This window comes from Pseudoalteromonas sp. MTN2-4 (assembly GCF_042848605.1).
Classification (GTDB): domain Bacteria; phylum Pseudomonadota; class Gammaproteobacteria; order Enterobacterales; family Alteromonadaceae; genus Pseudoalteromonas.
In genome coordinates this window covers 112,938-228,280 of sequence record NZ_BTGK01000005.1, presented here as the reverse complement: position 1 = coordinate 228,280, position 115,343 = coordinate 112,938, and the positions used below count along the sequence as shown (strand labels likewise).

Sequence of the window (115,343 nt, the reverse complement as noted above, 5' to 3'; positions counted from 1 at the left end):
GTGATTGAAGTCGCAGTGTGTTCTGTATTAAGTAGCAAACTTTTATCACGTTTTTGAACATCGGTGACAGGTTTCGAAAAATGTAACTCAATGTGCTTGCTTTTATGACATTGCTCCATAAAAAACTGGTAGAAATCAGCCCCTTTTATACAGTGATAGTGTTGCTTTGGATTCATAGAGTTGTGTTGAAAGGTGTCTATTTCGTCACTGACCTGCCATTTAGACCAAGATTTAGAAATTAACGGTTTAAGGTAATTGGGCAAGTGTTCTTTGCCCCAAAAACACCATGTTCGTGCTTTATCAAATGAATCTTCAGCTTCGAACATTCCAATTTTACGCTGGCTTTTTATATCATTAAGAGCCAGCACAAGAGACGCGTTTGCCATACCAATACCGATGCAACTTAAATCATAAGCGGCTTTCATAATGCGTCACTGTTTGTTGGTTTGAGTTGAGACAGCGACCGATGTAATTCTTTGTGATGTTTTAGTGTATTTATTGGTGCTACTGAGGGTAGTTGCCATAATGCCTTTGCTGCAACCAATATTTTTTTGTAAGTAGGCACTACACATCGAGGCAACCAATACTGATAATGCTGTTGTTCGATTAACACACCGATATGTCTATACACTGACAGCGCGACAGCAATCGCCCTTCTACTCTTAGGTGGCAGAAATTGTAGCCCTATTCGGGCACTGGCATAATATTGCTCTGCAAGTTGTAACAGTCTTTTTATGCTGTTTGCCGTGGTTTGCCTTATCTGTTCATCCTCAGATAAGATTTCTTCAGGCGAGTGAGGGCACCATGAAAAAGGTAAGTATCGTCTGCCCATTTCAGCGTCTTCTTTGACATCTCTGGCAATGTTTGTCAGTTGCATGGCCACACCCAAATCAATGGCAAAGTCGTAACCTCGTTTATCGGCACCGAGAATAGGACACATCATTAGCCCAACAACGCCAGCGACCTGATAAGCATATTGAATTAACCCGTCTTGGTCATGAATTCGTGCGGGAGACAAATCACTTTGTACACCATTTACCAGAGTCATTGGTAGAGCTGTTGAAATTTCATGTCGTTTAAAAAAACGGATGAATTCATCGAGTGTTTGACCGTAAGAGTTAATTTTTCCTGAAAGGCTATCATTAATGTGGTTGAGTTGCTTCGCTGCTAATTCAGCATGCTCACTTTCATCGGCAATGTCATCGACCCATCTACAAAACTGATACAGCTTTGCAGCTTCTTGCAATTGTCCATGCTCTAATAGCCGACCTGCAAATCTGAAAGATTTACCATATCGACTAAGTGTACTCAGTGCAGGTTCTGTCATACAAGCAAGCCTATTAATGTTAAGAGCTAGTCGAGCGGGTGATTAAACTGGGTATTAAATGCTCCAACACTTTTGCAGAGGATAATACGCCAGGCACACCCGCGCCAGGGTGCGTTCCTGCCCCTGTTAAATACAAGTTATCTAACCCCTCTGCACGATTGTGGAATCTAAACCAAGCTGATTGAGACAAGCTTGGTGCAATTGAAAAACCAGAGCCGTCAACACTTAAATAATCAGAAGCAAATTCTTCAGGTGTCATATCAAATTGCACAACAAGGTGACTTTTAAGATTAGGTAAAATAGTTTGTTCAAGTGCGTTTAATATTTTTGTGGCATAGGTATCTCGCAACTCATCCCAATTTTGACCGCCTTGTAAATTTGGCACCGGAGAAAGCACATAAAAACTATCGCATCCGTCAGGTGCCATAGAGGGATCCGTTGCTGTTGGCCTATGTAAGTAAAGCGAAAAATCATCAGCCAAGATTTGCTTGTCAAAAATGTCAGATAACAAGCCTTGGTAGCGTTTTCCTAACCAGATTGTATGGTGAGCGATATCGTCATAGGTTCTATTCGTGCCAAAGTAAAGTACATATAGGCCCATAGAAGGCTTTGCGAATTTGGTTTTAATCTTAGCTGAAAAGCTGATTTCATCCTTGGCGACCATATTTTGATACAGATATTTTGGATCTGTGTTAGACACCACTAAATCACAGTCATATGTTTGGTTATCTGTCGTAACAACTGAATGCGCTAGACGATTAGAGGTATTAATTTTTTCTATGGTGGTGTCAAGTTGTATGTGGATGCCTTGCTCACGCATTAACCTTTCTAGAGCACGCACAACAGCACCCATTCCACCTTTAGCAAAATGGATACCCCATTTTAATTCTAGGAAGTGTATTAAGTTATAAATACATGTTGTATCAAAGGGGTTGCCGCCTACGAGCAAAGGCTGTATTGAAAAGGCTTGCCTGAGCTTATCATGTTCAAGGTGATTACAGACAAATTGCCAAACACTCAAATAACTTTTTAGTTTCATCAAACTGGGTACTTGCTTGAACATGGTCGTTATTGAGTGAAAGGGTTTGTCTGATAACTGAGAGAATCCGACATCAAAGATGGCTTCAGATGACTTAATTAGTTTTAAGTAACCAGCTTTGTCTTGTGGAGCTATTCTTTCAATTTCTAAAAGTGTTTTTTCAAGTGAGTCCCCATAGTCAAACGTATCACCATCAGGGTAGTAAAAGCGGTACCAAGGGTCTACTGGCACAATATCGACATAATTGGATATGTCTTTGTCAAAAAGGTCAAAAAGCTCTGAGAATAGATGAGGTGCAGTAATAACTGTTGGACCAGCATCAAAGAGAAAGCCTTGCTTTTCGAATGTTTGCGCTCTGCCGCCGAGCTGTTTAGCGCGATCAATTAAGGTTACGTCGTAACCCTTTGCTTTAAGTCGAAGTGCAGCGGCAATACCACCAAAGCCCGCACCGATTACAATGGCTTTAGTCATAGGCATGTTCGTCTTTTAATAATTGTATTTTTAGTTTCAGTTTTTGTATGTAAGGAGATATTAACCCTGTTAGCTCAGGTGGAAGTTGAGATTCATTTTTTTCGCTAATTTCTATAAGCTTTTCGGCATCTTGAAAAGCAACACAATACAAATCAGATGGTAGATAACAAGTACATTCTTTGGCTAAAAGTGACAAGTAGTTACACCTACCACAAGCATCATCCTGTTGCCAATCTTCAATGTCATCAATAATTTGGTACGCCGAAGCAAACGGGTTAAAGATGTTGTTGAGCACTTTGATGTCCATTTCAACATCCGCAAAACATAGCGGCATGGCTACACAAACTTGCAATAAAGGCACCGATTTAAGAGCCACAGTGTTGCAATACTGAGCTGTCGTCAGGTTTTGCCATGTTTGCGAATTTATATCGGCGGACTGACCCGTAATGGTTGTTTCGGTGACCATTCTCAATAAATGTAAGCATTCACCAATCTTAAGCTTACAGTTTAGGTGAGATAATATGCCGAATGAACGCGCTATCAACATATCACCAGCGCATATGGCTATCTGAGAATTGTATTTGTGCCAAACAGCTTCTTTTTTACGTCTATATTCATCGCCATCCATTAAGTCATCATGCAACAATGACGCGTTGTGAAGACATTCAATAGCAGCTGCCATAATAACAGCGTCATTCTCTTGAATGCCCAAACGATGGCAAGCCTCCAACGTCAACTTAGCTCTGACTTTATTCCCGCCACTTGAAAGGTGATAATTTACAGCTGTATCTACGTTATCATCGCAATCGACGTTAGATAAACTTTCAACAAGATAAGAGTCAACCAAATTGAGTAAATTTGAGGTAAGCGAGTTTGAGTGACTTGTATAAGACATAATAACCCTCAAAATTTAAAATGCGCCACGAGGGCGCATTATCAACGGTTAAGATGTTTGCTCATCAGAGCTGGATGTCGCTGCAGCCCAAATAACAACCCCAAATGCTATCTTATTAACAAAATCTGCAAGGTTGTAGACAATATTCAGCGTATTTTCACTGCCACCACCAGTATAACCGAGTACATAACCAAGTGGGTATATTGCCCAACCGACAGTAACTATAATACGTAATGCGTTAAATGCCTTCTTACTGGCTTCTGTCCCGTTTTCGGCACTTATTTTACTGGCTTCCCCTAAGAATACTTCATAAATAATGAATAGCCATGCAAGCATGCTAATTACAAAAGCACCCCAAACATTGATGCTTCTGATTTCGCCAAAATAACCAAATACTAGCATTACCACAGATGCAGCCATGAGTTTCCAAAACAGTGCTGAGCGTACTACGGCAATAGCAGTTAATATCAAGTAGAACTCTATAATTTGAAGGGGCACGGTCAGTAACCAATCTACATATCTGAATGTGGTTGGACTGGTACCAGAAACTATCCAAACTTCACGCATATAGAAATAGTGAATCGCAGCTATACCTGTTACCAAAGCCGCAACAGAAAGGGATGTTTTCCATTTTCCGACTGCGCGGTCTCTTTCCATGAAAAAGAAAAAGGTTGCAGCAGTCATTGCTGCAGAGATTATCCAAAAGGACATGCCGACAAAATCGGCTGGGTCGAGCATCACTTCTTTCATAACTTTTCACACCATATTGAGTAATAAATTATGACCAGACCACTTACAACATGTCGTCTAGGCCGGTTTAGAAATACTGCATTTTTGTAAGCATACGAGATTAATATTTAACTGGTTCACCTTATAAGAAAGGTAGTTAATACCATCAAAATATTCCACTCAGATTAACTATGTTCTAAATATGGTAAATAATTTGTGTAGACGCAAACTCGCAAAAGGTGTAATCGGAAATTCAATAAAAATTTATTGTTGTGCTATTTTCAATTATGTAACTGCTAATAATATTTATCTTCGCAGGCTTTTATATACAATTATCTTAATCATGCACAGTCTATTAGACTTTGGTTTTTCTCTTCTCAGAATAAAAAGTAATCAGTCAAAATTTCGTAATAACTTAAAAATAGGATTTAAATAACGCTTAAAAATTAAGATTAAAAGTGTACTTGGGTGATCTTTATTTTTGTTTCAACGTTTACCGTTAAAAGCCATTTAGAGCAAACGTGAATGAATCAAACATCTTTAGACAAAAACATGATTGAAGAGTCAGCACTGTTAGAAGGAGAAGCGCCAATGCCAGGTGCACCATCCGTGCTTATTAGTGACTCAAAAGCATGCATTCCTCAGCATTTTATGACTTTTCAGCATGACAGACAAAGCGTTGAAGAGGTGGTGTCTAATATTAATTTTGATGAAGATTATCTTGTGTTTGTTGATGAAGACAAAGCGGGTGTGTTTATTCAACTAGGTATTGTGGGGAAAGACAATTACCGACAAGATAATGATAAAAAGATCGTCTATGGACGAAGGTGGCGCGTCGAGGCAACCTTGCCAACATCAGAAATTATTCAAACAGTTTTTTTGGCCATTAAGTCTGCCAGAGAGCATGAGATACGAGAATTGTTCAAACTTTCGATTTTAGGTGGTGTGGCTACCCCCTTTAATAATCATCATGATCTACCAATGATGGCTAATTATAGTGATCAATTTTTATGTCAGAGCCATGCTAACAACAAGCTTCAGAGCGACTTTTCGATCACTGATTTATTGGCTTCAATTACCTATGACAATGCAAAATTTACACTCATTGATATCGAGCAGAGACACAATGGTACATACTTAATAGACATTCAAATCTTACCTTTTTTTCAGGGTAGACTCTCCGAATTAATAAATAAAACTCTCACACTACTCGTACATGAATTGACCGCCAATGCAGTTTTACATGAGCTGATGACTCAATTGGTGCAGCTAAGTAACCGATATGTCGAAGAAAATTTTAAGTTCAAACAATTTGCAAGATTTAGCAGAAGTGTGAGTATTGATGCTATTGCAAATACATCTATTTTGACACGTTCAAATGTGGCTAAAGAAGCGTCCGAATCTTTCAAAACCATTTTTAAAAACAGTAATTACGAGACTGACATAACCAGAGTACCTTCAATTCACGATAGTGTATTAGGCTGCGCTTTGCGAAATCGATTAAAAAGTTTTGGCTCACTTCAAGGTATATTGCCAAAAAACTTTTTACCAAATAAGTCTGTCGACTAATCGTTCGTGTCAGTCATAATGTGTGAAGTTGTAACAATATTATAAAGACTTATAGCGCTAAAGTTTTTTCAAATGTTTCTGTGGATTGCGCTTATTGACTTTTGCTCTAGCAAGCTTGTCGCATCCATTCTCTATTCTTTCTGGTAAATATGGTGACCATCTACTAACCGCGAACGCGTTTTCACGTTTTGTACTTATATGCGTATCCTTTTTATCTGTCATTACAATGCTAGTTTGAAAAGGCACCTTATTTTTTTGCCGTACAGTGCCATAAGATTTGGCTAAGTTAAAAATTTGCAGGTATGGAGGTGTACATTACCTCATAATTCAATACTAAAATGATTCATATGAGTGAAGGTTTAAGGATAACTAGGCAACCTGTTTATGCCGCCACCAGAACAAAGTGCAGACGGTAACAAGAAGTACAGCACTCAATCCAAGACTTAAGGTTATCGCAAGATTTGTAGCCGTTTGATCCGCCACTTGAATGCTGATCATAGGGTAGGTCCAAGGGCTGTAAAACCAATGACTTTCAGATCTTGAAAGGTTCATAGCAAAAACAACCATAATAAAAGCTGCACAAATCGGAGCTGCAAAGTTATTGATTAATTTTGAAATAATCAAACCAATCAAAATAATAGGTAGGCTAGTAATTGACGCGTTAATGAAAAACTGTAAAAAGCTTATATTGGCGCTTTCAAACTGTGGAAAACCGAGTTGCATAAGCAACCACGCACTGATAAAAATAAAGCACACCATCAGCAGGTTAGCCAAAACGATCAGCAAAGAGGTAATGGTAAATTTAGCAATGAATAGCTTAATAGGTGAGATAGCAAAGCTACTCATCAATAACCAGCCATTATCTTTGTGTTCTATTTGATGAATAATAGTGGTGACTAAAGCAATTAACATAGGCAGCATCAATCCAAGCCACAATGTCGAATTAGCTGATATATATCCAAACCACCCAAACTCAGCAAAAACATCGAGTCCACGCTCAAAAGTCACTAAAAATTGCAAACTTATCACGGCCAAAGGGCAGGCAAAAAGTAAAGGTATCAGCCATTGTCTTTTTAGTTTAGTGCACTCACACAGCAAAACAGTCAGCGTTTGTTTAAGCATATTCAGCCTCCTTATTGATTGATAGATGTATGTTATTAAATAGCTTTGACAAGCTTTGCGTGTGGTAATGGAATTGGTAAAAGTCGATATTTTGTGCCAGTAGAGATTTATACACCTGTGGACAAAGCGACTTGTCTATTTGATGAATGGTGATCTTGCCGGCTTCTGGTGTTGATACTTTAAAGACTCTACTTAAAAGTGTTTGAGCTTTATCGGTATGCTCAGCTGATATCGACACTTCTAATGTGCCTAGAGGGTCGTCTATTAAGTCCGGTAAGCTTCCTTCGATCACTAGGTTACCTTGTGCGAGAATGCCAACATGTGTTGCCACTTTTTCCACTTCTTCAAGAATATGGCTAGAGAACAATACGGTTGTATTAAAGCGCTCAGGTAGTGTGCGGATCAAGGTTCTAATTTCTTCAATACCGCTTGGGTCGAGGCCATTGGTTGGTTCATCTAATATCAGCAGCTCGGGTTGACCTAAAATGGCATTGGCAAGTGCTGCTCTTTGTTTCATACCTAAAGAGCAGCGTTTTAAGCGCGTATGTTGTTTGGCTTGTAAATTTACAATAGTCAGTGCTTCATCAATGCACTGTTTTGGTAAGCCTTTCATCTTTGTGCAATAACTCAAGAACTCTTTAATCGTTAGGTTTTGATAAAAAGCAGGCGCATCAATGAGGCAACCTAAGCGCGACTTTAAGCGCATGCTTACAGGCTCTCCTAATATGCGAATATCACCTTGTTCAGGTTTAAGCGCGCCTAATAGCATACTGAGTAAGGTGGATTTTCCGGCACCATTGTTTCCTAACAAGGCATATATACTCCCTGTTGGGACGGTCATATTGAGCGCTTTTAATACTTGTGTGTTAGAAAATGCTTTGTGTGCATTCACTATTTTTACTGCGGCCTGTTCCATCGTTTGCTCCAACATCATCTTTGGCTTTATTAGATCAATATCATCAGGCATATACATCAGCGGTGCGCCTGAAATTAAATCGGTCTCTAGACCGATCCCTTTTTATAAATAAATCTGTACACTTGCTGGGCGAATTTATCTATTCACAAGGATAGTATCGAGTGATTGATTACTTAAAACAGTGCCTTACGGCTTACTCAATCAGAGCAAAAGTAATAATAGGCCTATTATTGGTCAGCTTTTTTGCTTGTTTTAGTTTAGTGACCGTGCAGTTACTGATTTTTAATGTACCTAAAATATCTGAAATCTATGCTTTGTATGAGCAAGAGATTGCCCCGAAAATTATTCTAGAAATGAAACAAACAGGTGGGTTGAGTGAGCTACATTTTGACGACTCAGCTTATTTAAGTGCCCTTAATATTCGTAAAGTTTTGGTGGTAGATTTAGAGGCTAAAGTCATTGCGCAAACTGAGCATGCCCCACTTTTTGTTGGTGATATTGGCGCGCAACTGCCCCTGCAAGTGAGAGACGACCTTACGGATGCCCTGTTAGCACATTACAACAGTGGCGTTGAGATGATGGCTGATGATGTTGCCATTTTCACCCGTGCCTTAACCGACCATCAAGGTAAGCAGCTAGGTGCTGTAGTAATGTGGATCGATAACTGGTCTGCAGTCGGCTCTCTCCCTTCTTCGTTGTTGTCACAATGGGTTAGCTTTTTACCTTTCGCACTTATAGTTGCAGGATTTATTTTATGCTGTGGCGCCATTGTTATGTGGCTCGTAGGCAGCCGTATTCAAAAGCGCTTAAAGCACTTTAATCATGTGACATTACTATGGGGGCAAGGGCGATTGACTGAGCGTCTAACAATAGATGGGGCTGACGAGCTAGAGCAGAGTTTTGAAAAGTTAAATCGACTTGTTGAACAGCTTGATATACACATTAAGCAAGAGCAAGAAACAAGATTACAAAAGCAACGTATAGAATTTGCCGGAGAGCTGCACGATACCGTTAAGCAACTGTTGTTCGCAAACAACTTAAACCTATCTAGTTGTCAAACATTGGCACATTCAGAAGCACAATTGAGTCTACTTTTAAAACAAGCCCAGAGTAATAATCAGCAAGCATTTGAACAAGTTAATCGGATTTTACAGGTACAAACTGAGCACGAGTCATCGGCGCAAGCATACGTTGAGATGTCAGAGTTAACTACTTATTTGGCGTGTTGGAAGCAACAAACTGGCCGTGACTTGGAGGTAAAAAAACCTCAAAGCGGACAAATATCAAGTTACTTGTTTGCGAGTATTAAAGAGGGGCTACAAAATATCTCTAAGCATAGTGACGCAGACACTATTCGCTTATGTCTTGAGCTCAATGACGGTGAAAGCCGCTTTAGTTTATTCGATAATGGCACTGCGCAGTTTAACCCCAGCTTTGGTCAAGGCTTAGAGATCATAAAACAAAAGCTACATTCTCTGGGTGGACGTTTATCTTTAGAGCAGCGTGAAGATGATAGCAAACATAAGGTAACCTGCCTTACTGGATATCTACCTTCAGCAAGCAAGGAGTAATTATATGAAAGATAAAGAAAAGAAAATCAAAATCGTTACCATTGACGACCATGCAATAGTACGTAGCGGTATCGTCCAGTTTTTACAAATGCAGCCTGATATGTCGGTTGTGGCAGAAGCTGGCACTATACCTGATGGTATGACAGTGATTGCTAACAGTGAACCAGATGTTGTGCTACTCGATCTAATTTTGGATGGAGAAGTTGAGGGTGTACAAGCTGCGAAGCAAATTAAACAACAATATCCACATATTCAGGTGGTGATCCTAACCTCATTTCACCAAGATACATTAATATTTCCTGCATTAGATGCTGGGGTTATCGCTTATCTACTTAAAGACATACAACCAGATGCGTTAGTTGATGCGATACGCAAAGCTTCACAGGGCGTTAGCACTTTATCTCCTATGGTTGCTACAAGAATTCTTTATGCTGAACGAAATAAAGAAATGCAATTAAGCGAGCGCGAGTCAGAGGTATTACGCGCTATTGCGCAAGGTCTGTCTAATGCCGAAATATCTGAACAATTGTTTATCTCAGTCAAAACAGTGCGCACACATGTCAGTAATATCTTGTCAAAGCTAAACGTCAGAGACCGAACTCAGGCTGCGGTACATGCTTGGCAAAATGGACTTATCTTATAATATGCTCAGCGGCGCATTAAAACTCGCCACTGAGAGAAATTGTTAGGCTCGCTTCACTGTGTTCTAACGCATAGTAGCGATAATCTAACTTGCCAGTTCTATCTGGGTGATAAATGTGGCGGTCATACAGGTATTCTCCACCAAAAGCATCTTCAAGTTCTATGTTGAACTGCATGTCATTATCTAAGCTAAATTCGGCGTAAAAACCGTAAATAGCGCGATCTTTTTGTCGATAAACTTCTTCTGGATAGAAGCTTGTTTCAGTGTCGGGTAAAGACGCCAGTATACCCCAAGCATACCACTCTCCGTCTTTTCTAAATTCTATCTCGGCGCTGTGCGGTTCTAGCCAAGATATAACTCGATCACCAGTTAGCGGATCATCGTAGTTAGCATCGCGATACTCATAAAATACCTTGATCAGGCTGTCATCCAGTAACCAATTAGTCTGCACATTGATATCGAGATCTAAGCCATAATAATAGGCGTGTCCTGCATTACCGACCCCCCAGTCACCATTATCAAAGCGAATGAACTCATGAATATCACGCTGTTTTTGCCAAAAAGCGCGCGTATTTAGCGTCCAGTGATCGTCTGCTTCATAATTTAACTCGTAACTAAACTCGATACTTTGTTGAGGCTTTAACTCAGTGTTGCCCGATTGCTCACGGCCAAAATCATTATCTTGGCTATCTAGAAAGTCAGTAAAATCAAGCTGGTCGACTCTGCGCTGCAAAGTGAATGTTGATTGCAGGCCGTTTTGCGCTTGGTGGCTTAGCTTAATTAGAGGTTTAAGGTAGCGACTTTGTGTTTCATATTGGGTATTTGATTGGCTGCTAAGCTTGGCGTATTCACCCGTTAATTTGCTATATAGCTGCCATTGCGGGTTAAGCTCTATTTTGCTGGCAATAAAAGGCTCTGCACGGGTTTCACTGACACTGGTTGTTGTGACTTTACTCTCTGAGCTATGCGCTTCTAAAGTATCTGCCTCTAAACGGTTGTGACTTACCTCTATACCTAGCTCTGGTTGCCACCACAAAGTAGGCTGCTGAGTTGAAAGCTTTAATACTTGCTCAGTATTTGATTGGGTTTGCTGAAATTGAGTAAGTGTGAGTTCACTGTCGTTTTGCTCTGTGGTGAGGGCAACTTGGTCACTATCACGAAGGCGAAGTAACCCTGTCACTTGCCAGAGCCATGAAGATTCGCTCTCATTTGCTTGCTGTTGCCAATCAAAGCCAAGTTCATACTCATCGAGTTGCGATTTATCTTTTATAACTTCATTACCCGGCGCATCGTTATTACCTTGCCAGTCACGCGCATAATCTTCTTGATAATGTTCTTTTAGAAACAGCGCATTTATTTGCAATACGCTGTCAGTCATCACTTTGCTTGATGTAATACCTGTGTTGATATTTTCAATGCTTTCTTGATACTGCTCTTGACCACTTAAATAGCTGATATTTTGATGATTAAACTCAGTGTAATCGGTTGTTGAGTAAGCAAGGTTTTTGTCTGTAGAAAGCTGTAATTGATGATCCCAATCCAGCCATTGTGTACTGACTTGCAATGAGGCGGCATTTACTTGATTAAAGTCTTTATGTGATTTAGCACCTACCTGCCAATTTGCCCTGTTTTGAGAATTATCTCTAATAATATTAATCATTTGCGTATATTGGCTGGCAGAAGAAAATGGGTGACCGGCTAAATAGACTTCCATTTCAGCAATCTGACTTATAGGTAAATCTGACAATATCGCTTCTAGACTTTGCGATTTATTGAGAACGGGCAAGCCGTTAATCAATACATTACCGCTGGCGTTACTTAGGCCTCGTTGATTATTCGAGTCAATAAACTGAAAGCCTGCAATTTGCTCAATAATATCGAATGCGGATTGCCCCTGCATGGCAAGAAGGTCGTCACTGGTATATAGCGCGACATTATCTTCAATGACAATCCGCGTATCGTCTTGAGCGAACACTGTAGAGTTAAAGCCTAATACACTGATTAAAACAGCAGAATTAAGCCAATTTTTGCTATGCATAGTGCGTCCTTGGTTGGTGATATAAATCGCTGCTATTAAAATTTATTTAGGCTGAGTTCTCAATTATAAAGTGTTATTTGGTAAGGGCTAGGGACGAGTGGACGGGTTTCTTTCCAGTTATCCCATTGAGTTGGGATAACTGGACTTACTAGTTAAAATACAGATCAAGCGGCTTGTTGTAGGAAGGTCTTAACCGCTTTTTTATGGGCTTTACTCAAGGCAACGGCATTGTCGTTCGACATTACCACATAGCCACTTCCTGAGGGCTTAATCGTCACCTTTTTGATCAATTTAATATTCACTAAATGTGAGCGGTGGGTTCTGATAAAGGTGTTATCAGGCAAGTTGGCTTCAACTTCTTTCAATGTGGCACGTTTTAACCAAGTTTTTTGTACCGTGCAGATCTCTACATAGTTACTAGCAGAGTTAAACTGAATGATCTCTGCATAAGGAATATCAATACATTGACCGTTATGTTCAACAGTAATACAGGCTTGTTGTTCTGCTTGAAATACATCAAGTTGAACAGACTTTGGCTTTATTAAGCGCTGCCAAAGATAAATGTTTACGAAAATCACCAAAGGGTGCAAGGGGGCAAAATATAAAAAAGTATAAGGAATTGGGTCGTTAAGGGCATAAAGGTCAAAAATGGCTTGTGCGCCCATGGCAATAATAAACGTACCTATACAAGCAATTAGAGAGAAGGTTGTGATATGTCTTTTCTGCTGTTCAATAAGGCTGAGAGCTCTAAACAGCAAAGGTGTAATAATAAACCATAAGCCCCATTCTTGAATTGCCCAATACCAGACATTATTGAGCTGATCTTCTGGTGCGACTGATAAATCATAAAATGCATCTATTGTGGTAAGAAAGAGTATGACAACGCTCCAGCCAATACTGGATATTTGCCATTCTTTACGTATTTGCTTGTCCATCGTTGCCCCTAAATCAGAAACCACGCTTAGTTTACTAGGTGAGCAAAAATTGGCAATTTCTTGCGATAAATTTTTAGCTCGATCATCCAAATACGCACCTAAAACAAGCGCCTTGCTCACGTTGGATGTAAATGAGGTCGCCACCATGGTTCAGCATAATCTGCCTTGAAAGACTCAAACCGATGCCCGAGCCCTTTTGCTTAGTAGTAAAAAACGGTACAAACATCATGTCGACCACATGCTCTGCTACGCCCGGGCCGTTATCACTGACTTCAACATAGTGTTGACCAGCTTTATTACAGCCAGTTTTTAATTGCACGCTTGCTGAAGAATCGCTGTTGTTTTGCTGCACAGCTTCAATGGCGTTTTTGGTTAAGTTAATAAGTACTTGCTCTATCTGTGCGCTATCTAACATAGTAAGTTGTGAGTGTGACACGTCGAGCTGAAAGTCAATACAGGCAGTACTACAAGTTTGTTGATGGAGCTGAAATACGCCTTCAACCAATGGAGCAAGTTGCTCAGGGTTAAGCTTGGGTGCAGGTAAATTACTGACTTCTCTAAAGCGACCGATAAAGTCACCTAAATATTCGGTGCGTTTTGCCAGCGTTTTTAGCGCCATGGCTAAATCGTCTTTGTCTTCTTCATCATCAAAGGTGAGCGATTCAGGTAAAAGACCTTCACAACTTTGCGCAATGGAAGCGAGCGGCGTGATGGAGTTGGCAACTTCGTGAGTGAGTACTTTGGTAAGCCGCTTATAGGCTTGTTGCTCTTTGTTTTGCAGGGCATCACGAATCGAGTGCAAAGTAATAATTTTGCGGATTTTGCCTTGAATATGGGCAATGCTAACTTGTATAGACAAGGTGTCTTGCTGTTCACCATGTTGCCAATTGGCAATGGTTTTGAGGCCGCGTTCACAGTTTTCGACTAAAGGCGTGATATGGGCCAAATCGTCACAGTGGCGAACTGCTTTACCGAGCAATTTGGCGACGGCAGGGTTTGATTCGATCACGTCGCCCGTGTCGTCACACACCACGACGGCTAAATCAATATGCACTAATAAAGCCTGTAAAAAGTGCGCCTGTTGCTCGGCATTAAAGCGCGCGCTCTGAATGTTTTCTTTAATCTCCTCAAGGTGACTATGCATAGGGTGATATTTACTTAAACCTAGAGAGCTATCGCCATTCGCCAGAGACTTTAAAACAAAACTCATGTGTCTGTTTTGTTTATTAAATTGCGAAATTAACGAGAAAAAAGTTGCACATGAAAATAAGCTTAAAAGTAGTAAAGTCGCAGAAAAACCATCTTGTATATACAAGTTTGTGCTGGTGGTGATCAGCACGCAAAGAAACAAGATGGTGGCAAAAAATACCGTTGTAGGGTGCTTCGTGAAGTAACTCAAAATACTTAGCTCCGGTTATAAGTCGTATTTTTCGAGGCGGCGATACATGGCACCACGAGTTAAGCCCAGCGCTTTGGCCGCCTGCGATACATTACCCTGATAGTGCTTTAATGCAGCGCGAACGGTGCGATGTTCGAGTTCTTCTAGGTTGAAGGTGTCTGCATTAATCAATTGATCGCTCTCGCTTAGTGCTATTTCAGCTTGACTGTTTGGCGCGGTGGTAGTTACTTGGCCAACCACAGTGCTGATATCGAGAAGCTCACACTCACTTAAGATCACGGCACGTTCAATGGCATGGGCCAGTTCTCGCACGTTACCCGGCCAAGGGTAGGCGCTCAAGGTTTGCATGTCGGCGTCACTGACAGTTAATGTGCGTTTGTATTTGTGGCAGAAGTGCTCGAGATAATAATTCACTAGTAACGGAATGTCTTCACTACGCTCACGCAACGGTGGTAAACGTATTTCAATGGTGTTGATGCGATAAAATAAATCTTGCCTAAAGCGCCCTTCGTCTACGGCTTGTTGTAAGTTGTCGTTAGTGGCACAAATGAGGCGAATATTCACATCTATGGCTTTATTACCGCCAACGGGGGTGACTTGACGGTTTTGTAGCGCGGCTAATAAGGTGGTTTGCTGGCTCAGTGGCAAGTTGCCAAGCTCATCTAAAAATAGGCTGCCTTCGTTGGCGAGCTCGAAACGACCGACTTTGTCTGCTTTGGCATCGGTGAACGCGCCTTTCTTATGACCGAACAGTTCACTTTCAAATAAGTTGTCAGCAATTGCACCCATGTCTAAGCTAATTAGTGCATTTTCGCGACGTAAACTCGCTTGATGAATGGCATGTGCAGCGAGTTCTTTACCTGTACCACTCTCGCCGGTGATTAAAATATTGGCATCGGTTAACGCGGCTTTTTCAATGGTGCTAAATACTTGCTGCATGGCCGCACTTTTGCCTAAGAAGTCGAAGTTTTTTCCGCTCGCCCCTTGGTTAAGTGCTTGATTTAATCCTTGTGTTTGGCGAGTCAGTTGACCAACTTTCTGTTTGTCTTGGGCGTGCGCATAAGCGGCCGCGACGGCCCCTAATAGTTGGTCGTTTTGCCATGGTTTGGCAACAAAATCAGCCGCGCCGGCTTTAATGGCATCAACGGCTAATTGAATATCGCCATACGCAGTCATTAGAAGCACTGCAATGCTGGGGTCTTGTTCAACGACTTTCTTTAACCAATAAAACCCTTCTTTACCGCTTATGGCGTCTTGACTGAAGTTCATATCGAGTAAGATCACATCAATAGGCTGCGTTTTTACGATCTCTTCAATATCAAATGGGTTATCTGTGGTGTGTATTTTTTGATAGTGCTTTTTTAGTAGCAGTTTAGCTGCGATTAAAATATCAGTATTGTCGTCGACAATTAAAATGTGTCCAGCTTGTTTGGCTGTTTGCGTCATGGTCCTTGCCTTTGCCTGATCTTGGCCTTTTTTATTCTTTCTAGCCTACCTTATTTAATGACAGTGCGTCTATTAATGTGTTCAAAAATGGACACATAGCGAGTTTTGATGTGTTCTATTTCCGGACAGTATAATTATTTTAGAAAACAGTAAATTTTATAAGCTATTGATTTTAAAGCCTTTAAAAGTTGGCATAGTGTTTGAAACATCTCTGGCATATTTGGACATCATGTCTTAGTTGTCGAAACGAACATCGACCAAACTCTCAACGATTTAGAGGTGTGCTATGGATAAGAAAATTGAACGCTCAGGATTACAAAAACATCTTAAAACAGCAGTGGCTGCAGGTGTGCTGCTGAGTATTGCAGCTGCGACATTTGCATTTACAGACTCATCATCGGGTCGCAGTCAAAACTTATCACTAAGTAGTGTCACCATTAATGCTGTTGAACAAGGCGCGTTTGTAGATGCGTTAAGTCTTCGTGGTCAGGTTGTACCAAAAACAACAATTTACCTAGACACTATAGCGGGCGGACAGGTTGAAGAGCGTTTGGTTGAGCAGGGTACTTATGTAACTAAAGGCCAGCCTTTGGTGCGTTTGAGTAACACAAGCTTACAACTAGACGTGATGAGCCGCGAAGCGCAGGTGACTGAGCAGCTTAACTTCTTACGCAACACACAAATGAACATGGAAACCAGTCGTTTAAACCTGCGTCGTGACTTATTAGAAATCGATTTACAAATTACCCATTTAGAGCGTCGTTATAAGCAATCTAAGCCGCTGGTTGATCGCGGAGTGTTAGCTCAAGATAGACTTTCTGAGATTTCAGAAGATTTAGCTTACTACAAAGCGAGAAAAGAGCTGACCTTAGAGCGTCAAAAGCAAGAAAACTCAATTCGTAAGGTGCAAGTAGAGCAGCTAGAAGACAGCGCTGAAATGCTCCAGAAAAACTTACAGTTTGCCCGTGCAAACTTAGATAACTTATTAATAAAAGCGCCTGTGTCGGGTTACTTGAGTGAGCTTGATGTAGAAATGGGTGAATCAAAAAGTCGTGGCGCTCGCCTTGGTCAAATCGATATTCCAAATGAATACAAATTAGTTGTGCGCTTAGATGAATTCTACTTAAACCAAGTTCAAAAGGGCATGGACGTCAACGTGCACTTAGATGGTGGCAGCGTGATGGCTACAGTGAGCAAAATAGACAGCCGCGTAACCCAGTCGCAGTTTCAGGTTGAAGTAGCACTACCAAGTGGCCTACAAGATATTAAACGTGGCCAAAGTATCGACGTTGAGTTGATGCTAGGTGGCAACAAAGACAACGCATTATTACTAAAACGCGGCGCATTCTTTACCAGTTCAGGCGGTAACTGGGTATACGTACTATCAAGCGATGGTACAACAGCAGAGCGTCGTTCCATTCGCTTAGGCAAGAAAAATCAAAATTATTATGAAGTGCTTGATGGCTTAAATGTGGGTGAGCAAGTGATCACCTCAGGCTACAGCAACTTCGACAAAGCACAGACATTAAAATTTTAAGGACCAGACCCATGATCAAATTAACTAATTTAAATCGCGTATTCCGTACTCAAGACGTAGAAACAACTGCTTTAAACGACATTAATTTAACTGTAGAACAAGGCGAGTTCGTTGCCATCATGGGCCCTTCTGGCTGTGGTAAGTCAACGCTGCTGTCTATTTTAGGCATGTTGGATTCACCGAGTTCAGGTAGCTTTGACTTTGATGGTACCGACATCGCGGGCTTTAGCGAAAAGCAGTTATCACAATTACGCAAAGCTTCAATTGGCTTTGTATTCCAAAGCTTTAACCTGATTGACGAACTTACAGTATTCGAAAACGTCGAGCTGCCACTGCAATACCAAAATATCTCTAAAAGTGAGCGAAAACAGCGTGTTGAAGCTATCTTAAAACGTGTTGCTATCGACCACCGTGCAGATCATTTGCCGCAGCAACTATCTGGCGGTCAGCAGCAACGTGTGGCTGTTGCCCGTGCTTTAGTGATCAACCCTAAACTGGTTTTAGCCGACGAACCAACCGGTAACCTCGATTCTAAAAACGGTGAAGAAGTGATGACCATGCTGCGTGAATTAAACCGTGAAGGCACTACGGTGATCATGGTGACTCACTCAGAAAAAGAAGGCGCGTACGCTGACCGTTTAGTGCGTCTATTGGATGGCCAAATCATGTTAGATAAAGCCAATAGTGTTCCTCATGGACTAGAAAGCGAGGTTGCATAGTTATGATATTTAATTACCTAATCACGGCACTTCGTGCCTTTAAGCAACAAAAACAACACTTTTTATTAAATGTAACTGGTTTAAGTGTGGGCCTGGCAGCGGCAATTTTAGTGGCATTGTTTGCAAAAAACGAATTGTCCTTTGATAAACAGCAACCTGATGCAGATCGTGTTTATCGAGTGGCTCAAGATTATTCAAAACTGGGTTTGGGTACTATCCCTATTTATAGTTACACACGGGGTACACAGGCATTAGATTTTAGCCAAGTAGAAGATGTATTTGCGTTAAAAATGGTCGAGTTTACTCGTGAAGCTGAAGTAGATGTGAAGCACAATAATGAGGGATTCAAGCTTAATAATCTCTACGCTGCAACCGCAAATATTGAAGACTTTATTGCCATAGATGTGCTTGCTGGAAACATTAAAGAAGCCATGAGTACCCCTAACAGCTTAGCGTTGAGCGAATCTGAAGCGCTTCGCATCTTCGGCACTGTGAATGTCGTTGGTGAGACTTTAAATCATGCAAAAGGCAGTTATACAGTCAGAGCGGTTTTTGCGGACTTACCTGACAACACACACTTTGGTTTTCAAGCCCTAGTATATTCAGAACATATTTCTGAAAAGTTATATCAAACGTCTCATTATGTTTATTTAAAATTGACAGCTGGTACTGATATTCCAGCGCTAGAGCGACAATTAGCCGAACAGGCATTTACTGGTGATTTCAAAGGTAAGATATTTATAGAGCTACACTCAATACTCGACCTGCATTTAACCGCTAAATCACCATTTGAGATGAAAACGGGTGGCACTAAGCAAGTGGTAACTATCTGTGTTGGCTTAAGCATTTTACTTGTTTTGATTGCTAGTTTTAACTTTATCAATATGACAGTAGCGCAATCGACGAAGCGCGCAAAAGAGGTGGGTGTTCGTAAAGCATTGGGTGCAAGCAAAACCCAGTTAGTAAGCCAGTTTTTGTCTGAATCTGTGTTAGTTGCAGTACTGTCTATGGTGCTTGCTTGTGTGTTAGTTGAATTGGTTATGCCAAGCTTTAATAACCTTGTTGATCGCGAATTAGTGCTTAACTATGTATCAAGCTTTGGCGCGGGTATTGTGGTTGTTGCGATTGCTGTGGGTGTGTTGGCAGGTCTATACCCTGCGTTCTTTATTTCATCATTCAGTGCCAAGCGTGTTTTAAGTGGTGATTTACAGCGTGGCAGTACAGCGATTTGGGTTCGTAAAAGCTTACTTACCTTTCAAGCCTCTTTAGCAATAGGGTTGATCATTGGCTCTGCTACATTACTACAGCAATTATCGCATCTACAAAACTTGCCACTAGGCTATCAAACAGCGCAGCGTTTAGTCATTTCTGAAGTGCCAGTTGGTCAAGTATTCACTCAGCAGCCAAGTACAGTCGTTAATAAATTACTTGCGATTGAGGGGGTGCAACATGTAGGCATTATCGACACACAACTAACTCGTTCTATCAATAACACGCTGAGACCAACATGGCCAAATGGCGAAGCATCGGGTGGTATTACTCCAGTGGTTGGTACTAACTTTGAAGTTGTTAAAAGCCTAGGTTTAGAATTACTGGCTGGGCGTGACTTTAGCCGTGAGTTTGCTGGTGATTGGGCGAACAGAGTTGATGGCATCACACATGTTGGCACGATTGTAACTGAAACGGTGGCAAAGCAAGCAGGCTTTACCAATGTCGCCGATATTATAGGTAAATCAATCAAAGATATTGGTCGTAATGTTGATATGCGCGTGGTTGGTGTGGTTGCTGATGTAAAGATTGGTAATGCACAAAATGCCAATACAGACATTATGTTCCTGCTTGGCTTCAATTACTTAAATCCTACCTCAGAAGTGGTGTTAACGGTAAATCCACAAAATGCATTGAGTATTAGACAGCAAGCTGCAGGAATTTTAGCTCAACATGCCAATGTGTTCGAACCTAAAATCGAATTGCTGTCAGACAGCTATAAAGAAGTATTAAAAGGCGATCAGCGTGTATCACAAGTGGTGCTTATCTTTACAGGCCTTGCGGTGTTCTTAACTTGTTTAGGTACGTTTGGATTAGCGTCATTCTCTGCAGCGCGTCGTCAAAAAGAAGTCGCGGTTCGTAAAGTGCTAGGCGCATCACGTATCAGCATTGTAAACATTTTAGCGAAAGAGTTCTTAGTGTTAGTCGGAGTGAGTATCGCCATTGCCTACCCAGTAACTTACTTACTGGTCGGTGACTGGTTAGCCAACTTTAATGACCGCATAGATCAAGCTATTTGGGTATATGGCATCGCAGCAATAGTTGTTGCAGGTATCACTTGGGTTACTGTGGCAAGCCTTGCTTTCAAAGCCGCCAGCACCCGTCCTTCGTTAATTCTACGTTATGAATAATTTCAAAAGTGTTGTCTAGCCACAACCATGGTCTATCGGTGTAACTGATAGGCCATTTTTGGGTGAGAGCAAGGTCTAATGGGTGAGATATGTTGATATCACATGTAACAACAGCATTTCGAGTATTTAAACAACACAAGTTGTACTCGCTATTGAATGTCTTTGGGTTAAGCATTGGCTTGGCAGCTGCACTTCTGGTGGCATTATTTGCTGAGTATGAATTGTCGTTTGATGAAATGCAGCCCGATCATCAGCAAGTATATCGTTTGCATGTTGATGTGAATGTACCAGGGCTAGAAGAAATTCCACTGACTATGGTGAACATAGCGCAAACTTTAACAACACGAAGTGATGTCGCCGATCTTTTTATTCTTGCTGATGTAGTCGATAGTGGTTTGTTATCTGAGCATATAAAAATTGCTGATCAGGCATTTAAGCTAAACAGTCTGTACGGTACAGCGAAGAATATTCGTGATTTTGTAAATATCCCTGTGATTTTAGGCGACCTTGAAGCGGCTCTTTCAGCACCTCTGCAGATTGCTTTGAGTCACAGTGAAGCAGAACGACTATTTGGCAGTGCAGAAGGTGCACTCGGGCAAACGATACTAATCGAGGCAAAACGTTTTACCGTTAAAGCCATTTTTGAGAACTTACCTGATAATAGTCACTTTTTGTTTCACGCTTTAGTGCCAATTGATTTCACAGAATATAGCGATATTTCTAGCTATATTTACCTCAAAACTCTACACAATGCTGATTTAAAAGCGATAGAAAAGCAGTTAGCTGACCGACTCATTGAAAAATACCAACTTAAAAACAGTCAGCTTGAATACCGTTTAGTGCCTATGCGAGAGGTTTACTTTAAAGCCCATTCGCCATTTGAGTTAAAAACGGGTGGTTCTGCTTTTTTAGTCACTTTGAGTGTGGTACTGAGTGTTTTATTACTCGCCATTGCCGCAGCCAATTACATCAATATAGCGGTGTCGCAATTGTTGTATCGCAGCAAAGAGATCGCCATGCGTAAGACTTTGGGGGCGAGCAAGCGTCAGCTCATAGCCCAATTCTTGTTAGAAGCCTTATTGATGGTGATGTGTGCCACATTACTTGCGGTGTGTTGGGTTGAACTGCTTTTGCCAAGTTTTAGTGACTTTGCAAATCGACCACTCGACTTAGTGTGGGGAGCTTCAGAGTTTGCGCTGATCATAGCTATAACCGTTTTATTAGCATTCATTTCAAGTGCTTATCCTGCATATTGTGTCGCACGCGCACCGTTAAACTCATTGCTTGCCGGGCAATTAAAAGCAGGCCAGCTGGTTCGCAAAGGTTTATTGGTCTTTCAGTCTGCGATGGCTATGGCCTTGATTGTTTGTACTTTGGTGAGCTTGCAGCAGTTGTCTTTCTTACAAAGCTTGTCAGTAGGCTATGACGCGACTGATCGCATTGTGATACACGATTTAAGCAGCAAGCAACTCATGGAAAAAGAGCATGCAATACTCAATGAGATCCGTGCGCTGTCAGGCGTTACCCAAGTTACAACAACCGATACTGACTTAACCGACAGCATTTTAGAAAGCTTTTATTTCCGTTGGCCAAACGGCTACGAAGAAAGCGAATTGCCACCTACTATCGGCACTGGTTTTCATGCCGTCGAAACCTTAGGTCTAACACTACTCGCTGGCCGAGACTTTTTACCAGAGTTTCAGAGCGATTGGCTGCACTATGTAAATAAAGCGTCAGGTGATCAGCCAGATGAAGAAGCACCTCAGGCAATGGCTATTTTGGTGACCGAACAAATGGGCAAACGCGCAGGCTATGACAATGTGAGTGAAGTGGTGGGACTGCAAGTTCAGGGGCTTTACCGCAACATCAATGCAACCATTGTCGGTGTAGTAAAAGACATCAAAGTGGGGTCGGCGAAAGATGATTGGTTGCCTGTGTCATTTTCAGCAGGGTACAGCTCGCAATCAACAGTTCGATTGGTGATAAGCACCGAACAAGCAAACTTTCCTAAGTTATTTAATCAGTTACGCCAACTATTAAAGCAGTTTAATTTAACTGCCGATCCGCAATTTAGTCTGATGCAGCAAGACTTGGCTAAAGTTTATCGCAACGAGCAAGACTTGTTTGTGCTCATCCGAAACTTCTCTGTGCTGGCGATGCTTTTAAGTTGTTTAGGTTTATTTGGACTCGCAGCATTTGCAGCAAAACGTCAGCAAAAGCAATTAGCAATAAGAAAAGTGCTCGGGGCAACACGCTTCAGTTTAGTGAATCTACTCGCCCGCGAGTTTCTAATCATAGTGCTTGCAGCAGCGGCAATAGCTTTACCATTTGCTTATTGGCTCATGGATAACTGGCTGCAAGACTTTAACGACGGTATTGAACAAACCATTTGGGCGTATGGCTTAGCTGGCCTAGTAGTGGCTGGGTTCACTTGGCTCACCGTTGCAGCGTTGGCATTTAAAGCGGCCAGTGCGCGTCCATCAGAAATTTTACGTTATGAATAACAACTCAGATATGCAGCAGTCAAAAAGGAACCCAATATGTTAGTGTCATATATTACGACCGCTTTAAGAAGTTTTGCGCAGCATAAACAACACGCCTTGTTGAGTCTGGTTGGGTTAAGTTTAGGCATGGCCATGCTGATGTTGATTGGACTTTTTATTCAGCATGAGCTGTCTTTCGAACAAGGCCAGCCGGATCAAAAAAACCATTATCGACTGGTGATGCATGCTCAAGAGAATGGCAACAAATATATTCTTACCACCCCAAGGGCACATCAGCAGTTGCTCGATATTCCAGGCGTAGAGTCGGTTTTTTATTTATTGAGAACGCAAATGGTCAGTGATGATAAAGTAGCGATTGGCAATAATGCATTTCAGCTCGCTGCAAACTACGCTGCCACCCCAAACCTAGCCAAGTTAGTCAATATTGATGTGCTGGCAGGCGATCTTACAACAACTCTGAATACACCCGAAAAAATAGCGTTATCAAGATCTGAAGCTACGCGCTTGTTTGGGGCTTTTGCTACGCCAGATAAGGTAATAGGCCGTACCTTAAAGCTACAAAGGAACAATCGACTGCTTTCGGTTAGTGCGGTGTTTGCTGACCTCCCTGTGAATAGTCATTTTTATTTTCACTCATTAACCAGCATCGAACCCTTTATGGGCATTCGCGGTAATGTAATGCACACTTATGTTGCGCTATTACCTAATACAAATATGGAATTGGTTGCGCAGTCGGCAACAGAAATCTATGCGCAAATTTGGCAATGGCAAAACATTCATTATTGGTTGCAACCTATCAAAGACATTCATTTAGGACCTAATTTTGCCCAAGATATGAAAATAGGCGGAGACGCCACATCTGTGACGATCTGTGCAGTTATGGCGTTGGTTTTATTAATCATCTCATGTGTGAATTATATCAACTTCAGTGTCGCGCAGTCCTCTAATCGTGCCAAAGAGATTGGTGTACGCAAAGCCATGGGCGCGACGCGCGCTCAACTGATCACCCAGTTTATGAGTGAGTCTATCTTGTTGGCATGGTTCGCTATGTTAGTGGCCTCTGTGTTGGTTGAGTTATTTTTACCTAGTTTTATGCAACTGATTGGCCGTCCATTGCCAGCACTAGAATGGCCGATTTGGTTGGGACAGGTATTTGCGCTGGCAACAGGGATTGGTGTGTTATCGGGCTTATACCCGAGTATGTACATGGCAGGATTTAACACCAAAGCCATTCTGAATGGTGAGCTAAAACAAGGTCGACAAGGTATGTGGATCAGAAAGGCTTTATTATTGCTGCAAATGGGCTTGTCGGTGGGTTTACTAATAAGCGCCATGATGTTGAGTAAGCAACTGCATTTTTTACACTCTCTACCTGTGAATTATCAAAAGTCGCAGCAACTAGTGATCAATAATATGCCGCAAAAAGCATTATATGGAGAGCAAAGCGCATCACTCTTGGCAAGCATTGAGTCTATTCCTGGTGTGACAGCCAGTGTGGCCATGGACTTCTCAATCACACAGTCTACCAACGCTGGTCTCTTCGTTAAGCTCCCTCAAACACCAGATACACCGTTGTCGCTTTCGCTTGCTGGGGTACATGGTAAAGTGGTTGAAACTTTGGGGTTAACCTTATTAGCTGGTCGCGATTTTTCTGACGAGTTTGCATCAGATAGATTCAATCGAGACACCGAGCAAGGCAGTATTATCGTGCCTGAATCTGTACTCAATACGTTGGGGTTCAACAGCCCAGAAGATGCGATTGGTAAACCAATCTCATTTTTTGCCGGACCATTTTCGAATGCAACAGGCACCATAGTGGGTGTGGTTAAAGACATAAAAGTTGGGCCAGTCAATCATCAAGGCGCCCCAGTGGTGTTTGTGAATGGTTTGGGTGTAGGCGGCACATATTCGCTGCTGGTTAAAGTTGAAAACCCGAACGATGCCCAACTAAAACTCGATTTACAAAACTTCGTTAAAGCGCGCTTGAACATTGCACCTGTCGACATCACCTTACTTGAAGATGACTATCAAGCGCTTTATCGTGAGCAACAAAAATTATCTGAGGTGGTGGCTATCGGTGGTGTTATTTCATTGATCCTAATTTTGATGGGCGTGTTTGGTTTAACAGGGTTTATTGTTAAGCAGCGTCAAAAAGAGGTGGCTGTTCGTAAGGTACTAGGGGCAAGTCGTTTGGTGATCATTAATGGACTCGCTAAAGAGTTTATGATGTTGGTGTTATTTGGATGTGCGATTGCTTGGCCTATTTGCTTCTTGATATTGAGTGATTGGCTAGCGAGTTTTGAGCAAAGTGTTACGCAAAGTATTTGGGTTTATATGGTTGCTTCTTTGCTTATCAGTTTAATCACTTGGTTAACCGTGGCGGGCCTTACATATAAAGCTGCGAGTATTCGACCTGCTCAGATCTTAAGGTATGAATGATCTTATATTTATAGTGCTGGGGAGCTTTTAAGAGAGCCAGAAAATGGTTTACTTTTGTTTATATTTCTCGAATAACGTGTCTATTAAGTGGTGAGTAGGTTTTGTAAAATTGTTGGTTCAGGGAGACTAAAAATGCATAAAAATAAATTAATTACAATCTTACTTTCGGCTTTGAGTATATCGGCATGTGGAGGTGATACTTCTGAGCCAAAAAAAACTGACTCTAATACTCAATTTATTAAACCTGATTATCAAGTTGCTCCAGTCTATTCAGGTACAAAGGCTACTTTTGACATCACAGCATCAAATATTAGTGAGCTAACAGCACATTATTCCCACTGGCTTGATGCACTTAATGGAATTGTATTCGGCGGAGACTATCAAGAACTGTTATTACATCGACCAGCAGAAGATTTTCAGACTCATGATTTTGCCTGCTCAACGGGTTCGGCAACGATGAAAGAAGAAGTTGCTACTCAGCATTACAGCATCACATATAACGATTGTGCTATTGCAGGTTGGGTATTTGATGGTAAGTCAGACTTGTATATTGAGCGTATGGATGCTGATGAAATTCGAAAATATGGGCTTGTTCCAAAGCTCACAGTTACCAATGAAGTGCTTGGTAAATCTTATTTCACTGAAGGTTATGCAATAGCAACTAAGTTTGATTTACTTGCTGATAGCAGTGCTACAGCTTTCTTGAAGTTCAAAGATAGTTCAGATGAAAATGACATTTATTTTTCTGGAGTTAAGCTTGATGCAATGCTCAGAGCAAGTGATATCGGTTATGGCGTTGGTTTAAATGGTGACATTTATTTAAGTGGCAGAGGTAAGCTGACTTTAGCAACCGATAAATATTTTCCTCGAGGAGATTTTGAATCAGCGCGAGAAGTTGGTGCTCAATATCGTATGTCATCAAATAATACGGTGACGATAGAATTAAAAGCGCATCATCCTTCATCTATATGGCTTTCGGATGATTTTCTCCCTCTGAAGTTTATGCTGGTTGATCTCAATGCGGCTCAGGTTTCCTCTGAAAATACCTTCCCTGAAAGCATAATTACAGCACCACAAACTGGGCAAAGGCAAGCTGTGTTTAAACTTGACGCTTCTAGCTCAAAAGATAAAGACATTGAACCTTTAACTTATACTTGGCAAGTATTAACTGCCCCTGAAGGGGCGAGTTGGCAGTTTGATTCAGCCTCTGAAATAGAGTTCATCGGTAATTTACCTGGTACTTATCTTGTTGCTCTTACGGTTACAGACCCACATGGAAAGTCACATACTACAGAGCATGAGTTTAAGTTAGAGAAATTGCCAGCTAATGTGTCAGATATTGTAGCTTATGAGCAAGTAAAATTTGGTGAGCAATACTCAGCACAGTTTAAACTAGCTAATGATGAGTTTGATGGACCTTTTGAATATAAATTAGCTTATGGTCCGAACAATATGTCTGTTACTGAGCAAGGTGAGGTAAGTTGGGTAGCTAATGCTCCCGATTTTGGCACTGCGCTGAATGTTAATTTTGCTATTGATGTTATTAATTCAGACACTGAGACAAGGGTAAGTCACATGGTGACTTTGCCTTCACAAGACGGGAAGCATAATACATCAGTAGGTAAGAGTTACTTCCTAAGTGTGAACAACCTGCGTCAAATTAAACTCAAAAATAATCAGCAAGGTGTGATTTTTGGTAGTGAATATGATGCTGTTTTTGGCTTGAATGATAAAGGCAATCTTGACTATATAGTAACTCCAGCACCTTTACCCGAAGGTGAGGAATATGTTGGGTTATTTCAAAATACACAAAAGGAAATGCTTAACTGGCTGAGTATTCTCTACAACAGCGCTAAGTCAAAACATCAGATCTTTATTCATAATGAACTTGGCAGAAATTTGCTAATTGATGATCTGCAAACCAAGAATTACGGCTCTTTACCTCTCGACTTTAATAACGATGGGGTTGAAGATGTACTAATTGCTGCGAACCGTTCTTACGACAGTTTTATTGTAGATGGTAGCAATTTGGAAGTTATTAAACTCGTTGCAGAATTAGACCTTTCTTATAGTTACTCCCAAAGCACAATAGGTGTGTGTGATGTGAATGGCGATGGTTATAACGAGTTAATTGACAGAGATAGCGTATTTGACATTAAGCAAAATAAATATCTGGTCGAGCGCCACTCAGAATATCGTTTTAAGGCGTTCACCAGAGGCGAGGAATGTAGGCTCACTAGGTACAATATATATGAGAGATACAGTGAGTTAGTATGGTGGCAGGATGATTTAATGCATGTTGGTGAAGACCGACTCGAACACAAGTTTTATGAAGACATATCGATAGGACTAGAGAAAAATAGTCTATACAGCCACGCTTTGTCTCGATACAAAAACCTTATTTTTAGCTTTAATGAGCAGTGGCAGCTGGTCACTCACACTTTACAAAATAACCTGCCAGGCGAAGTTATTGGCAGTGCAGATTTTGATAATAATGGTATTGGATCACTAGTTACTTTCAAAATAGAGGGAGAGGATTTTCTAAATCCTTACTATACAATTCAATCACTTGAGTGGAAGAACAATGAATTTCAAGCTCAGTACTCAACCGCATCTCGAGCTTCACTGCCTAGAGGCTTTATTATTAATGCGGATGATGAAGAGATCGTAATTTCAGATTTTGGTCGTCAAGCCTATATTCGAGGGTCTGAGGTAACGGTAAATTACACCGAAGAAATGCTTTTATCGCAAGATAAAGTACTTGGCATCGAATATGTGTTGAAAACCATAAACTTCGATACTCATTTGCTAAAGCGAAATATTGGAAGTAGCAGTGCTGTATGGCAAACCAAAATAGATGAACTCTCTTTTTCAAACTCATCTAATTTTGATGTTACAGAATCAGATAGTCTGTTGAGTTTCAAGCGCGAGCTAAAGCATTACACTGTTTCAAAGCAAACAGGAGAGATAGTTGCCCGCGTTTTTTATCCTGAGTTTCCTTCATCTGAGTTATCAAAAATCATGATTGGTTATTATGATTTAAACTTTGGTTTCTTCGATACTTCAAGTCTGGAACCTGTAGAAATAAATGACAAAGATTGGCCAGTATCTTTAGAGTCATTCCAACAAAACCCTTATGGAGTAGCTCGAACCCAATTCATACAGTTAGATTCAGACCCACAATTAGAATTTGTTATAGATGACCGAACTAATGGTGCCACAGATGAACAAGGTGGGCTCATTGTATTTGACACCTTTGAACTTACATTAGAGTCTTTATCTGAATCTCAGCAATCTAGTTTCACTATTTTCGAAAAAGACAAAATAGCTGAAGGCGCTGTCAACAAGGTTTATGGGCGTAATTACTTTGCACATTATTTCACAGATAACACAATCAGCTTAGTTGATAAATTGTCTAACAAAGTTATTTGGCAAAGCCCTGAAATAGCTGATGGTTTGCAAGACATTAACCTACAAGAAACCAAGGATGGCGGATTGAAGCTGCATATTTTGACAGACTATTTACAGTCATTTCCTTATTTAGGGGGATCAAATTAGGCTGTACTTTATGGGAGCCTATTCATCTGGGCTCCTTCTTGTTTCTGTTTGGAAGTATAAAAAGTGAACAAAAGCTGCGTTTGCTTCGTTTAATAACTAAACTCAAATAATATTTGTTGGTCAGAGGTGAGTCATGCAAGCAACCGAATTGAAAATGCAGTTTGAAGAGCAAAACCTAGTCGCCGTTATTTTAAGTTATGCCGACTCTAATCATTACCTTGCGGGTGGTGTTGATACGCAAGGTAATTATTACTTACTAGAGAATCGAAAAGGTAGCACTGAAACCTTTAATTCAATGCGTGAAGCCGAAGTGACTTTAGCTGAGCTAGGCGCTGAAAATGCGATATTTGAAATGGAAACGGCCTATGACGAAATGATTGGCAGTTCTAAAAATGAGCGTTGCAAAATGATGGTGCATTTAACCCATTAATTGGGATCCATTAACTGAATTTAATAGTATACATTTTTCTTTGTACCCTTCTTCTACTCGATGGCTTGCTGATTTTTATGCCCAAGCAAGCCATTTTTATTTCTTAAACACGTCACTTTTTACTTTATATTGAATTTTTTATTACTAGAATAAAAATCGATCAATTAAAACTTGCCCAATAGCAAAGGTTTCGTTTAAACTTTCGATAAAGTTACGAAACGAAACTTATTAGCCAGTAAAGATAACGGATTATGACCAAACGCAACACGCAACAACGTCGCCATACCATTCTTGCTCGTGTGAATCAGCACGGTGAAGTCAGTGTCGAGGCACTTGCTTTAGAATTTGAAACTTCAGAAGTTACGATCCGAAAGGATTTAACTGCCCTTGAAAAGAGCGGTTTATTGTTGCGTCGTTACGGTGGTGCGATTGCATTACCAAAAGAAATCGTGGCAAAAGGCAACGAAAAACGCGATACGCTTCGCAAAATGGCAATCGCAAAAGCTGCTTCAGCTTTGATAAAGGATCATAACCGCATCATTATTGATAGTGGTCGTACAACTGCAGCGATGATCCCTGAGCTGTCTAAAAAACGCGGTTTGGTCGTGATGACTAATGCGATGAATATCGCTAATCGTTTGTTATCTTTAGAAAATGAGCCAACACTTTTGATGACCGGAGGAACCTGGGATCCTCATTCGGAGTCATTTCAAGGGCAGGTAGCAGAACAAGTTTTACGTTCGTACGATTTTGACCAGTTATTTATCGGTGCCGATGGCATCGATGTTGAAAGAGGTACAACCACTTTTAACGAATTAGTGGGCTTGAGCCAAGTGATGGCTGAGTCAGCACGAGAAGTGATCGTGCTGGTGGAGTCAGAAAAAATTGGCCGCAAGATCCCAAATTTAGAACTGCCATGGCAGCAAGTGACCACCTTGATCACCGACAACCTCCTTGCAGATGACACACGCAAGGCGATCGAGGCAAAAGGCATACAGCTGATCTGTGCAGAGGCTTAATAAATTCAGACGACAACGCCTGAATTTATAAATCATTATGACAACAGCCTAATTAGTTTGATGACGTGCAAATAATTCAACTACTTAACAGTGGCCGAATTATGTTCATCAACTAAATTTTACCTAAGCTACTTGAAATTGCAGGTAGGGTAAATAGGCAAACAACATGCAAAAATGGAGCATCTATGTGTGGCATTGTTGGGGCGGTAGCAGAGCGTCCAGTAAATAAAATCCTAATCGAAGGCTTAAAGCGCCTTGAGTATCGTGGCTATGACTCAGCAGGTGTAGCACTGAGCCTAAATGGCGAATTAAATACAGTTAAAGCTGTTGGTAAAGTTGCCAACCTAGACTCTGCATTGTCTGATGCAGGTGTAAAAGGCACGACGGGTATTGCACACACGCGCTGGGCAACACACGGTGGCGTAACTGAAGCAAACGCGCACCCACACATTTCAAATGATGAAATTGCGCTAGTACACAATGGTATTATCGAAAACCATTCACAGCTTCGTGACGCACTGAAAGGTGACGGTTACGAGTTCTTATCTGAAACCGACACAGAAGTTATGGTGCACCTAATTCATCAACTTCGTCAGCAGCATTCAACGCTATTAGAAGCGGTAAAAGCAGCAGTAAAACAGCTTGAAGGTGCTTACGGTACAGTTGTATTCGACAAAGCAAACGACAATGAAATCATTGTTGCGCGTTCTGGTAGCCCACTGGTAATTGGTTTAGGTCTTGGCGAAAACTTCATTGCTTCTGACCAACTAGCGCTTCTTCCTGTAACACGTAGCTTTATCTTCTTAGAAGAAGGCGACGTAGCGCGTATCACTCGTGAAACGGTTGAGATCTTTGATAAAGATGGCAACCCAGTTGAGCGTGAAGTGGTTGAATCAAACATCACGCAAGACGCATCAGGTAAAGGTGAATACCGCCACTACATGCTAAAAGAAATTTACGAGCAGCCAATGGCAGTTCGTAATACGCTTGAAGGCCGTTTAGAAAATGACCGAGTTGCCATCGATGCATTCGGCGACAGCGCACAGCAAATCTTCAAAGATGTTAAACATGTTCAGATCATCGCATGTGGTACGTCTTACCATTCAGGTATGGTTGCCCGCTACTGGCTAGAACAGTTTGCTGGTGTTAGCTGTAACGTTGAGATTGCCTCTGAGTTCCGTTACCGCGAGTCTTTCGTTCACGAAAACAGCCTACTTGTGACGATTTCACAATCAGGTGAAACGGCTGATACATTAGCAGCACTTCGTCTTGCGAAAGAGCAAGGCTATATGGCTTCAATGACTATTTGTAACGTGCCGGGTTCTTCGCTAGTGCGTGAATCAGACTTAGCATTCATGACTAAAGCGGGCGCTGAAATTGGTGTTGCTTCAACCAAAGCATTCACTACTCAGCTCGTTGGTTTATTAATGCTTACAGCCTCTATCGCGCAAGAGAAAGGTCGTGATCAGAGTGTGATTGTGAACGCGATTAAGACGCTACCGAGCAAGCTTGAAGAAGCGTTAAGCATGGCAGAAGGTATCGAAGGCTTAGCGGAAGAGTTTGCAGACAAGCACCACTCACTGTTCTTAGGTCGTGGTTCACAATACCCGATCGCGATGGAAGGTGCGTTAAAGCTGAAAGAAATTTCATACATTCACGCTGAAGCTTACGCGGCGGGTGAACTTAAGCACGGTCCTCTGGCGCTTATTGATGCAGACATGCCAATCATTGTTGTTGCACCAAACAACGAACTGCTTGAAAAGCTTAAGTCGAACGTTGAAGAAGTGCGTGCACGTGGCGGTATCATCTACGTATTCGCAGACAAAGATACCGCGTTTGAGTCTGACGACACGATGCGTGTAATGAACGTAAACCACGTAGAAGACGTGATTGCACCAGTGGTTTACACGATTCCACTACAATTACTTTCTTACTACGTAGCGGTTATCAAGGGTACTGACGTTGACCAACCTCGTAACCTTGCAAAATCGGTAACGGTTGAGTAATTAACGAGTTTTAGGGGGGCATGTGTCCCCTCGAAATCAAGACACTAAAGGCGCATTCAGCGCCTTTTTTATGACTATTCCAAAATAGCTTCTTTTTAAAACAGCTTATAGTCAACTACCATCATGGGTTTCTGAACTCTGTATTCTTAAAACCAAAAGTAAAAACTTATTCAATAAATACAATTTTTTACCGGTGATTTTTATATTAACTTGAGTTGTAAACTTAGGGTGCTATGCACTTAAAAAGGCTTCATTAGTAACAATCAGACATAATTCATCAGGACGTCAGGCTTTTTGTATTTGAACTGCTAATGTCATTGGTTCTTAAATTACCATTAAGGATAAATCATGAAGCCAAATTTAACTGTACTTACCCTGCTATTTTTAAGTCTCAGCGGTTGCTCTATGAATCATGCTGAAGACAAACCTAATGTAAAAGAAAGTACGTATTTTGGAGAGCAGCCTCCGGGTTTAGTGCCTAAGATCTTTGAGCCCAAGATTGTTTCACCAAATGGAGAATTTGAAAGCGGTACATTCGCGCCAGATATGCAGTCTTTTTACTTCACAAAAGCGATAGGCGAAGACAAAAAGCGAGGCTTTTTTGTTATCCATAAAGAAAATAATCAGTGGGGAAAGGCGTCAGAAACAGATCTACGTTGGCCGCAGTTTTCTTTCGATGGTAGCAAAATGTTCATCGGCAAAATGTATCGAGAGCGCCAAGGTGATGGTTGGTCAGAGCCTAAAAGCCCAGGTGTCTTCATAAAACATATGGCGCATGGCAGGTCGGTGTCTGCGAGTGGCACTTATTACTTTACCGGATACAAAGAGCGGGGTGTTGTTGGCGCTTTGTATTACTCTCGACTTATCAACGGGGAGTATGAAGAGCCTATAAAGCTAAGAGACGATATGAATCAAGGAGAGTACATAGCGGGTTCCATGATAGCGCCAGACGAATCTTACTTGATTTGGAGTGTGCAACGTACCGAAGGCTTTGGGCAATCTGACCTTTATATTAGTTTTAAAGAGCAAGATGGTACTTGGTCGAAGGTTATAAACATGGGGGCAACAATTAATACAGAAAAACAAGAAAGCTCCCCTCAATTATCACCTGATGGAAAATATTTTTTCTTTATTCGAGGCGATTGGCAAGTCAATAAAAATGGCAAACGCGTTTATGAAGGAAAGCAGCATTGGGTTGATATTCAACTGATTAAAAACTTAAAACACAAGCTTTAACTATTAAAGGCTAAATATCGCTTAGGTTGAAGGGGCATTTAGCCCCTTTTGGCTTCATTAATTTTTAATAATACCAACCTGATTAGGCTCATCTATACTTTTAAAATATAACACTCGCTTTCGCTGAGGTTGGTAACATGAAGGTGCAGTTTCTGAGCATGCTTTTTATTATCAGTATTTCTAGCTCTTGTTTATTGGCGGCTCAACCAAAAAGTTCGGCCGTTGATTCTTTGGAATATATAAAAAAGTTTTCGCATGTTGCGCCTGAGCGATCTCGTCAAGAATTAATACAAAGCTTTCACCTCGGTAAAGAACTAAAACTAAACAAGCAGGTAGAGTGGTACACACTTGGAGGAACGATAGGGCTAAAGTTAAATGACTTATCGCTTTTTAAGCGCTCAGTCTCTGAGTTAGGCAAGCTAATTGATAAGAACAGTTCAGCTTCAGAAGCCTCGACATTTTTAACTTTATTAGGTCACTACAGTCTCAAATCCAATTACTTATCAGTGGCAAAGCAAGCATACTTTTGCGTGTTTCAAAAAGCTAAAACAGATCAAAACAAGTTGAGGGCCTCTTACCGAGTATCAAATTCACTGTTGAGCGAAGGTAATGTGACTGAGGCCGAAAAAATTATGAATCAGCTATTATTTATTGCTGAAGCAAAAAACCTTAAGGCTTGGTTGGGAGGGATAAAAAGTACATTGGGCATTTATGCTTTACATGTAAAAGACTACGCTAAAGCTAAGCGCTTGTTCAAAGAATCCATGTTGGCGCACCAAGACTTTCAAAACTACTCTGGTGAATTCAACTCAGGATTAAATCTACTCCTGTCATTTGCACTCGATAGCGATAATAATTTTGAGCGCATTATAGATAGGGTGAAAGGGTTAGCGAATAAGAATGATGACCGTGATAGATTAAACTTACTTAGGCTGATCGAAATATTGTATGAAGTGAAAACGATAGGCTTAAGAAGTTGGCACCAAGAAGCCGCGACAGACATTTTGGTAAAAATTGAATCTAGCACAGTGAGGAGTGCAGCTAAGAAGTTTATTTGGCCAGAGCTTAAATTAAAAGTTTCAGAGGCTAAGCAACAACAAGCCCCCAATTGGATAACAGATAAACTTGTTGATTTTGATTGCCCTGTAAGTGAGTTTTACTCTAAAGATATTGTCGAGTCACTACTTAAAATGAAGTGAAATATTGCTCTTACTCATTGGTAAAATATAGGCATGATGAGTATTTACAAGCTGCAAAATAATCCTCTGACTTTCGTTTAATAATTTTTTCAACTAGAAGGCGTATGCTGCTTATTTAAAGTTTGCACAAATAAAGAATATTAATTCTTTATTTGTGCATAATAATTCTTTAAAGTTGTAGCCAATATCCATTGATGGTTGAACAAAGGTAAGCGGCAGGTGCGTACAACTGAACTCGTAGACGGTTTTCGTCAATCAACACCTTATGTAAATGCGCATAGGGGGAAAACATTCGTAATCATGCTCGGTGGAGAAGCGATCGATCAGCCTGGCTGTCGCAGTATCATCAATGATATTGCGCTACTGACGAGTCTCGGTATCAAAATTGTATTGGTATTTGGCGCGCGACCTCAAATTAATGAGGCGCTGAGTGATGCTGGCATAATTACCCAGTTTCATAATGATGTACGGGTGACCGACAATGAGTCGCTCAAAGTCATCAAGCAAGTTGCTGGTGCCATGCAACTCGATATCACCGCGCGTTTGTCTAAATCGTTAAGCAGTACCCCTATGTCTGGCTCTAATCTTAACGTTGTCAGTGGTAATTTTGTGATCTCTCAGCCCTTGGGTATTGATAATGGTGTCGACTATCATCACTCAGGCAAAGTGCGTCGTATCGACGTAGACGGAATTTGCCATCAATTGAACAACAATAGCATTGTATTGCTTGGACCGATCACCGCATCAGTTACTGGTGAGAGCTTTAATCTAACAGCAGAAGAAATTGCCACCCAAGTCGCGCTTAAACTCAATGCAGATAAGATGCTGGGCTTCTGTAAAGAGGCGGGGATCTTAGACGAAAATGGCGAAGCTTTAGCTGAGTTGATGCCAAATGAGGCAGAGCAGGTGTTAGCACGTCATCGTGATCAAGGCTCTACTTGTATGAGTGCCTCAGTATTTTTGCAAGCGGCTATTGATGCATGTCGTGGCGGCGTGCACCGTTGTCACCTTATGAGTTATGAAGAAGATGGGGCCTTGCTTCAAGAGCTATTTTCCCTCGATGGTATTGGTACACAAATCGCGCCGCAGAGCTCCGAGCAATTACGTAGCGCAACGATTGGTGACATCAATGGCATTATAAATCTAATTCGTCCGCTCGAAGAACAAGGTTACTTGGTTCGCCGCTCTCGTGAACAGTTAGAAATAGAAATTGAGCAGTTTACCGTGATAGACCGCGATGGCGTTATCATCGCTTGTGCCGCACTTTATCCATTTGACGAAGAGAATATGGGCGAATTTGCCAGTCTTGCCGTTCATCCGCAATATCGCGATGCAGATCGTGGCAGCATTCTACTTCGATCGGTCATCAATAAAGCCAAGCGCGTCGGCTATAAGAGTTTGTTTGCACTGACAACACGCAGTATTCATTGGTTTTTAGAGCAAGGCTTTGATTGTGTGGGGGTTGAAGACTTACCAGATAAAAAGCGTTCGCTTTATAACTACCAAAGACGTTCTAGGGTGCTAAAACTGGATCTAACAAGACTGCCGAAGAATAGGTAATCAGCTTAGGTCCTTGAAGTATTTGAAGGCGCGGCTTTATGTCGCGCATGTCTTGTAGTTGCACGCAAACCGTGTTTTTAATGCGGGCTACTCTCACTTTTGGTAAAGCGAGCTTTGCGTTTATCTGTCGTTGCTTTTTCGCGTTCAAGTAACTTTTCTGCGTTTACCTCGGCCAGTGGGTTGAGCGCATCGCGGGTTATTTCACCATCTGCTGCCAGTGATAAATAACGGCCACAACAGACCCTCAAAAACGACGTGAAGTTACCTATATCATGATCGGCATCGAGTGATTCGTGATACAAGCGAGTAATAAGTTGCCCAACACTAAAGTCATCTCTAAAAGCGATTTCTTCTAACACACGCCAGAAAAAATGCTCAAGACGAATTGAAGTGGTGACGCCATCAATACGCAGTGAACGTGTGATGTTCTTCCAACAATCTTGGTTGGCTCCGATAAAAAGTTGGCACATAGTGATGGCTCCTCGTTAGTTATGCTTTGTTTAATAGAGCGATAAACTGTTTTAAAAATTCAGGGTGTGCAGGCCACGCTGGTGCTGTGACTAAGTTACCGTCGGTGATTGCCTGATCCATTTCTACTGACACATATTCAGCGCCTGCAAGTATAATCTCTGGCTTGCAAGCCGGGTAAGCAGAAATACGCTTACCAGTAATGATATTAGCAGCCGACAACAATTGCGGGCCATTGCAGATAGAAGCAATTGGTTTGTTATTGTCAGCGAATGCTTCGATAAGACCGATCACATTTTCATCCAAACGCAAATACTCAGACGCGCGACCTCCGGGTAAGTAAAGCCCATCGTACTCTTCAGCACATACTGCTGCAAAATCAGCGTTTAACGTAAAATTATGACCTGGCTTCTCAGTATAAGTTTGGTGTCCTTCAAAATCATGAATAGCCGTGGCAATCACATCGCCTGCTTTCTTATTCGGGCAAACGGCATCAACCTGACAGCCCATAGCTTGCAGTGCTTGAAACGGCACCATGTTCTCATAGTCTTCTACAAAATCACCTGTGATCATTAAGACTTTCATTGTTCTTCGCCTTCGCCTGTTGTTGAGTATTGGATACTTATTTTTCAAAAGCTCAACTTATTTAAGCAAAGAATGAAAAGTGGCGGGTAACAGCCAATTACTACACCCGCCCCCTCGCTTATTACCTCTTATTGAGTTGCAGCAAGAGATTAATTTAAAGGGCATTTATAGCCCTAAAAGATCTCGGTTAAGTGAGTTTAAAATAAATTAACTAGCAGAGCACTCACATAGACCCCCAACCCGAATACCAAATGGGTGCAAATACTTTTTAGCCTTGCTTGATTCGCTGAGGGGAGTCTTGATGCCGCAAAGCCCATACCAAAGCAAGGTTGCATGATAAAAAAGGGAAGTGAAACGCTCAAACATGAAAACAGCAAAATCGGTAGCAACTCAGGCGCGCTTAACCAATTTAGCCCAGTGATACTAATAAATATAAAAGCAAAGATAACACCGATTGCATAATGCGCTGACCACCCTATGAATACTTCACCTCTTATGTAATGTGTTGAAGCAATATTTTGATGGACGAGCTGTCCGCGAGGCATGAGTAAAAGCCACCGACCGAGCAGTGCGTAATTAAGAGAGGGGATCGCAAATAGCTTTTTGATCAGTATTGCGTATAAGTCCATGGCGACCGTGGCACCGATACCTATAAGTGATATATAAAAGAAAGTTTCTTGGGTCATATAGTTTGTCTCTGTTGAAAAATTAACCTTACTTTCATAGCATGCCACTTAAAGTTAACTTTAAGTCAAGGCCATAATGAAAGAGAAAACATTGGATATTGGTGAGGTTGCAAAATTGTCAGGGTTCAGTGCTGCAACGCTTAGGTATTATGAGCAAAGGGGGCTGATCAAAGCCGTTGCTCGCAAAGGTTTGCGTCGTCAGTTTGATGGTGCAGTTGTAGAAAAGTTAACTTTGATCTCACTGGGTCGCTTGGCTAATTTATCATTAGATGAAATAGCAGATATGTTTGGTGAGAAATCACAGCTAGAAATAAATAGGGCAAAACTGCGACGCAAAGCACAGGAGGTAGATGAGCAAATTACACGTTTAAAAGCCACACGAGATAGTTTGCTGCATGTTGCAGAATGCCCTGCAGAGCATCATTTACAATGCCCTAAATTTCAAAAATTAATGCGTGTTGCGAATAAACTTAAATAAAAAAATTAATGAAGAAAATATCCTTGTAGCCGATACCTTAATTAGTAACAGACATTAATGTATTTAAGGATAAAACATGAAATTAGAAAACACGATAACTGAGCCAGTCAAGCTACCTCCAAGACAAGCGTCTTTTGATGATACAAAGCCTAAGACCGAGGCTACTGACGTCGACAGCGATGCTGAACAAAGTGAAGATGATAATGTCACGATTTCCATGGCTGGATTGAAAAAGTTAAAAGAAGAGTCTGAAGATCCTAAAGATAAACTCCCTTCACATATTAAAGAAATGATAAAGGCGATTGAGCGTTTAATCGAAATGATTGAAGCCGCTGAAGAAGCATTAGCTAAGGCCAAGAAAGCGGATTATCCTGATGATGATACCAAACGTGATGTATTAGAAATGCATCAAAATCAGATAAATAGTTTAGAGTTTGCAAGAAATGATGCAATAAATGGCTTAATGGAGGCAATGAAAGAAGCGGGGGTCTCTGAGCCGGGAATTATTATTGAGTTAATGCGATAAGGGGCTCAAGAGTTTAATCGGATAACTAGAATGTCGTGTTATTTTTTAGTGTCTCCGGTTTTTAGTGGACATTCAAAGTTGCTGTTGGGGGTTGAATAGCTTGTTTGCAGTTGGGAATTACAATCTAAGTCATCTGAGCGCTATGTATCTCAATTTTAAATATTAGCGTTTAATTTATATCTCAAAAACTAAAATCTGCTAAATTTGTTATGTTATAACAATTGAGTCTTCGTGTTGATTTAACAGTAGTGGTGAAGTTTATGGAAACAATGAGTGCAGAGTCTCTTACTGAGATGGAACAAAAAATTATTAATGCGCCAGAAGATGAGTATATGAATGACGAGCAACTGGCGTTTTTTAGACTGAAGTTGGTAGAGCTTCACGATACGACACGTGAGCGTATTCGAGAAGCGAAAGAGCAAATGCTGAATAAACCTGATACTACAGATCCGTTAGATAAAGCGGCTTGGGAAGAGCAATCTAGTTTATTAATTCGTATTGTCGAGCGTGAGCAGCGCCTGTTACCTAAGATCCAACAATCGCTTGAGCGTATTCGTCAAGAAACTTATGGTTTTTGTTTAGAATCGGGTGAGCCAATTGGCATTCCTCGTTTATTGGCGAGGCCAACTGCTGAATACAGCATTGATGTTAAATCAGTGATGGAAATGAAAGAGCACTTACAAAAAGATTAAATTACCAAAATACTCGCTAGTAAAAGTATGAAGTTAGCTGCAAGTAAGCAGCTAACTCAGGCACTTTTTATGAGTTTTGCTTGCTTGACCAAGTTGTAGGTCAAGCAATGGCGCGAGTGCATCAAGTTGTTTATTGAGTGTATTAAACTGGCGTAGGTTCGCAAGGAGTGCGCGTTGTAGTGTTTTGTTTGCTGAGCTTTGCTCTAGTTCTTGCTCTAATAAACCGAGCGTGTTGTAAATTTCTTCCTCAATTGCATTGTCTTGGCTTTGTGCAAACTGTTTGATTTCTTCGAGCAAATCTTTAATTGCCTGTTGCTGCATAAACTTACTATGCGATGGCAACGGCATCGGAAAGTTCTCTTTAGTCAAAAACGGAGTGACCGATTGGTCAATTAGATTGTTGGCGATGCTTTTGATATTAAATTGAATGTATTTTGCACAATGGTCTAGTGAAAACTTGGCTTCGTTGAGTGCTAAAAAGATGGTGTATTCTTGTAATAACGCATTCAGCATGGTCGTTACATCAAGCAAATGCGGCTCAATGACTTGGCCAAAGCTTTGCAAAATAATTTTTTGCTGCGTCATGTGATAGTTCACACGTAATTGCTGCAGCATGTCAATGAGCTCTTCATTTAGCGTCATTTCATCGCTGTTTAAAATCGCTTTTAAAAAATCGCGTTCTTTTACGACTTCCCCTAGCTCTAGTTCAATATAGCGTTTGATCAGGTTGTCATTATCTTTATGTGTCGAGTTGAGTAACGCGTCTATGATGTTTTGACGCGTTTCGTCTGTTTGCAGCAATAATGCTTTAACAATATCGTTTTTGCTTGAAAAGTAAGAGTAAATAGAACCTTTCGCAATATTTGCATGTTCTGCAATCTTGGCAATGGTGGTTGCTCTAAAACCATTTTCAATAAATAAGGTTTTAGCTGTCGATAAAATTAAATCGCGTTTTGACACTGTCATTTCCTCAAAGAACTCACCGTATTCTCACACATGATTAAAAATATAACAATTAGTCACTTGAAAATGACCAAGTGGTCATTTATATTTTGACCGTGATTTCGTCTCAGGAGAGAAGTAATGAGTCAAAGTGGTGGTGAGTTAAAAAGCTTATGGCAGATTTTAAAGCCGCATAAGCCAAGCAAGATGCAATTTGCAGTTTTGTCAGTGTTAGTTGTCGTTACAACGGTGCTCGAGTTATTGATCCCATGGTTTTCGAAAAACTTAGTCGACTCTATTTCAGTCGATGGCGTTGCGATGTCGGTATTAATGACACTTCTGGGCATTGTGCTAATTAGTGCCGTGTTTGAAGGCATTCTGACATGGTATGGCGCCAAAACTGGTGAGCGTATATGCACCAGTTTACGCTATAGCCTTATTGGTAAGTTATTGTTTAGTAAAGTTGAAGCTGCGTCAGATAAACACAGTGCTGAATACGCAACACGCGTTGTTAACGATACCTTAGAAGTTAAAACGGTGCTGGCGACTGATTTTATTAGTTTATTTGCGGGTGCTGTATCACTTGTGGCGGTTGTCGCTATGATGTTTTATCTAGACTGGCGTTTAACTCTGGTTTTATTGGCCTGTGTGTTAGTCGGCTTTTTAATTATTTTGCCTTTATCTCTGATGATGAGTGGTATTGGTAAAGCCATTCAGGCTGCTCAAGCAAAGCTCCTGAGTACGTTAACTGAGTGGATGCGCCATCACACTCTGATCAAATCGCATAATGCGCAAAGCCCTTTGCATCAAGAATCAAAAGCATTGCTAGAAACCTGTATGGAGCACGAAGTTCGAGGGGCTAAAGTCATGGCGATGATCAGCCCGACCATTAACTTGGTGCTGATGATGAGCATGGTCGCGATTTTAGGCTTTTCGAGCTATTGGATGCAGCAAGGTAGCATGACTTTAGGTACAGTTACCGCATTTTTAATGTACTTGTTTGGTTTAACTTTTCCGCTTGTGGCACTGGGCGCATTCTTCAGTAATTTATTTAAAGCTGCGGGCACGGCAACTCGATTACAAGACATTGAGCAGTTAGCGCAGGAGCAGCTTCAGCAAGGTGAAAGCGTCGACAGTGCGAGTGAAATTCAAATACAAGCACTGAATTTTGAGCGTGATGAGAAAGTGATTTTAAATAATGTTAGCTATCAATTTGATGGGCCGGGTTTATCAATTGTAACTGGTGAAAGTGGCTCAGGAAAAAGCACCCTGATGTCGCAATTACTTGGTTTTTATGATGATACAAAGTCAGCGATATTCATTGATGGCAAACGTTTAGATGACATTGATTTATATTCTTTGAGACAAGCAATTGCGTGGGTCGATCAAGAGCCGAAATTATTAAATACCAGCATTAAAGAAAACCTGCTATTAGGTTTGTCTGAGCAACCGAGTGAGGGTGTAATTGAACAAGCGCTTGAGCAAGTTGGGTTGTCGCAATGGTATGAAAAGATTGGTAAAGATCTCGAACAGGCCGTGAGTGAGCGTGCCCAGATTTTCTCTGGAGGTGAAAAACAGCGATTTGCTATCGCCCGTGCGCTATTGCGCAATGCCAAAGTGTTATTGATGGATGAACCAACATCGGCCTTAGACAAACACAATAGTACAGAAATGATGACCTTGATCAGAACTATCGCAAAGGAGCGACGTGTCATTATGATCAGTCATAACAGTGCTTTTTTACAGCAAGACGACGATCATGTACATATTGCAGAGGGCGCTATTGTTAAGACTGCAGCTTAACTTATAGGCATATAGAAACATTAAGCTTAAGTTTCTATATGCCTAAAAAGCAAATGCCTTTTATGGATTACAAGCATGCATAGTAGGGAAGTAGAAACATGCATTTTCTTTATCACACGTTCCACAGCTATCAGTGAGTGGACGTGTAGCTTCACCGCCTGCAATGTTAGGAGTTAAGTCTCTTTGAATTGATTTTTTACTTAGAGAAAGCTGCTTCATATTCTTTTTATTTAATAATAATTTCATTTTTTATCCTTAAATTAAATTTGTACCCATTGAGGGTTTGAAAAATATACTGATAGAGTGAAATTTATGCAAGTTGGCAGAGGTTTCATTAGTCAAAATTAAGTGATGTTTTTTAGTCGTAATTGAAGTTCACGTTCTGTACTTTTTAGCTCTCATATTATTTTTTACTTTCTTTTGTACCCCAAGTATTGATATGTTGAACGAGTAACCACTTTATTTTTAAAGGATTTGTCGTGCATTTACTTAAACCTTTGGCGCTTTCTCTTAGTTTAGCTTTGTCTTCAATTACTGTTTCTCCGCTGGCGCTTTCTCAAACTTCAGCAACCGAAGAACGAGCTGATTACACTCAGTTTTCTCATGTATTTAAATCGAACATTTTAAACGAAGAACGCACAGTCGTTGTTCAACTACCAAAGAGTTATAAAGCTGAGCCTGATAAAGCCTATCCGGTCATTTACCGTTTAGATGGGGCGGGTAATTTGCCATTGATCACCTCAGTGCTTGAACGCTTACAAAACGACAATGCCGCTCCAGAGGCCATCATAGTGGCAATTGAAAATACCGAGCGATTGAGAGATTTATATCCGACCGTAAATAAAGAGCCGCAAGGTCCAGTTGGGTTAGGGGGCGGAGGTAAAAAGTTTTTAGACTTTTTAGAACAAGAACTCATGCCACTTGTCGACGAAAAGTATCGCACCCATGATTATAAAATTATTGGTGGCGCATCGGCTGCGGGGGTATTTGCACTTTATGCGATGACCGAAAAACCAACCCTGTTCCAAGCGCATTTAGCTTATAGTCCGGCGGTTTGGTGGAACTATGGAGCAGCAGTGACGCGTACAAAAGAGTTTTTAAAGAAAAACAAAACCCTCGATACTTATCTTTATATGAACATTGGTGAAGAAGCGGGTGTCATGCGTGAGCGTTATGACGATTTGCAGCAGTTTATTCAAAACAATAAACCGTTCAAATTATCATACGTGAGTGATGCGCTTGATGGCGTATCTCACAACCTAACGTCTGCGGCAGGGGCGTTTAATGCTTACCATAATTTATTTATGTCAAAGCAAATGCCGTTGAAAAAGCTGACTTACGACATGGCCTCGATTGATGCATATTATAAAAAGCTCTCTGAGCAATGGGGTGAGCAGATCACACCACCAGATAATGCAGTTAGGCAGTTAGGCTATCAGCTCATCGGCATGCGCAATTACGATAAAGCTATTCAGGTATTCGCCCATAATACTAAGCTACACCCCAACTCAGTCGATGCTTGGTGGGGGTTGTCTTATGGTTATGAACAAAAAAAAGATAACAAAAAAGCGTTCGAGTTTTTAGAGAAGGCTGTAAAGCTTGCTGATAAGTCATACCCTTATTACGACATGCTTATGGATGCGCAAACTAGGTTAAAAGCAGCGGCTAACCTCTAGCTTTCAAGGGGGTCGTAACAAAGCAAAGTTACGATTGCTGGTTATACTCAGAGGATGAGAAGTTTGAGCAAGCAAATAATGAAATTGTGTCTGTTCTTTTATTGCTGTTTAATTGCTTGCTCAGCATTGGCTGAGAGTTCTCGCTTATCGGTGGTGTTTGAACATAACCCGCCGTTTCAAACCATTGATGAACACAATAAAGGTCAGGGCCCCATAATTGACTTTGCAGAGCTATTAATTGCTGTCGCAAAAGAAAATGCGGACTTTAAAGCTGAATTCAATGGCAAGCCTTGGGCTCGTATCATGGAAAGGGATGCTTACCACCCCAACATTCTTATTCTCTCAATGTCTAAAACCCCACAGCGAGAGCCGCATTTTACTTGGTTAACGCAAGTTTATACCGGTCAGCAGTATATCTGGAAAGTGAAAGGACGACCTGATCCAGAAGGTAGGCAATTACAGGTTGCCGTTGAACGCAATGCACATAAGATGATGAGTATTAAACATCACTTCGGTGAAGATAATGTACACAAATCTCTCAACTCTGCTCAAGCATTACATGCATTATTGAAAGGGCGTGTCGACCGCTTTGTCGGTACTGTATTTGCTGTATCAGGTAAGTTGAAGTCACTTGGCCATGATATGAATGAACTACAGCGTTTGGCCAAATTTGATGACTCAGGGTTTGCGAGTCAGGGCTTATCGTTTGCGCTCACACTCGATACAGATGAATACTTAGAATCGGCACTACGCAAAGCGCTGAACGATCCTAGAGTTGAGCAAGCAAGAGCCAAGTTGCAAAAGCAGTTTGAAGCGTCAGAGCGTCAGCTTATGGCTGTGTTTTAAAGGTCTGATAGTGGCTGTTGATCAGTTTGGCGCTTTAAAACGTAAATACACCCACATTCAAGAAAACTCATTTCAACTTTATGCAGCACACTCTAACCCCACGCAAACTGTTAAACAGTAAATGGACCGCCGTTCACCCACAATCAAAAGAAAAGCATTTTATGGTGACAAGTGTTGAGTTTGATGAAGAAGGTCGCGTGATTGAATGCATTATCGAAGCAGTGATGACCAAGCGCGAAATAGAAATTAACTGGCGCGATCTAAAAAATCCCAAAATGTGGAAGATGGGTTGGAAATAGTAGCTAAAACATTTAAAAAACTCTTAACTGTCATCACAGAAATTATTAAAGAAGCTGGAAGCGACATAGAAAACATAAACAGCGCCTAATGGCTGAGTTTACTCAGCTTTTAGCGCATAAAACAATTCATGTTCTCGATATTCCAGATGAATATCAATATATGGACAGCGAGCTTGTCGACATCTTAACGCACAGTGTGAGCGCGTATTTAAAAACCGCTTAACAAGAATAAAGAGGGTACTGTCATGTAATGCCATCTAAGCACAATCATATTATTTTTTAGTAATTTTAAAGGTGAGATTATTCTTTACTTTATAATCGAAAAGATAAAATCTTTTTTGATACACTGCTAAAAAAGATGCATTGGAACAGTGCTTAAAATGGCTAACACTATTGTTTTAATTGAAGATGAACGTGCAATAGCAGATACCCTTATCCACATTCTAGAGCTGGATGGATTTGGTGTTAAATGGTTTGATACTGCTGGGGCAGGCCTGGAATATCTGCAAAATCAAGATGCCTCTCTTGTTGTACTGGATGTTGGTTTACCCGATGCCAATGGCTTTGAGGTATGCAAAGAGATACGTGCATTTTCAAGTGTGCCGGTGATTTTTTTAACAGCAAGGAATGACGAGATAGATCGTGTCGTAGGGCTAGAAATTGGCGCCGACGATTATGTCACTAAACCTTTCAGCCCGCGTGAAATGCTGGCGAGAGTGAAGCTGCGAATGCGAACTTCACAAAAAACGCTACCGGCTAGCACGCAAAAAACTTGCCCTCGTGCTGTACTACACAGCGAGCACTATGATTTTGTCTATCAAGGTAAAGCATTAGGATTGACTGCGCTTGAGTATAAGTTACTAGAAAAAATGGTTGCTTCACCAAAGCAAGTGTTCTCGAGAACCCAATTAATGGATGCGGCTGAACTCGCTCAGACATGTGCATACGAGCGCAATATTGATACACATATCAAGTCTATACGTAAAAAGCTCAGAGATGCAGAGAGTCCCGAGTTACTGTTTACGAAGCGTGGCTTTGGGTATTTTTATGATGAACAAAGTACTTCTGAATGAGTGTGAAAATCTTGATTCATAAACTTGGTCGTTGGCCAAAAATACCGTTAGGGTTACGTTTATTTTTGCTTTATTTTGTAATGGTTATTCTCACTACTTACTTTGTGAGTTCCACGGTTATGAAGCAAATAAAGCCGACTGTCAGACAGGTGAGCGAAGAAACTTTGGTTGATATGGCTCACTTACTTGCGGTAATGGTCGAAGATGATATTCAAGCTGGTACCCTCTCTCAAAGCCATTTTGCTGAGCAAATAAAATTGTATGGTTCTCGACAGCCTGATGCAGCAATTTGGGATATCACTAAAAAGACCATTAATCATCGTATTTATGTGACAGATTCACAAGGAAGAGTACTCGTTGACTCTTGGCAGCAAGATGTCGGAGCGGACTTTTCACGCTGGAATGATGTCTATTTAACCTTACGAGGAGAGTACGGCGCACGCTCAACAGCACTCAATCCTGGAGACCCTTTATCGACGGTAATGCATGTTGCCGCGCCAGTTAAAAATGGTGATGAGGTGATCGGTGTGGTGACTGTTGCCAAAGCGAACCGTTCAGCGCAACCTTTTATAGATGCATCGAAATATCGTGTACTGAGCTGGTTAATCGTAATGAGCATTGTGGCGTTACTTATTGGGGCGCTAATTGCTTGGCGCATTAACAGCGCACTCTACAAATTAGACGATTATGCGAAAAAAATAGGTCAAGGAGAGAAAGCACAAAAGCCCTCTTTTAGAGTGTTTTATGAGTATGAGCGCTTAAGTGATGCATTGGCAATGATGCGCCAGCAGCTTGATGGGAAAGACTATGTTGAGCACTATGTGCAAACTTTAACCCATGAATTAAAAAGCCCATTAAGCGCAATTAAAGGCGCGAGTGAGATTTTGCAAATGCCACTTTCTGACGAAAAGCGCCAGTTATTTGCAAGTAATATCGAGAAAGAAAGTGAACGTGTACAGATATTAATTGACAAGTTACTCGACCTAGCCCAATTAGAGCAACAATCAGAGCTAGTCGAAAACCAGCCAATTGATTTGGAGAATCTACTACAAGATGTTGAAAGTTCATTATTTGTGAGAGCACAGCAAAAGGGTGTTGCATTTGAATTTAGTGGTGACAAAAGCATATTCATAGAGGGGGATGTTTTCTTAGTGCAACAAGCGCTGTTTAATGTTTTTGAAAATGCATTAGATTTTGTCAATGAGCAGGGAGTTATCCGCGTTTCTCTCTTAAGTCAAGATGGCCTATGCCGAGTGAGTATATATAATTCTGGGCCTCATATTCCTGAGTATGCTTTGTCACGGCTAACCGAACGCTTTTATTCCTTACCACGCCAAAATGGTGATAAGAGTACAGGGCTTGGACTTAATTTTGTGGAGCAAATAATGGCTTTGCACAATGGTAAGTTGGAAATAGGTAATGTAACTGGTGGCGTCGATGTAGCGTTAACTTTTAAAGCCGGTGCGCATACTCCATAAAGACTCCATATAAGCTACATATAGCCTACAAGTTGATTGTTTATCTTCGTATTACTGACAAATACGGAGAATTCATATGAGACAAAAGTTAGGTACTAAGTTTGGCATGATTGTCATACTGATTCTGGGGTTACTCATTCCTATTTTTATGATCCAAGGGCTAATTGATGACAGGCAAGCGTTACAGCATGAAGTGCGAGAGGACATTGCACGAAGCAGTAGCGGTGAACAACGTATTATTGGACCATTTTTACATATTACTTATACGGAGACTCAAGAACGTAATGGTGAGTTATTAAATCGAGACAAGCGTCTGATGATCTTACCCGAGAGTCTTAATTTGAATAGCAAGCTAGATACATTTTCTAAGTACAGAGGCATCTATAAAGCAATATTGTATCGCTCAATGAGTGAGATGAAAGGCAGGTTTGAGCTCAGTGCATTAAGTAGTATTGAATTCGATAAGATTAAAAGTGTAGATCTGGTGATTGCCATAAAAGATATTAGAGGGATTGGGCAAAACACTCAGATTAAGTTAGATGATACATTACATACATTACTACCAGGTACAGGTATTTCACAGCTTCCCGAGGGAGTGAGAGTAAATCTAGCTCTAACAAACTTATCTGCAAAACAGGATCTAGATTTTTCAATTGATCTCGCACTACAAGGTATGCAAAAACTCTCGGTTGTACCTGTAGCTAGGCACACTCAGGTATCAATGAATTCGAACTGGCCGCATCCAAGTTTTGTGGGGAATTATTTACCAACAGAGTCGACAATCACTGAGCAGGGTTTTACCGCTAATTGGCAAACAAACTTTTTCGCGACAAATATTGAAGAGTTATTTAGTAAGTGTTTATTTGCAACTCAATGTGAGTTGCTTAATGAGCGTAGCCTAGGAGTTAGCTTAGTCGAGAGTGTTGACCATTATCTTAAAAGTTACCGAGCCACTAATTATGCTTTATTAGTATTCACTTTAGTATTTGCATGTTTTTTCTTATTAGAAGTGTTTAATGCTAAACCACTTCATCCAATTCAATATGGTTTTGTTGGCTTATCACTCGCTGTTTTCTATCTTTTACTCGTCTCTTTAAGTGAGCATATAGGATTTAACTCTGCATACTTAATTGCCGCTTTTTCTTCATCTAGCTTGCTGAGTGTGTATGTGTCAGGCATGTTAAAAAATACGAATCAAGGGGCTGCCTTCTGCTTCGGATTAGTATGTTTATATGGGCTTTTATTTGGTTTGTTAAGTGCAGAAGACTACGCACTGCTTATGGGGAGCCTACTGGTTTTCTTAGTGCTTAATATTACTATGCTAGTGACTCGCAAAGTAGATTGGTATCAATCAAAAGAAGATGTAATTGAAGCTGATGGTCATTAGTCTTCAGTAAAAAAATAGCGAGTAATCGTCGACTCGCTATTTTACCTAACGTTTGGAGGAGTTAGGGTTAGGCAGTTTGCTGGGCGAGCCGAGAATCTATGTTGGCGATATTGGCCATTAACTGCTCTCTAACTCGTTGCAAATGTTGTTGTCGCTGCTCAGGAGCTTGCTTGGCAAAACGTAATGCGCTGTAAAGACTGCGTTTTGAAACTTGATATCTTGATGCGGCTTGTGAGAGGCTCGACTCGCCGATCATGACGCTTAACATGGCTTCGTTTAACCCCGGTTGCATACTCATTAAAGTTGCTCCTTAGCGTGTTGTGAAACCTGTTTTTCTTCATGAATTGGCCACACACTGACGTTTGAGTACCAGTCTAAGTGCCAAATTAACTGCATGGTTTGAATCAAGTTGTGCATATGAAAACCCCTGTGATAACTGCTTTGCTCCCTATATAAAGAAAGAGTTATGCCAGATTTTCAACTTGTTGATTTATAAGGTTTTGTGTTTTCTTGTTTAGGGCGGATGCACTACTTCTGTGAAGTTAAAGGTGGGTTTGCACTAAAAAGGGCCAAAGGCCCTCGATAAAACTCACTTTTCGTTTCGCCTTCTAAAGGCCATTAAGAACATACTAGGTAATAACCAAATCAACGAACCACCACCTTCGGATTGTGATGAGCTGCTATTAGGTGTTTCGGTACTAGAGTCTGCACTTATCGTGTAAGAGACTTGCTCATTGATAACCTCTCGACCATCAAAAAAACCACTAACACTCAGGGTAAAGGTACCCGATTCTGTTGCATTAAACTCATATGTATCGCCCCTAAAATCTGTGCCTTCATGAGTTTTCCAGACGTAAGACAACAGTAGCGGTTTGGACGTTTTTAGTTGGGGCGTTAATGAGACTCGCTCCCCAAGTTTTATCTCAGTGTCACCTGAGACACTGAATGACTCAATCACAGGTGAGACGGCATCGACAAGATGCTGCTTGCTATAGCTTAGTTCATCATTGACGAAAGCTTTTAAAGTGACTTGATAAAAGCCTGGCTGTTTATATTCATGATCGGGCTTGGCTGCGGTGCTGCTATTACCATCACCAAAATCCCAATGATAAGCAGTGATGCCTGAGCTATTGGCAAACGTTGAAAAGGCGGATAGAGCGTATAGGCCGGCACATCCCAGTACCTGTTTTATGTTAAACATTCTATACTTTGTCCTTAAATTAGAGAATTCCATACATTACAAATAACAGATTAATAACGATTATGCTAGGTGTTAACGCTCTGATTAATATATTTGTAATTTACTTTTGTGTTCATAAGGGGTAATTTGGTCTGGTGGATTTTTACCCACTAAATACTATTTTATTTCAATAAGGACTTTGCTTTGAAGGATTATTTAAAGCCTAGCTTGTTCGCTTCTTTGTTTGCGCTCGCTATGCCTGCTACAGCCAATCAAGCTTCTTATCACGCCGTACCTGCAATGATGGGTAATGCTAAAATGGGTTTGCTGTGTGCGCAGGCGCCAGATCTTCCAAGCCGAGACTGTCAAACAGCAGTCGTCCCCGATAACCAAAGAACTAGGTCGCTGTTCCCCTATATTCCAGAACAGTTCAATTTACTTTATCGAGACGAAGATAGTGTGCTGTTTTCTCAGCATAGTGGTTACCCTTTTGTTCTTTCACAGCAAGAAGGGGTATGTTATTTAGAAAACCGTGCAGTGGCCATTCAAGAAAATATAAACGGCTATCCAATTTATCGCTTTGACTGTGGAGCAGGTATTGAAGAGCGTGCAGATCTTGCTGGGATATTTAGAGATTACATTCGTGTAGGTGGCTTTCAGGTAGAGAATGACGCCTTTTTTTATGCTGGTATTACCATGGATATTTTGCATAAAGCACTTGCAGCTATGTATCCAGACACGATAGCTCCATGTGAGTCAGATGCTGAATATTGTTTGCAGCAATTAAATGTTGTTGTAGATGGTAGTAGAGAGCCATATACGAGTGCTTGGGATGAAGGAAGGGTTTTGTTGGGAAAGGGAATTATCGGAAACGGTACTTTTTCAGATGCCACTTCGCTGGATATTATCGCCCATGAAACAGGCCACGCCCTGTTAACCTGGAACTCTGAAATTGGCTATGGAAATGGCGATACATCAGCGATTCAGGAAGCGTTTGCCGATCTAACCGCGTTATTCGTTCGCAGCGAGTTTTACAAAGGCTTGCAAGCGGGTGGGGAACAAAACTTTACAGAATCTGATGCTTATCATCAATTATCAAAAGACGGAGGGGCTCACTATGTTATAGCATGGGATCGATATGTTCATAATAGAGCCTTGCGCTACCTTTACTCCCCCAGGACAGATGGCACGAGTATTGATGATTGGCGTGATAAAGAAACTGAAACGCCAGGCCCGCATTATAAAGCGGGTATTTTAAATCGCTTCTTCTACCGTCTATCAATTTCAGATGACTGGAGTGTTGCCAAGACATTCCATTTAACGATGAAGGCTGCGCAATCGTGTTTTGTTGAAGATTCCAGCTTTGAACATGCAGCATTTTGTTTGTTAGACGTCGCAGAAGAACAAGACAAAGCCAGAGTGTCGGCTAAGTTGCAAGAGGTTGGCTTAATCCCCACAAATAGCTTAGCTAACAACCTCGATTTTTCTATTGAGCGCTTATACACCTCAATTAACTATGTCTTAGCAGAGTCAGATCAAGCCGAGTTAAGCGCTGTGAATATTAGCCTTAATGAGCAGCCTGTGTATCAGTGGCAGTCGAATTACAATACGCAATCTCAACTTAATGCCATCAAACAAGCGCAGCTTAATTTAGAGTCAGGCGAACATTTACTCTCAATTGAAACGACAAACGAACAAGGTCAGATTAAAACAGGTCATAGACTTTTGAGCATTTTTTCAGACCCACTGTGTGAGCCTGATACCGAGAATGTGCTATCAAATCAGTTAAGCATAAATGGTGAAGACTTTGTTTTGGAGCAAGGCTACACGTTTTTGGCACCACAAAACGCATGGTATCAGCAGTCATTAGGAGAATTTCGATTTCACAATATACCCACGGATAAAGTGGTATCGGTATTTTATGATTTGAATAGAGATCGTCAGTTTTCAGACGATGAAAAGGTACTAAGCACCACAGAGTTTGATACCGCCATTTCTTTGCCGAATGTTGATACCGTGCCCGGCGATATGTTAGTGAGATTACGCATTGATGATTTAGCCGTAAGTGCATGTACAGAAAATGAGTTAAGCCAGTCTGTTGACCTGAAAGTACATATTGAAGCAGGTACACCCAGAACGCCAATAGATTTTAGCTACAAGCAAGTTGAGCAAACATTACATCTTGCTGTTTTGCCGGTTTATGGTGAGCAAGCTATGTTTCGTTGGATTTTACCTGAGCAAATTATTGAGCAAACAGACAGTCAATTAGAGCAAGATGTGAATGCAAAAGGTGCATATGCTATATCGCTTGAGCATGTTGAGAATGACCGCGTGCTTAGCCGAGCTGAAAAGCAGATTGAATTAATTGCCGATCCAAACTTAGTTATAGAATGTGAGGCGCAAAATACCAAATGTATACTGCAGGCAAGTCATGCAGAGTTGGCTGATCCTTTTGAGTATCAGTGGGTAATTAACAACGAGTTGTTTAAAAAGGAGAGCAATGCTCCTTTTGAATATGACTTTGCTGAGTACGGCGAGTTTGACGTCTCTTTAGTGATGTCAAAATTAGATGGTACAGCTGAGTTTTCAACAAGTAAAAAGGTTTCTTTAAGCCAGCCTTTGCCTCATGAAAATATCACTATTATGGTGCGACAACATAATGATAACGTGTCTCTTTCTATCGCTAATGTAGACCGTTTCGGTGAGGAGTATGAACTAATTTGGTGGCTCGACGGTGAAAAGTTCACCACAAGGCAGATAGAAAAACAGCTCGCTCAGTTGGCAAGTGACTACGAGGTCAAACTACAAATCAGGTTAGCAGGCAAAGTAGTAAAAGAAGTGTCGCACAGTGTTTATATGCATGCTGATATCGGCTTAGACTTCAAGTGGACCAATGACTCATCTAAACCCTTATTATTTTCGTTTCAGAGTTTATAAAAGCAGAGAAAGTTAAACTAAAGGGGCCATTCGGCCCCTTTAGTTTAAATTGCGTTTAGGTTCTTAATAAACCTAGTTGTGTGTTCTTGTGTTCGACCAGTTTCATCAAGTCTTGTGCAGCATCTTCAATGGTGTCAGCCAATTGCGCAAGTTCTGCTGCCGCATCTGAAATCCCTGTCATATTTGCGCTTAAGTCTTCGGTTACCGCACTTTGCTGCTCAGCAGCAGTCGCAATTTGAGTAACTTCATTAGAGATATCATCGAGTGCTTGTACCATTTCACTCATTTGTGATGAGGCGCTGCCACAATGAGTCATGGCATCACTGGCTTGTACCACTGAGCGTTCAATGATGTTTTCAGACGTTTTTACTTCATTTTGTAGATTATCAATGAGCTGACTGATCTCATTGGTTGAATCTTGGGTCTTAGAAGCTAAAGACCTGACCTCATCGGCAACGACGGCAAAGCCTCGGCCTTGTTCACCAGCGCGAGCCGCTTCGATGGCAGCATTTAAAGCCAGTAGGTTGGTTTGCTCTGCGATTGAGCGAATTACATCAAGGATTTGTGTAATGTCACTACTGCGAACGGCAACCGCATTGATAGATTCTTTGGCACTGGCAACTTGTTCAGACATCACCTGCACAGAGTCTGATGCAGCAGAAATACCACGCTCACTTTCTTTTACCTTTTCGTTGGTCGCATTGGTTGAAGCTGCCGCATTCTCTGATGAGCGGGCAACTTCGCTGGCAGTGGCACTGAGCTCATTGATGGCTGTTACCACGCTATCAATCTCCATATGTTGCATGTTTACTTTGGTTTTAATATCCTCAGCCGCCTGCGAGGTTTTGGTTGATTGTTGATAAGAGTTGTTGGCGAGTCCTTTTAAGTCATTCACCATATTTCGTAGCTTTTGTGTGAATAAGTTAAAGCCTGTCGCAATGGCAATGAGCTCCTCATGTTGCGTGACGTCGAGCTTTACCGTCAAATCACCATCGTTACTTGCAAGATTCTCTACTCTGTCTTTGATGTCTGTTAGTGGGTCGATAATGGTCTTTAAAATAGCCACAGAAAGGGCTAATGCGATAACCGATGTGATCACCCCAATAAAGAGCATGCTGGAGCCAACAGAGGCATTGTCTTCAGCCTGTTGTTCCGCTAACTCTTGTGCGCGCGCAAGTGCCAGATCTTTCGGTAATTCAATGACCAAGCTCCAAGTTGTATTGGCGACCTTAATTTCAATGGGCATAGTGAAAACGAGGTGACTGCCAATTTCGAGTTGAGTTTGTTGTTTACGGTTGTCCATAATAGTTTTGCCCGCGTTACCCGGCAGAGACTCTGTTAAGGGGCGTGCCAGCTTGTCGTAGTGGCTTGAGCCAACTACTAACCCTATATCGCTGAGTATGCTGACTTTGGCTTGACCATTATAAAGCGACTTCGACACTTCTTCGGTGAGAGTCTGAAAACGTGGCAGGTTTATATCAACACCGACTAAACCAATAAAGCGACTATTGGCAATCACTGGTACGGTGAGAGAAGTCATTAACTCAGAATTACCGGGTGTGATTTCATACAAGTACGGCTCCATAATACAGGGCTTAAGATTATCTTTGGCGCACAAATACCATTCACTTTCTCTAAAGCCAAACTCATTGCGGGCATTGAGGTATTTTTCGCCCGGATCTTCAATTTGGTGTTGCGTGAATTTACCCGGCGCATCACGGGTTATATAAACTTCTAAAGAGCCTGCACCAGGAACCGAATGAGTCTGACCAGATCTACCAAACTGACTGTCTTTACCATCGTAGCCATTGGCTTCAAATTGCGCATAGATTGACGAGATACCTTGGTTTTTCTCGAGCGCTCCCAACATCATCAAATACAGGCTTCGTCTTGAAATAGGTTCTTGCTCTGCTGTTTTGGCTATGCCGCCAGATAGGCTGTAAGGAATTTGATACTCCTTGTTGATATAAGCACTGACTTGTTCGGCGTACAACCTCGCTTTCGCAATTAATCGAGCATTAATTTCGTCTAACACAACACGTTGTACACGATCACTTTGAACTTGATTATTATCATTGAGCTGCACCCAACTAATGGTGACTAATGAGGCAACAAGCAACATGAGTGTGATGGAAATAAAAGCGATTAGCTTAATCTTAATAGAGCGCTGATTCATATTCCTACCGTTTAATTGTGAGATATTCTTTTTGATTATTAAGTATTACTTAATATAGACAAATTATGACTTTTTGCTGGCAGGGGTCAAGCCAACTGAAGGAGGAAGATTAGCTCATTTCCTAATCTTCCTTGTTGAGACTTATAACATTTTTTGGATTAGTTTTTTATTTTCAACCCCAAATACTTTGCTATGTACGTCGCTAATAAAGTGCCATTGACTGTCAACATTATCAGGTGTAAATGTGAGTGTCATAAAGCCACGCTGGTGGATGTTGGCAAACTCTAGATCGTCAACCAAGAGTTCAAGTACCTTAGCAAATTTGCTGACCTGTGACTCTGGCAATTGTAGGTAATACTCTAGACCAGGAGAGCTCACTGATGGTGTCGCAAATTCATATCCGCATACATCGCCTTGTGCTGTACATAACTTACCTGACCAAGCGTTATGGGTATCGCCAGCAAGGGTAACGAGGTTTTTGTTTGCGGCTTTAGCTGTTTGTAATAAGACTTCACGCTCTACAGGGTACCCATCCCATGCATCTAAGTTATATGGTGCGGTAAAACCGATACGCATTTTATCTTGCTCTGTTAGCGTTGGGTCTGCTGCTTGAGTGCGTGCTTTTAATTGCGCCAGTTCTGTCATTTGTGCAGCGATAGCAGGGCTTGGGTTGGCCATGGCAGCCAGTAACTCTGCTGGAAGCATCATCTTTGTCATCAGTACTTGTTGGCCAAGTACTTGCCATTTGGCATCTGAGGTTTTGATATTGTCAGTTAGCCAAGTTAGCTGCTGAGTTCCAATTAGTTGCTGATCGGGGGAAACCAGATCTGCTTGGAAACTTGCAGTATCTAACTGACCAGATGTTGGGTCAAAATAGTTCTGATAATCAAGCGGTTTAACGCGGGCTTCATGACGTGTGTCGAGCATGTAAAGGGACACCAAAGAGCCAAAATCAAATTTGCGATATAGGCTTTCGGTTTGACCTGTAACGTATGGTCGAATAGGCATCCATTCGTAATAGGCTTTAAGCGCGGCCATTTTTCGGTCGGCAAACATGCCTTCATCGTCATTATGGTTCTCAGCCCCATCTAGATAGGCGTCGTTACAGACTTCGTGGTCGTCCCATACAGCAATGAAAGGCGCTTTGGCATGCAGGGCTTGCAGACCTGTATCTGTTCTGTATAGCGCATAACGTTTGCGGTAATCTGTTAGAGAGATGAGCTCGCCTTGGTTATCTTCTGGTAGCATTCGACCAAGCTCAGCCGCTTTGTCAGTGGCGTATCCTCCCATGCCATATTCATAAATATAGTCGCCTAAATGTAGTACTGCATCTAGGTCTTGCATTTTTGCTGCTTCAGCATATGCGTGAAAATAACCCGCAGGGTAATTTGCACATGACATAACCGCTAATTTCACTTGCGACACATCTGTTTCAGGTAAGGTTTTTGTTTCGCCCATAGGTGACGGGCTCTCGTTGGCTTTGAAACGGTAATAATAGCGGGTATTGGCTTTCAGCCCTGTCAGGTCGACTTTTACTGTGTAATCGTTTTTCGCTAATGCAGAAAGTGACTCTTTAAATTCTATGTTTTCAAATGTCTTGTCTAGAGAGACTTCTAAGCTGACATTGACATTATTAGGCGTACCCTCAGGAGTAACTCGGGTCCATAGGATGACTCTATCAGTTAATGGGTCACCACTTGCCACACCGTGATCAAACGCAACGGCAAAGTCGTTATAAGATGGACTTGAGTCATTGTGACCACATCCAGTTAAAGATAAAGATACCGTGGCAGCGCCGACACCAGCTAATGCACTTTTAATAAAATTGCGACGTGAAAGCCCTTTCATGAGTTGTACCTCTTTATTGTTATGCTTCAGAAAAGAGGCGATGTTAGAGAAGAGTTATGACATTTTTACGACTGGTCTTACCTTGTAATAAGTTGTTCATACTAGTGTCATATTGTTTCAGCTTATAATTATTAATATATTGATTTATATGGTTTTAAATCAGCGGTTTTTAGGACTTGATTGGGCAAAAGCTAACAGGAAAAGTCAGTATTAAAAACCCAGGTTGAGCAAAAATAGTTGACTGAACTAGTATGGTTAGGTTTAGTGTCTGCTTTTAGGTGTTTAAGTTGTTGTAATCTTGGTCGATAAAGGTATTTAATGGTGACACGCTTAGTTGTTATATCTATCACTGTTAATTAAGTAATTTATTTTGAGAATTGGTATTCGTATCAGCACTTGTTCAGATCGATTAAGTTAAAAGCTGCAAGGTGTACTCCCAGAGTTATAAATGGAAAAGTTGAGTTATGTTTAAAGATGTCAGTGACCTTGCTAGTTGTGAAGTATTAATCGTTGATGACTCTGAGCTAATGCGCAGGCTACTAGAGGGGTGCCTGCAAGAGATATGTAATGTAAAAACAGTCGAGTCAGCCGAAGAAGCAATTGCCTATTGCCAAGAAGAGCAGCCAGACTTAGTTTTGATGGATTGGGTACTAGAGGGCATGTCTGGGCTTGAAGCCTGTAAAAAAATGCAAGCAACGCCTAAGTTATCTGAAATTCCAATAGTATTTGTTACCTCTAACGCCAATGAAGAGAGTCAGTTACAGTGTTGGGAAGCGGGCGCTGTAGACTTTGTGCCTAAGCCTATCGTACCGAAAACGCTGCAAAACCGTGTCAAGACGCATCTTAAATATAAACTTCAAGCTGATATTTTACGTAACTATTCTTTTATTGATGGCTTAACAGGTATTTATAACCGCCGTTTCTTTGATACTGAAGTAGAAAGACTACTGAAGCAGCGCCATCGTACAGCTCATTCACTTTCTATGATCATGATTGACATCGATTTCTTCAAAAAATATAACGACCATTATGGGCATTTGGCGGGTGACGATGTACTAAAGCAAGTGGCTGATAAGCTAAAAGAAATTGTCAGAAGACCGCTTGATTCGGTATGTCGCTACGGCGGTGAAGAGTTTGTCGTATTGCTTCCAGATACCCCTTTGCAAGGTGCGAAGATTATTGCCAAAACCTTAGTGCGTGCAATTGCTGGTATGGAACTAGAACATAGCCAATTTGAACATAATGTTGTGACCATTAGTGCGGGCGTTGCGTCTGCCACCAAAACATGCAACTCAGTTGAGTCGTTGATGCAAAGCGCAGACGATGCGCTTTATCAAGCAAAAGGCGCAGGGCGCAATACCTATAAATGCGCTAATTAGAGACTGATAGGCGGTGCAGAAGGTTTAGACAAAATATAAATCATCACCGCCACTTCGATACTTGCAACAAGTATTAACACCCATAGTGCGGGTTGGCTATAAAATAAGATCGCATACCCAAGTAGCATTCCCAAACCGGCTCCCCATTTTCCTTTGATAGGAATAACTTGATGATCATGCCAAAGTCTTAACGGTTCACCGAATTTAGGGTGTGTGAGTAGCCAGTTGGCGAATTTTGGTGAAGAGCGAGTAAAACAAGCAAGCGCGAGAATAAAAAAGATGGTGGTTGGCATCACAGGTAAGGCCATGCCGACAAAACCAAGACCGACAAAAATGATCCCAGCAGCATGAAGCCAAAAGCATTTATTAAAGAGTTTAGGACTACTTTTGCTCATTAATTAATCTCGCCAACATGTAATATTTTAAGCTTATCACAGAGTTATTAGTTTGCGAGTTTTTCAGCAACATTGAAGCATGACGTTTGCGTGAAGATGCTTCATTTGGACGTTTATATGTTTACTATGAGTGGGGTTATTCGGTAATGTAGTCGAGATATCAAAATTTTGAAGTTAGGTGAATTATGGAACTTTCAGCATCAGTTTCTATCCAGCGCACGGAGTCTGGACTCGAGTATTTAAATGTCGACGGTCCGCGTTGTAGTGCTAAAATCTTTTTACAAGGTGCACAACTGACAGAGTTCACGCCTGTTGGCAAAGGCAATTTGATCTGGGTGTCAGAAGATGAAGACTATCTAGAGGGCAAAGCCGTTCGTGGTGGTATTCCTATTTGCTGGCCATGGTTTGGCGTGCACAGCGACCCTGATTGGCCAATTCATGGTGTGGCACGTAAATTAATGTGGCGTGCTGAAGAAGTACATGAAAGCGATGAAGCCATTGTGATTAAGCTTTCATTACCTATGACTTTGGTTGATGAGACCTACTGGCCGCATAAATCTAAGCTTGAAGTTGAATTTCATTTAACAGAACAGTTAAAAGTGAGTCTAACTAACGCAAACTTGGGTGATTCACCCTTTACTTTAACTCAAGCACTGCATACTTACTTCCCGACGCCAAATATTGAAGCGACGACAGTGGATGGCTTACAGGGCTCGAAGTTTATTGAGTTTGGTGAAGGCCCATTTGATCAAAATGAAGTTGTCGGTTTCGCTCGTGAAACAGACATGGTGTATACCCAGGCAGCACCGGTTCAAGTTATTAGAACACCAGACGGTAACATTGAAGTGGGTCGTGAATGCTCTACTTCTTGCGTGCTTTGGAACCCGTGGATTGAAAAGTCTAAGCGTTTAAGTAACTTTAGAGATGACGAATATAAAACCATGCTGTGTCTAGAAGCGGCAAATGTAATGGATGACGCTGCTACCGTTGAGCCGGGGCAAAGTCATACTCTGACAACGACATTGCGCTGGGTATAAACCCTTTTCATAATAAGTTCTAAATGTGTAAACGCATTTCAGAACGAGATAATTAATTTCAAAAAGCTGCATTGCGTGAAGTGGCTTTTTTTATAAATCAAACTTGATAATGATTCTTATTTGCATATAATCAACTTTAAGGATGGTGTCTGACACAGTAAATATAAGGAAGGGTGATGATCTTTGTTTTAAGTTTAGCTGTCGTAGTATTAATGATAATGGCTTTAGTCAATATTAGAGCGTACACACCGCTATTTAAATATCTGCACCATATTGCGACTTGGTTAGCCGCGGCAATCATAGCCAGTGCTATGTTTTATATGGGACTAAGTATGCTGTTGGCGGTCACGATGTTTGTGGTGGCTGGTGGTATTTTGGCGTTATTTATCACTTTGGCAAAGCCAGAGCAGGGCGAGAATAGCTTTTTCTGAGCTCCCTTGGTTTTGGTTACATAACACCATGTTACAATTTCATACGGCTTGCCTACATTCTTAACAATGTGATTCCCTTATGCTTTACGCATATTTGAGAAAGGATCACGGAACATGCATTCAGTTATGAAAAAAGTCGCCCTTGGCTCACTCATGTCTTTGTCGAGTATGAGTTATGCCGCGCCGATGTGGCAAACCATAGAAACCGAACATTTCAATGTGCATTACACGCAAGGACATAAGCGCTGGGCAGAATCTGCCGCACACGAGCTTGAGTTAGTTCGCAATAAAGTACTTGAGCAGCAAAATCGCAGTCTAGAAGCCAAAGCCGATGTAGTGGTCTTTGACCCTTACCATGGTGCAAACGGCTTTGCTATTCCAAGTACCGATAAACCCCTAATGGCGTTATTTACCACGCCACCGCAATCAGACACCGTGATCTCTAACAGCAGTGGTTGGCAGCAACTATTGATTTTGCATGAGTACATTCATTTGGTGCATTTATCTCAACCTAATCGTAGTACATGGCGACAAACACTTCGCGATGTATGGGATCCATACGATATCGCGCTTGCGATCATGCCTCGCTGGGTTGCAGAAGGTTATGCCACCTTGATGGAGTCGAAAATGACAGGGCGAGGTCGTTTATTTGATAACTACACTGAAGCCCTCCTCACAGAATTCGCACGCCAAGGCGCATTATTACCTTATTCTGCGCTCAATAATGGTAACGATAGTTATTTGAGTGGTTCAATGGCATATTTAATCGGTGTGCGATACTTGGCATGGCTTGAAAAGAACTATGGTGAGCAGACTTTAGACTCTGTTTGGACTCGTATGCAGGCGGTGGAGTCTCGTGATTTTGACGAGGCGTTTAAGGGCGTATTTGGCGATCATCCAGCAAAATTATATAAGCGCTTTGTCGCCGAATACACTTATCTGAGCATGGCTTCTGCGCAAGATTTGCCCGAGTTGGATACTAAGTTATGGCATGACTTTAAGTTTGACGCTAAAAACCTGCGTTTATCACCGAGCGGTGAATTCATTGCCGTGACTGAGCGTGATAGCAAAGGTCGTACTGAGCTTAATATCTATGTGACCAAAGACAATGAAAAGGCTGAAAAAGACTTTAATGAAAAGCAAAAAGCCTTACTCGCGGCAGATCCTAAAGATGTAGCTGATAATGCCCCAGAGACCTTTGGCAGAATAAAAAAGCACACCCTGACGCCAAGTAACTTTTCAGGCATTCGCTATGCGCGTTGGAAAGATGAAAATACTTTGTATTTCGTGGCATCTGTGCAAAAACCAAATGATCAGCATGCGGTGCAAGGTGAGCTATTTCAGTGGACACTCGATGATAACCAAGTCACACAGTTAACTGATGATGCGGGCATTCGCCGTTTTGCGATAGATAAAAACAACAATGCGATTGTGGCTGAGAAAGTACGCTATGGTTATTCACACTTAGTGAATTTAGAGCTCAACAAAGGGTCTGAAACCATACTTTCAAGCAATCAACTGGGCGATACATACGACTATCCTGAGATCTCTGAAAATGGCAATAAACTGGCCTACTTAAAATCAGGGCTTAATCAAAACTGGCAGCTGTATGTGCGAGATATGCAAACACAAAACAGCTTTCAAGTACCTACCCCTAAAGGTTATCAATTCTTAACTCAGCCCAGTTGGTCCAAGGACGGCAATACCTTGTTTTACGTAGCCGGTGTTGAGGGCGCGATTAACCTATATGCTTATGACTTTAGCACGCAGCAGTTGTTGCAATTAAGTCAAGGTCAGCATGTCGTGAGTTTTCCGCAGCAGTTGAATGACAGTGAAATGCTTTATCTCGGTATTTCGTCAGAAGGTCCTGATGCTTACACACTGGACATGGATAACACAGCCAGTTTGGTCACAGAGTTGAGTGACACGAAGCAAGCCCCTAAACTCTCAAATGCATCCGTGCAACTTGATGATGCCCAGATTTACCAACAGCCATTGCAAAGTAAACCCTATGATAAGTGGGATCATAGTGCATCCATGACCTTGGGCTCACAGTATTACAGCGCTAGTACTGAAGTGTTACATCTGGGAGTAAAAGGGTCTGACTTCTTAGAAGAACTCAGTTGGCATGTTGGGCTGAGCAAAAGCTTGGGCGACAGTACCTTAGTTGGTGGTTTTGCCGATATAAAAATGCAACAAGGGAATACTGAGTGGCAGGCAAAGGGCTTTTCGTTTGAACTAGATACCGCAGCGCAAAGTCGCGGAGCCGAGGTTGCTGCAATGGCACCGCATACACTGCAACAAACAGGGCTTAGCGCACAGGTTAGTCATAGCTATCGCCAAAATATGCTGTCATTGACCGGCCATGCTTCCGTACATGCGAGTGAACTAGACACAGGCTTAGGAAACCAAGACGAACGCTGGTTGCGCCTTGGACTGGAGCAAAGCTGGCAATATGACAAGCAGGCATTTGCGATTGGCCAGCAAATTCAAGCCCAATGGCTAAATGGCAAATCAGGCGAGACGGACTGGCAGGGCTACAACCTTACTGCGACTATATTCGGAAAAGCGTTTCATATGCCTTTGTATATTCAAGCAGAGCAAGCTAGACGCGAAGATTCATTATTAAATGTAGGAGGCTTTAGATCGAGCCTTATTGACCAGAATGTCATGGCAAATACTATTTATGAGCCTGACTTACCTTTCTTTGCAGGTGTTGCAGAGCGTTATCAAGGATACGGTGGTGGTGTGGCAGTGTCAGAGGGCGCTCCTTGGCTTTATTATCAACAGCACCAATTAGATAACCAGGTGTTTGGGCAAAGCTATGGAGCCAAATGGACCACCTGGTTTAATGGTCGAGATTGGAGCGCAAAATTCGCCCCTGCGGGGATCAGTGATCTACGTATCGACATAGGCTTAAGCCGAGTTGAAAGCGAACGTTTTGAAAATGAAAACCGCGCATGGCTTGGGCTGTGGTTTGATTTATAGGCGTTAATGACTTGTTGGGTTATTAAAGTTGGCTTCTTTGGTAACCCATCTTTTGGGGCTTTGTTATGTAAATAGTCACCTTTGAGTTGTGAGCCATAATTAACATTCCAAATGTTGTTTCCAAAAAGGGTGCTGTTTGAATTATACTATTGCGATAAAGGAACTAATCTAGCAATAGCGATATGGATAAGTCACTCGAAACAATATTATTTGAAATTAGCCAAAGCCCAGAAATTGATAGTGGCGATCTTAAAACGGCTGGTAGTTTAATCATTCAAGCATGCTGTAAAGGGTTAAACATATCGCGCACATCTATGTGGTCAGTAGATGAAAGTGGCGCAAAATGTCATCTCCTGATTGATAATGGTGAATTTCAAACATTCGATAACTTCTTTTTGAGCCGCCAAGCATTTCCTATTTACTTCCAGAATCTAGATAACGAGAGAATCATCGCTGCAGCTGATGCGGTGAACGATAAAATCACTTTTGAATTTGCTGAGGTCTATTTAAAGCCTCGTAACATTGCTTCTATGCTAGACGTGCCAATACGCCGAAAAGGTAAAATGATCGGTATTATTTGCTGTGAACATCAAGGTCAGCACCTTAAGCATTGGCAAGATGATGAACTTATATTTGTATCTACTTTGGCTGAGCTGTATGGGCGGGCGATCAATGCACACCGTAGTTTGCAATATGAAGAAGCGTTACGCGACCTTAATGCAGAGCTCGACAGTATTGTGAAAAAGCGCACAAAAGAATTAGAAGCCACTATCTATGAACTTAAACAAGCGCAAGAAGAGCTCGCCGAAAGTAAAAAATTGGCTGCACTCGGAGAGATGGTCGCAGGCATAGCTCATGAAGTTAATACCCCTTTAGGTGTTGCGATAACTGCGGCGAGTTTATGTGCTGAAAAAATGAGTGCAGTCAGTACAAACCTAGAGAATAAGACATTGACCAAGCCTATGCTAAGTGATTTTCTGAATCACTCTGGTGATGCGCTCAAAATAGTATTGGCAAACCTTGATAGATCGGCGCATCTAATGAATGATTTTAAAAACGTCTCGGCCAACCAAATTAATCCCACTCGTGAAAAAGTCATAATAGAAGAGTATGTTGGGCAAGTATTAAATACGCTTAGCCCTAAGCTGAAAAAACACAAAGTGCAGGTTGAGTATAATATTGTAAGTCGTCATGCACGCTATACTAACCCAGGTCTACTCGCGCAGGTAATCTCGAATCTTGTTAACAATACCATTGATCATGCGTTTGAGACTGAACAGTCAGAGAAGAAACTAGAAGTTATAATCGAAAAGACAATTGATCATATATATATTCACTTTAAAGATAATGGCAAAGGCATTAGTGAACAGCACTTAGCACATATATTTGATCCTTTTTTTACTACTAAAAGGCATGAAGGTAATACCGGTCTGGGTTTATCAATCTCTTACAACTTACTCAAAAAGCAACTAGGTGGAAGTTTAAGTGTCTCTTTAACAAAAGGGGGAGGTAGTCAATTTACGATGTCACTACCAGAGGTATTTTCTAACAATGTTCGCAAAGATAAAGTTACTTCTGAAGCTCAAATACTCTTTTAAGCATATAAGCTTAATTTAATAGTCTTATTTATTATAGGTTTATACGTGCTATACAAGCCCAGAAATTGCTGGGCTTTTTTAACTATAGAATACTAAAGTGTGAGCTCGAGAGACTTCAGCTTAGCTTCGTACATCCCCGTTTTTTCTTGGGAATCAGACATTTTGATAGCTTCTTCTAAAGCAATTTTGGCCAAGTCATGACGGTTTTGTAAATAGTGAACTTTGGCTAACTCAAAATGTGGTTCAGGTAGGTAAGGGTAGTGTTTAATTATTGCATTGAGGATCCGTTTCGCTTTGCTGAATTGCTCTTTTTTTGTTGCTTTAATTGCTACTTGTAAATAATCAAACGGGGTTTTAGCTGATTTTTCTAGTTCACTTTCAAGGCGTAGCTCTAGTTTTTTGTCGCCAAGTTTATCGGCTAAATACTTATAAGATGCTATAAGGTTGCTACTTACCATTTCATGTTTTAGGGCAAACTCAAACAGCTTTTTTGCCGTATCAGTATCACCGGCACGACGATGCAGAATGGCTAGAAGGTTAATAAGCTCTGGATTGCGAGGGGTAAACTTAAAGGCCTCTTTGGTGAAAGAGTAACTTAAATTAAAGTCTTCTTTTAATAGAGCCTCTGTAGCGAGGTTGGCGTAAAACTTTGCGACTAAGCTCGGGTATTTTGCATTACCTAGGTAAATAGTACTTTGCTCAGGGAAGTAGTCTACAACGGTGCCAGCTCGTAAAATTTGAATCCAGTTTTTATCTTCTGGCTCTTCTTTAGGTGCGAATAATTTGGTGTTGAAGTGTGTAGATACTAACACGAGATCTTTTTCTTTTTTAAAGATCGGGTAAGTTGAAACTTCACGAAAGCTAGTTTCTAGACCTGCTAAATTGGCATAGGCTTGAGTTAAAATTGCTAGACTAACGCAATTTCCATATTTTTGCTTATATGCCTCAGTTGCGGTGAAGGTTTTACCGTCATAAGTGAAGTTACTAACCGAGTATTCAAGGTAATCTGCAATTATTTTATCTGCTCTTTTTCCTTGAGATATTGAGCTATTAAATTTTTCTATAAACTTTTTTTGCTCAGCATCAGGAAGAGAGAAGATGTCTTGTTCGTTGGGAACGGGTTGCAACTCAAACAAGGTCGGATTTGCTAGTGAAATCGGTGAGGGAATGACAGCTTTTTCTTCTGGTTTAGGCTGTATTGAATTACAACCTGTCAGTAAAAAAGTGATGAAAAGAAACACAAATAAATAACGCAAAATACAGCTCCTTGTTATCTGTCAATCTAGCTTTGCACTGCTCAATTTCTATTCTTACCTCGTATGCTTGTATTTGTAAAGTTATTCACTAAAATGCGCGCCCTCTTTCAATTATCAATAAAAATCAGTTTTTTACATCGTATTTTATTGATGGTTACGCCTTTTTTACTTGTTCACAATATCGTTACAGGAGCCAGCGTTGTTCGACTATTTGCCGATCGCCTCATCCCTCATTTTAGTCTTTAGTTTTTGGCCCTTAATTAATAAAGTGCGCCGTAATCGCAGTGTGTCAGGGCTGTCACTGATGATGATGAGCTTTGGTGTGGCACAGAGTAGTTACTTTATTGCTTACAATTTGTTTTTTGACCGCTTGTTCATGGTGTTGCCATTTGGGGTGACCGGTGCTTTGAGTGCGCAGATCTTATATTACTTTGTGCGTTATAACTCAGATGAAAAACAGCGTAAACAGTTGGCGATAATACTGCTGTGCTCAGTACTGCCTTTTGGGCTGTTATTATTACCCAATACCGATGCGGCAAGTTTGTTAAATGGCCTAACCTATGTGGGTTTAGTGATGAGCTCAGTTAGGGTTATGCCACAAACTTATAAAACGATTAAAAGTGGGGATGTGTCGAACTTGAGTGCCCGCTACTTTTCGCTGCAGTTTATTGCAGGTTTAACCGGATTGAGTGCAGAGTTACATATGACGCAAGTGAGTGTGGCACACGTACTCACGTTTGTGATGATCTTACTGACAAATGCTGCGCAGCTGGCGTGTATTCATTACTATCGCCGCCCTGCGCTGGCCTAAACTTGCGCATAATAAAGATCAAAGTGGCAAGCGTATTGTCACTTTTGCACCGTCTTGGTGGTTACTCAAAGAGAGCTCACCACCATGTCTCTCTATAATGTCTTGGCAGATAGCAAGGCCAAGTCCATGTCCCGACGGTTTAGTTGTGTAAAGCGGTGTGAGTGCATTGCTTAAATTGGCAAAACCTGGGCCGTTATCGCAGACTGTGATCTGTTGCCAACTACCTATGACTTGATTTTGTATGGTGACTTTTGCGTCTGACTCGGCCGCTTCTTTGGCATTCTTAATTAAGTTAATCAGCACTTGTTCTATTTGTATTGCATCAGCAATTAAATTACTGGCGCCAGAGTAGTACAGCTCAACTTTCTGCTCATCTGCGCACGCTTGAACGATCCCTTGTAAATTAAAATGCTGAGCATGTGGCTCAGGTAACCGACTCAAAGTAGCGTAACTTTTTATGAAGCTCAGTAGTGCCTCGCTGCGGCTTTTGACACGAGTTAGAGCCTGGCGAGTTTGTGATTCGGGCAGTGGCTCATATTCTAATAAGGTCTCTGCCATCGAGCTCATAGGAGCCAGAGAATTAGTGAGTTCGTGTGATAAAATACGAATCAAATCAGCTTGGCTCTGGCGCTTGGCTTTTTGTAATTGCTCACCAATAAACAAGGCGCTTACCAGCGTGTAACCTTGCTCTTTAAGCTTAAATAATTGTAACTGCCATTGTTGATTGAAATCATCATGACAGACATTATTCTGCGAGATTTTAAAGCCTGTTTGTACCTGTGGCATGCCGGTGAGTAATGGTAGATTTACCGCCTGATGCATGCTGTGGTTAAAAAAGCACAGCTTTTGTTGTTCATCGAATACTGCAATCGGTGTGGGCCAGCTCTGCAACAGTGAAAAAAACAGTGGCTGTTGCTGTGCTTCATCTTGATGAAATAGATTGCTCAGTTGCATACCAAGTTGCGCAATGGGGGCGCTGTGATCGGTAAAGTTTAAACTGAGATTGGTTTGCCCTTGTTGTTTAGCATTCACAAAGGCTTGTAGTTGTTTTATGGGTTCAAACCAAGCCAAATATATGCGGTACGCTATGTAGCTGAACAAATAAGCTAAGACTGAAAATACACTGGCAGTGAGTAACACATCGCTGCTCCATGTATAAAGTAAAGCGCTGCTCAAAGTGAGCAATAACAGTACAGAAGCAGTTAAGAGCGTTTTTACTTTGAAAGTTTGAGTATGTCTCATGGCTTACTCTGGCAAATCGATTTGATATTTTTCTAAGCGACGATAAAGCGCATTACGAGAAATACCTAGTACCTTGGCAGAGGCACTGATCTGCGACTCATTCGCTGCTAGCACATCCAGAATGCGCTGCTTTTCGAGTGCTTCTAAGGTCATTGCTGGCACTTCAGAGGTTTGCTCTGAATGCATCGTTTCAATCAACAAGTGTGTTTCATCAATGGACTCGTTTTGACAGATAAGTACTGCACGTTCAAGGGTGTGACTTAATTCTCTGACGTTGCCCGGCCAGTTATGCGAAAGAAGTCGCTGGCTGGCAGTTTGGTCTAGAGTCGGTCGAGCCTTGTTATATTTTTGGCTGTATTTATCAATGAAGTGCTCGGCAAGAGGTAAAATATCCGCTTGTCTGGCTCGCAGTGGTGGCAAGGTGATGACAAATGTATTGAGTCTATAATACAGGTCTTGTCGAAATTGCTGTTTAGCTATAGCTTGCGGAATATCTTGATTGGTTGCTGCAATTAAGCGCACATCAACTTTGCTTGGCGCACTCGCGCCCAGTGGCGTAAATTGCCCAGTTTCTAATACTTGTAGTAATTTGGGTTGTAAATGAATGGGCAGTGCCCCTATTTCATCCATAAATAAGCTACCCGACTGGGCTTGACTAAATGCCCCTAAACGGTCTGTCTTGGCATCGGTAAAAGCCCCTTTTTGATGACCGAATAGCTCGCTTTCGAACAAGTTATCTGTGATGGCCGCCATATTTAAGTTGATCAAGGGAGCTTGGCGACGGTGGCTGAGTTGGTGAATACGCTGCGCTAGTTGTGATTTGCCTGTGCCGTTTTCACCTAAAATCAGTAAGTTGGCGTCTGTTTGTGCCAGTTGGTGAACCAATTGCTCAATTTGCTGCATTTTCTCAGAATGTGCTACCCAAGCTGAAGCGCTATCACTTTGCACTTTGGTAGGCTCGATATGTCGGGCGATCTGTGCCAATAAGGCGTCCTTACGCCATGGCTTTTCAACAAAGTCTTTTGCACCGAGTTGCATACCTTTTACCGCAAGTTCAATGTTTGCCCAGGCGGTCATTAAGATGACCGGAATATTCAGTGCGGTAAGCTCCGGCAGTAAGGTGAGGCCCTCTTGGCCTGAAGTGGTATCACGAGAGAAGTTCATATCAAGCAAAATTAAGTCGGGGGACAGACGCGTTAATACTTGTTGGCAGGCAAATGGGTTTTCGGCTTCAACAACACGATAACCAGCTTGCTCGAGTAATAAACTGAGCGCGAAACGTATGTCGTCATGATCATCGACAATTAAAATGCAGGGCTTTGATATGGGCATGAATATATGTACTTCTTTCTAGGGCGGCTACCATAGCCGCCCGGTCCTTGATTCAGAGAATTAATATTATAACTCTCTTAGTGCGCGCATCGGGTCGGCATTAATAATGCGCCAAACAACCCAAGTAATGGCAAAGAGTACGATAGCAAGCAAGGCAAAACCAAACAAGCCCAGTGCCGTCCAAGAAAGTGTTGGCAAGCTGCTATGGTTGTGCTGAAGCACTATATAGCCAATACTTGATAGCGTAATGGCAATGCCTGCGGCAATCAGCAATAAAGGCGTGATGCTTTGCAAAGTGCGCTTCAGTAATGATACTCGGGTTGCACCTGTTGCCATTCTGATGGCCAGTTCAAAACGTTTTAATTCGCTAAAACCAACCGCCATGGCATTTGAGCCAACAAAAGCCAGTAACAAGGTCAATACGCATAAACCTGAAATGAAATAAAAGCGAATGCGATCTTGCTCAATATGTTTGTCCCAAATTGATGCCAGTGAGTCAAACTGTAATTGCTTTATTTTTGGATGTGCACTTAACATGGCAGTTTCAAGCTCTGATTGCTTGAATGTTTGTCCCTCAGGCAACTGCATCATGATGTAAACTCCGGTATTTGCAGTATTTATAATAGGTGCCATTAGGGTTGGGTAGCCTAGCCCTTTGCTGACAAGACTATAGTGGTCGGCAATCACACCAATGATTTGCAAGGTACCTATTTGTTTGCCAATGGCTGATTCAATCGTACCATCCTGAGATAATTGCAATGCTAAAGGTTCATTAATAATGGCGACTTGCGCTAATGAAGTTTGTTCTTCTGCTGTTATGTTGCGACCCGCTAGTAACTTTAACCCAAACGCGTCGACATAATCTGCGCCAATGTTTTTGTACATGTATGTGATTTGTTCGTTAGTATCTTCATCGAAATTCATCGAAATCATCATATTTGAACCAAATGGTTCACTTTGAGAGTCGAGAATTTTGAGTTGAGGTTGAACGTTTTGAGCTGCTGACGATAACTGTGCTTTGATATCTAGAATCTCTAAGTGAAGACGCTGCTCTTCAGCACGTCTTAGCTGTTCTTCTGAAGGTAGTGGGTCACCTTGTCCCTCGAAATCAACTTTTACCATCATAGTATTGCCTGGTGTAAAACCTAAATCGACGTTCACCTTGTTGTAAGTTGCTTCGGCTAAGAGGGCTGTACCTGTCATGATCAACGCGGCCGAGCTTAATTGTGCGATAAATAAAGCTTTTGTTAGCGGGCTCATTTTGCCAGCATTCACCCCTTTGTTAGAGGTATTAATGTGTTGATTCAATGCTGTCGAGTCGCACTGAAATATGGCAGAAAGAGAGAAAACAGCATTGATGATCAAGACAATGAATATGGCCATACTAACAGTCACGAGATCTAAATTTACCAGTGAAAGCATTTCAATATTGCCACCGCTGATGATAGGCAATGCACGAATAATCCAAGCACAGGCAAATAGGCCAACGAGCGCAGAGAGTAAAAACAGTGGCAGGTTCTCTAAAAAGGCAATGATAAATAAGCGCTTTCTCGGAGAGCCTAGGCATAGGTGTGTGGCTAATTCTTGCTCGCGTTGTTGATAGTGAGACAAAAATAAGTTGAACAAGTTTAAGCTCGCCATGAACAGCAATGCAGACACTGAGATAAATAGAAAAATAATCAGTGTGTTTTGATCTTTCATTAAATGTGCACGATAAAGCTCAACCTTGCTAGATGTGCCCATTTGCTCTAGCATGCCTTTGTAGCTTGCTAATTCAGTTTCGTATTTTGCGAATAAATGCTGCCAAAATTGGGTGAGCATTTCTTCGGTAAATACGTGATTTTGCGTTTTAATGAAGAGTTTATTTGAGCCGCCAAATTGGTTCGACGGGGTATCAGCTAAGTGACTTGATAAATCAAAAAACTGCCATGTTTGCTGCGAAATGATATCATCCATACTATAAAAAGAGCGGAAATCAGCGAATACCCCACGGATAATTAGTTGCTTTCCTTCTAGCTCTAATTGTCGACCGACCACATTCGCGCTGCTGGCAAAAGCGTTACGCCACAAGCTCTCAGATATCCACACTGCACCCTCTTGATTACTCAAGTTTGGCATCTCACCAATCAATAGTGGTGTATTGGCAATAACCGTTTGAAAGTTATTTGAAGCTGTGAGCTTAGTAATAGCGAGATTTTGCTCGTTGACCTGTACAAAATTGGCTCGGGCGTGCAAGGTTGCAACCTCACCAATTTGCTTATAATAATCGGCAAATTCGGCGGCACCATGGCGGTTAATAATCGAGATTTTAAAGTCTTCAGAGACCTGTACCTGCCTATCAACGTGATAAATATTTTGCTCGTCTTTAATGTCTGGCAAAGGCTTAAAAATTAGATTGCTGCTCATGGCAACGACTGTCAGCACGGCAGCTAAAGTCAAACTTAATGTGATCAATACCGGCAGGGCTAACCTTGGTTTTGTGATCAGCCTTTGCACCCCGTGTGTCAGCGCGCGTTGATATATACTCATGCTACCGCCTCCTGCTGTTCGACTAAGACTTTGCCATCAAATAAACGAATTTGGCGTTTCGCCATACGACTATATCGTTCGTCGTGTGTCACCATGATAATGGTTGTACCTTGGCGGTTAAGCTCTAATAACAGCTGCATCACGGCATCACCATTTTGACTGTCTAGGTTACCGGTTGGCTCATCCACGAGTAGCAGATCGGGTTCACCTACTAAAGCGCGTGCAATCGCAACACGCTGTTGTTGTCCGCCAGAAAGCTGACTTGGCGTGTGATCCAAGCGACCTGTCATATTAACGGCGGCAAGCTGTTTTTCTACGGCGGATTTAATGTCTTTTTTGCTCGCGCCACGATGTTCAAGCGGCAATGCCACGTTTTCGAACACAGTTAAGCTATCGATCAAATTAAATGACTGGAATACATAGCCAATATGCTTATTTCTGACTTGCGAACGCTGATCGACGTTGAGGTTTTTTGTGTCTATGTCTGCCAACACATACTGACCGTCAGATGCGGTATCAAGTAACCCTAAAATACTGAGTAATGTCGATTTACCACAGCCTGAAGGGCCAGAAATAGCAATGAATTCGCCTTCTTGAATTTGTAACGATACATCTTGCAACGCATGTGTGTTTACTTGCCCTTGCTGATAGATTTTGTTGATGTTGTTAATGGTCACTAAAGTTTTCATGTGCGTTCCTTATAGTTTGTCGTTATCAAGCGAAAGCTGACTGAAATTATGCCACTGACTGAGATCAGATGTGATAACTATGTCACCGGCTTGTAGGCCGGAGTGAATGAGAAGGTATTGCTCGCTCAGCTCACCAAAGCGAACTTGTGTTTGTGTAAGCTGCGCTTGCTGCGCTGTTTTTTTATAAAGCGGTTGCGTGCCTAAAGGTGAGAGGCCCGGGCGCTGTGCGATATAGAGCGCATTTTCAAGGTGCTCTAAAAACACTAAGGCATTAACTGGCTGTGCAGGACGTAAGTTAGCTGGCGCGCCTTCAGTAAAGTGCACTTCGGCAATAATAAAGCCGTTTTCAACCACAGAGCCGAGCTGTTGTACGGTGCCCGAAAATGCCCCTTGAGGATGTTTTAAGTTAACTTGCGCGCCCAGTTTTACGCGCTCAGCAAGACGTTGGGGAATATTAATGCGCGCCATTAACTGAGACTTAGAGCCAACACGAGCCATGGCCTGACCTTGAGATACGCGCTGCCCAAGTTCAATATCGAGCTGCTGTAAAGTGCCTTCGATGCCTGCTTTGACGGTGAGATTCGCCACTTTATCGGCAATGAGTGCTACTTGTTTTTGCTGTTGATTAAGCTGTATTTGTTGTTGTTCCAGTTCAAGTTTGTGCATTTCTTGCTGCTTTTCGAAACGATATTGTGCGAACTGCAATCGTTTTTGCAGTTGCGATAAACGTAGCTCAGCACGTTCTAACTCTATCTTGGCGGCGATCCCTTGTTGCGCGAGTCTCTGGTTTACATCTACATCGAGTTGTGCAGCCTGAATTTGGCTTTGCATATCGGCCAGCTCAGCTTGAAAGTTCAGTTGTTCGTTTTGCTTTTGTAACTTAAATGCCGCGAATTCTGAGTGCATACGCTCTAGCTGTGATTGGCTTTCAAAGAGTTGCTGGTCAAGATCTGGATTACTTAACTTTGCGATGATGCTGGTTGGCGTTACTTCTGCACCTGCGCGTATAAAGATTTCTGTAACCTGTGCGGTTTCGGGCGCACTGATCAAGCGCTCGTAGCGTGAAGCATATTCTCCGAGCACAGGAATTTTAATATCAAGCGGGCCTTGTTGAACTGTGGCTGTTTCGAGTTCAGCGGTCCTTAAAGTCGGTATTGACGGGCTATTTAGCCAGAAAACGAGTAATGCAATAGTCATTAACCCCGCGGTTAGCCAAATATATTTATGTTGTTTTGGTTTGTGTTGAGTGGTGGTCGAAATATCCATGTAAAACCTGCATATAAGTAACTATGCTAAGGATTAAGGAAGTCTTGTGCCAAAATTTAAAATCATTAATTATCAATTGTTTGTGGTCTTTTATGAGTGATTTCTAGATGACGTGTGTGCGGTAACGAACAAGGAATGTTCGATTTCGGGCAACTCTGACTCAATCGGTAGATATTTACACCTTGTTGCATTTTAAATTGATTATGATTTTCGAATATTGGGACTAACCGCTATATTATGATGAGTTAAATTATTACCAAGGTTGGGGTGAAATGTTCGTGTTGATAAAGACCTTACTTTTTAAATTGTTTAAACAGCAGGCCAGCAAAAAAGTGGCGGGTATTGTGGTTGAAAAAGCGATGCAACAAGGCATGGCATATATGGCGAAACGCGGCGAGCAGACAGAAGATGACACCATGTTGCTTGCTGCGGCGTTAAACAGCTTGGCCAACAAAGGGCTAGAAGACGGCGTTTATCCACTTGAGTGTGGGCAAAAGCGTTTTAATGTGACCATTCGAAATCAAGGTATTGTGGCTATTCAGCCGATCGAAGCCAGTAAAATGTAGTTGTCCAAGACATAGATTACTTAGAACAGATAAATAAAAAGGCCAGCATAAACTTCGCTGGCCTTTTAACATCACAATGCAAACTGAGCGATTAAGCGTCTAATGCCTTCTCGATTAAGCGCTTAATGTAAGCATGATGTGCTTTAGTAGCTGTGTCAGCGCCCCAAGGTGCACTCATGTCATTAATTTGTTGTAACTGATATAACGCTGCTGCTTTAGCAAGGTTGTCATATCGGCTTGCTTTACCAAGGCCTGCAGCTTTAATTAAGCGGTTTACATATTCAACCTGTAGGTTTTGGCTGAATGTGCTTACTGCTTTGCTCTTCACAAAAATGCCAGCAGTTAAATCAGTCATAAAGTCGTTTAACGCGTACTCATTACCGTATAGCGCCGTGTCAGATAAACGCTGTAACACATTTGGGTGTAACAGTTGGTTCAGCACTGACTTCTGCATGCCTAATACCATTTTGTGCGCTTTCGGATCTTCGTTCTTACCATAATGGTTAAAGCCACGGCGCTGTTGCTGCATGTAGTTATACAGAGGCTGCATGTTTGCCAATACATTTGGTGCAAATACTTTGTCAGTAAGTGCTTGCATGGCTTCTTTTTGGCGCGCTAAAGGTACCGGTGTGAATGGTTTTACATCATCAGCTGTACCAACTACGTTACGTTCTACATATACGCCGCCAATTTGACGAGAGATCACGTCAGCTTGGCGCTTATATTGGCCGAACAGTACATTGGCTGAGGTTAACAGCTGCTGGTGTGATTCGCCTTGTACACGTGCAGTATCAGTTAGCTTGCCTAGTAGGCTGTCGATAAGTTCCATGCGACCAACACCATAAGCCACTGGGTTAGATGATAAGTCACCGACCATTACGCGTGGGTCAATATGACGACCTGGTGCACGCATATCGTCTGCGTCATTACCGAATGTTAGCTTTGGATCATTTGAGCGAGATAAAATTGCTTCAAGGCGCTTTTCTTCCGCATCAGCCGTGCTTGCTGCAACGCTGTAGCCGTATTCAATTGCCCAATCATCGTAAGGACCCGGACGAGTTTGGAAGATATCACCTTGTTTTTTACCAAGCGGCGCAATGTTCGCTGGTGCATAATCCATCACGGAACCGGTCACGATACCTTGTGTTAGATTCTTATCATGTACTTCGTTTTCATCCCAGATGATAGACGACTTCATGTTGTGGTTAAGACCTAGTGTGTGGCCCACTTCGTGTAATATAAGTTGCACAAGGGCTTGGCGAAGCATTTCTTTACGCTCGATATCGCTGCCCGTTGATAGGCTGGCTGTCATCATTTCGCCTTGTAGCTCATGACCTAATGAACAGTTCATCGCATCATGTTCGCCTAAATCGGCATTGCTGTGGCTCATTGCACCTTGGCTGTAAAGCGTGTCGTAGATCCAACGGTTCTTCATAAACACATACTCAAGCATGATGTCTGAACCTAAGATCTCGCCCGTTAATGGGTGCGCAAGTGCAGGACCATAACCGCCGAAAGGAGGGCGAGGTGATGATGTCCAACGTAGCACGTTGTAGTTAATGTCACCCGCATCCCACTCCGCATCATCAGGTTGCACTTTTACAACCAGTGCGTTTTTGAAACCGATTTTTTCAAATGCACTGTTCCAAGCCAAGACGCCGTCACGTACTGTGTCACGCCATTCAACCGGGGTGGTATTCTCAATCCACCATACGATTGGCTCTACAGGTTCAGATAATTCAGCATTAGGGTCTTTTTTCACTAAATCCCAACGTTTGATCACGTCATTGTATGGTGTCCAATCAGGTGATGTCATCACGTCGAATTGGTTAGTAAAATAACCGATACGCGCGTCATCTTTACGTGGTTGGTAATCGTTTTTAGGTAATGCAACAAAACTGTGCTGAACTTTGACAGATACAGAACGTGGATCTGTTACTGCGGCAGAGCCGCGAACACTTGGATTTGGGTTGCTAAATACATAATCAACAACAATGTCTAAGTTGTTTGAATATGGACGTTGTTTGATGATGCGAGATTTCTTGCTATCAAGCTTGCCCACGTTAAAGCGTTTGCTGGCATTTTTATCACCAGCACGCTTCCAAGGAGAGACCTTGTGTAGTGATTCACTTAAAAAGATTTTATCGGCTTTAAAGGCAATCTTACCGTCTTCTTGCTTTTCAATTTTTACACTCGCTAATACTGCTTCACTGATGTTTGCTTTGCTTGCACGTGCTAGTGCAGTGTTTTCTTCAAACTGGTAGCGTGGTGTTTTGCTGATGATATCGATGCGGTTGAAATGCTGTCTAAATTCAATCAGTTTAGTTTCGCGGTAGCTACCACGAACATGACCCGCATCCGTTACACCGTCAACGGTATGTGCAAAATACACAAAAGGGGTGTTTAATTGGCTTTCTTCTAAAACCAATAAGTGCTCACCTGTTTTCTTATCTTGGTAAAGCTCAAATACGCCTTTGAATGCGGTTTTGTTTTCAATCAGACTGGCAATGGTCTTTTCTTTTTTATCTTCTTTTTTCTTATCGGCAGCAATGGCTGCTTGGCTAGCAAAAGTCAGTGCTAGCGCAATTGAAAGGGCAGTTTTTTTCATAAGTACGCTTGTTAATTTTTCTTTGGATTTTTTAGTGTACCGAATATGAATTATAAAGCCATATTGATGCGATTGATGACATAGTTAGGTCAGTTTGAATGTTGTTAAGGTTATGATTTTTATGGTTTTTGATTTTGTAACATTGTATGTAAAACCAAACGCCTGCTATTCATCGTATTAGCTGTAACAGATTCTTACAAATGTCACATTTTTCTTGGTATTAATCTTGTTAGTATAGAAAGTAGAGAAGGCTAGAAAATTTTTTAATAGGTGAAATCGTTATGCAAACGAAGGTACTAAAATGGATATTCCCTGTCGCAGCTATTGTTGTTGGGATGATGGGCGCACAGGGCATCAATGCTTTGGCAAATGAGCCGGATGCAAAGGAGCAGGTAGATACTAGACCTGTTGTTGCTGTAGAAGCGGTTTCAGCACTTGACCATCAAGTTGTCATTAAAAGCTATGGTGAAGTTCAACCTTTTGAAAGTACTAGGCTTTCAGCTCAGGTTTCAGGCGAAGTAGTCGCTTGGCACGACAACTTCGTAACCGGTGGCATTGTCGCCAAAGGCGAAGTGTTACTGAGTATCGAAAAAGATAACTATGAAGCGGCTGTCTTACAAGCAGAAGCGGAAGTAACACGTGCGGAAGCTAAACTGATTGAAGAACAAGCACTTGCAGATGTTGCAGCCGATGAAGCAAAACGTTTCCCAAGTAAAAAACACACCGACTTATTCCTTCGTAAACCGCAGCTTCTAAGTGCTCAAGCCGCCTTAAAGTCAGCTAAAGCAGCACTTAAGCGTGCACAACGAGATTTAGACAACTGTGATGTAGTTGCGCCGTACGATGCGTTGATTGTTTCTCGTGATGTGGGTTTAGGTCAGTTTGTGAGCATGGGTAGCAGTATTGCACAGCTAAATAATATTGAGCATGCGGAAGTGATCATTCCGGTTGCAGGGTTTGATAGCGCCTTTTTACCAGAGCGTATTGAGGGCTTAGATGCGACGATCACTCAATCGGGCTTAAACGGTTTTACCCGCTCTGCAAAAATTCACCGTGATTTAGGTGTGGTTGATAAAGCAACGCGTATGGTAAATCTGGTTGTTAGAATTGCAGATCCATATGGGTTACAGACGCAACAGCCACAAGTGAAGTTTGGCTCATACGTACAAGTAAACTTCTCTGGTAAAACGTTAAATAGCATCTACCGCTTGCCGCAAGATCTGGTCAATAACAACACCGTATGGTTGTTAAATAGCGAAGGCCAACTTGAATCTCGCAAGGTGCAGGTGATCCGTGAAGAAGGTGAATATTTCTACGTGAGCACAGGCCTGAAAGACAACGAAAAACTGGTAACTACTTTGCCTGAATACCCGCAAACAGGGATGTCGGTAAAAGTAGCTGGTTCAGATTCATCTAAAGCTGAAACCACAGACAAGCTTTAAGGAGTAGCAGATGAGTCAAGCTGAACTTGAAAAGCAAACCGGTTTAATTGCTTGGTTTGCGAAAAACTCGGTGGCGGCCAACTTATTGATGGTTTTCATCATCATTATTGGTTTGTACACCTATAACACCATTCAAAGACAGATGTTTCCGAATGTAGAGATTAACTACATTACTGTTGCGGCAAACTACCCTGGTGCTTCACCGCAAGAAATCGAAGAAAGTATTTTAATGAAGATTGAAGAGGCCTTGAAAGATGTCACTGAAATCAAAGAAGGGGTGTACCGCGCAAACCGAAATGGCGGTAGCGCGACATTAGAAATCGATCCTGACGTTGAACTAACTGACGTGTTAGATAAGGTAAAATTGCGTGTCGATGGCATTGCGACTTTCCCTGCAGCGATGGAGCCGGTCACCATTAATCAAATTGAATTTCAGCAGCAAGTGATACAAATGACTTTGTCGGCTGATTTACCACTAACTGAATTGAAGCCGATGGCCAAACGCATCGAAGATGAGTTATTGCAACTTAACAACGTGTCGTTGGTTGATGTGAATGTGCCTTTAGATGAGATCGCTATTGAGATAAAACCAGACATGCTGCGTCAATACGGTTTAACTATTAATGAAGTGGCAAGCACTATTCGCAACTACTCTGCTAACTTTTCAGCAGGTCAGCTACGAACTGACTCAGGCATAATTTCAGTACGTATTGAAAACCAATCTTATAACGGTGACGAGTTTCGTCAACTACCGGTAAAAATTGGTGCACATGGTGGTCAAGTACTTTTACGTGATATTGCAGTCATCAAAGACGAATTTACTGAAGGCGAGCGCTACTTCAAATTAAACGGAAAGAATGCGGTATTTATTTCTGTTAAGGCAACCAAAGAACAAAACATGGTGCCGGTTGCTGAATCAGTTAAAAAGTTTATTGAACTTAAGAATCAAGAGCTACCAGCTGGTGTTGAATTGGATTCCATTGTTGATATGACCTATTACTTAAATGGTCGTCTAAACATGATGAAGACTAATCTACTACAAGGTATGTTCTTAGTGACCCTAATGCTGTTCTTATTTTTAAGATTTAAGTTGGCAATGTGGGTAACCATTGGTATTCCAGTATGTTTTCTGGGGGCAGTTATGTTGATGCCAGTGCTGGGTATTACCATTAATGTGACCTCATTATTTGCCTTCATCATGGTACTGGGTATCGTCGTTGATGATGCAATCGTAATTGGTGAGAGCGCTTACACAGAAGTAGAAAAAAAAGGCTCAGGTGTCCACAACGTTATTGTGGGTGCAAAACGCGTTGCGACGCCTGCAACTTTTGGTGTACTAACCACCATGGCTGTATTTGCACCACTTATGTTTTCTACGGGTCCAGAAAGTGCCAACTTTATTAATATTGCCGGCGTAGCATTGCTGTGTCTATTCTTCAGCTTGATTGAATCTAAATTAATACTGCCTGCGCATATCGCTGCGATTAAGTTCAAGCCGCTTAAAGAAGATAGCTGGCGTCATAAGTTCAATACTAAGTTCTTTGGGTTTGTGAATGGGCCTTACCGTCGTTTCGTTACACTTTGTGTAGAGTGGCGTTGGACTGTTTTATGTGCCTTTATTGGTATGTTTATCGCCAGTATCGCGTTGAGTAGCAGCGGTATGTTGCGCACTCTGTTTTTACCAAAGATCCCGCATGATTTCCCTAGCATCAATATCACGATGAATGACAACGTGTCGGATGAGCAAACCATTGAGGCATTGAAAAAGCTTGAAGCAGTGGTGCTGAATGTCGATAAGCAAGTTCAGCAGGAGTATGGCGTCTCAATGTTGCGTGATGTCATGGTGTTTAATGAAGGTCGAACTGAGGGTAAGTTACTCGCCCCGCTGGTAGATGAAGAAGAACGCCCGTTTAACACTTTTGAACTAACGCGTCGTTGGCGTGAGCAACTCCCTGAAATTGCAGGTATGAAGTCTATCCAAATTGAAGATGAAGTAATCAATATGGGGCAAAATGGTGACTTCGGTTACTTATTATTTGGTTCTGACATAGATACGTTGAATTCGGCTGGTCGTCGATTGATCAGCATGTTGCAAGCTGAAAAAGGCGTCTTTGATGTGAGTTCAACCATTGATCCTGCCAGTAAAGAGATCCAGTTAGCCCTTAAACCGGTTGCTTATGAGTTGGGTTTAACTCTACGTGATATAGGTTCTCAAGTGGGTGCAAGTTTTTACGGTGGAGAAGCGCAGCGCGTGATCCGTAATGGCGAAGAAGTACGCGTTATGGTGCGCTACCCTAAACTGACTCGTGAAGCATACTCTTCATTAAAGCATACCGTGATAAAAACGCCTCAAGGTCGTGAGGTGATGCTAGGTGATGTGGCTGAGATCTCTGAAAAACCAGGTATTAGTTATATTCGCCGTGAAGACGGTTACCGTACTGTGTATGTCTACGGCAACATCGATGAAGAGGTCGTAGAACCTAATGCTGTTACCAAGCGCATTGATGATGAAATATTACCTGAGCTTATTAAGATGTTCCCGTCTGTTAAAACTAAGCTAGGTGGTGCGATTGAAGAGCAGCAAGCTCAAACCAATGAGCAAATCGTATTTTTCATAATTGGTATGCTACTGGTTTATATATTACTTGCAATTCCGCTTAAAAGTTACTCTCAGCCACTGATTGTTATGTCTGTTATTCCGTTTAGCTTGGTCGGAGCGTTATGGGGCCATCTTGCATTTGGCTTAGATTTAAGCTTGTTTTCACTTTACGGGATAATTGCAGCAGCGGGGGTTGTTATCAATGACTCGCTGGTAATGACTGATTTTGTAAACCAATCTCGTAAAGCGGGTCACTCAATAAAAGAAGCGGTAATTGAAGCGGGTTGTGCAAGATTTCGTGCAATCACGCTTACATCAATCACAACTTTTGTGGGCGTATTACCGATCATGTTTGAAACCAGCTTACAGGCAATGTTTGTAATTCCAATGGCTGTGTCTCTGGGTTTTGCCGTTGTGTTTGCGACATTAATCACATTATTACTGGTACCGTGTTTGTACATCATATTGACTGATATTGGTAATATATTCGGTAAGGGTGGAAGTTTGATTAAGCGTGCTGGTAATGCGATTAAACCTAAAGGTAAGGTACAAAATATCTGATACCTTATTTTAAAGAGTATCTAGGCCAGCATATGCTGGCCTTTTTTATATAGAATATGAGTTTATATACAAAAGTAGTAGTCTTTTTTTATTTTGTAGTTAAAAGGTTGAGTTTGGGGTGTCGCTAGCTATAATTTAGGTTCGTTCTTTATTTTGAGATAGTTATGTTTAGGCGCCCATTGATACTTGATGAATGGCAACAGATATCAGTATTAAAACAGAATCGTCATTTATATGTTGGCGATAATGTTACTGCGCATTTTTTTACTCAAGAAGGTGAAATCGAAGCGTTGCAGCTCACTTTAAACATTGCTTACAATGCAATGCAAACATCACAGTATTGGACCCGAGAACTGGCAAACCTCATTAATTTTCATCTGCCTCTTGTAAAGGTGGGTAAAAAAGCTTTATTGGGCTGGGAAGTGGGCTACGGAGAGTTACCTGTCTTTAGCCACCCAAGTAGTGGCATTACGCAGTTCGAACTCAGCTATCAATGTACGGCTAAGCCGAAAGCGCGAAGTGATGAAGCGCACTCTCAAAACATTTATCCTCAGCAGCCGCAAAACTATCAACCAGGTACCAAAGTATGGCATCCAGCAACAGGACGTTATTACAAGTGCAAAGCTTGGCCATTTAGTGAATATTGTCGTGATACCAGCGGCGACTTCGAGCCTGGAATTGGCGCTATGTGGGAAATGGCTTGGGAAGTGTGCTGAGCTATATTGCATTCCCTTTTCAGGTCGTTTGACTATGGTACACTGCTGCTAATTAACTTATTTAAGGAAAGGCAAGTGAGTCAGTCTATTTCAGCCCCAATCGCAAAAAAAATCCCCCATATTTTAGAGACGCACGCAGAGCAACGCGTCGATAACTATTACTGGATGCGTGACGATAATCGTCAAGACCCAGAGATACTGGCGCACTTAGAGGCTGAAAACGATTACTTAAAAGCGGTAATGGCACCTCATAATACTCTGAAAGATCAATTGTTTGAAGAAATGAAAGGGCGCATTGTAAAAGACGATAGTTCAGTGCCAGTAAAGGATGGTAAATACTGGTATATGAGTGAAGTTGCAGGTGACAACGAATATGCGTTTCACTATCGAGCAGACAATGCCGAGATGCAAAACAAGCAGTTGCTGCTGGACGTCAATGAACTTGCCGCACCTTACGAGTATTATGATATTGGCGATATGGCGGTGAGCCAAAACGATGAACTGATGGCCTATAGCGAAGATACTGATGGCCGACGTATTTATAAAGTTAAGTTTATCAACTTAGAAAGCGGCGAATATCTGTCTGATGAGTTAGAAAATACCGAAGGCCAAGTGGTATGGGCCAATGATAATCGTACGGTTTTTTATGTAAAGAAAGACCTACAAACTCTACTAGGTTTTCAAGTGTTCAGGCATGTACTGGGTACCCCTCAATCAGATGACGTGCTCGTTTATGAAGAGCAAGATCGTCAGTTTTATATGGGCTTAGGAAAAAGTCGTGACGATAGCCAGATCTATATTTATCTAGCTGCAACCGAAACATCAGAACAATGGGCGCTCGATGCTAATAATCCTGAACAGGTATTTGAGTTATTGTGTCCGCGTTTAGAAGGCCATGAATTTGGTATTGATAAGTTTGCAGATCAGTACTTCATTGTCTCTAACCACCAAGCAAAAAACTTTAAGCTCTGTACAGCAAAGTTAGAAGACATCGCAGATATAGCGAATTGGCAGATACAAATTGCACAAAGAGATGACGTACTGATTGAAGGATTAGAGCTTTTCAATAGCCATTATATTGTGACTGAGCGTTGTTTAGGGCAAACACGTTTTGTCGTGCATGACTATCAGGGCGGTAGCCATACATTGGCATTTAATGATGTGTGTTATAGCGCCCATATGGGCAATAACCCCGAGCCAGAATCAACTGCCGTGCGCATTCATTATTCAAGTCTGACTACGCCGAGTAGCGTGTATGAATGCGACCTAGCCACAGGTGAAAAGCAGTGCTTAAAGCAGCAGCAAGTACTTGGTAGTTTTTCAGCGGATGACTATGCCTCTGAGCGCTTACACATTACGGCGCGAGATGGCGTTAAAGTGCCTGTCTCTTTGGTATATAAAAAGTCATTATTTAAAAAAGATGGCACAAACCCTATGCTGCAGTATGGCTATGGCGCTTACGGCATCACCATAGATCCAAACTTCTCAAGTAATACCCTGAGTTTATTAGACAGAGGGTTTGTGTATGCCATTGCACATATTCGCGGCTCTGAAATGTTAGGTCGACAATGGTATGAGCAAGGCAAAAAAGCCCATAAACAAAACACCTTTAACGACTTTGAAGATGTGACCCGTAGCCTTGTTGAGCAAGGTTATGCTGATGCGCATAAAGTCTTTGCTTCTGGTGGCAGTGCGGGCGGTTTATTAATGGGGGCTGTGGTAAACCAAGCCCCTCAATTGTACTTAGGGATAGGATGCCATGTGCCGTTTTTAGACGTTTTGACAACCATGCTTGATGAGTCAATCCCGCTTACGACGAATGAATATGACGAGTGGGGTAATCCAAATAACGAAGCTGATTATCACACTATCAAGGCATATTCACCATATGACAATTTACTGCCACAAGCTTATCCTCATATTTTGGTTACGACAGGCCTGCATGATTCGCAAGTGCAGTATTGGGAGCCGATGAAGTGGGTAGCGAAATTACGTGAAACTAAAACTACAGACTCTTTATTGTTATTCAGAACGGATATGGGGTCTGGTCATGGCGGCGCAAGTGGTCGTTTTAAGCGCCTTGAGGAAATCGCCCTAGAGCAGGCATTTTTTATTAGCCTGTTTGAACAGGCGTCATGATAAGACGCTATACTTTTAAATGACTAAGACGGGCTGTGACATTCACAGCTCTGTTTTAATAGGAGTAAAGATGAAGTTTAAAGCACACGGTTTATGGCGTGTTCATATTGAAAATGCGACTATTTATATTGCGTTGAAAGGTGGGTTCAATCGCGAAGGGGTGATTGATTTTCAAAATGATATTATTAAACGTGTTATGTCAGAGCCAATACCTTGTGACAGTGCTGTATTGAATTTATCTGAATTTGAAATGAGTACCTCAGATAGTTTGGAGGCAACTAAAGAATATTTCGAAGGGGTAAAGCAACGAGGTTATAAATGGGTCGACTATATAGGTGTGAATCCAATTGCTGAATATAACCTAAAGCAGCTGTGGCAAGGGGCAAAAACAGAGATCTGCTTTTACCCTGATGAGAAGGCTTATATGAGTGCTAAGCCTGAGCATATGAAGCCTTTAGCCGAACTATCCCAAATAAGCTTTGAGCATCCACACTAGTTTCTCTTGTTCTTTAATATAGTCGCTCATTAGAGCGGCTGTACCTTCATCTTCTGCATCACTTGCCACACCTAAAATCTCGCGTTGCTGTTTTAATAATAGCGTGAAACCATTCAGTAGTGTTGTCACCGCTTCATTACCCTCTGTGATGTTTTTCGCTTCTTGAATTTCAGCACGCTCAAGATAATCGCTAAATGCATGAAGTGGCTGGCCACCTATGGTTAGGATACGTTCCGCTAGCTCATCTACTTTTAACAATAATTGGTCATAAATCTCTTCAAACTTTAGATGCAGTTCAAAAAAGTTTTTGCCTTTGATATTCCAATGAAAACCACGCGCATTCATGTATTGAATTTGATAATTACTTAATAAGCCATTTAGTTTTACTGCTAGGTCTTCACTTGCTTGTGTTGATAAACCGATATCGCTGAACTGTGTCATGTTATTTACTCCTGTTGTTTGCATGGGAGTAAGTATGGGGTATGTGCTTTGATTGGTCTAACGGGATAAAACAATAACTGCAATTCAAAAAAGCGATTGGTTAGGTGTTATTAATCTATGGAATAAAGCTTGCCAACATTAGCTGGTTTGTTTGCTTTTTGACCGAACAATTGATCTATAACAAGTTGGTGATAGGGGGTATAAATACCAGAAATAGAACTTGATTTAGGTCAATAATTACACAGGCATGACGCGCATAATGACTCTGTAAACAGACAAAAATCAATGGGTGTCATCATGGAACTAAAAACACAATCTCAACATAAAGCAGAAATCACCGTTGTCGTTATCGCGCTACTGGCATTTGTCGTCGGTCTTGTTGGTCATTTAGCAGGTGCGAGTTTCGCAAACTCAGATGCATTTGGTTATATTGCAGCACCAATCCCACTGATCACAGGCATTATCGCATTTGTGGCTTATAAAATTGCAGAAAAAGGCGATCACTAAGCAAGTACTAAAGTCATTCAGAATCAGTTAGAAGTGATAGTACATAGTCGGTGACTTTGCGTGAATAAATCATACTGGTATGGCTAACATGAAATACTTTGTGTTCTGCCATACCTTGTAGTTTTGTTTCTTCCAATAATACTGTGCCATCAGAGCTACTGCCTTTTTGTAAGATAGGCATCAGTCCCAAAGGTAAATCACCAGCAATGCTGTAAAGCCTTGCCTTGTATGGCCAATCTTGATTGTCTGAGACCAAAAACTCCACACTGTTTTTTAAAAAAACATCGAGCCCTTTTTCATGCATCTGCTTGGCAAATATGCTGCCTTTGTGGGGCGTGCCCAAGGTAATGACCTTCTCAACTTGCTCACTGATTGCTGAGTGGTTATCTAAGTATGCGCGCGCGATTAATCCGCCCATTGAGTGGCAAACTAGCGCAGCGCTATCATTGCCAATAAAGTCATCGATTTGAGAGAAGATCTCTGATTTATCAGGGCTAAGGGTATTGTAAGTAAGATTTAAAATTTCAAATTGGTGTTTCTTAAGCTTATTGCACAATGGCTGCATCACGAAGCCAGACATATAAAGCCCATGCAAAACGATGATTTTATGTATTGCCATTGTGCCTCCAATTTAAGCCTTCCCTGTTTTGTTGAGATTACTCTAACAAGTGAAACTGAGCCGGAGCTTAATTAATCGTTGAAAACCAATTAAAGTTCAAGTTTTGCCAATGATGACCACTATTTCCAGATGGTTGGGATAATGTGCACACTTTGTTCTTCATCGCTTACCCAAATTTCACCATCTTGCACTGTCACGGTTAAATTCATGCCACGTTTTGCCATCGTCGCAAGTTGTGATGTTGCTTCATACGGTAAACTGATAACCGATAGATTATTGTGGCTATACAGCTTAGGCTGATTCTTTTGCCACCAAATTTCTTGGTTGTTTTCGCCATAGCAATATAACACCACATCTTTAGCGCGATTACAGGCTTTCTTAACGCGCTTTTCATCTGGCAGACCTAGCTCTATCCAAAGCTCAATCTCTTCATTATAGTTTTTTAACCAAACTTCAGGCTCATCATCAGCACATAGACCTTTGGTGAATTCCAAGCGTTCTTGGTAGTGAAGCGCAAATGCTAAAATGCGGATCATTAAGCGCTGTTCATTTTCAGAAGGGTGTTGCGCTACCGTTAGAGAGAGAGTTTCGTATACGTGTTTATCCATATCGCTCAAAGCGAGTTGCGCTTTGATGATGGTCGATTTTAAAGCCATTGTCTTCATTCATGCTAATAAGAATGGCAGCAGTATACATGAGCAAGCTCGTTTAAATACGATTTTATCAACGAGGTTGTTTAGTGTTTTTGCTTATTTTTGCGTAAAATAGCGCAATCAATTTTTGTCGAACAGAATTTAGGAGCGCAAGTATGGCCATTCAGTGGTTTCCTGGGCATATGAACAAGGCTCGCAATGAGATTAAAGAGATCATGCCGCAAATGGATGTGATTATCGAAGTTTTAGATGCGAGGATCCCGTATAGCAGTGAAAACCCAATGGTGTCTGCGCTTCGCGGTGATAAACCGGTCATCAAAATTATGAACAAAGCTGACTTGGCCGACCCTGAGCTTACCAAGCAATGGATGGATTATTTTGAACAAGAAAGTGGTGTTAAAGCCATTGCGTTTGGTCATGATAAAGGTGCCGAAGTTGCGAAGGTAAACGAACTTTGTAAAAAGCTAGCCCCACATAAAGTGGGTGCAGATAAGCAGCTAAAAGCCATGATCATGGGTATCCCGAATGTAGGAAAATCGACTTTAATTAACCACCTTGCTGGTCGTATCGTGGCGAAAACCGGTAATGAACCCGCGGTGACCAAGTCTCAGCAGCGTATTCGACTTGAAGATGGCATCATGCTGTATGACACACCTGGCATGTTATGGCCAAAAGTTGAAAATGAAAACTCGGGTTATCGTCTAGCGGCAACAGGTGCAGTAAAAGATACGGCGATGAACTACGAGGAAGTCGCCAGCTTTACCGCCGAATACTTACTAAGTGCTTACCCAGAGTTATTAAAATCACGCTATAAAATTGATGAGTTGCCTGAGCAAGATTGGGAGTTTGTCGAAATGGCGGGCCGTAAGCGTGGTTGTATTCGCGGTGGTAACCAAGTTGATACCCATAAGATGTCTGAAATCTTAATCAATGAGTTACGAGATGCCATTATTGGTCGCATCACCATGGAAACACCTGCGATGCGTGATGAAGAAGAAATTATGGTTGCTGAGCTGCGTGCTGCAGCTGAAGCGAAAAAAGCAGCAAAAGAGGAAGAGAAAAAGCTACGTAGAGCAAGAGCGCGTAAGAACCGCCGCTAAAACACTCACGTATATTGCAGACATAAAAAAAGCCCTTTCAGGGCTTTTTGTGTTTCATATCTACCGTCACCGATATGAGCAATGTAGCAAGTAAAATGTGTTTGGAGAAAAGTGAAGATATCGCGAGGGGCGTTGCGACATCTCACTTCCTACCATGGCTTTAACGTGGCAACACGTGTTTCGGGTCGAGAAACAATTAGAGTAAAGTAACAAAGTAAGCCGTCAATCTCGCCTTGTTGAGATTGATTATCAGTTAGATTAATGGATGTGTCAACAGTCTTTTTGAAAATAATTATCATTTATTTTTGGTGGCTGAATTCGGGAATTACAGGCATAAAAAAAGCCCGATTAAGGGCTTTTTGACTTTTCATATCTACCGTCACCGATATGAGCAATGTAGCAAGTAAAATGGGTTTGGCCGCTAACACTTGATAACAAGGGGCGCGTTACAGAGTGTTATTGGCCAATGCTGTTAACGTGTGTGCATCACGAATTCTGGGTCGAGAAACAAGATTCAGTAGCGTGCTTTCTTGTTGAGATTGATTATCAGTTAGATTGTTTAGTGTGTCAATAAATATTTGAAAATAATTCTCATTTAGATCTTTCGTTATGAAAATACAAAATTTAGACATAAAAAAAGCCCTATTAAGGGCTTTTTGACTTTTCATATCTACCGTCACCGATATGAGCAATGTAGCAAGTAAAATAAGTTTGGTCGCCAGCTTAATCTAACAGGGGCGTGTTATTTTTGGCTTTTGACCAGTGCTGTTAACGTGTTTGCGTCACGAATTCTGGGTCGATAAACAAGATGAAGTTGTGTGTTATTTCGTCTTGTTGAAATTGATTATCAGTTAGCTTTTGATTTGTGTCAATACTTATTTGAAAATAATTCTCATTTACTTCTTGGTTTGTTATTTCTTTGCTGTTCACATCGTTTTTCTTCCTTTCGAACAAATAATCGCCCATGCAAAACTTTTCACAATGTAATCTTTAACTAGGTTTGGTACTTAAGTTATCAAAAGGTATGCTGATTGCGGTAGCAATCACTAAGGAGCTAAAAATGAAATGGTTATTAGTAATAGTGAGTTTATTAATGAGTGCAACGACAATCGCAATGGATAAATGGCGTGGCTTATTAGAAATACAGCCGGGTGTATATTTAACTTTAGGATTCAATGTTGACGTTAACGCAAATGCTGTGACGCTAGATAGTCCTAATCAAGGTGCATTTGGCAAAGTGCCAACAGAGTTTTCAGTATCAAAAACGCATTTATCTTTTAAAGATAAGCAACTTCAAGCTGAGTTTACCGGTGAAGTAAAAGGGAACAAATTAGTTGGTACCTTTACACAAGGTCGAGCAATGCCTGTAACCCTGCAGCGCCTTAGCGAGCAAGATCTAACGCAGCTTAAATATGAAGGCGCTTATACTGGTGAGCTTGATATTAATGGTAAACCTTTGCCTCTTGTGGTTCAGGTGGCTGTGATTCATGGTGGCTTTTATACCTCATTAGATAGCCCTGCTCAGCAGAGTTATGGTATTCCCATGACGGAGTTTGCAATTAATAATGATGAAATGACGTTTAAATCGAAAATGATCAGTGCAAGTTTTTCTGGCAAATTCAGCGAACAAGGTTACAAGGGGAAGTTTGTACAAGGCTTTGAGATGCCGCTTACCTTGAAAAAAAAACAGCTATAAATAACGACAAGCAGGTAGAAATAAAGCTGAGCCAGCTTCAGGCTCAGTTACCTGACATCTTTGCTGACATAAATGCCGCAATTATTGTGCTTAAAGGTGATGAGCAAGTGTTTTACCTGCATGGGGAGCCAGTTAACAAGTCGAGTTTGTTTGAAATAGGATCAGTGTCAAAACCGCTGTTTGCCTTGTTAGCAAGCCAGCTGGTGATAGAGCAAGAATGGTCACTTGATATGCCTGTTGCTCAGTTACTAGATAAACAATATCGTCATCATAATTATTCTCTTCAGCAATTATTAACCCATCGTTCTGGTCTGCCTAGATTACCCAGTAACTTAACCCCCATTAACATGGATGACCCTTATGCGCTATTTGGAGATGATGCCCTTGCAGAAGCACTAAGCGCAAGTAATTCAGCCCCTGGGTCGTTTGAATATTCCAATTATGGCTATGGCTTACTTGGTTGGTTAATGGCTGAAAACTTCAAAGTGTCACAGTCTCATATGGTAGAAAAATATTTATTTGATAACTTAGAAATGGAGCATGCGCAGTTAGCGATAACAGGTTCTAAGCAAACTAAACTGAGAGGTCAGGACTATTATGGTGATAAGGTACCTAATTGGCACTTTGATAGCCTAGTTGGAGCTGGTGGCGTGTTAGCGTCACCACAAGATATGGCAAATTGGATCAGTGCATATTGGCTATCGCCGAAAAATATCCCCACATTGGCTAAGTCAATGGGCAACAGTTTGACTCTCTTAAATGATGACATGGCTTATGCTTGGCGAGTAGGGCAGCAAGGTCAATATTTTCACGGAGGACGAACGGCTGGCTTTAGTACTATGGTGGTATTTAACCCTAAAAAACAGGTTGCTGTGATCACTATGGTTGCGGGTGAGCGTGATGCAGGCAAAATAGCGATGACACTCTTTGAGCAGTTGCAAAATAAAGATAAATAAAATGAAGCTTCTACAGTATCAGTACTTTTTCGGACAGCGATATGTTTTCGCTGTCTGTCATATCATCAGTTGGTTAATTGCCTACATATTCATTACTTCTATTGTCATGCAAAACCCTTATGCGGGTTGGGTAGAAGCGGTATATGGTGCAATCTTTTTATCGGCTGGTGCTCTAGTGACGTATATTTTACGTTGTGTATATAAACGTTTTATGCAACAAAAGAGTAACTTACATCAGTTTATCTTTTTATTTATAGGTGCATTAATTTGCACGTTTTTAGCAACAGCCGTGTTATTACTCGGTGTTTTTTTCATTGCTTACATTGGCGTATCTCAACCAATTCCATCTTCGCAAGTTACTTTCATCATAGAGCATGTAGGTTTGAGTAACGGCATTAATATGTTGGGTATGACATTGTTATGGTCATTTGGGTATTTAGCGGTAAGTAAAATTAAATTGTTAACAGAGGCGCACTCATTACTCACGGTTAGTCAATTACAGGCGTTGAACAGCCAACTGAACCCTCACTTTTTATTTAATGCCATTAACGACATTCGGGCTTTGATTTTAGCCCAGCCCTCTCAAGCGCGTGATAGCTTAGCTGAATTGGCTGATATGTTGCGTTATTCTCTGCAACCCAATCATGAAGATAAAGTGCCATTATCAGAAGAGCTTGCAAATGCAGAACATTATTTAAACCTATGCAAAATTGGTTTAGCAGAGCGATTAAAGACACAAATCAAGGTTGTACCTGAGGCGCTTCAGTTAACTATGCCGAAAATGATCCTACAGTTATGTTTAGAAAATGCCATTAAGCATGGCATTGCAAATAGTCGCATAGGTGGCACAGTTTATTTATCGATTAGCTGTGAAGAAAAGCTCATGATTGAAGTTGTTAATCCCTTACTTACAAACAAGCAGCCTTCAGATGGCTTGGGTTTGGCGACAAAAAATATAGAGAAACGTTTGGCGTTACTCTATAAAGGTCAAGCAAGGTTGAATCGTTTTGAGCAAGATCAGCAAGTAATTACACGTATTGAATTACCAAAGGAAACAGTATGACTCGGGTGGTGATTGTAGATGATAGCCATTTAGCAAGACTTGAACTAAAAGCGCAAATTGAAGAGTTAGGTGGACTTGATGTGGTTGGTGAGGCACCAGATATCATTGAAGCCAAGGTGGTTATAGAGCAGGAACAACCTGATTTACTGCTGCTTGATATCAATATGCCCAGCGGCAGTGGGTTCGACTTATTGGCACAATTAACCTATGTGCCTCATGTGATTTTTGTCACCGCGCATGATGATTTTGCTGTTAAGTCATTCGAAGTCAACGCCCTCGATTACTTGCTTAAACCTGTGACGCAAGCTCGTCTGGCTGTGGCGATCGAAAAGTATAAGAAACTGCAAACGCCACTTGAAATAGACAGTCGCTTTTTTATCAAAGATGGTCAACGTTGCTTTTTTATTGCGTTAGAAGAGGTGCAGGCATTTGAAGCCATGGGAAATTATACGCGCTTACACACAGAAAATGGCGCTGTTAGCGTGTATCGAACATTGGCAAATATCGCTGAGCGTTTACCGAAAGAGCCTTTTTTCAGGGCCAATAGAAGTTGGCTATTTAATATTAATAATATCGCAGAACTGGAACAAGAAAGTGGCGGTACGCTTGAAGTGAGGTTGCAAAATAATCTGCAAATTGCTTTGTCTCGCAATCAAACAACCGCATTTAAACAACGTTATAAATTATAGACTGTGTACTTTTTCATCTAAATCTCCTAACGTGTAGTTATCTGTAATACCAATCTTCAAAATAGAGCATTTAATTAGAGGGTTGGTTTAAAACAAAAATAAAAACAAACAGGTGACATTATGTTGAGTTCAATCGGTCTCGCATTTGCGTTAGTTACATTAATCGTATTGACGCTCAGGGGCGTTAACTTATTTATTTCAGCCCCTTTGTGCGCTGTGGTTGTCGCGTTATCGAGTGGTATACCTTTATTCCAAATAAGTGATCAGGCAAGTTTTGTATCGGGCTACATGAGTGGTTTTGCTGGTTTTGTGCAAGCTTGGTTTTTAATGTTCTTATTGGGGTCACTGTTTGGCAAGTTGATGGAAGACAGTGGGGCGGCAGATGCTGTTGCTCGCTATATCGTGAATAAACTGGGTATGAAGTATGCGGTGTTGGCTGTAGTGCTTGCTTGTGCCTTGCTCACGTATGGTGGTGTAAGTGTTTTCATCGTGGCATTTTCGGTTTACCCCATGGCACTCAGTCTATTTAAAGATGCGAACTTGCCTCGTCGATTTATTCCTGCGGCATTGGCGTTCGGCTCTGTCACTTTTACCATGACATCGGCAGGCTCCCCTGAAATTCAAAACTGGATCCCGATAAAATACCTAGGCACTTCACCTTATGCTGCATGGCAAGAGAGTTTGATCATTGCCATATTCATGGCGGGACTCGGATATGTATTACTGCAATATATGATTAAACGTGCCGTAGCAAAAGGCGAACAGTTTGAAGCGCGAGATAATGACCCTGAGGCAACACGCAACAAGCTGCCAAATCCTATTACGGGTGTGATCCCTTTGTTGGTCGTGCTGGCGCTGTCTTTTACCTTACATGAAGCACTGCAGCAAAATGCCTTAATTGTGGCTTTACTCGGTGGGGTGATCAGTCTATTTATTATTAACTTTAAATACTTTATTAATATTGAAGCTGCGGTGAATCAAGCAACAACAGGCGCTTTAGTTGCAATAGGAAATACGGCAGCTGTTGTTGGCTTTGGCGCAGTGGCTAAGCTGACCCCAGCATTTCAAGATGCAGTCGTTATGATGACGCAGATCCCTGGGCATGAACTAATTGGTGCTGCGATAGCGGTGAGTGTCATTGCCGGTTTAACTGGCTCAGCATCTGGTGGACAGGCCATCGCTTTACCTTTGGTGGCGCCACATTACATGGACTTGGGTGTTGAGGCTGATGAATTGCACCGTGTAGTAGCAATAAGCTCAGGTGCCATAGATACCTTGCCACACAATGGCTATGTGGTGACGACCATACGTGCGATTTGTGGCGAAAAACACCAAGATGCTTATTGGCCTCTAGCGATGCTCACTGTGGTCGTTCCGTTAATAGGCTTGGCGCTGATCTTAGGGTTATTTATTGTTTTTTAACTTTGCTTACAATTTAAGGCTGTTAATCGCGGTGTTTTTAAGCGCAAGATAACAGCCACAATCATGTTCAATCTAGAAGGATTACACAATGCGATGTCATGAAATTGATTATGAAATAATCGGCGAGTCCATGCAGATGGTTGAGGTCGAGCTAGACCCACGAGAGACCGTAATTGCTGAAGCAGGCGCAATGAATTATATGGAAAGCGGCATTGAGTTTGAAGCCAAAATGGGGGACGGCTCAGAGCCTGAACAGGGTTTTATGAGTAAGCTATTCAGTGCAGGTAAGCGGATGATCAGTGGTGAGTCGCTATTTATGACGCACTTTACGAATAGTGGGCATGGCAAAAAACGTGTCGCATTTGCTGCGCCTTTTCCAGGCTCCATTATACCTTTAGATATGGCCGAGCTTGGCGGCTCTGTTTATTTGCAAAAAGACTCTTTTTTGTGTGCCGCTCTAGGCACCAAAGTTGACATTGCATTTCAACGTAAACTTGGCGCAGGCTTTTTTGGTGGCGAAGGCTTCATTCTTGAGCATTTGCAAGGTGATGGTATGGCCTTCGCCCATGCAGGCGGCACGGTTATCAAAAAGCAACTTAATAATGACACATTGAAGTTAGATACAGGCTGTGTGGTCGGTTTTAGCGAAGGGATTGAGTTTGATATTGAGCGTGTCAGTGGTCTAAAAAGTATGTTCTTTGGTGGTGAAGGACTATTTCTAGCGACGTTGTCGGGTACCGGCACTGTGTGGATCCAAAGTTTACCTTTCTCAAGGTTGGCCGACAGAGTGATCCAACATGCACCAAGTCAAGGAGGTAGTCGTCAAGGTGAGGGCTCAGTGCTAGGTTCAATTGGTGACATAATTGATGGCGACTAGCCTTAGAAACCCTTTTATTTAAGCGCTTTTCGGCCTCATTCGATTTAAATGTATCGAGTGAGGCGTATTTCTTTTCAAGAAAAATCACTTTTTAGCAAATTGTCTGCATTTTAGACGATATCTAGGATGATGTTCACCGAAAGAGGTGATATACTCCCGCCGAATAATTTTCTACTTTAAATAGAGTAAAACAATGGCAGATTTATCGAAATACAGAAACATTGGTATTTTCGCGCACGTTGATGCGGGTAAAACTACCACCACTGAGCGTATCCTAAAGCTTACTGGTAAAATTCACAAAACTGGTGAGGTTCACGACGGTGAGTCAACTACTGACTTCATGGAACAGGAAGCTGAGCGTGGTATTACAATCCAATCAGCAGCTGTAACTTGTGAGTGGAAAGGCCACCGTTTAAACGTTATCGATACTCCTGGACACGTTGACTTCACAGTTGAAGTATACCGTTCACTTAAAGTACTTGATGGCGGTATCGGTGTATTCTGTGGTTCTGGTGGTGTTGAGCCACAGTCAGAAACTAACTGGCGTTATGCGAACGAATCAGAAGTTGCACGTTGTATCTTCGTAAACAAACTAGACCGTATGGGTGCTGACTTCTACCGCGTAGTTGGTCAGGTTGAGAAAGTACTTGGTGCTAACCCACTAGTTATGACTCTTCCAATCGGTATCGAAGACCAGTTCACTGGTGTTGTAGACGTACTAGAGAAAAAAGCATACATCTGGGACGAGACAGGCCTTCCTGAAAACTACGAAATCACTGACGTTCCAGCTGATATGGTAGACAAAGTTGAAGAATACCATGAGATGCTAGTTGAGTCTGCGGTTGAGCAAGACGACGACCTAATGGAAGCGTACATGGAAGGTGAAGAGCCTTCACTAGAGCAAATCAAAGCTTGTATCCGTAAAGGTACACGTGACCTTGCTTTCTTCCCAACTTTCTGTGGTTCTGCATTCAAGAACAAAGGTATGCAGCTAGTTCTAGACGCAGTTGTTGACTACCTACCGTCTCCAACTGAAGTTGATCCACAGCCTCTAACTGACAAAGACACAGGTGAGCCTACTGGTGAAGTAGCAACTGTTTCTGCAGAAGAGCCACTTAAAGCGCTTGCGTTCAAAATCATGGACGACCGTTTTGGTGCACTTACGTTCATCCGTATCTACTCTGGTCGCATGAAGAAAGGTGACACAGTACTTAACTCTGCAACTGGTAAAACAGAGCGTATCGGCCGTATGGTTGAGATGCAAGCAGACGAGCGTAACGAACTGACTGAAGCACAAGCGGGTGACATCATCGCGGTTGTTGGTATGAAGAACGTTCAAACAGGTCACACGCTTTGTGATCCTAAGCACGAATGTACTCTTGAAGCGATGATCTTCCCTGATCCGGTAATCTCTATCGCTGTTGCACCTAAAGATAAAGGTGGTAACGAGAAGATGGGTATCGCGATCGGTAAGATGGTTGCAGAAGATCCGTCATTCCAGGTTGAGACTGACGAAGATTCAGGTGAAACTATCCTTAAAGGTATGGGTGAATTACACCTAGACATCAAGGTAGACATCCTTAAGCGTACTTACGGCGTTGAGCTAGTTGTTGGTCAGCCTCAGGTTGCTTACCGTGAGACTATCACGCAAGAAATCGAAGACAGCTACACGCACAAGAAGCAGTCTGGTGGTTCTGGTCAGTTCGGTAAGATCGATTACCGCATCAAGCCAGGTGAGCCTAACTCAGGCTTCCAGTTCTCTTCATCAGTTGTTGGTGGTAACGTTCCTAAAGAATTCTGGCCTGCAGTTGAGAAAGGCTTTGCATCAATGATGCAAGAAGGTGTTCTAGCGGGCTTCCCTGTACTAGACGTTGAAGTTGAGCTATTCGATGGTGCTTTCCACGCAGTTGACTCATCAGCAATCGCGTTCGAAATCGCAGCTAAAGGCGCTTTCCGTCAGTCTATCCCTAAAGCGGGTGCACAACTTCTTGAGCCTATCATGAAAGTTGACGTGTTCACGCCAGAAGACAACGTAGGTGACGTAATCGGTGACCTTAACCGTCGTCGTGGTATGATCAAAGACCAAGAAGCTGGTGCAATGGGCGTTCGTATCAAGGGTGAAGTACCTCTATCTGAAATGTTCGGATACATTGGTCACCTACGTACTATCACGTCTGGTCGTGGTCAGTTCTCAATGGAATTCTCTCACTACGCACCATGTCCGCAAAACGTTGCTGACACTGTAATCGCAGCTGAGAAAGAGAAAAAAGCAGCTAAGTAATTAGCCCTTTTTATCTGATTTTAAAAACCGCTTGTTTTACAAGCGGTTTTTTTATGCCCGCAATATCTCATTCTATTTTCGTATAAAATATAGTTGAAAAAGGGACATTGGCTAAGTATTATGCCGATTCTTCAAATAGTGTAACTATTTTAGTACCAGCTTTGTGATACGTATAATGGAGTCGTGTTGTGCACACTGTGGATTTAAATTCGAATAAAATATTGCTTCTAATTAGCTTCTCATTAGGTCTGTTCTGTTTAGTGCTCGTCAATTTTGAGCTCGTGACATTTCAACTACTTAAGTGGTTGGGTTTAGTTTTGGTGTCATCTAGTGTTATTGTGGCAACGCTTCAGAAAAAAAATAAGCTGTTTGTGCACATTGATAAAGCGGGTATCAGTTATGGTATTGGCTTTACAGTGAGATATATTCACCAAGAGTCTATTGAATCAATTTCATCTCACACAAGCTTATTTGGAGATGTGCTGACGGTAAGAACTCGAGATAATAGTGTGGTTCGTTTTTACGCTTGGCAGGTCAGTGAGGCTGATTTGTCAAAAGCAGAGCGTTTACTGGCTTTATAGTTTTTATAAAAAATGCGCCCTAAGGCGCATTTTTATATTGTTAATACAGACTATTTACGTCGGCGACGTAAGAAAGCGAACGGTGTCGCAAGTAAGCTTAACCATGCTAAGCTACCGCTGTCGTCTTCATCAATATCAAGGACATTAACCGTCACTTCAACGGCTTCTGATTGGTTACCAGCAGCATCTTCAGCTTGTACTGTGAATGTGATTGAACTATTCGTTTCAAAATCAAGCTCACCCGCGACCATTAAAGTGCCTTGCTCGTTGATCTTCACAAGCTCAGTGCCTTCAATCATCAGCTTAGTTACCGCAGTGTTATCACTGAACTCTAACATACCAATCTCTGAGTCCATCTCGGCGTTTTCTTCGATTTGGAAAGTTTGATTAGCTGCAATGACTGGGCTGGTATCATCAATATCAAGGATGTTCAGCGTCACCTCAACCTTGTCAGATACATTACCCGCTGAGTCTTCTGCTTGTACTGTGAATGTGATTACACTATTCGCCTCGTAATCAAGTTCACCAGCAACCATTAACTTACCTTGCTCGTTGATCTTTACAAGCTCAGTACCTTCAATCATAAACTTAGTAACTGGTGATAGGTCAGCATCGGCATCAGTAAATACTAATGTGCCAATTTCCTTATCCATTTCAGCATTTTCTTCGATTTGGAAAGTTTGACCTGTAGTAATGACAGGGCGAGCATCAACAGTCTTGATTTCGATAACAACCGGGTCATGATCTGACGAGCGGTATGCATGATCAGCATAGTAACTTGCTAGCTGAGTGTCAGACTTATACTCAGTGTTATAGTCAAATACCGCAGGTTCATCCGCATTAATGTGCCAATCAGTTGCGTCTGTTACTTTCTTCAGAAGACTAGCAGATGCTACAGCATGGTCTAGGCTACCTAGGCGGCCAGAGAAAGTATAAGAGTATCCGAAGTTATCGCCATCAACGTGGTTCATTACATTTGCTAGGCCTTTGTCTGCAAATGCTTTAATCGGATCTTCCATCGCATACGCATTCATGTCACCAACAAGAATGATATCTGCATCTTCGTTGCCTGTTGGGTAAGTCATTAGCCAGTCAGCGAACTTATTCGCGCCTTCAGTACGGATTGCGTTCCAACAGCCTTGACCATCGCCTAAGTCAGCATTATTGCCTTCAGCGCTACGGCAGCTACCTTTAGATTTCAAGTGAGCGACTGCAACTGTGAACTCTTCATTCGTATCCAGTTTTCTGAAGCTCTGTGCAATTGGTGGACGGTTGCTATAATCAAATGGTGCTTCTGTGGTAAAGCTTGCCGTGCCAGCCTCTTCAACAACATCTTTACGATAAATGATCGCTGTTGTGATGTCGTCAGTACCAATCTTTTCTGCATTGAAGTTAACGAACGCATAGTCGCTGTCTGATTCTGCATTAATTGCTGCAACCAGATCATCAATTGCACTCAGCTCACCAAAACCATCGTTCTCGACTTCCATTAAACCGATAACATCAGCGTTTAATGCTGTGATAGCAGAAACAAGTTTAGCTTGTTGGCGCTGTAATTCTTCTTCGTTATCTGCACCACGAGGGGTAGGGAAGCCAGCGCCTTCACCATCACCATTGAAGTAGTTTAATACGTTAAAGCTGGCGATACGTAAATCACCCTCACCTTTTAACTCAGGTGCGTCAGTACGCTCATTACTGTTTACAAATTCAAGATCAACGGTTGGGTGAATACGATACTTGTTGAAGCTGTAGCCGACAACACCTGTTAAGCTATTTACAGTGTCGCCTAAACGTAAGCTGTTGTATGCACTTAAACCATTTTGCGGGTATTTAGGATCAAGGTTTTGCTTTGTAGAGCCATCATCTAGAAGTATTTCTTTTAATTTATTTTGTGCTTCTACCGCATTGGCTGCATCACCAGGAAGTGCAACTTGCGTACCTTGATAAAGGCGTTCTGTACCAAGCGAAACTTCACCATATCGCCCTAAACTATGGGTATTGTTTACAAAAAGAGGTTGTTCTATGTTGACAAGCATGCCTTCAAAGGCTTCTAAATCATCTAAAGCGGCGACAGGCAGAGTAAGCGTTGAAGCTGAGATATCCGCAGTACCACAGCTCTCTGCACGAGTGACATTACCAATCTGTGTCGCACTGTAATACTCTTGTACGGTACCTTCTAAGCGCACAATGTCACCGACTTTTACATCTAAGTCAGAGTAGTAAACAAAAATACCTTCAGAGGTCTTTACGTCTGTATCAACATCTTTTGCTAATGACTGAACAAAGAAGCCTTTTAGTTGGTCGTCAGTTTGTAGGTCAGCTGTTACGACCGCTTCAATAATAACCACTTGGTCTTTAAGTGGGCTTTCGTCAGCATTGCCTTGGATCGCATTAATCGTAGTGTATGCGTCGTTACACACTAGCGGCTTAATTGGCTCAGGCGTATCACCACCGTCACCACCATCTGTAGCACCATGGGCACCTATACCAGAGAAATCATTTTGGTCGAATTGCTCCCACTGTTCACTTGGGTTGAAAGCAGATGTTGCATCAGTGCGGCCTGAAGTGATGCTTGCTTTACGGCGCAGGGTTTTGTTGGCTGTTGTTACACCGCCCTCATCCCATGCTGAACCAGGATCAACACCCAACTGACCAAAGCTATCAACAATTGTACCGTCTTTAGTCAGTACTAATGCATCATCACCGTTGAAAAAAGTAATGGTTGATTCTGTATTGGCTTTTGCTTTTAATTCATCAACTGCTCTGCTATTTACAATAACGTAGGTTGCGTTTGCCGCGAGTGTGCCGGTTAAAGCTAAGGTGTTATTAGGTGAAGCTAGATCACCGTTACCATTTGAATAAAGAGAGATGCTGTAGCCATCTAGTGAGAGTTCAGCACCAGAAGTGTTGTATAACTCTACAGCTTTATTGCTTGAACTGCCTTCTACATATTCAGAGATAATAAGATTTGCTTGCGCAGGAGCTGTTGCGGCAGCTACTAATAGAGCAAGGGGTTTTAAGCTTGTTTTAATCATTTTGTTCCCGTGTATATTTTGATTATTAGCTAAATGGGGACATTAGCCTACGCGGGGTATGTTACATAAAAATGACAAAATGTTAATGCTAGAGATGGGTAAAGAGTGAAAACTCTATGCTTTCACTCTTTATTTCATATGGTTTTACTGTTCTTTTAACCAGGTTGCGGCTTGCTTAGCAAAGTAAGTCAAAATGCCATCAGCGCCGGCACGCTTAAAGGCCAGTAACGATTCCATAATGCATGGCTTTTCAGCAAGCCAGCCATTATCAATCGCAGCTTTATGCATGGCGTATTCCCCACTTACTTGATAAGCGAAAGTTGGTACACCAAACTCGTCTTTTACGCGACGTACCACATCTAAGTAAGGCATGCCAGGCTTAACCATCACCATATCAGCACCTTCTTGCAGGTCTAGTGCAACTTCACGAATGGCTTCGTCTGAATTAGCTGGATCCATTTGGTAGTTCTTTTTATCAGCGCCTTTTAAGTTACCTGCAGAGCCGACTGCATCACGGAACGGACCATAGTAGCTTGACGCGTACTTTGCTGAATACGCCATGATGCGTGTATGGATGTGACCTTCAGCTTCAAGCGCTTCACGAATGGCACCGATGCGGCCATCCATCATATCTGAAGGTGCAACCACATCGGCACCCGCTTCAGCATGTGACAGTGCTTGTTTTACTAAGATCTCTGTGGTGATGTCGTTCATCACATAGCCTGTTTCATCAATGATGCCGTCTTGACCATGCGTCGTAAATGGGTCAAGTGCCACATCGGTGATCACGCCAAGGCTTGGACACTCAGCTTTTAGGGCACGGACTGTTCGCTGCGCTAACCCTTCAGGGTTATAGGCTTCTTCCGCATGAAGTGATTTCTTATCAGCAGGTGTTACTGGGAAGATTGCGATTGCTGGTACACCTAGCTCTACCAACTCTTTTGCTTCTTCTACGAGTAAGTCGATAGATAACCGTTCAATGTCAGGCATAGATTCAATGGCCTCACGACGGTTTTTCCCTTCAAGTACAAAAACTGGATAAATCAGGTCATTCACGGTTAATTGATTTTCACTCATCAGGCGACGAGAGAAGTCATCACGACGCATGCGACGCATACGAGTATAAGGAAATAAATCTAATCCTGATTGAGCCATTCTATTCTCCTAAGGCTGATAGATTCTAACTTGGTTACGGCCTTGCTTTTTAGCTTCATAGAGTGCTTTGTCAGCAAGGTCGGTATAAAGATGTGGTGATTTAGGGTCGATAGCAATGGCACTATAAACGCCAGCGCTGAGCGTCAGATTGACGATTGCTTTGTCGAGTTTCAATTGGAATTTCTCAACGGTACTGCGGATCTGCTCGGCAATTTGCTGTGCACCTACAAGCTCTGTGTTCGGTAGTAACATGACAAATTCTTCACCGCCATAACGAAAGACTTCGTCTGAAGGGCGCTGTAAGTGTGATTTGATGATATCAGCAACAGCGCAAATGGCTTTATCGCCACTTAAATGGCCATAGGTATCATTAATATTTTTGAAGTGATCTATGTCTAACATCACGACACTTAATGTACTTTGTTCTCGTCTTGAGCGCCTTACTTCCATTTGTAGACGTTTATCGAAATAACGACGGTTTTTAATTTTAGTGAGTGGATCTTCAATGTTGATCTGTTCAAGCTCACGGTTTTTATCTTCAAGCTCTCGCAAAGTGACCTGTAATTCAAAGGTGCGTTCATCAACGAGTGCTTCTAAGTCAGCTTGTGTTTGTTCTTGTAGTTTAAGCTTTTCATTAAGCAGAGCATCTTGCGCTTGGCTATGGGCTAATTTAGCTTGTTGAGCCTCGACCTCAAGGTCTCGTTCAGAAATGAACTGTCTTACCAAAGCAAAACTAAGAATTAAGCTCACAATGAAATAGCAAAAATAACTGACAGGGGTACTCAGTTGCGGCCCTGAAAGAAAGCCTAATTCAAAGCTAACTTGATGTACTAGTGCAAATAGCATGAAAGCAAACATGCTAATAAAACAAGGCGCATGCTGTTTGTAAATCACCCATTGGCTAATAAATACCAGCATGAGTGCTGTAATCACAACAAAGCTAAGGGTATAGCTGGATGCTAAAGCGATATCAATTGGTAATAGGCCCAGAGCAAGTGTGACTAAGGCAATTACAAGATATGCATAGCGCTTAGGTAAAGAAAGTACTCTTTTGAGTTTTGGTATCTTTATGTAAGGTTTCAATAAAGGAATTAAGGCACAACTCGACAACAGGATCAGTAACGGTTGTGCGTATTGTTGTAGCCACTGCCAGTTGCCATATAAATAGCGATAGCTAAAGCCATAGAGGTGAATGTTGAGTAGCCACAGTAAACTCACAAATGCTGTCGCGTATAAAAAGTAAGGCTTTTTGGTAAATGAGAATAGCGCCAAATGCATCAGTGCTAGAGCAATAATAAAACCGGCAAAAATACCGTAAATCAGATTGAATTTGCTTTTGTACTTTATATATTCAATAGGATGCCACAGACTCAAAGGTACATTGATGGCACCCGAGTGTTCAATGTTGAGATATAAAATAGCATGTTGTTGCGCTAAAAGTTTGATGGGCACTAGCTGTGCCTCATGCTTTATCGGCCGTTTCACAAGCGGCAGTGCATCGCCTAAGGCAAGTGTGATAATTGAGTTGTCTTGCGTAGCAATGTAAGCGGTAACTTTATCAAGTAAGATATTATCGACACTTAATAATAAGTCGATATCACTCACAGAGAGATTCTTAAGAGAGACTTTAAGCCATAGCGGCTTAGTACTTTTGCCTAAGTTAAGTGGCTCTGTTGCTTCACTTGTCCAGTTAACGTTTTTTTCAATGAGTTGTTTGAGGTTCTTGCTGTCATCAAGCGTATAAATGTATGGCAGTTGTTTTTGATAACGAAAATCGTTGCCTACCTCTAATGCTGAGCTAAGAAATGAGCTTAAAAATAATAAAAACGACAGCAAAATACGCATATTACTTGTCCTTTTCAGACAAAAATAAACGCTGAAAATTACTGCGTGTGATCTCTGAAATATGCTCGATTGTTTGCCCTCTTAGCTCTGCTGCTACTTTCGCAACTTCTGGCAAAAAAGCAGGTTCGTTGCGGCGAGATTTTGGCTTGGGTTTTAAGCTACGAGGTAACAGATAAGGCGCATCAGTCTCAAGTAAGAGCCTGTCATCTGGGATCAGAGGTAATAACTTTTGCAGTTGCTCACCACGGCGCTCATCACATAACCAGCCGGTAATGCCAATCATTAAGCCGTAGTCTAGATAGTACTCTAGCGCATCTTGCGAACCAGTAAAGCAATGCAGCACGCCTTTGACTGGAGTGCGCTCTAACTGCGCACGTATACTATCAAAGGCATCTCTTTCATGAAGGTATACAGGCATATCAAGTTGCTGAGCAAGCAGTAGATGTTGCTCTAAAACCGCGTTTTGGCTATCACGAGGAGAAAAATCACGATTAAAATCGAGTCCGCACTCTCCAATTGCAACCACTTCCTGGTGTTCGGCCAAAGCGTTGATTTGCGCCACAAAATCTGTTGGTGCATTTTTCGCGTCATGAGGGTGGATCCCTGCTGTACTCACTAAACTATGCTGTTTGGCAAGCGACAAGCTCTCATGGCTAGATTGAAGACAGCAACCAATCAAAAGCATATTGTCTATACCGGCCTCACCGGCACGTACAAGCATCTTTGCCCTGTCGTTATCGAACTGACTGCTGGTTAAATTGACACCCGCATCGATGAAACGATTGTGCATTACTGAATACGTTTAACCGGAATTTGACGGTTAGTACCTGCTTTTTTTATTCTAAAAGAATCGAAGGTACCGCGTATAATTACCACTTCATCTCCTTCTTTTACAGTAAAGCGGTCTGAACCCTTTTGCTTCCATACCTGGTCATTGCTCAAAGTGAAAGTCCGTTGTCTTCTCGGGTTCAGTGTTATTTTTACAACCGTAGAACGGATTTCATCTAGCTTTATAGCTGCGGCTTGTTTTCTTTTTTCTAGCCCAAATTCGTTGGCTTTGTTTTGAGGTTTTTCAACTATTTTTGATGTTTTAGCTAGTTTATTTTTTTCGACTTTCGTTACAGGCTGAGAAACTTTCTTGCCGGCGATGACTTTGTCATAACACATTAAGCGTTTTAAGTCGTTTTCTACCAGGCTGCACGCCTCAAGTGCTTGCACGTTAATCTGGGATGAATAACTTGACGTAGAGAGTAACAAAAGCGTTGTCATTAGTATTTTTTTCATAGCTCTTCTTCCTGTTGTTCAGTTGTTTTTTTTGTATAAAAAGCGGCTAATATAAGACCTAATTCAAATAACAATAGCATAGGTAATGCGAGTAAAGTTTGCGATAGCACATCTGGCGGTGTTAAAAACATCGCAATAACAAAGGCACCGACAGCAATATATGGACGTTTTTCTCGCAAGCTTTGCGTTGTTGTTGCACCACTCCAGCATAACAGCATGATGGCCACGGGGATCTCAAATGCGACACCAAAGGCAAAAAATAACTTTAAGATAAAACTTAAATAGCTACTGATATCGGGAGAAAGCGTCATCATTTCAGGGCCAACATTCGTAAAGAAGCCTAGAATGATTGGCATGACAACGAAATAACAAAAAGCAATACCTGAGTAAAACAGCACGATACTTGATATCAAAATTGGGATCAGCATGCGCTTTTCATGTTGATAAAGACCGGGTGCGATAAAACTCCACACCTGATGCAAAATGAAAGGGATGGCAGCAAACAAGGATATAAACAAGGTTAACTTAAACGGCGCGAAGAAAGGGGCCGTCACATCAGTTGCAATCATTGTGCTGTTTTCAGGCAAGCTCTGTACAAGCGGATCAGCGACAAAAGCATATATGTCGTTAGCAAAGTAAACTAAGGCAATAAATATCAATAAAATACTGAGTAACGCTTTCATTAAGCGATTACGCAACTCAATTAAATGGCCAATAAACCCGCTTTGAAGCGATTCGGACATAGTGGATGCTCGTTATTTCTGATTATCGTTTTTCTGTTCAACAGGAGATTGTTGAACGGGTTGTTTATAGCTGTGTTGTACTGACTCAGCGGCCTTTTTAAGCTCTTCAACTGACTCTTTTAGTGCTGGTGCTAAATCTTCCATATTTTGTTGCTCAGCCTTTTTAAGGTTATTGTGCAACTCATGAATTCGCAGCTCTTCATTGACTTCAGCTTTAACAGAATTAGCCACTGATTTAATGGTCTTAATCCAGCGGCTAACAGTTCTAATTGCGACGGGCAGACGTTCAGGACCCAACACGACGAGGCCGACGATTAAGACGACCACTAATTCCCACATACCCATAAGGGTTAAACCTTATCTTTTTGCTTTTCTTCAGCTGCTTGGGTTTGCTGTTGGCTGTTGTCTTTGAGTTGCTCGGGCTTGCTGTTTTGGTCTTCATCAGCAACGGCTTTTTTAAAGCCTTTTACTGCATTACCTAAATCGCCACCAATGCCGCGTAGTTTTTTAGTACCAAACAAAAGCACAATGATCGCTAAAACAATCAAAAGTTGCCAAATACTAATTCCACCTACACCCATAATGACTCCGTATGAAAGATTAAATAAAAGTTGATTATACGCTCAGTGAGCAAAATATCACCCTGTTTTACGCCACGCTGCTAGAAATGCGCCGATTGATGCAATGAGGGTAATAGTGCTCAAGGTTGTCTGCGCTGCTAAAAAGCTGAGACCAGACACAATTAACAAGCTAGAAGCCAGCATTCCCAATAAAATAGGCTTTTGAGAGCTTACAACAGGCTGTACGGTATGCTGCTTTTTTTGTTTCAGATTTTGATAGATTAAATCTGGTAGTTCAGGCATCTTTTCTGCCCAAAATGGTAAGTTAGCATACATTTGTTTCAGTACTGAGACAGGACCTACTTGTTCTTTGACCCAATTTTCTAAGAAAGGTTTCGCCGTTTGCCAAAGATCGAGCTGTGGATAGAGCTGTCGACCTAACCCTTCAACATACAATAAGGTTTTTTGCAGCAATACCAGTTGTGGTTGTACTTCCATATTAAAGCGACGTGCTGTGTTAAACAGGTTAACTAACACATGACCAAATGAAATCTCAGCTAGCGGTTTATTGAAAATGGGCTCGCACACTGTACGAATGGCAAACTCAAACTCTTCAACACAAGTATCGGCGGGCACCCAGCCCGAATCAACATGCAACTGCGCGACTTGGCGATAATCGCGGTTAAAGAAGGCAATAAAGTTTTCTGCTAAATAGCGTTTATCTTCTTTATTTAGGGTGCCGACGATGCCGCAGTCGATACCAATATATTTCGGATTAGCAGGGTGTTCACGAGAGACAAAGATATTGCCAGGGTGCATATCGGCATGGAAAAAACTATCTCTGAATACTTGGGTGAAAAAGACTTCAACACCACGCTCAGCAAGTAATTTTAAATTGGTATTTTGAGCTTCAAGAGCATCAATATCTGATACAGGAATACCGTATATACGTTCCATCACCAACACATTCTTGCGTGAGTAATCGCTGAATACCTCAGGAATATATAGTGCGTCAGAGTCTAAAAAGTTGCGTCTTAGTTGCAGGGCATTTGCCCCTTCACGTTGCAGGTCGAGTTCATCTAATAAAGTTTTACGATACTCTTTTACTACTTCAACGGGACGAAGACGGCGTGATTCACCAATAAACTTGACGATGACTTTGGCAACTTGCCCCATTAAAGATAAGTCGGCATGAATTTGTTTTTCGATATCAGGGCGAATGACTTTAATGACGACGTCCTGAGTACCTGACTCAAGTTCTAGGGTTGCGGTGTGTACTTGGGCAATAGACGCAGACGCCAACGGGGTTTGCTCAAAGTTAGCAAAAAGCGCATCGATGCTATTAATTTCTAGCGCTTGTTCGATGAGTTCTTGTGCCTTGCGGCCTTCAAAAGGCTCTACTTTATCTTGCAGTAGGGCAAGCTCTCGGGCGATATCATCAGGCAGCAAATCGCGACGGGTAGACAGCATTTGCCCAAACTTGATCCAAACTGGGCCAAGAGATTGCAGGGCTAGGCGAAGGCGATACCCCAGAGGTTTATCTTTATGCTGATTTTGCAGCCAAAATAAGCTATTTCTGGCGGCTTTTGCAAACCAAGGGAATTTGTCTTTCGGTATGAGGTCATCAAGGCCGTATTGCAGAAGGGTTTTTGTAATATGATACAAACGCGATGCAGACAAAATAGCTCCCTTAGCGATTTAAAAGTTGTTCAATACGTTGTTCGAGTTGCGCAGCATGTTGTTTAATAGCGCGTGTATGTTGTTTAAATTGTTGCAATTCCAATGGATGAATCGCCACTTTCAGCTCATCTTGCATAAGTTGTGTGAAAGTGCCCGCAAAGGTTGTGGCACTGTGACTTAAACACGCTTTGGTTTGTTGGCCTTTTTCGACGATGAGTTGCGCTGGGGCATCACCGATATAAGCAGATAGATGTTCAGCCCAATCAATGTCTAACTTGGCAAAAGCGCCGCTATAAGCCTGTGCTAAGTGCAAGTCACCTTCTAAATCCAGTTTGTTCTGACGAATAAGTTGTGTCATGACACTGGGATCTTTGAGTTCTGGCAGGGTCTCTAAAAGTGCGCTGATCTTACACTCTGCTTGCTCTTGGTAATTGTTGAACAGCATAAACTGTCTGCCAGTGAAAGTGAGTGCGTAAGTTGTATGCCAGTCCCTAATCTCAACGGCCAAGGTTTTATGCTTAACCTGATCAAGTGCTAGCTTTAAGCTGGGCTCTTTGTCTAAAAGCAGATTAAGCGCATTTTCAATGGCTGCGCAGGCAAGCGTTGTCAGCATAGTCGTTCCTAGTACTTAAAGCCTCGGTGCAATGCGACGATGCCACCTGTCATATTTTGATACGTTGCTTGTTCGAAGCCCGCGTTTTCCATCATGCCTTTCAGTGTTTCTTGGTCTGGGTGCATACGAATAGATTCAGCAAGGTAGCGGTAAGATTCGCTGTCATTGGCAACCAATTTGCCCATGTTTGGCAAGATATTGAAAGAATAGAAATCATACAGCTTTGAAAGTGCTTCATTATCTGTTTTAGAAAATTCTAATACCAATAAACGACCACCCGGCTTAAGAATGCGGTACATAGAGCGAAGTGCTGCGTCTTTGTCTGTAACGTTACGTAAACCAAATGCGATGGTGATCACATCGACACTGTTATCTGGGAATGGCAGTGCCTCGGCATTCATTTGCACATATTCAATGTTGCTCACTAAGCCTAAATCACGGAGTTTGTCACGGCCCACTTTTAACATAGAGTCGTTAATGTCGCCTAAGATAACTTGACCTGTATCACCAACCAACTGGCTGAACTTTGCAGTTAAATCACCAGTACCGCCTGCTAAGTCTAAAACGCGATGACCTTTACGTACACCTGCACAAGCAATGGCTTGGCGCTTCCAAAGGCGGTGAATACCAAACGACATAAGATCGTTCATGATGTCATATTTGGCCGCAACGGAATGGAATACATCGGCAACCATAGAGGCTTTTGCTTCGCGATCAACGGTTTTGTAACCAAAGTCAGTAGTATTGTGTTGCGACTCTTTCATCTTAGCTTCTCTAATTGTTTGGCGTTGAATTTCAAGTCATAGTGTACTTGATTGCGGCTAAGAGGTGCAATTTATAACAGATGAATTTGCGCTTGTTTCTGTAAATTTAGGTTTTGTTTGTTACAGCGCAATAAAAGCGGATTGTTGGAGTGAATGTGCTTTGTGTGCTGCATGCGTTGCTTTACGCGCTAGTGCATTAAAATTCTCTTCGTCGTTACGTTTAGCAATGCCGAAAGATAAGTCAACTTTTGGTAAGTTCTTGTCGCTTTTTGAGCTGACAAATTTAAGCTTTTCTACACCGACACGGATCTTTTCAGCAATGATATTCGCCGTTTCCGGTTCTATATCAGACATCAATACGACAAACTCATCTTTCGCAGTGCGACCCGGTAAGCCACTTTCAAATACATATTTTTGAATCTTTTTCGCCACACGATTCAGAACAACTTCACTAACTAGGTCGCCAAAATCTTCAGAAAACTCATGCAGGTTATTGATCTGAATAGAGATAGCACACAAAGGCTTACCTTGTGTGATCCACAGTTGCGCTTGTTGATTTAAGTAATGGCGTTTATATAAACCAGTTTGCACATCAATTAGCTGCTCTTTACGCAACTTAGTAAGTTGTTGTCTCGCCTCACGATGCATTAAGCGGGTTTTCTGAAGAGTTTCTTTAAACTTTTTATGCTGTTGAAGGATCACGTCAGTATGTTTGGCGAGCTGAGTCAGAGCATGCTTAGTTTTTGCAATATTGTGTTCATCTAAGCTGTTGACGCAAATACTCACTTGCTCTGCAAAATTGGTAATACTACGCTGAGAGTGTTGCGCTGAATTAGCGAGATTGGTTACCACACCATCAACATTTTTAAGCATATTTGCTTCCATATCATGGCTGCGATTTAGGTGCTCAAAATACAGCTGCTCGACAAAGATGCTATCGATGTTGTGGCCTTGCCTAATGGCATAGTCTAAGGTTTGATTGAGTTCGTTATGAGACTTGCTAATGTAAGTATAAGCGACTTGATAATTGAGCGGAGTCGGGGGTAAATTGTGCTGCTCTAAGAACACGCAGACCTTAGTCATTTTCTCTTGAGCTATTACCATTGGATCATGAAACATGATGTTACTACCGCATACCAAATCAAACAAAATATTAGCAACCTCCCTATGAAACACTGTGATCCATCACAACCGTCCCAGACTACTTTTTTTCTGGTTTTTTGCAAAGGAAAAAATGCGTCAAAGCAGCAAATATAAAGATAAGAGGGATTTTTTGATTGAAATGCGAGCAAAAAGTATGAGTTTCCAACTTGGGATCAAAGTGAGGACCGAGTTTGCTGTTTGTTTAAGCTGGTCGCAATTTATTGCATCAGTACTTTCAGAGTCGATAAGGTAGTAATAAATCAGTTACAGGATAAAAAAGTGAAAAATGTTCGACCAACTCGCTTGTTAAGTGCATGTGTCCTTTCGGTCACTTTAGCGCTATCGGGCTGCCAACTTACTAGTCAGTCTTTAGACACTCAGTTCACGCAACTAACTCAGCAAATAGAAACTTACCGCGGCGAAATTAACCCTTATTCTCGCAAAGATTTAAATTCAGAGTATTTATTACCAAACTTATCAGCGGCGGCGTTGGCAGAGCAGAATAGACAACGAATCAACTTTTTAGCGCAGTTAGATCGCATTGATGTGTCGCGATTAAGTAGTGAAAACCAAATCAATCACACCATTATTCGTGCACAAGTACAGAATAGGGTAGATGAATATCAATTTAACGCACATTACATGCCGTTGACCTCTGAGTATGGCTTTCATTCAAGTCTGTCATTTATGGTTCGAGGGCATGACTTCAGTAAGAAAGCAGGCTTTGAGCTATACCTAAAACGCCTTTCACAAGTCCCTCGGTTTTTTCAGCAAAATATTGCTTGGATGAAAGAAGGGATGAAAGTCGGCTTAACTCAGCCACAGGCCGTACTGCTTGGTTATGAAGAGTCGATTTCTGCTTATATTCCAGAAAATATCGAAGAGTCTGAGTTTTTTGCACCATTTAAAGCAAATACTGCAAAATTAAATGACGCTGAATGGCAGGCTTTGCAGGCGCAGGCTAAACAAGTCTTGTTAGAGTCGGTTATTCCTGCGTACCAGAACTACTTCACATTCTTCACAACAGAGTATCGTCCAGCAGCGCGTAAAGAGATTGGCATTAGTAGTACACCGAATGGCAAAGCCTTTTATGCTAATCGTGCTCAGCATTACACCACTACGGATATGACCCCTGAAGGGATCCATGAGCTAGGTTTGCAAGAGGTCGCCAGAATCCGTGCGGAAATGGAGCAAATCATCAAGCAAGTAGGCTTTGAAGGTAGCTTCGCTGAGTTTGTGCACTTCTTGCGTACCGACCCGCAGTTTTATGCCACAACGCCAGAGCAACTGCTAAAAGAGGCATCTTTTATTGCTAAAAAAATGGATGCACAACTGCCTAAGCTGTTCCATACATTACCGCGTCGTCCATACGGTGTTGCCCCAGTGCCAGCGAGCATAGCGCCTAAATACACAACGGGTCGTTATTCAGGTGCACGTAAAGACGATGAAGCAGGTTTTTATTGGGTAAATACCTATGCACTTGATAAGCGCCCACTCTATGTTTTAGAAGCGTTAACACTGCATGAAGCAGTGCCGGGGCATCACTTACAAATCGCTTTAAACGCAGAACTAGATTATTTACCAAGTTACCGCCGTAATGCCTATATCTCAGCATTTGGTGAAGGTTGGGGCTTATATTCTGAATATTTAGGGCTGGAAGCGGGTTTCTACCAAGACCCGTACAGCAACTTTGGTCGTTTAACTTACGAAATGTGGCGCGCAGCACGCTTAGTGGTTGATACCGGTATGCACATGTTTGGTTGGAGCCGAGATAGAGCTATGAAGTTTATGCAAGATAATACGGCTTTATCGTTACATAACGTAAAAACCGAGACTGATCGCTACATTTCATGGCCAGGACAGGCATTGTCTTACAAAATTGGTGAGTTGACAATTAAGCGCTTACGTAAAGAAGCAGAAACACGTTTAGGTGATAAGTTTGATATTCGTGAATTCCATCACCAGATTTTACGCCACGGTTCAGTGCCACTGTTTGTGCTAGAGAAACAAATAGAGATTTATATAACAGAAACATTGCAGAAATAGTTAAAACATATTTCTAGGTATAAAAAAGCCCGATGAAAATCGGGCTTTTTTATTAATTCAGTAAGGGTTATTACTTATCAAACGCGCGCTTCATAAAGTTAGGCGTTGCCAATGCGCCATGATGAATGCCGACATTGTAATATTCAGTATCGAAAGTTGCAGTTTCTGCATCTTTCTCACGGAAACCATCGAACTGTTCACCTTTACGCGCCATTGTCGCAGACCATAAACCACTTGGGTAGATTGGTTGCGGGAAAGGCAGTGTTTGTAAATCAGCAAAACCGACGTCTTTCATTGCATCGCGCATTTCTAATAGCAGTGGCATATGCATCAGTGGTGATTCACTTTGCTGGATCATGATGCCGCCTGGACGCAGCGCATTTAGACAGCTTATGTAGAAAGCGTGGTTAAATAAACCTTCACCAGGGCCCACTGGGTCTGTGCCATCAACAATGATCACATCAATTGATTCTGGTGCCGCTTCGCGCATGTACTTGATGCCATCATCAAACATCACTGTTGCACGAGGGTCGTTGTTTGACTCACATAATTCAGGGAAGTATTTCAATGACATTTGTGTCACTATTTCGTCTATGTCGATTTGCTTTACTGTTTCAACACTAGGGTGTTTTAGTACTTCACGTAATGTACCGCAGTCGCCACCACCAATAATCACTACGTTTTTAGGTGCAGGGTGAGAAAATAGCGCAGGGTGGCTCATCATCTCGTGATAAAAGAAGTTTTCACGAGTACTTACCATAGTACAACCATCGATGATCATCAGGTTGCCAAAATCAGTTGTTTCAAACATCTCAACTTTTTGGAAAGGAGACTGAATTTCATCAAGCTTTCTATTGATGCGTAAAGAGAACGCACTGCCATCGCGATCACTGATCTCGGTAAACCAACGGTTTGCTTCTAAATTCGACATAAGAATTAAATCACACTGTAAATTGTTAACGGCGCATTTTGCCAGCGCCTGAGTTTATGCTCAATCTTTATTTAATGATGTTGGGGCAGTTTTTTATACTTCAATCTTCCCCAGTGTTTTCCATTTTTAATTTGTGCCGTCTTACTCTAGATCTGCAACTAAAAATACATTATTTCAATACGTGATAGCGTTAAAAATAGATTGTTAATTTATAGCTTAGCTGTAACTGAGCAAAATGAGTAAAAATACAGTCGCAAATGCGCAAACTGCATATTAAAATGCATCTTTTGCTAGTTTGTTTAAGAGGTCGAGATGACTTGGGGTTTAGATACCGCGCGAGCAACATATAACGTAGCCCATTGGAGTGATGGCTACTTTGATATCAACGAGCAAGGTGAGCTGGTTGCATTTCCAGATAAATGCCAAAATAAAGCACCGATCTCTTTCACAAAATTAACAGAAGAATTTAAGGCTCAAGGTCTAACTTTACCTGTACTTGTTCGCTTTACCGACATTCTACAAGATAGAGTCGACACCATGACCAATGCGTTTGCAAAAGCGTGCGAACATAAAGGGTATCAGGGCGACTACACGTGCGTTTATCCAATTAAAGTAAATCAGCAGCGCTCAGTCGTTAGCAAGTTATTGGCTCATCCAAGCGGCAAAGTCGGTTTAGAGGCGGGTTCTAAACCTGAGTTGATGGCCATTTTAGGCTTAGCAAAACAGCCGATTAAAATCGTGTGTAACGGCTATAAAGACAGTGAATTCTTGCGTTTGGCATGTATTGGTCAAG

The 115,343-nt window shown here is 41.7% G+C and carries 96 protein-coding genes (2 of these 96 cut by a window edge); 51 read left to right on the top strand and 45 right to left on the bottom strand.

Features of this window, described 5'->3' with window-relative positions; translation table 11 throughout:
• The 5 genes in view from ACGHEH_RS14015 to ACGHEH_RS13995 are tightly spaced (at most 48 nt apart) and all read right to left on the bottom strand, a layout consistent with a single transcriptional unit that may run on beyond the window.
• Positions 1–425, bottom strand: the beginning of a protein-coding gene (locus tag ACGHEH_RS14015) for a lycopene cyclase family protein (protein ID WP_390446369.1). Its footprint begins 721 nt before the window's first position; 425 of the gene's 1,146 nt are visible here — the first part of the coding sequence; the start codon lies at positions 423–425; its stop codon lies off the left edge, out of view.
• Positions 422–1,327, bottom strand: a complete 906-nt coding sequence (locus ACGHEH_RS14010) for a phytoene/squalene synthase family protein (protein WP_390446367.1) — start codon at positions 1,325–1,327, stop codon at positions 422–424. The genes ACGHEH_RS14015 and ACGHEH_RS14010 overlap by 4 nt, the downstream gene beginning before the upstream one ends.
• A gap of 19 nt (positions 1,328–1,346) precedes the next feature.
• Complete coding sequence (crtI, locus tag ACGHEH_RS14005) at positions 1,347–2,837, bottom strand: phytoene desaturase family protein (protein WP_349284949.1); 1,491 nt, start codon at positions 2,835–2,837, stop codon at positions 1,347–1,349.
• Positions 2,830–3,732 carry a polyprenyl synthetase family protein gene (locus ACGHEH_RS14000; protein WP_390446365.1) on the bottom strand — a complete coding sequence of 301 codons (903 nt, stop codon included), beginning with the start codon at positions 3,730–3,732 and terminating at the stop codon, positions 2,830–2,832. Before ACGHEH_RS14000 ends, crtI begins: the two co-directional genes overlap by 8 nt.
• Positions 3,733–3,780: 48 nt before the next feature.
• Positions 3,781–4,482 (bottom strand): bacteriorhodopsin-like, encoded by a 702-nt coding sequence (locus ACGHEH_RS13995; protein WP_390446363.1) that lies wholly within the window; start codon positions 4,480–4,482, stop codon positions 3,781–3,783.
• A 504-nt stretch (positions 4,483–4,986) separates the two neighbouring features.
• Between ACGHEH_RS13995 and ACGHEH_RS13990 the strand changes: the two genes are divergently transcribed.
• A complete protein-coding gene (locus ACGHEH_RS13990; protein WP_390446361.1) occupies positions 4,987–6,030 on the top strand; it encodes a hypothetical protein in 1,044 nt (347 codons plus the stop codon).
• 369 nt (positions 6,031–6,399) lie between these two features.
• On the opposite strand, the gene ACGHEH_RS13985 is transcribed toward ACGHEH_RS13990, so the two are convergent.
• Together ACGHEH_RS13985 and ACGHEH_RS13980 are read right to left on the bottom strand one after the other, a co-directional pair.
• On the bottom strand, positions 6,400–7,152 hold the full coding sequence (locus ACGHEH_RS13985; protein WP_390446359.1) for an ABC transporter permease: 753 nt from the start codon (positions 7,150–7,152) through the stop codon (positions 6,400–6,402).
• Positions 7,145–8,125 (bottom strand): ABC transporter ATP-binding protein, encoded by a 981-nt coding sequence (locus tag ACGHEH_RS13980; RefSeq protein WP_390446357.1) that lies wholly within the window; start codon positions 8,123–8,125, stop codon positions 7,145–7,147. The genes ACGHEH_RS13985 and ACGHEH_RS13980 overlap by 8 nt, the downstream gene beginning before the upstream one ends.
• Before the next feature lie 104 nt (positions 8,126–8,229).
• Between ACGHEH_RS13980 and ACGHEH_RS13975 the strand changes: the two genes are divergently transcribed.
• Positions 8,230–9,639: a histidine kinase gene (locus tag ACGHEH_RS13975; RefSeq protein WP_390446355.1), complete on the top strand. Its 1,410-nt coding sequence runs from the start codon at positions 8,230–8,232 to the stop codon at positions 9,637–9,639.
• Positions 9,640–9,643: 4 nt separating this feature from the next.
• Positions 9,644–10,282 (top strand): LuxR C-terminal-related transcriptional regulator, encoded by a 639-nt coding sequence (locus ACGHEH_RS13970; protein ID WP_390446353.1) that lies wholly within the window; start codon positions 9,644–9,646, stop codon positions 10,280–10,282.
• A gap of 16 nt (positions 10,283–10,298) precedes the next feature.
• On the opposite strand, the gene ACGHEH_RS13965 is transcribed toward ACGHEH_RS13970, so the two are convergent.
• From ACGHEH_RS13965 to ACGHEH_RS13950, 4 genes are all read right to left on the bottom strand, one after another.
• Positions 10,299–12,320 (bottom strand): hypothetical protein, encoded by a 2,022-nt coding sequence (locus tag ACGHEH_RS13965; RefSeq protein WP_390446351.1) that lies wholly within the window; start codon positions 12,318–12,320, stop codon positions 10,299–10,301.
• A 164-nt stretch (positions 12,321–12,484) separates the two neighbouring features.
• Entirely contained in the window at positions 12,485–13,255 is a 771-nt protein-coding gene (locus tag ACGHEH_RS13960; protein ID WP_390446349.1) for a LytR/AlgR family response regulator transcription factor, read from the bottom strand.
• A gap of 82 nt (positions 13,256–13,337) precedes the next feature.
• Positions 13,338–14,465 (bottom strand): sensor histidine kinase, encoded by a 1,128-nt coding sequence (locus ACGHEH_RS13955; protein WP_390446347.1) that lies wholly within the window; start codon positions 14,463–14,465, stop codon positions 13,338–13,340.
• Positions 14,466–14,669: 204 nt separating this feature from the next.
• Positions 14,670–16,100 carry a sigma-54-dependent transcriptional regulator gene (locus tag ACGHEH_RS13950; RefSeq protein ID WP_390446345.1) on the bottom strand — a complete coding sequence of 477 codons (1,431 nt, stop codon included), beginning with the start codon at positions 16,098–16,100 and terminating at the stop codon, positions 14,670–14,672.
• A gap of 286 nt (positions 16,101–16,386) precedes the next feature.
• On the opposite strand from ACGHEH_RS13950, the gene ACGHEH_RS13945 reads away from it, so the two are divergent.
• From ACGHEH_RS13945 to argA, 12 genes are all read left to right on the top strand, one after another.
• Complete coding sequence (locus ACGHEH_RS13945; protein ID WP_390446343.1) at positions 16,387–17,637, top strand: efflux RND transporter periplasmic adaptor subunit; 1,251 nt, start codon at positions 16,387–16,389, stop codon at positions 17,635–17,637.
• 11 nt (positions 17,638–17,648) lie between these two features.
• On the top strand, positions 17,649–18,356 hold the full coding sequence (locus ACGHEH_RS13940; protein WP_390446341.1) for an ABC transporter ATP-binding protein: 708 nt from the start codon (positions 17,649–17,651) through the stop codon (positions 18,354–18,356).
• A 2-nt stretch (positions 18,357–18,358) separates the two neighbouring features.
• Positions 18,359–20,755: an FtsX-like permease family protein gene (locus ACGHEH_RS13935; protein WP_390446339.1), complete on the top strand. Its 2,397-nt coding sequence runs from the start codon at positions 18,359–18,361 to the stop codon at positions 20,753–20,755.
• A gap of 89 nt (positions 20,756–20,844) precedes the next feature.
• On the top strand, positions 20,845–23,259 hold the full coding sequence (locus ACGHEH_RS13930; RefSeq protein ID WP_390446337.1) for an FtsX-like permease family protein: 2,415 nt from the start codon (positions 20,845–20,847) through the stop codon (positions 23,257–23,259).
• 36 nt (positions 23,260–23,295) lie between these two features.
• Entirely contained in the window at positions 23,296–25,698 is a 2,403-nt protein-coding gene (locus tag ACGHEH_RS13925) for an FtsX-like permease family protein (protein ID WP_390446335.1), read from the top strand.
• A gap of 132 nt (positions 25,699–25,830) precedes the next feature.
• Positions 25,831–29,256: a hypothetical protein gene (locus ACGHEH_RS13920; RefSeq protein WP_390446333.1), complete on the top strand. Its 3,426-nt coding sequence runs from the start codon at positions 25,831–25,833 to the stop codon at positions 29,254–29,256.
• 133 nt (positions 29,257–29,389) lie between these two features.
• Positions 29,390–29,686, top strand: a complete 297-nt coding sequence (locus ACGHEH_RS13915) for a DUF6482 family protein (RefSeq protein ID WP_349284932.1) — start codon at positions 29,390–29,392, stop codon at positions 29,684–29,686.
• A gap of 251 nt (positions 29,687–29,937) precedes the next feature.
• Entirely contained in the window at positions 29,938–30,705 is a 768-nt protein-coding gene (locus ACGHEH_RS13910; protein ID WP_390446331.1) for a DeoR/GlpR family DNA-binding transcription regulator, read from the top strand.
• A gap of 185 nt (positions 30,706–30,890) precedes the next feature.
• Positions 30,891–32,711 (top strand): glutamine--fructose-6-phosphate transaminase (isomerizing), encoded by a 1,821-nt coding sequence (glmS, locus tag ACGHEH_RS13905; protein WP_390446329.1) that lies wholly within the window; start codon positions 30,891–30,893, stop codon positions 32,709–32,711.
• Positions 32,712–33,059: 348 nt separating this feature from the next.
• Positions 33,060–33,947: a hypothetical protein gene (locus ACGHEH_RS13900; RefSeq protein ID WP_390446327.1), complete on the top strand. Its 888-nt coding sequence runs from the start codon at positions 33,060–33,062 to the stop codon at positions 33,945–33,947.
• A gap of 137 nt (positions 33,948–34,084) precedes the next feature.
• On the top strand, positions 34,085–35,146 hold the full coding sequence (locus ACGHEH_RS13895; RefSeq protein WP_390446325.1) for a hypothetical protein: 1,062 nt from the start codon (positions 34,085–34,087) through the stop codon (positions 35,144–35,146).
• Between the two features lie 219 nt (positions 35,147–35,365).
• Positions 35,366–36,706, top strand: coding sequence for an amino-acid N-acetyltransferase (gene argA, locus ACGHEH_RS13890; protein WP_390446323.1), 1,341 nt, complete (start codon positions 35,366–35,368; stop codon positions 36,704–36,706).
• A gap of 77 nt (positions 36,707–36,783) precedes the next feature.
• Here the strand turns inward: argA and ACGHEH_RS13885 are convergent, their stop codons facing one another.
• From ACGHEH_RS13885 to ACGHEH_RS13875, 3 genes are all read right to left on the bottom strand, one after another.
• Entirely contained in the window at positions 36,784–37,176 is a 393-nt protein-coding gene (locus ACGHEH_RS13885) for a ribbon-helix-helix domain-containing protein (RefSeq protein ID WP_390446321.1), read from the bottom strand.
• Positions 37,177–37,195: 19 nt separating this feature from the next.
• Positions 37,196–37,759, bottom strand: a complete 564-nt coding sequence (locus tag ACGHEH_RS13880; RefSeq protein WP_390446319.1) for a DJ-1/PfpI family protein — start codon at positions 37,757–37,759, stop codon at positions 37,196–37,198.
• 197 nt (positions 37,760–37,956) lie between these two features.
• Complete coding sequence (locus ACGHEH_RS13875) at positions 37,957–38,445, bottom strand: DUF2938 domain-containing protein (protein WP_390446317.1); 489 nt, start codon at positions 38,443–38,445, stop codon at positions 37,957–37,959.
• Positions 38,446–38,521: 76 nt separating this feature from the next.
• Between ACGHEH_RS13875 and ACGHEH_RS13870 the strand changes: the two genes are divergently transcribed.
• The 3 genes from ACGHEH_RS13870 (at position 38,522) to ACGHEH_RS13860 (ending at position 40,141) form a co-directional block, all read left to right on the top strand.
• On the top strand, positions 38,522–38,923 hold the full coding sequence (locus tag ACGHEH_RS13870; protein WP_390446315.1) for a helix-turn-helix domain-containing protein: 402 nt from the start codon (positions 38,522–38,524) through the stop codon (positions 38,921–38,923).
• A 76-nt stretch (positions 38,924–38,999) separates the two neighbouring features.
• The gene (locus ACGHEH_RS13865) at positions 39,000–39,449 is read left to right on the top strand and encodes a hypothetical protein (RefSeq protein WP_390446313.1); all 450 of its coding nucleotides are present in this window, start codon (positions 39,000–39,002) and stop codon (positions 39,447–39,449) included.
• 260 nt (positions 39,450–39,709) lie between these two features.
• A complete protein-coding gene (locus tag ACGHEH_RS13860) occupies positions 39,710–40,141 on the top strand; it encodes a TraR/DksA family transcriptional regulator (protein WP_390446311.1) in 432 nt (143 codons plus the stop codon).
• Between the two features lie 51 nt (positions 40,142–40,192).
• On the opposite strand, the gene ACGHEH_RS13855 is transcribed toward ACGHEH_RS13860, so the two are convergent.
• Positions 40,193–41,101, bottom strand: a complete 909-nt coding sequence (locus ACGHEH_RS13855) for a TetR/AcrR family transcriptional regulator (RefSeq protein ID WP_390446309.1) — start codon at positions 41,099–41,101, stop codon at positions 40,193–40,195.
• A gap of 123 nt (positions 41,102–41,224) precedes the next feature.
• On the opposite strand from ACGHEH_RS13855, the gene ACGHEH_RS13850 reads away from it, so the two are divergent.
• Complete coding sequence (locus tag ACGHEH_RS13850; protein WP_390446307.1) at positions 41,225–42,886, top strand: ABC transporter ATP-binding protein; 1,662 nt, start codon at positions 41,225–41,227, stop codon at positions 42,884–42,886.
• Positions 42,887–42,946: 60 nt separating this feature from the next.
• Here the strand turns inward: ACGHEH_RS13850 and ACGHEH_RS13845 are convergent, their stop codons facing one another.
• On the bottom strand, positions 42,947–43,132 hold the full coding sequence (locus ACGHEH_RS13845; RefSeq protein WP_390446305.1) for a hypothetical protein: 186 nt from the start codon (positions 43,130–43,132) through the stop codon (positions 42,947–42,949).
• 233 nt (positions 43,133–43,365) lie between these two features.
• Here ACGHEH_RS13845 and ACGHEH_RS13840 point away from each other — a divergent pair, with 233 nt between their 5' ends.
• The 7 genes from ACGHEH_RS13840 to creD all read left to right on the top strand — a co-directional run bounded on the left by ACGHEH_RS13840 (position 43,366) and on the right by creD (position 49,645).
• The gene (locus tag ACGHEH_RS13840) at positions 43,366–44,562 is read left to right on the top strand and encodes an alpha/beta hydrolase-fold protein (protein ID WP_390446303.1); all 1,197 of its coding nucleotides are present in this window, start codon (positions 43,366–43,368) and stop codon (positions 44,560–44,562) included.
• A 78-nt stretch (positions 44,563–44,640) separates the two neighbouring features.
• The gene (locus ACGHEH_RS13835) at positions 44,641–45,408 is read left to right on the top strand and encodes a substrate-binding periplasmic protein (protein ID WP_390446301.1); all 768 of its coding nucleotides are present in this window, start codon (positions 44,641–44,643) and stop codon (positions 45,406–45,408) included.
• An 80-nt stretch (positions 45,409–45,488) separates the two neighbouring features.
• The gene (locus ACGHEH_RS13830; protein WP_390446299.1) at positions 45,489–45,707 is read left to right on the top strand and encodes a TIGR02450 family Trp-rich protein; all 219 of its coding nucleotides are present in this window, start codon (positions 45,489–45,491) and stop codon (positions 45,705–45,707) included.
• 88 nt (positions 45,708–45,795) lie between these two features.
• On the top strand, positions 45,796–45,930 hold the full coding sequence (locus ACGHEH_RS13825; protein ID WP_390446297.1) for a hypothetical protein: 135 nt from the start codon (positions 45,796–45,798) through the stop codon (positions 45,928–45,930).
• A gap of 157 nt (positions 45,931–46,087) precedes the next feature.
• Positions 46,088–46,780 (top strand): response regulator, encoded by a 693-nt coding sequence (locus tag ACGHEH_RS13820; protein WP_390446295.1) that lies wholly within the window; start codon positions 46,088–46,090, stop codon positions 46,778–46,780.
• Positions 46,777–48,258, top strand: coding sequence for a two-component system sensor histidine kinase CreC (gene creC, locus ACGHEH_RS13815; protein WP_390446293.1), 1,482 nt, complete (start codon positions 46,777–46,779; stop codon positions 48,256–48,258). The genes ACGHEH_RS13820 and creC overlap by 4 nt, the downstream gene beginning before the upstream one ends.
• 76 nt (positions 48,259–48,334) lie before the next feature.
• Positions 48,335–49,645, top strand: coding sequence for a cell envelope integrity protein CreD (creD, locus tag ACGHEH_RS13810; protein WP_390446291.1), 1,311 nt, complete (start codon positions 48,335–48,337; stop codon positions 49,643–49,645).
• A gap of 67 nt (positions 49,646–49,712) precedes the next feature.
• Here the strand turns inward: creD and ACGHEH_RS13805 are convergent, their stop codons facing one another.
• Positions 49,713–49,943: a helix-turn-helix domain-containing protein gene (locus tag ACGHEH_RS13805; RefSeq protein ID WP_390446289.1), complete on the bottom strand. Its 231-nt coding sequence runs from the start codon at positions 49,941–49,943 to the stop codon at positions 49,713–49,715.
• 291 nt (positions 49,944–50,234) lie between these two features.
• Entirely contained in the window at positions 50,235–50,846 is a 612-nt protein-coding gene (locus ACGHEH_RS13800) for a PKD domain-containing protein (RefSeq protein ID WP_390446287.1), read from the bottom strand.
• Positions 50,847–51,029: 183 nt separating this feature from the next.
• Between ACGHEH_RS13800 and ACGHEH_RS13795 the strand changes: the two genes are divergently transcribed.
• Positions 51,030–53,762 carry a M4 family metallopeptidase gene (locus tag ACGHEH_RS13795; protein ID WP_390446285.1) on the top strand — a complete coding sequence of 911 codons (2,733 nt, stop codon included), beginning with the start codon at positions 51,030–51,032 and terminating at the stop codon, positions 53,760–53,762.
• A 55-nt stretch (positions 53,763–53,817) separates the two neighbouring features.
• Here ACGHEH_RS13795 and ACGHEH_RS13790 read toward each other — a convergent pair whose 3' ends face one another.
• Together ACGHEH_RS13790 and ACGHEH_RS13785 are read right to left on the bottom strand one after the other, a co-directional pair.
• Positions 53,818–55,938, bottom strand: coding sequence for a methyl-accepting chemotaxis protein (locus ACGHEH_RS13790; protein WP_390446283.1), 2,121 nt, complete (start codon positions 55,936–55,938; stop codon positions 53,818–53,820).
• A 141-nt stretch (positions 55,939–56,079) separates the two neighbouring features.
• The gene (locus ACGHEH_RS13785; protein ID WP_390446282.1) at positions 56,080–57,786 is read right to left on the bottom strand and encodes an alkaline phosphatase D family protein; all 1,707 of its coding nucleotides are present in this window, start codon (positions 57,784–57,786) and stop codon (positions 56,080–56,082) included.
• A gap of 464 nt (positions 57,787–58,250) precedes the next feature.
• Here ACGHEH_RS13785 and ACGHEH_RS13780 point away from each other — a divergent pair, with 464 nt between their 5' ends.
• Positions 58,251–59,165: a diguanylate cyclase gene (locus tag ACGHEH_RS13780; RefSeq protein ID WP_390446280.1), complete on the top strand. Its 915-nt coding sequence runs from the start codon at positions 58,251–58,253 to the stop codon at positions 59,163–59,165.
• Here ACGHEH_RS13780 and ACGHEH_RS13775 read toward each other — a convergent pair.
• Positions 59,162–59,560, bottom strand: a complete 399-nt coding sequence (locus ACGHEH_RS13775; RefSeq protein WP_390446278.1) for a YbaN family protein — start codon at positions 59,558–59,560, stop codon at positions 59,162–59,164. The two genes, ACGHEH_RS13780 and ACGHEH_RS13775, sit on opposite strands and share 4 nt — an antisense overlap.
• A 185-nt stretch (positions 59,561–59,745) precedes the next feature.
• Between ACGHEH_RS13775 and ACGHEH_RS13770 the strand changes: the two genes are divergently transcribed.
• The 4 genes from ACGHEH_RS13770 to ACGHEH_RS13755 all read left to right on the top strand — a co-directional run bounded on the left by ACGHEH_RS13770 (position 59,746) and on the right by ACGHEH_RS13755 (position 65,614).
• Positions 59,746–60,597: a D-hexose-6-phosphate mutarotase gene (locus tag ACGHEH_RS13770; protein WP_390446276.1), complete on the top strand. Its 852-nt coding sequence runs from the start codon at positions 59,746–59,748 to the stop codon at positions 60,595–60,597.
• A 176-nt stretch (positions 60,598–60,773) separates the two neighbouring features.
• Positions 60,774–61,028, top strand: a complete 255-nt coding sequence (locus tag ACGHEH_RS13765; RefSeq protein WP_349284882.1) for a hypothetical protein — start codon at positions 60,774–60,776, stop codon at positions 61,026–61,028.
• Between the two features lie 114 nt (positions 61,029–61,142).
• The gene (locus ACGHEH_RS13760) at positions 61,143–64,016 is read left to right on the top strand and encodes a TolB family protein (RefSeq protein ID WP_390446274.1); all 2,874 of its coding nucleotides are present in this window, start codon (positions 61,143–61,145) and stop codon (positions 64,014–64,016) included.
• A gap of 182 nt (positions 64,017–64,198) precedes the next feature.
• A complete protein-coding gene (locus ACGHEH_RS13755; protein WP_390446272.1) occupies positions 64,199–65,614 on the top strand; it encodes a sensor histidine kinase in 1,416 nt (471 codons plus the stop codon).
• Positions 65,615–65,706: 92 nt separating this feature from the next.
• Here ACGHEH_RS13755 and ACGHEH_RS13750 read toward each other — a convergent pair whose 3' ends face one another.
• Entirely contained in the window at positions 65,707–66,870 is a 1,164-nt protein-coding gene (locus tag ACGHEH_RS13750; protein ID WP_390446270.1) for a tetratricopeptide repeat protein, read from the bottom strand.
• A gap of 199 nt (positions 66,871–67,069) precedes the next feature.
• Here ACGHEH_RS13750 and ACGHEH_RS13745 point away from each other — a divergent pair, with 199 nt between their 5' ends.
• Entirely contained in the window at positions 67,070–67,681 is a 612-nt protein-coding gene (locus ACGHEH_RS13745) for a hypothetical protein (RefSeq protein WP_390446268.1), read from the top strand.
• Between the two features lie 18 nt (positions 67,682–67,699).
• Here the strand turns inward: ACGHEH_RS13745 and ACGHEH_RS13740 are convergent, their stop codons facing one another.
• The 5 genes from ACGHEH_RS13740 to ACGHEH_RS13720 all read right to left on the bottom strand — a co-directional run bounded on the left by ACGHEH_RS13740 (position 67,700) and on the right by ACGHEH_RS13720 (position 74,739).
• Complete coding sequence (locus tag ACGHEH_RS13740) at positions 67,700–68,923, bottom strand: sensor histidine kinase (protein ID WP_390446266.1); 1,224 nt, start codon at positions 68,921–68,923, stop codon at positions 67,700–67,702.
• Positions 68,924–68,926: 3 nt separating this feature from the next.
• On the bottom strand, positions 68,927–70,255 hold the full coding sequence (locus ACGHEH_RS13735) for a sigma-54-dependent transcriptional regulator (protein WP_390446264.1): 1,329 nt from the start codon (positions 70,253–70,255) through the stop codon (positions 68,927–68,929).
• 66 nt (positions 70,256–70,321) lie between these two features.
• Entirely contained in the window at positions 70,322–72,784 is a 2,463-nt protein-coding gene (locus ACGHEH_RS13730) for an ABC transporter permease (protein ID WP_390446262.1), read from the bottom strand.
• Positions 72,781–73,473, bottom strand: coding sequence for an ABC transporter ATP-binding protein (locus ACGHEH_RS13725; RefSeq protein ID WP_349284875.1), 693 nt, complete (start codon positions 73,471–73,473; stop codon positions 72,781–72,783). The genes ACGHEH_RS13730 and ACGHEH_RS13725 overlap by 4 nt, the downstream gene beginning before the upstream one ends.
• A gap of 9 nt (positions 73,474–73,482) precedes the next feature.
• Positions 73,483–74,739 (bottom strand): HlyD family secretion protein, encoded by a 1,257-nt coding sequence (locus ACGHEH_RS13720; protein WP_390446260.1) that lies wholly within the window; start codon positions 74,737–74,739, stop codon positions 73,483–73,485.
• Positions 74,740–75,011: 272 nt separating this feature from the next.
• Here ACGHEH_RS13720 and ACGHEH_RS13715 point away from each other — a divergent pair, with 272 nt between their 5' ends.
• The gene (locus ACGHEH_RS13715; RefSeq protein WP_130255394.1) at positions 75,012–75,305 is read left to right on the top strand and encodes a hypothetical protein; all 294 of its coding nucleotides are present in this window, start codon (positions 75,012–75,014) and stop codon (positions 75,303–75,305) included.
• Between the two features lie 91 nt (positions 75,306–75,396).
• On the opposite strand, the gene ACGHEH_RS13710 is transcribed toward ACGHEH_RS13715, so the two are convergent.
• Positions 75,397–77,913, bottom strand: a complete 2,517-nt coding sequence (locus ACGHEH_RS13710) for a zinc-dependent metalloprotease (RefSeq protein WP_390446258.1) — start codon at positions 77,911–77,913, stop codon at positions 75,397–75,399.
• Positions 77,914–78,194: 281 nt separating this feature from the next.
• Here ACGHEH_RS13710 and ACGHEH_RS13705 point away from each other — a divergent pair, with 281 nt between their 5' ends.
• The 5 genes from ACGHEH_RS13705 to ACGHEH_RS13685 all read left to right on the top strand — a co-directional run bounded on the left by ACGHEH_RS13705 (position 78,195) and on the right by ACGHEH_RS13685 (position 85,866).
• A complete protein-coding gene (locus tag ACGHEH_RS13705; protein ID WP_390446256.1) occupies positions 78,195–79,355 on the top strand; it encodes an efflux RND transporter periplasmic adaptor subunit in 1,161 nt (386 codons plus the stop codon).
• Positions 79,356–79,365: 10 nt separating this feature from the next.
• Entirely contained in the window at positions 79,366–82,515 is a 3,150-nt protein-coding gene (locus ACGHEH_RS13700) for an efflux RND transporter permease subunit (RefSeq protein ID WP_390446254.1), read from the top strand.
• A 164-nt stretch (positions 82,516–82,679) separates the two neighbouring features.
• On the top strand, positions 82,680–83,231 hold the full coding sequence (locus ACGHEH_RS13695; RefSeq protein WP_390446252.1) for a hypothetical protein: 552 nt from the start codon (positions 82,680–82,682) through the stop codon (positions 83,229–83,231).
• A gap of 75 nt (positions 83,232–83,306) precedes the next feature.
• Positions 83,307–85,370: a S9 family peptidase gene (locus ACGHEH_RS13690; RefSeq protein WP_390446251.1), complete on the top strand. Its 2,064-nt coding sequence runs from the start codon at positions 83,307–83,309 to the stop codon at positions 85,368–85,370.
• Positions 85,371–85,440: 70 nt separating this feature from the next.
• A complete protein-coding gene (locus tag ACGHEH_RS13685) occupies positions 85,441–85,866 on the top strand; it encodes a hypothetical protein (protein ID WP_390446250.1) in 426 nt (141 codons plus the stop codon).
• On the opposite strand, the gene ACGHEH_RS13680 is transcribed toward ACGHEH_RS13685, so the two are convergent.
• A complete protein-coding gene (locus tag ACGHEH_RS13680) occupies positions 85,834–86,307 on the bottom strand; it encodes a Dps family protein (RefSeq protein ID WP_390446248.1) in 474 nt (157 codons plus the stop codon). The genes ACGHEH_RS13685 and ACGHEH_RS13680 overlap by 33 nt on opposite strands.
• Before the next feature lie 297 nt (positions 86,308–86,604).
• Between ACGHEH_RS13680 and ACGHEH_RS13675 the strand changes: the two genes are divergently transcribed.
• Positions 86,605–86,814, top strand: a complete 210-nt coding sequence (locus tag ACGHEH_RS13675; RefSeq protein ID WP_138477677.1) for a hypothetical protein — start codon at positions 86,605–86,607, stop codon at positions 86,812–86,814.
• Between the two features lie 13 nt (positions 86,815–86,827).
• Here ACGHEH_RS13675 and ACGHEH_RS13670 read toward each other — a convergent pair whose 3' ends face one another.
• Together ACGHEH_RS13670 and ACGHEH_RS13665 are read right to left on the bottom strand one after the other, a co-directional pair.
• Positions 86,828–87,433, bottom strand: coding sequence for an alpha/beta hydrolase (locus ACGHEH_RS13670; protein ID WP_390446246.1), 606 nt, complete (start codon positions 87,431–87,433; stop codon positions 86,828–86,830).
• Between the two features lie 119 nt (positions 87,434–87,552).
• The gene (locus ACGHEH_RS13665) at positions 87,553–88,089 is read right to left on the bottom strand and encodes a YaeQ family protein (RefSeq protein ID WP_138567604.1); all 537 of its coding nucleotides are present in this window, start codon (positions 88,087–88,089) and stop codon (positions 87,553–87,555) included.
• Positions 88,090–88,241: 152 nt separating this feature from the next.
• On the opposite strand from ACGHEH_RS13665, the gene ylqF reads away from it, so the two are divergent.
• Positions 88,242–89,186: a ribosome biogenesis GTPase YlqF gene (gene ylqF / locus ACGHEH_RS13660; protein ID WP_390446244.1), complete on the top strand. Its 945-nt coding sequence runs from the start codon at positions 88,242–88,244 to the stop codon at positions 89,184–89,186.
• Between the two features lie 768 nt (positions 89,187–89,954).
• Here the strand turns inward: ylqF and ACGHEH_RS13655 are convergent.
• Entirely contained in the window at positions 89,955–90,152 is a 198-nt protein-coding gene (locus tag ACGHEH_RS13655) for a hypothetical protein (RefSeq protein WP_390446242.1), read from the bottom strand.
• Positions 90,153–90,246: 94 nt separating this feature from the next.
• Here ACGHEH_RS13655 and ACGHEH_RS13650 point away from each other — a divergent pair, with 94 nt between their 5' ends.
• The 8 genes from ACGHEH_RS13650 (at position 90,247) to ACGHEH_RS13615 (ending at position 98,751) form a co-directional block, all read left to right on the top strand.
• Complete coding sequence (locus tag ACGHEH_RS13650) at positions 90,247–90,882, top strand: hypothetical protein (protein WP_138630453.1); 636 nt, start codon at positions 90,247–90,249, stop codon at positions 90,880–90,882.
• An 86-nt stretch (positions 90,883–90,968) separates the two neighbouring features.
• The gene (locus ACGHEH_RS13645) at positions 90,969–91,838 is read left to right on the top strand and encodes a serine hydrolase domain-containing protein (protein ID WP_390446240.1); all 870 of its coding nucleotides are present in this window, start codon (positions 90,969–90,971) and stop codon (positions 91,836–91,838) included.
• A 1-nt stretch (position 91,839) separates the two neighbouring features.
• The gene (locus ACGHEH_RS13640; RefSeq protein WP_390446238.1) at positions 91,840–92,901 is read left to right on the top strand and encodes a sensor histidine kinase; all 1,062 of its coding nucleotides are present in this window, start codon (positions 91,840–91,842) and stop codon (positions 92,899–92,901) included.
• Entirely contained in the window at positions 92,898–93,590 is a 693-nt protein-coding gene (locus ACGHEH_RS13635; RefSeq protein WP_390446236.1) for a LytR/AlgR family response regulator transcription factor, read from the top strand. Before ACGHEH_RS13640 ends, ACGHEH_RS13635 begins: the two co-directional genes overlap by 4 nt.
• A gap of 120 nt (positions 93,591–93,710) precedes the next feature.
• Positions 93,711–95,012 carry a GntP family permease gene (locus tag ACGHEH_RS13630; RefSeq protein ID WP_138630445.1) on the top strand — a complete coding sequence of 434 codons (1,302 nt, stop codon included), beginning with the start codon at positions 93,711–93,713 and terminating at the stop codon, positions 95,010–95,012.
• An 88-nt stretch (positions 95,013–95,100) separates the two neighbouring features.
• Complete coding sequence (locus tag ACGHEH_RS13625) at positions 95,101–95,889, top strand: TIGR00266 family protein (protein ID WP_058031343.1); 789 nt, start codon at positions 95,101–95,103, stop codon at positions 95,887–95,889.
• Positions 95,890–96,082: 193 nt separating this feature from the next.
• Positions 96,083–98,170 (top strand): elongation factor G, encoded by a 2,088-nt coding sequence (gene fusA / locus ACGHEH_RS13620; protein WP_390446233.1) that lies wholly within the window; start codon positions 96,083–96,085, stop codon positions 98,168–98,170.
• A gap of 188 nt (positions 98,171–98,358) precedes the next feature.
• Complete coding sequence (locus ACGHEH_RS13615) at positions 98,359–98,751, top strand: hypothetical protein (protein ID WP_390446231.1); 393 nt, start codon at positions 98,359–98,361, stop codon at positions 98,749–98,751.
• Positions 98,752–98,801: 50 nt separating this feature from the next.
• On the opposite strand, the gene ACGHEH_RS13610 is transcribed toward ACGHEH_RS13615, so the two are convergent.
• The 12 genes from ACGHEH_RS13610 to ACGHEH_RS13555 form a co-directional block, all read right to left on the bottom strand.
• Complete coding sequence (locus tag ACGHEH_RS13610; RefSeq protein WP_390446229.1) at positions 98,802–101,786, bottom strand: ExeM/NucH family extracellular endonuclease; 2,985 nt, start codon at positions 101,784–101,786, stop codon at positions 98,802–98,804.
• Between the two features lie 144 nt (positions 101,787–101,930).
• Positions 101,931–102,941 carry a porphobilinogen synthase gene (hemB, locus tag ACGHEH_RS13605; RefSeq protein ID WP_390446227.1) on the bottom strand — a complete coding sequence of 337 codons (1,011 nt, stop codon included), beginning with the start codon at positions 102,939–102,941 and terminating at the stop codon, positions 101,931–101,933.
• Positions 102,942–102,950: 9 nt separating this feature from the next.
• Positions 102,951–104,786, bottom strand: coding sequence for a diguanylate cyclase (locus tag ACGHEH_RS13600; protein ID WP_390446225.1), 1,836 nt, complete (start codon positions 104,784–104,786; stop codon positions 102,951–102,953).
• A gap of 1 nt (position 104,787) precedes the next feature.
• Entirely contained in the window at positions 104,788–105,576 is a 789-nt protein-coding gene (locus tag ACGHEH_RS13595) for a TatD family hydrolase (protein ID WP_390446223.1), read from the bottom strand.
• Entirely contained in the window at positions 105,576–106,070 is a 495-nt protein-coding gene (locus tag ACGHEH_RS13590; protein ID WP_390446221.1) for a hypothetical protein, read from the bottom strand. Before ACGHEH_RS13590 ends, ACGHEH_RS13595 begins: the two co-directional genes overlap by 1 nt.
• Positions 106,067–106,813: a twin-arginine translocase subunit TatC gene (tatC, locus tag ACGHEH_RS13585; protein WP_390446219.1), complete on the bottom strand. Its 747-nt coding sequence runs from the start codon at positions 106,811–106,813 to the stop codon at positions 106,067–106,069. The genes ACGHEH_RS13590 and tatC overlap by 4 nt, the downstream gene beginning before the upstream one ends.
• 12 nt (positions 106,814–106,825) lie before the next feature.
• Positions 106,826–107,158 (bottom strand): Sec-independent protein translocase protein TatB, encoded by a 333-nt coding sequence (gene tatB, locus ACGHEH_RS13580; RefSeq protein WP_390446217.1) that lies wholly within the window; start codon positions 107,156–107,158, stop codon positions 106,826–106,828.
• 5 nt (positions 107,159–107,163) lie between these two features.
• Positions 107,164–107,394, bottom strand: coding sequence for a Sec-independent protein translocase subunit TatA (gene tatA, locus ACGHEH_RS13575; RefSeq protein ID WP_130256614.1), 231 nt, complete (start codon positions 107,392–107,394; stop codon positions 107,164–107,166).
• A 57-nt stretch (positions 107,395–107,451) separates the two neighbouring features.
• Positions 107,452–109,053, bottom strand: coding sequence for a ubiquinone biosynthesis regulatory protein kinase UbiB (ubiB, locus tag ACGHEH_RS13570; RefSeq protein ID WP_390446215.1), 1,602 nt, complete (start codon positions 109,051–109,053; stop codon positions 107,452–107,454).
• A 10-nt stretch (positions 109,054–109,063) separates the two neighbouring features.
• Positions 109,064–109,666 carry an SCP2 domain-containing protein gene (locus tag ACGHEH_RS13565; RefSeq protein ID WP_390446213.1) on the bottom strand — a complete coding sequence of 201 codons (603 nt, stop codon included), beginning with the start codon at positions 109,664–109,666 and terminating at the stop codon, positions 109,064–109,066.
• Between the two features lie 8 nt (positions 109,667–109,674).
• Entirely contained in the window at positions 109,675–110,430 is a 756-nt protein-coding gene (gene ubiE / locus ACGHEH_RS13560) for a bifunctional demethylmenaquinone methyltransferase/2-methoxy-6-polyprenyl-1,4-benzoquinol methylase UbiE (RefSeq protein WP_390446211.1), read from the bottom strand.
• Between the two features lie 120 nt (positions 110,431–110,550).
• Positions 110,551–111,534, bottom strand: a complete 984-nt coding sequence (locus tag ACGHEH_RS13555) for a GGDEF domain-containing protein (protein WP_390446513.1) — start codon at positions 111,532–111,534, stop codon at positions 110,551–110,553.
• Positions 111,535–111,852: 318 nt separating this feature from the next.
• Here ACGHEH_RS13555 and ACGHEH_RS13550 point away from each other — a divergent pair, with 318 nt between their 5' ends.
• Positions 111,853–113,619: a DUF885 domain-containing protein gene (locus tag ACGHEH_RS13550; RefSeq protein WP_390446209.1), complete on the top strand. Its 1,767-nt coding sequence runs from the start codon at positions 111,853–111,855 to the stop codon at positions 113,617–113,619.
• Positions 113,620–113,689: 70 nt separating this feature from the next.
• On the opposite strand, the gene speE is transcribed toward ACGHEH_RS13550, so the two are convergent.
• Positions 113,690–114,550 carry a polyamine aminopropyltransferase gene (gene speE / locus ACGHEH_RS13545; protein ID WP_390446208.1) on the bottom strand — a complete coding sequence of 287 codons (861 nt, stop codon included), beginning with the start codon at positions 114,548–114,550 and terminating at the stop codon, positions 113,690–113,692.
• Between the two features lie 312 nt (positions 114,551–114,862).
• Here speE and speA point away from each other — a divergent pair, with 312 nt between their 5' ends.
• Positions 114,863–115,343 carry the 5' portion of a biosynthetic arginine decarboxylase gene (gene speA, locus ACGHEH_RS13540; RefSeq protein ID WP_390446206.1) on the top strand. It continues 1,400 nt past the right edge of the window, so 481 of the gene's 1,881 nt are visible here — the first part of the coding sequence; its start codon is at positions 114,863–114,865; the stop codon falls past the right edge of the window.

What these genes read in the sequence shown, in the direction of transcription:
- ACGHEH_RS13880 (WP_390446319.1), bottom strand. Translation starts at nt 37,759, where the DNA reads ATGAAAGTCTTAATGATCACAGGTGATTTTGTAGAAGACTATGAGAAC.
- ACGHEH_RS13595 (WP_390446223.1), bottom strand. Translation starts at nt 105,576, where the DNA reads ATGCACAATCGTTTCATCGATGCGGGTGTCAATTTAACCAGCAGTCAG.
- ACGHEH_RS13740 (WP_390446266.1), bottom strand. Translation starts at nt 68,923, where the DNA reads ATGAGACATACTCAAACTTTCAAAGTAAAAACGCTCTTAACTGCTTCT.
- ACGHEH_RS13995 (WP_390446363.1), bottom strand. Translation starts at nt 4,482, where the DNA reads ATGAAAGAAGTGATGCTCGACCCAGCCGATTTTGTCGGCATGTCCTTT.
- ACGHEH_RS13680 (WP_390446248.1), bottom strand. Translation starts at nt 86,307, where the DNA reads ATGACACAGTTCAGCGATATCGGTTTATCAACACAAGCAAGTGAAGAC.
- ACGHEH_RS13675 (WP_138477677.1), top strand. Translation starts at nt 86,605, where the DNA reads ATGGAACTAAAAACACAATCTCAACATAAAGCAGAAATCACCGTTGTC.
- ACGHEH_RS13665 (WP_138567604.1), bottom strand. Translation starts at nt 88,089, where the DNA reads ATGGCTTTAAAATCGACCATCATCAAAGCGCAACTCGCTTTGAGCGAT.
- ACGHEH_RS13985 (WP_390446359.1), bottom strand. Translation starts at nt 7,152, where the DNA reads ATGCTTAAACAAACGCTGACTGTTTTGCTGTGTGAGTGCACTAAACTA.
- ACGHEH_RS13720 (WP_390446260.1), bottom strand. Translation starts at nt 74,739, where the DNA reads ATGGATATTTCGACCACCACTCAACACAAACCAAAACAACATAAATAT.
- ACGHEH_RS13610 (WP_390446229.1), bottom strand. Translation starts at nt 101,786, where the DNA reads ATGATTAAAACAAGCTTAAAACCCCTTGCTCTATTAGTAGCTGCCGCA.
- ACGHEH_RS14010 (WP_390446367.1), bottom strand. Translation starts at nt 1,327, where the DNA reads ATGACAGAACCTGCACTGAGTACACTTAGTCGATATGGTAAATCTTTC.
- ACGHEH_RS13555 (WP_390446513.1), bottom strand. Translation starts at nt 111,534, where the DNA reads ATGGTAATAGCTCAAGAGAAAATGACTAAGGTCTGCGTGTTCTTAGAG.
- ACGHEH_RS13870 (WP_390446315.1), top strand. Translation starts at nt 38,522, where the DNA reads ATGAAAGAGAAAACATTGGATATTGGTGAGGTTGCAAAATTGTCAGGG.
- ACGHEH_RS13885 (WP_390446321.1), bottom strand. Translation starts at nt 37,176, where the DNA reads ATGTGCCAACTTTTTATCGGAGCCAACCAAGATTGTTGGAAGAACATC.
- ACGHEH_RS13960 (WP_390446349.1), bottom strand. Translation starts at nt 13,255, where the DNA reads ATGGACAAGCAAATACGTAAAGAATGGCAAATATCCAGTATTGGCTGG.
- ACGHEH_RS13930 (WP_390446337.1), top strand. Translation starts at nt 20,845, where the DNA reads ATGTTGATATCACATGTAACAACAGCATTTCGAGTATTTAAACAACAC.
- ACGHEH_RS13910 (WP_390446331.1), top strand. Translation starts at nt 29,938, where the DNA reads ATGACCAAACGCAACACGCAACAACGTCGCCATACCATTCTTGCTCGT.
- ACGHEH_RS13715 (WP_130255394.1), top strand. Translation starts at nt 75,012, where the DNA reads ATGTTCGTGTTGATAAAGACCTTACTTTTTAAATTGTTTAAACAGCAG.
- ACGHEH_RS13625 (WP_058031343.1), top strand. Translation starts at nt 95,101, where the DNA reads ATGCGATGTCATGAAATTGATTATGAAATAATCGGCGAGTCCATGCAG.
- ACGHEH_RS13805 (WP_390446289.1), bottom strand. Translation starts at nt 49,943, where the DNA reads ATGAGTATGCAACCGGGGTTAAACGAAGCCATGTTAAGCGTCATGATC.
- ACGHEH_RS13925 (WP_390446335.1), top strand. Translation starts at nt 23,296, where the DNA reads ATGTTAGTGTCATATATTACGACCGCTTTAAGAAGTTTTGCGCAGCAT.
- ACGHEH_RS13755 (WP_390446272.1), top strand. Translation starts at nt 64,199, where the DNA reads ATGGATAAGTCACTCGAAACAATATTATTTGAAATTAGCCAAAGCCCA.
- ACGHEH_RS13860 (WP_390446311.1), top strand. Translation starts at nt 39,710, where the DNA reads ATGGAAACAATGAGTGCAGAGTCTCTTACTGAGATGGAACAAAAAATT.
- ACGHEH_RS13845 (WP_390446305.1), bottom strand. Translation starts at nt 43,132, where the DNA reads ATGAAATTATTATTAAATAAAAAGAATATGAAGCAGCTTTCTCTAAGT.
- ACGHEH_RS13945 (WP_390446343.1), top strand. Translation starts at nt 16,387, where the DNA reads ATGGATAAGAAAATTGAACGCTCAGGATTACAAAAACATCTTAAAACA.
- ACGHEH_RS13640 (WP_390446238.1), top strand. Translation starts at nt 91,840, where the DNA reads ATGAAGCTTCTACAGTATCAGTACTTTTTCGGACAGCGATATGTTTTC.
- ACGHEH_RS13950 (WP_390446345.1), bottom strand. Translation starts at nt 16,100, where the DNA reads ATGACGCAAACAGCCAAACAAGCTGGACACATTTTAATTGTCGACGAC.
- ACGHEH_RS13655 (WP_390446242.1), bottom strand. Translation starts at nt 90,152, where the DNA reads ATGGGCGATTATTTGTTCGAAAGGAAGAAAAACGATGTGAACAGCAAA.
- creD (WP_390446291.1), top strand. Translation starts at nt 48,335, where the DNA reads ATGAGACAAAAGTTAGGTACTAAGTTTGGCATGATTGTCATACTGATT.
- ACGHEH_RS13785 (WP_390446282.1), bottom strand. Translation starts at nt 57,786, where the DNA reads ATGAAAGGGCTTTCACGTCGCAATTTTATTAAAAGTGCATTAGCTGGT.
- ACGHEH_RS13895 (WP_390446325.1), top strand. Translation starts at nt 34,085, where the DNA reads ATGAAGGTGCAGTTTCTGAGCATGCTTTTTATTATCAGTATTTCTAGC.
- ACGHEH_RS13780 (WP_390446280.1), top strand. Translation starts at nt 58,251, where the DNA reads ATGTTTAAAGATGTCAGTGACCTTGCTAGTTGTGAAGTATTAATCGTT.
- ACGHEH_RS13800 (WP_390446287.1), bottom strand. Translation starts at nt 50,846, where the DNA reads ATGTTTAACATAAAACAGGTACTGGGATGTGCCGGCCTATACGCTCTA.
- tatC (WP_390446219.1), bottom strand. Translation starts at nt 106,813, where the DNA reads ATGTCCGAATCGCTTCAAAGCGGGTTTATTGGCCATTTAATTGAGTTG.
- ACGHEH_RS13955 (WP_390446347.1), bottom strand. Translation starts at nt 14,465, where the DNA reads ATGAGTTTTGTTTTAAAGTCTCTGGCGAATGGCGATAGCTCTCTAGGT.
- ACGHEH_RS13775 (WP_390446278.1), bottom strand. Translation starts at nt 59,560, where the DNA reads ATGAGCAAAAGTAGTCCTAAACTCTTTAATAAATGCTTTTGGCTTCAT.
- ACGHEH_RS13980 (WP_390446357.1), bottom strand. Translation starts at nt 8,125, where the DNA reads ATGTATATGCCTGATGATATTGATCTAATAAAGCCAAAGATGATGTTG.
- fusA (WP_390446233.1), top strand. Translation starts at nt 96,083, where the DNA reads ATGGCAGATTTATCGAAATACAGAAACATTGGTATTTTCGCGCACGTT.
- tatA (WP_130256614.1), bottom strand. Translation starts at nt 107,394, where the DNA reads ATGGGTGTAGGTGGAATTAGTATTTGGCAACTTTTGATTGTTTTAGCG.
- ACGHEH_RS13920 (WP_390446333.1), top strand. Translation starts at nt 25,831, where the DNA reads ATGCATAAAAATAAATTAATTACAATCTTACTTTCGGCTTTGAGTATA.
- ACGHEH_RS13850 (WP_390446307.1), top strand. Translation starts at nt 41,225, where the DNA reads ATGAGTCAAAGTGGTGGTGAGTTAAAAAGCTTATGGCAGATTTTAAAG.
- ACGHEH_RS14000 (WP_390446365.1), bottom strand. Translation starts at nt 3,732, where the DNA reads ATGTCTTATACAAGTCACTCAAACTCGCTTACCTCAAATTTACTCAAT.
- glmS (WP_390446329.1), top strand. Translation starts at nt 30,891, where the DNA reads ATGTGTGGCATTGTTGGGGCGGTAGCAGAGCGTCCAGTAAATAAAATC.
- ACGHEH_RS13765 (WP_349284882.1), top strand. Translation starts at nt 60,774, where the DNA reads ATGATCTTTGTTTTAAGTTTAGCTGTCGTAGTATTAATGATAATGGCT.
- ACGHEH_RS13940 (WP_390446341.1), top strand. Translation starts at nt 17,649, where the DNA reads ATGATCAAATTAACTAATTTAAATCGCGTATTCCGTACTCAAGACGTA.
- ACGHEH_RS13670 (WP_390446246.1), bottom strand. Translation starts at nt 87,433, where the DNA reads ATGGCAATACATAAAATCATCGTTTTGCATGGGCTTTATATGTCTGGC.
- tatB (WP_390446217.1), bottom strand. Translation starts at nt 107,158, where the DNA reads ATGGGTATGTGGGAATTAGTGGTCGTCTTAATCGTCGGCCTCGTCGTG.
- ACGHEH_RS13695 (WP_390446252.1), top strand. Translation starts at nt 82,680, where the DNA reads ATGTTTAGGCGCCCATTGATACTTGATGAATGGCAACAGATATCAGTA.
- ACGHEH_RS13790 (WP_390446283.1), bottom strand. Translation starts at nt 55,938, where the DNA reads ATGAATCAGCGCTCTATTAAGATTAAGCTAATCGCTTTTATTTCCATC.
- ACGHEH_RS13725 (WP_349284875.1), bottom strand. Translation starts at nt 73,473, where the DNA reads ATGAAAACTTTAGTGACCATTAACAACATCAACAAAATCTATCAGCAA.
- ACGHEH_RS13635 (WP_390446236.1), top strand. Translation starts at nt 92,898, where the DNA reads ATGACTCGGGTGGTGATTGTAGATGATAGCCATTTAGCAAGACTTGAA.
- ACGHEH_RS13825 (WP_390446297.1), top strand. Translation starts at nt 45,796, where the DNA reads ATGGCTGAGTTTACTCAGCTTTTAGCGCATAAAACAATTCATGTTCTC.
- ubiE (WP_390446211.1), bottom strand. Translation starts at nt 110,430, where the DNA reads ATGAAAGAGTCGCAACACAATACTACTGACTTTGGTTACAAAACCGTT.
- ACGHEH_RS13600 (WP_390446225.1), bottom strand. Translation starts at nt 104,786, where the DNA reads ATGCGTATTTTGCTGTCGTTTTTATTATTTTTAAGCTCATTTCTTAGC.
- ylqF (WP_390446244.1), top strand. Translation starts at nt 88,242, where the DNA reads ATGGCCATTCAGTGGTTTCCTGGGCATATGAACAAGGCTCGCAATGAG.
- creC (WP_390446293.1), top strand. Translation starts at nt 46,777, where the DNA reads ATGAGTGTGAAAATCTTGATTCATAAACTTGGTCGTTGGCCAAAAATA.
- ACGHEH_RS13700 (WP_390446254.1), top strand. Translation starts at nt 79,366, where the DNA reads ATGAGTCAAGCTGAACTTGAAAAGCAAACCGGTTTAATTGCTTGGTTT.
- crtI (WP_349284949.1), bottom strand. Translation starts at nt 2,837, where the DNA reads ATGACTAAAGCCATTGTAATCGGTGCGGGCTTTGGTGGTATTGCCGCT.
- ACGHEH_RS13735 (WP_390446264.1), bottom strand. Translation starts at nt 70,255, where the DNA reads ATGCCCATATCAAAGCCCTGCATTTTAATTGTCGATGATCATGACGAC.
- ACGHEH_RS13770 (WP_390446276.1), top strand. Translation starts at nt 59,746, where the DNA reads ATGGAACTTTCAGCATCAGTTTCTATCCAGCGCACGGAGTCTGGACTC.
- ACGHEH_RS13935 (WP_390446339.1), top strand. Translation starts at nt 18,359, where the DNA reads ATGATATTTAATTACCTAATCACGGCACTTCGTGCCTTTAAGCAACAA.
- ACGHEH_RS13835 (WP_390446301.1), top strand. Translation starts at nt 44,641, where the DNA reads ATGAAATTGTGTCTGTTCTTTTATTGCTGTTTAATTGCTTGCTCAGCA.
- hemB (WP_390446227.1), bottom strand. Translation starts at nt 102,941, where the DNA reads ATGGCTCAATCAGGATTAGATTTATTTCCTTATACTCGTATGCGTCGC.
- ACGHEH_RS13875 (WP_390446317.1), bottom strand. Translation starts at nt 38,445, where the DNA reads ATGACCCAAGAAACTTTCTTTTATATATCACTTATAGGTATCGGTGCC.
- ACGHEH_RS13685 (WP_390446250.1), top strand. Translation starts at nt 85,441, where the DNA reads ATGAAGTTTAAAGCACACGGTTTATGGCGTGTTCATATTGAAAATGCG.
- ACGHEH_RS13590 (WP_390446221.1), bottom strand. Translation starts at nt 106,070, where the DNA reads ATGAAAAAAATACTAATGACAACGCTTTTGTTACTCTCTACGTCAAGT.
- ACGHEH_RS13650 (WP_138630453.1), top strand. Translation starts at nt 90,247, where the DNA reads ATGAAATGGTTATTAGTAATAGTGAGTTTATTAATGAGTGCAACGACA.
- ACGHEH_RS13900 (WP_390446327.1), top strand. Translation starts at nt 33,060, where the DNA reads ATGAAGCCAAATTTAACTGTACTTACCCTGCTATTTTTAAGTCTCAGC.
- ACGHEH_RS13760 (WP_390446274.1), top strand. Translation starts at nt 61,143, where the DNA reads ATGCATTCAGTTATGAAAAAAGTCGCCCTTGGCTCACTCATGTCTTTG.
- ACGHEH_RS13705 (WP_390446256.1), top strand. Translation starts at nt 78,195, where the DNA reads ATGCAAACGAAGGTACTAAAATGGATATTCCCTGTCGCAGCTATTGTT.
- ACGHEH_RS13865 (WP_390446313.1), top strand. Translation starts at nt 39,000, where the DNA reads ATGAAATTAGAAAACACGATAACTGAGCCAGTCAAGCTACCTCCAAGA.
- ACGHEH_RS13565 (WP_390446213.1), bottom strand. Translation starts at nt 109,666, where the DNA reads ATGCTGACAACGCTTGCCTGCGCAGCCATTGAAAATGCGCTTAATCTG.
- ACGHEH_RS13915 (WP_349284932.1), top strand. Translation starts at nt 29,390, where the DNA reads ATGCAAGCAACCGAATTGAAAATGCAGTTTGAAGAGCAAAACCTAGTC.
- ACGHEH_RS13730 (WP_390446262.1), bottom strand. Translation starts at nt 72,784, where the DNA reads ATGAGTATATATCAACGCGCGCTGACACACGGGGTGCAAAGGCTGATC.
- speE (WP_390446208.1), bottom strand. Translation starts at nt 114,550, where the DNA reads ATGTCGAATTTAGAAGCAAACCGTTGGTTTACCGAGATCAGTGATCGC.
- ACGHEH_RS13990 (WP_390446361.1), top strand. Translation starts at nt 4,987, where the DNA reads ATGAATCAAACATCTTTAGACAAAAACATGATTGAAGAGTCAGCACTG.
- ACGHEH_RS13970 (WP_390446353.1), top strand. Translation starts at nt 9,644, where the DNA reads ATGAAAGATAAAGAAAAGAAAATCAAAATCGTTACCATTGACGACCAT.
- ACGHEH_RS13710 (WP_390446258.1), bottom strand. Translation starts at nt 77,913, where the DNA reads ATGAAAAAAACTGCCCTTTCAATTGCGCTAGCACTGACTTTTGCTAGC.
- ACGHEH_RS13965 (WP_390446351.1), bottom strand. Translation starts at nt 12,320, where the DNA reads ATGCATAGCAAAAATTGGCTTAATTCTGCTGTTTTAATCAGTGTATTA.
- ACGHEH_RS13830 (WP_390446299.1), top strand. Translation starts at nt 45,489, where the DNA reads ATGCAGCACACTCTAACCCCACGCAAACTGTTAAACAGTAAATGGACC.
- ACGHEH_RS13630 (WP_138630445.1), top strand. Translation starts at nt 93,711, where the DNA reads ATGTTGAGTTCAATCGGTCTCGCATTTGCGTTAGTTACATTAATCGTA.
- ACGHEH_RS13820 (WP_390446295.1), top strand. Translation starts at nt 46,088, where the DNA reads ATGGCTAACACTATTGTTTTAATTGAAGATGAACGTGCAATAGCAGAT.